The following is a 114,639-nucleotide window of genomic DNA, read 5'->3' as shown; positions in this document are numbered from 1 at the left end:
ATTGTTAGGATTGCAAGTCTATGAGGCCGTCACGCTGGTGACCAGAGATTTTAAGGTCCCCGTTGGCCAGGACTGGATCCACCTCCCTTGCCAACGGAATATGTAAAACGCCTTGATGCGCCGGATTGCGCCGCGCCGCTTCATCAAAACACGTTTATTGTGAAACTGGTGAGGCAATCTTGTGGGATCAGATCTTAGCCGTTGTCGACGGCAGGATCATTTGCGGCGGCTTGATCAGGACCTGTGGAGGCGGCAGGAGCGTTCATGTACTGACGCCGGTATTCTTCCATAAAGGTTTCAAGCGTGTCTGTGTTTGCCAAGGCATTGGCGACCTCCAGAAACTCCACACCCTGTGCCTCGATTGGCCGGGTGACGACCTCGAAGGCCAGCGCTTCACTGCTGTCAGACATCTTTTCGGTGTATTTCGTGCGCAGGCGATCCAGACTCAACTGATCGCCAGCCAAGGAATAGGCGATTCCGGCACGCAAGATGTCTTCACGCTCTTGGGCATCCAGAGGAATGTTGTCCGACCAGCGCGACCCATGCATGGCTTCCAGCTGCTCGCCGGTCTCGCGCCAGCTTTGCGCAGCCCAGAACGTGTCGGCCCGCAACCGGTCCACATCCGCACCACGCATGTTGCGCACCAGCTCAAGCGCAAGGTCTGGGCGGCCGCTTGCGGTCAGCGCGCGGGCTTCCACAATATTGCGCTGGCGTTCAAGCGCCGATGGCAAGCTTGACTGCCGTGTCACGTTGAGAACCCGCAGCGCCTCGTCCGCTTTCCGGTCCATCAGGTAAATTGCAGCAAGATCGGCGGCAATTTGCGCGCGCGCAGCGCCTTTCAAGCGATTGTCCACCTGATGGCGCAGAAGCTCGGCTGCCTGATCCAAAAGATCCACTTCAACCAGTTTCCGGGCCAGATTGCGCACCATCTCGTCGCCCTGGCGGCCGATCGGGGTCAACTCACGGAAGTCGTAATAAAGCGCCAGCGCCTTGACCGGCGACATCTCATCGGCCTGCCCATCGAGGAACAGCGAGACGAACAAACCATTCATCTCTTCCTGCAGCAGGCGCGTCGTGTCGGATTCCGGATCTGCCTGAACGGCGGATTTCATTGCCTCAAAGGCCTCACGGTAGTTGCCTTTTTCAGAATGCAACTGGGCGAGGAACCGGAGTGTTTTAAGCTCTATCTCATCACCGCGCCAAGAAGTGGCAAGGCCGGCAAGCTGATCTATCGTCTCGTCGATCCCCAACTCGCCATCGCGATAGCGGATCCGCAAGGCACGGTACTCGGCTTCTGCCGCGCGGGGACGATCGCCTGACCGCGAGACAAGGTCGAACACCGTTAGCGCCTCCTGCGACCGGCCGGACGCGTCCGCAACACGGCCCCGCAGAATATCGTAGCGTGCCGCCTGCGATGCAGTAACTTCACTCGGTTCAATTTCGGCAAGGATGCCGTTAGCAACACCAAAATCATTGGCCTCAATCATCGATTGCGCCGCGGCCAGGTTGAACTCCGCCTGGATTGACGGCGGATAATTGCCAATCACAGCGCGGCCACGCGGCATAGCGATCCGCGCACTTGTCCAATTTCCAAGTGCCGTATCGACGATTGTCTGCCAGATCGCTGCGTCCGGACTGTTTTTCAAATCCGGGCGATTGAGATGGGCGTAAGCCAGTTCCGGCCGGTTTGCCATGACCTGCGCCGCCCCCATCATGAGGTTGAACGAGCTGTCTTCCGCCAGTGCCGGGTCCTGTTCCATAGCCAGCTGCATCAACCCCAGGGATTCCTGTGCGAATTGGTGCGCCAGATAGAACCTGGCCAAATCCATCAGCGGCTGGCGGCGCCGGTTTTCCGGTGCGTTGCTCAGCTTTTGCTTCAATTCCAGCAGGCGGTCACGGTATGCACCTGGACCCTCGGTCGACAGAGAGACAAACTCAACATGACCCGGTCCGTTCGGATCAATGATCCGGTTGAAGACGCCGGTCCCTCCGCGCAGATGCCGGTTTGACAAGGCAAGACCGCCGTCTTTTTCAATGATGACATCATCGCCCAAAATCTTCATGCGAACCCCGTCAGAGCGGGCTGCGACCGCGATCCCTTGCGCCGAGCTCAGTGCTTGAAGATCGACGAAGCTCTGCGCTTTCAACAAGCCTCGCGGGGGACCGTAGCCGGTAACAAGAGAAATCTTGTCGCCGACAAACGGATCTTCGATTTGCCGAATATTCTGAGGCTCCTTGTAGAGCACCCGCAAAACGGACCCTCCGTCACCCCGAACATTGCGCTCCAACTTGAGCGGCACCGAAGGTTCCAGAATCATGTCACCGATCACAAGTGACCATGCGTTCCCATCGAGGCCAACCGTCGCCAATACCGGGTCGTTCATATCGAGACGGAGTGTTTGATAGCCGTTGCCCCGGGACACGTCGATGGTTTCGGCGCTGTCCGAAAGTGCCGCCGCCATGCCGCGCACGTCGATCGTCGCGTCCGTGTCAAATACCAGCCAGATGCTGTCGTCACGACGGAAGACAGCGCTCGACACAGGCTCGGAAAATGGAAACACCACGCGGACCGTGTTGCCGATCCGCCGGGCTTCCGCTGCAACGAACGATCGCTCTTCGTCGGCGAAGTCTGCAGGGGGCTGTTCCGGCGATGGCGGATCCACAAAATCGGTCCCCCCATTGGCCCGCCACGCTTCCTGCGCGTCCTCACGATCCGGCAGCGGTACCGGTGGCGGCACATCCTGCACGATCCGCGGAGCATTCGGTTGGCCGCCGCTGGGAGTTGTCACCGGATTGGAAGCGGGCTGCGGCATCGGCATGCTGTCTTGAACCGGAGCGGGCACAGGAGCGGCCGCCGGCACGGGTGCAGGGTCTTCCGGTGTCGCCGGCACGGGCGCCGTGTCCGTTTCAGTCAATGGCAACGCGTCCGGCATATCCGCCGGCAATTCCTGAGCCGGCGCGCCATCCGGCGGCGTTCCCAGTGGCAATGCCGGTGTTCCGTCTTGAGCCAGTTGCGCCAGAGATACCCCAGGGTCACGTATGGCTCCGGTGAAGTCTGGACTTTCTGAAGAACCAGCACGATTTGCAGACGTTACCGGTTCCGCGGCCGGGGTCTGGTCCGAAAACGCGTTTTCTACGAGAACCGGCTTGGCGCGCGGGATGGCGGAGGTCAATGCGCCCTGGACGCCCTCATCAGCCTGAGCCAGCACGATGGCCGGCAGGTCCGGGGTGCCGTCTGTGGTCTGATCTGCGGCACTGCCATCTGTTACAGCCGACGTCACTTCCGCGAGTTGTTCCCCCTCACCGGGCAGTTCCTTCGGGGCGTCCGGATTGCCGGTGTCAGGCGCAGTGATCGCAACCTGTGCGGGGTTTTCAGCGCTAGGCGCGTCCACCGGGTCATTTTGCACCTCGCCGTTGAACTGGCTGCTACCAAAAGGAACGGCCGCAAATGCCGCGGCCTCTCCTTGGGGCAATTCCGGGTTGATCGAGGACTGCTGATCGGAGGCCGGGCGCGGCGGCGGCTCCGTGTCCCGGACACCAGGAGCAATCACCATGTTTTCGCGATTGCTGTTGGATGGCCCGGTCAGGAAACTGTTGATCTGAGCATTGGCCGGATCCAGCGGCTGATCGCGCTCTGGTGTAATGTCGATGACATAGGTCTGATCTTCCCGGAACGCCCGGATGTCGACCGAGGGCTCGATGCGCATCAAGAACTTGAGTTTACCCTTGTCCAGGAAAGACGTGGCATCGATCACTCCGTCCGGCAGGTTGGCCCGCATACGCGAGATATCGAGCTGCGCCGGGTGATTGAAGGTCACCTTGATGATATCGTCTTCACGAACGAAAGCTGTGTCGAACCGGATCGACCAGTCGAAGACGAGCCGCGTAAATGTCGGGTGTTCGCCGATCCGCAAGGTTACGGACGGGCCTTCTTTTGCCTTCAGCCGGGCCTGCTCCAGAGCCCGCACTCGGCGCATCGCCTCTTCTGCGCGTTGCGCCAGATCACGCACCACATCGTCGGGAAGGCCAGGCGGCAAGCCCTGCCAATTGGTCGGCAGAATATCGACAAACAGTTTTTCGCCCGCTTCCAGCGTGTTGATCTGGAACTGGTTTTTCAACGCGAACCGGATTGCGCTGCCATCGGGATCCCTGCGCGCGATCGTAATGTAATCACCAAGGTCCAGCGGCACGTCATCGACGTTTATGTCGATCGGATCCTCAAAAGCGATGCGCAATACACCACCCGTGATCACCGCATCATAGTTCGGCAGCAACGTCCGATCTTCGAATGTGAGGATGATACGCCCATAGCCCTGTTCGGGCATGGCTTCGACTGAGACGGGCTCGAGCGACTGGGCATTGGCAGGAGCGACTGGCACGGCAGCTCCGGCCATGAACGCACCACACACGGCAGCCGCCGCAAGACACGCGGTCTTAACGGAGAAGATCCCGGGCAAATGCGCCCGGACAAATTTGCCGATGTGCTTCAGCACGCTTTAATTCCCTGCTTTTCGCCCCGGTACCTTTCTAGAACCACGGTCTTAACGCGCCCTTACGTTAAGGATTCAAACTCGCATCTATTGCCTTAATTCGAGGGAATTTTCGGCAAATCCGCAGGCGAAATCGTTTGTGTTGTTGCAGGCGCTGACGCGGGTGCAGGCGCCATGGGCGTAGAGGCATTTCCAGCGATTGCGACCGTCAGGCGTTCTGCCGCCTCTGGCGACATACGCCCAAGAATGTCAGCCATTTTTCGTGGCTTCATCTGCCGGACGATTTTCATCAGAACCGGCAGGTTCAGACTATTGAAAATACGTGCGGCATCTTTTGGCTTCATGTTTTCATACATGGTCACTAGCGCCGCGATTTCGTTGTCTTCCTGCTGCCGCTTTTCCTCAACTGCGGATTCAATGCGCTGTTCGAGTTGCTTCAGCTCTTCCACACGCTTTTCGATCCGCTCTTCAGTTGCCTGAAGCAATTTCTCGCGAAGATCCAGCTGGCCTTCTTGTTGCTGCAAATTCTGCCGACGCTGGCCAAGGCTTTCCAAAACGGCGCGCTCCGCAGCGGACCCGCCAATTTCGAGATTGTCAGGCAAGGGAGGCGGCGCGGCCGCGGCTGGCGGAGCATCAGTGGCAGGCTCTTCCGGTGCCATCTGATCGCCGGCAGCCGGCGCAGGAGTTTCTTGCGCAACAGCCTCGCGGATTGGCGACACGCCTGGATCCTCGTTGAAAGCGAAACCCAGCAGCTTCAGCGCCAGTAGAGCGCCGGCCGAAATCGCCAAAAGAGGAAGCAGGCGTAAGTTCATGCAACAGCACCCTCCGAGCGCCTGCGGAAGCGCTCAAGTCGCGCAGTTGCTTCGGCGGCCGCACTGCGGATGTCTTGGGCGCGCGCGCTCTTCGCCCGAGGCGGCTCGGGCTGCTGCGGCGGCGCTTGAACAGGCGGCGCGGCGACATGCGGTGCGGGCCGGTATCCTGCGTCCTCCATGGGATTTGCAGCAGGCTGCTGGGCAGACTGCGCCCCACGGGCCGCATCGGCTATCTGGCTGATGCGCATGAAGATTTTCTCACCTTCCTCAACCTGGCCGGTTAACTGGCGCGACATCAGCTCCGCTTGCTGAAGCCGGTTGCCAAGCGTTTGGTCAGCATCATTTGCTGTCGTCTTCAGCCCAAGGATCGCGCGCTCGGCAATCTCCGTCGCAGTCATCAACTCCGAGATTGTGGCGCGCAGTGTCTGTTCGTCAGATCGCAGGCGCTGCAGTCTGTTGTTCAGCATCCAGCAGTAGCCAATGGTCACCACAAGCAGAACAGCAACCAGCGCTTCAATGATCATCCCGATCGGCAGTGTGCTCATCATGACTCCATTTCGCTTTGCATGGCGCGCTCGAATGCCGCCAATGTCATTTTCGGGCGCTTCAGGTTCTTCGCCACCCGGATCGCGATAGAATCTTCCACCTTGCCGAGCGTCCCTTCGGTCAGCGCCACATTCTTACATTTTATCTTGATCGGGTCGCTCGGTTCCAAGTCGAAAACCAATGTTTGCCCAACATCTAGACTCAAAACACGCCCCAAAGGCAGATATGTCTCATAAAGGACCGCATCCACCTCGACTTCCGCAGCGTGAATTTCGGTCGCAAGGTGCCCTTCCCAGATGGGATCGCGCCCAAACTTCTCCCCCATGAACATCTGGAGCAGCAAATCGCGAATCGGCTCCAGCGTCGCGTAGGGCATCATGATCTCGACGGACCCGCCGCGATCTTCCATATCGATTCGCAGTTCGACCAAGATGGCCGCATTCGCAGGACGCGAGATAGCGGCAAAGCGCGGGTTGGTCTCGAGACGCTCCAGGTTGAAATGCACCGGTGACAGAGGGGCGAACGCCTGCATGGCATCTTGCAGGATCAGCTCGACCATTTGCTGGACCAGGTTGGTCTCGATGGTCGTGTAGGGGCGGCCTTCAACCCGCACGGCCGTGGTGCCGCGGCCACCGCCGAGCAGCACATCGATAATCGAGTAGATCAGGCTGGATTCAACCGTGACCAGACCGAAACCGTCCCATTCCTCGGCCTTGAAGACGCCAAGGATCGCTGGCAGAGGGATCGAGTTCAAATAGTCGCCAAAACGCACAGAACTGATTGAATCCAGTGACACTTCAACGTTGTCGGAAGTGAAATTCCGCAGGGAGGTCGTGGTGAGGCGCACCAACCTGTCAAACACGATCTCCAGCATCGGCAGGCGTTCATAAGACACCATTGCCGAGTTTATCAGGGCCCGGATTCCGCTTTGGTCACCGGCAATCGTATCCTCGATGTTGAAACCGAGAAGGTTGTCAATCTCTTCCTGATTGAGGACCCGGTCGGCACCGCGTGTCGCGTTTTCGAGATCGGGCTCGCTATCGTCGATCATTGCAGCCCATTGGGCTGCCATGTCGTCGGAACTACCGGCCCCCTGTTCTTCGAGGGCAGCACCCCACGCGGCGGCTAGATCGTCATCGTCGGAGCCGCCCGCGCCCTGTTCGGCAAGTGCCGCGCCCCACGCATCTGCCATGTCCTCTTCAGACAGGTCGTCATCGTCGTCAATGTTTGCCATCATCAACCTTCATTGAACGAGGATTTCCTTGAACAGAACGCCTTCGACGCGCGCAGGATAAACCGACAGGTTGATCCGCCTCAGCAGCTCTTCTTTCAGCCGGAATAGACCGGCAGATCCTTCAAGGTCAGCTGGCCGCAGCTCACGCAGATAGATCTGAAACGCATCCAGAATGCGCGGCAGGAACGGCGAGATCTGATCGATCATTGCCCGATTCTCAACCTCTAGCGCAATCCGGACCTTCAAATAGGTTGTTCGGCCTTCCGTAGCGAGATTAACCGTCATCTCGGGAAGATCGTAGAATACAACCGGCCGCTGCTCCTGGGGCGCCGGCGCAGACGGGTTCATGGGATCCCGTTGCGGTATCGTCGACGACCCCATGAAAAAGAAATAGTAGGCTCCACCTCCGGCAGCCAGCAAAAGAACAAGCCCGATAACCCCAAACAGGATCAGCTTCTTCTTGCCGCCTTTGGCACCTTCCCCTGCATCGTCGCCGATTGCATCGTCTGCTGCAGCTGTTTCGTCAGCCATCCCGAAGCCCCACTTCTGGCGCACACGCGCCTAAAGGTTTCTAAAGAGTTAATGGTTAACGATTGGTTACCAAACCGTTAACCATCGTAACCCGGCAATAATTTCCAATTGGTTAATTTGTGCCGGAAACTCTTACCGACTGCATCCGCGTTTTTCCGCTTTTGCCCAATTTTCTCAAACGCTTAAGACTTGGCACGTTCCGTGCAAACAAAATCGTGAACCCGCGATCTGGGGAGGTCTCGGGCTCATCGGGGAGCAATAAGGAATCGTTAATTATGGAGAATGCACAGCTAGTCGCCTTGTCCCGTCAAACGGTGCTGAGGAATCAGCTGGACGTGGTCGCCAACAACATGGCGAACATCAATACAAGCGGATACAAATCGCAACGTCTGTTGTTTGAAGAATACTTAATGCCTGTCGCAGAGGCGACGGAGTTTCCAACGCCGGATGAAGACCTGTCTTACGTCCACGATTACGCGTCGTACACAAACTTCACAGCCGGCGCGATCAAGCTGTCGGGGAATGAGTTTGACCTGGCCATTGAGGGCGATGCGTTCTTTGCCGTTCAACTGCCGGATGGCACGGAAGCTTACACGCGCAACGGCGCGTTCCATCTGGACAATCAAGGCATGCTGGTCACATCCGAAGGTCAGCCGGTGCTGACCAATGGCGGCCCGATTTTCTTCAATACCGAAGACGGCAGGGTCGACATTGCCCGGGACGGCACCATCTCGACCGAATTGGGCGCGCGCGGCCAGATTCGACTTGCCCGTTTTGAGAACCCCCAGGCTCTCGTTCAGGCGGGGGACACGTTGTTTACGGGCGAAGAACCTCTGCCGGTTGCAAATGTGCGCGTGGTTCAGGGCGCCGTTGAGCAGTCCAACGCGGAAGGCGTCGTCGAGATGACACGCATGATCGAGATTCAACGGGCCTACACGACGATCTCAAAGCTGATCAAAGACACAGACGACCTGCGCAAGCAGGCAATTTCGACACTCGGCCGGCTCGAAGCCTAAGCCGCGCGGAAGGGACTGAAAAATGAAAGCACTCTACACCGCCGCGACGGGCATGAAAGCCCAAGAGAGAAACGTCGAAGTCATCTCAAACAACGTCGCCAACCTCCGCACAACAGGATACAAGCGCCAGCGCGTCGATTTTCAGGATCTGCTTTATCAAAACCTGCGCCGGATGGGCGCAGAAACCTCTACGGCGGGCACGATCGTGCCGACCGGTGTTCAGATCGGCTCAGGTGTAAAGGTGGCATCGACGGCCCGCATCATGTCGCAGGGCACGCTGGAGCAAACCGGCAAGGAACTTGATGTCGCCATCCGCGGAGAAGGCTTTTTCCAAATCGAATTGCCGGACGGCACCACGGCGTATAGCCGCGACGGCTCTTTTGAGCGCGATGCAAACGGCACACTTGTAACGGTTGATGGCTATCAGATTGTTCCGGGCATCGACATTCCTGAAGACAGCCGGAACATCACCATATCTGCCGACGGCACTGTGCAGGTGATCGATCCGAACGGGGCGACTGTAAATTTGGGGCAGATCCAGCTGGCCCGCTTTGTCAATAAATCAGGCCTTGAAGCCATTGGTGACAACCTGTTCCTCGAAACAGATGCCAGTGGCGCGCCTCAGGTCGACAATCCCGGCAACAACGGCTTCGGAAACCTGCAGCAGAACTTTCTTGAAATGGCCAATGTCGATGCGGTGACCGAGATCGCGGATCTCATTTCAGCCCAGCGGGCCTATGAAATGAACTCCCGGGTCATCAAAGCCGCTGACGAGATGTACTCCACCACTGCGAACATCCGCTGAGGGGCATAGCATTATGAGAAAACTCATTTTTCTTGCCGTTATCGCTTTTGGCGGCCTGCTCAGCGCCGTTGCGGCACAAGACAAGCCGGTTCTTCGTTCGGAAGTCAGAACCTTGTCGGACATTGTCACAGTCGGCGATTTTTACTCCAATGCCGGCGAGAAATCCGATGTCCCGCTATTCCGGGCGCCAGATCTTGGAACCACCGGCAACGTTCCTGCCAATTTGGTGGCGCAACGCGCGCAGGCCGCCGGGCTTTTGGCTGCCGGCACCGATGGTTTGTCGACGGTTGTCGTGCGCCGGATCGCCGACACTTATCACGCAGAACGCTTCAAGGAGCTGGTGCGCAGCACGCTGTCCCGCCAGGATGCGTCGATCAATCCGTCCGATCTGGACGTTACCTTCCATCGTCCACCTGACGATGTTCATGCCAACCCACGGTCCGACGATCCGGTCCGGGTTGAGCGTATTCTTTGGTCGCGGACGGATGGCCGGTTCGACATATACCTGACAGTCCACGCACAATATGGCGACAAAACCGTCAATTTGCGCGGCGTTGCCAGGGAAATGATGGAGGTCGCGGCGTTAACCCAGCCACTCCGGCGCGGGCACATCCTCAAACGAGAGGACCTGACAACGGTCAAAATGGCCAGGTCACAAGTCCCTGCCCGCGCTGTCGTCGACGCCGGCCAGCTGGTCGGACTAGCCGCGAAGAACTCACTGCGGGCGAATTCGCCGCTGAGCCGCCAGGATTTTGAACGGCCGGTACTGATTGCCCGCGGTGAAAAACTGACACTGACCTACGAAGTCGCAGGAATGAAGCTGACCACACGCGGACAAGCCATGGATGACGGCGCCAAGGGCGACACCATCGATGTCATGAATCTCCAATCCCGCCGGATCGTGCCCGCCATCGTCAAATCGCGCGGCCATGTCCGGGTAGAGCCGAACACGCCGGCCATCGCCAGCCTCGATCAAAGGATCAACTGATGTTTTGGAACAAGCACAAGTCCCTTGCCGCTGGTGTCGCGCTTGCCACTCTCGTAGGCGCGTGCGGAACCGCTGACCGTCTGGCCGACGTCGGCAAACAGCCTTCGCTCAACGCCATTCAGGACCCAACAACACAGCCGGGATATAGGCCGATCCAAATGCCCATGCCCGAGCCAATCAAGGCGCATTACAATCCGAACTCACTTTGGCGTTCAGGCAACCGGGCATTTTTCGAAGATCAACGTGCCAAACAGGTTGGTGACATTCTGACTGTCGTCGTCACGATCACCGACGAGGCAGAGATTGATAACAAGACCGAGCGGAGCCGGAGCGACACCAGCTCGACCGGTGCCGGTGGCGCGCTCGGCAATGCAATCGACACAATCTTCCTGCCCGCAGGCAGCTCGGCCAGTGCGCTGGCAACCGTGAATTCGGATATGGACTTTGAAGGTGAAGGCAGCGTCGAGCGCGAAGAAACACTGCGAACAAATATCGCCGCAGTGGTCCTGCAGGTGCTCCCGAACGGCAACATGGTGATCGAAGGCCGGCAGGAAGTGCGGGTCAATTTTGAAGTCCGTGAGCTGATTGTCGCCGGTATTGTCCGCCCGGAGGACATTACTTCCGACAACCGGATTGCGAGCGAGAAGATAGCCGAAGCGCGGATTGGGTATGGCGGCCGAGGCCAAATCACAGATGTTCAACAGCCTCGCTATGGCAGCCAGGTGATGGACATCCTCCTCCCCTTCTGATCCGCAATCTCGCCGAAACAAACCAGAATAAAGTTTTCCCTCTCCCCCCCCTCTGCCAAAGGTGTTCTAGAAGCCCTCGGCAGAGATCAGAACGGGCACGATGGTTCGCTCCCCGAACGTCGTGCCCGTTTCATCTTTTAAAGACGGATAAAAAAAAGCCTCCCGAAATATTCGAGAGGCAAGCTAAACCGTTGTTCTGGAATGGAACGTGACTTAGTCGTCGCGGTAAACCTTTTCCCGACGTTCGTGGGCCTCTTGTGCCTCGATCGACAGGGTCGCGATCGGACGGTCTTCAAGACGCCTGAGTGAGATCGGCTCGCCGGTCTCCTCACAGTACCCGTAGCTGCCGTCCGAGATACGCTCGAGGGCAGCATCGATCTTGGAAATCAGTTTACGCTGACGATCACGCGCGCGCAGTTCAATGGACCTGTCCGTCTCGGATGACGCCCGATCTGCGAAGTCCGGATGATTCTGGCTTTCCTCCTGAAGGGTTGCAAGTGTTTCCTTGCTCTCCTTTAGGATGTCGTCTTTCCACTGCAGCAGCTTGTTCTTGAAATATTCACGCTGCCTGTCATTCATAAACGGCTCGTGTTCTGAAGGTCGATAGTCAGACTCAAGTTCAACCGTCATTGATAGCTCCGGATTACCGTTATGCCGGGCGCAATATATCCCCGGTGACCGGTTGCCACAACGGTGCATTTTTCAAATTTATGCACACATATTTGATAAATATATCAGACACTTGTCAATTTTTAAGCAATTTGGTGCCTAATGAATGCTCCGCAGCGTCATGCGGAGGCGGGGAATCGGCCGAGTTTCGCTAGTTCAACTTTTACCCGCAATTCGATCTCGCGAAGCACCGCGTCGACTTCCTTATCGCCGCTCTCGATCTCACTTGAAACGGCGTCCGACAGAGCATTGAGACGCTGTTCAGAAATGTGCCCCGCCAGCAAGTCGGCGCGGATCATCTCCAGCTCATCGAGCAATTCGTGCCCCTGGCGTGTTGCCTCGCCGCGTTTATCGAGCGGACTTCCCACCTCCTGAAGCGCCAAGAGAGCGTCGACGCCGTGAATTCCGGTCGCGCCGGAGGTCGCTTGAGCGGAACTTGCGGAACCGCCGTCATCCGGCCGGAATGTTTCTCCCGTCCCTGAACTTCGTTTCTTCGCACCGCGCCCATGAACTCCGGACACGGGATTATTGTTGTTAATGCGCATGCCATCTTTCCTTCGGTCCGCCTACATCGGTTGCCGGCCGACAGATTCTGCCCACCAAGGTAAGGGATGGCTTGCATCACGGCAATATTTGCCGGTTACGAACACAGAGGACGCCTCCCCTGCGGCAGGAAAGACCACCTATTTCGGCGCATTCCCGAATTTCCCGCCCGAACGAAGCCTAAAAATACTGTTGGCACGGTTTTCGCATTAACCATTCGCAAAAGCCGATAGCCAACGCGCCGGCAGACAAATGAATCAAGAAATCGAACGGGACGATCAATGGGCGGGTCTTTTTTGAAGTTCAGGACAACGGCACGACGCTTCATTTGTCTGGCTGTTCTGGCCTGTGCGGCGGCAAATGCATCCGCAGCATTTGCCGCTTCGCGCATCAAAGACATCGCAGACTTCGAGGGCATCCGGGAGAACCAACTGATCGGATATGGTCTCGTCGTTGGTTTGAATGGCACGGGAGATACGCTCCGGAACGCGCCATTCACGCGGCAAAGCTTGCAAGCGATGCTCGAAAGGCTCGGCGTCAACACCCGCGACGTCGATCTGAACACAAACACCGTCGCAGCAGTGATGGTGACGGCAAATCTGCCGCCGTTTTCCACTCAAGGGACGCGGATCGACGTAAACGTCAGCGCACTCGGCAATTCGGAATCTCTTCAAGGCGGCACTTTGCTTGTCACGCCTCTTGTCGGCGCTGATGGAGAAGTCTACGCAATCGCCCAAGGCTCGGTCGCAATCGGCGGTTTCTCGGCGCAGGCCGATGCTGCATCAATCGTGCGCGGGGTTCCAACCTCGGGCCGCATCGCAAATGGCGCCCTTGTCGAGCGTGAAGTGGACTTCAAGCTCGCCTCACTCACCAGCGTCCGGTTGGCATTGCGAAACCCAGACCTGACAACAGCCCGGCGGGTCGCCTTGTCGGTCAATGAACTGATCGGGCTGCCAACAGCCGAGCCGCTGGATCCAGGCACTGTCCGCATTGATCTTCCACGTGAATATGACGGCAACATCGTCGACCTTCTGACCGATATCGAACAGCTGATCATTCAGCCCGACTTGGCAGCCCGCGTGGTGATTGACGAGAACTCCGGAATTATCGTCATGGGGCAGGACGTGAAGGTTTCCATGGTCGCGGTGGCACAGGGCAATCTGACAGTCACAATCGCCGAAACGCCTCAGGTTTCTCAGCCACTGCCATTCGGAAACGGCGAGACCGTTGTTGTTCCCCGGTCTGAACTTAGTATTAACGACGATCCGGATGCGAAGCTGGCAATCGTTCCAGAGTCCGTTACCCTGAAGCAACTGGTCGACGGCTTGAATGCGCTCGGAATTGGTCCAAGGGACATGATTTCGATCCTTCAAGCGATAAAGGCCTCTGGCGCGCTTCAGGCCGAAATCGAGGTATTGTGATGCTAGAGACCACCCAGAATATAGCAGCGCAGAAAAGCCCTCATTCCGCACTTGTGGGTGTGGATCCTGCGAACAAAACGCAAGTCCGTGCGGCAGCAGAAGAGTTTGAAGCCGTATTCTTGAACAACATGATGCAAAGCATGTTTACCGGGCTTGAGGAAGGCGGCACCTGGGGAAGCGGCGAAGGCGCCGAAGCGTGGCAGGGCTTGCTGGTGAATGAATACGCCAAGTCGATCTCCGAAAGCGGGGGGATAGGACTTGCTGACAGCGTCGAACGCGAACTACTTGCTCTTCAGGAGGCAGCGCGATGACCGCATCCGCAGCAGAGACACAGATTCTTCCCTTTTCAACCGAACGGCCGTCGAGCCCGCAAGAGGCCGAGCAGTTTTGCAACGCCTTGATGACGACAATGGAGGCCCTGCTTTCGGTAATAGAGCGTGAGACCGAGCTTGTACGGGGCGGCCAACTGAAAGAAGCAGGCCTTTTGCAGCCAGACAAGGCACGGTTGATCCATGAGTACACCCGCGGAATGATGTGTGCGAAGGAGCACGCCGTTACGCTTGGCAACCTTGCCCCCAACCGCACCCAGGCGCTCCGCCGCCAGCACGGCGAGTTTCAGCCGGTTCTGCGGATCAACCTTGCCGTTCTTGCAACTGCCCGGGAGGTTGCAGGTTCGGTTGTGGAAAGCGTGGCCAAGGCCGTGGGTACAAGCCGTAAACCGACCACTTACGGTGCGGCCGGCAATGCCCCCTCCCGGGAATTCGCCGCCCAGGGCATTGCGGTCAATCGGTCTCTATAACGATCCACCCGCATTATTCCTGATAAAAATCAGTGCTTGTGATTCGAAATATCCCTATCAAATCAGCGCATTGAAAAGTGTATCTATTTCGTTAACAAACGATTCACACCCTTAGATTATTCTTCGCTTGACGGGTTTATGTTTTGAGTAACCCGGAGGATACAGCGATGGATTTGGGATTGGCCCGGCCGCCCTTGCCGTCATACACGGCGATAACGCCGGTTACGAAAGCACCGGAACGGACAGAACCAGCGGTAAAGACAGAATTACCGTCTGGCGAAGCCGTTGCTCCGCTTGATGAAACTCAGCAGAACGAGCAATCGGCAAGTTCCAAGGAACGCGAGCAGACGCTGCTGGATCAAGTTGCGCCGCGCCTTGAACGCAGCAACAACTATGACCCGGAGATCGACAGTTTCGTCTACACGGCTACAGATCCGGATACCGGTGAAGTCGTGCGTCAGATTCCGAGCGAAACACTGCGGCGGCTGCGCGTTTATGCTGAAACGATCGCCGCGCAGGCCGGCCCTGCAGAAGCCCAGCGGTTCCAAACCACCGTGTAAGCATTCCGCGGCTTTCATGACACAGCAGAAATTGCCTGTTTAACTGTGATGTTCTGAATCATCGCTGACAGATGAAACACGACTGCTGCCTGTCGTCCCTCGGACTCCCTCCCAATTCCCTAAAGATATCTGGCCTAAGCAACGTAGAGCGCATGCTAGATCTTTGAAATTGCTTATTAACCTTAACCGGCGCTAACCATCTTTCTTTACACCCTGTTATGATCCTCGGTGTCATATCGTGGATAGCTCCAGGAAGGGGCTGTGTATCTCGTATTCCTAGAAAGGAACCTACATATGAGCGATATTACGCTTTCCAGCGCGGTGCGTGCGAACCTCAACACGCTTCAACAAACCGCGTCGCTACTTTCGGACGTTCAGAACAAACTGGCGACCGGACGTAAAGTTAACTCCGCCCTCGACAATCCAAACAGCTTCTTTACCGCATCCGGCCTGACTTCGCGTGCGAACGATTTGGGTACACTGCTTGATGACATGGGCCAATCGGTTCAGACTCTCAAAGCAGCGGACGAAGGTATCTCTGCAATCACGAAGCTGACTGAATCGGCAAAAGCGAAAGCCAACCAAGCGTTGCAAACGCAAAGCCAGTTCGAGCGCGCTCAGTTCGCAACTCAGTACAACGATCTTCTCGGGCAGATCGAGGATCTGGCGAAAGACTCCGACTATAAGGGTAAAAACCTTCTGGGCGGTGCCGGTAACGAACTGACAACGATCTTCAACGAAGACAACACGTCCTCGCTGACGGTTGACTCGGTCGATTACACCAACACGACACTGTCGACTGGCTTGAACCTGTCCGACCTCAACGAAGCTCAAGGCGGCGCAACAACCTTACAGTTAGAAGGCGGAAACAGTTCCATCACACTGACCAACGGCAGCGGTGATGCACTCGCTTCTGGTTCGGTTCTGACCGATAGTTCTTCATTTGCAGTCGGTGACACGATCAACTTGAACGGCGTCGCAGGCAACGCCGGCAGCGTTCAGGCAACCCTAACAGTTTCTGCCGGAACAACTGTGCAGGATCTTGTAACGGCAATTGATGGTGTTGCTGGTGTTCGTGCCGAATTTGACGAGGCAACTGGTGGTTTGAGCATCACATCGAATGACGATGTATTCCTCTACAATCAAGCCGGTGACGGTTCGTCTTCTGCCAGCTTGACCGGCGTGACGTCAAACGCCTTCACTGTAGGAACACAGCTCCTGTCAGAATCCGGATCCTTCAAGGTGGGTGACACACTCACACTCGAAGACGGCAATGGATTTGAACTCGGCTCCCTTGAAATCACAAGTGCAACGACTGTTTCTGATCTTGAGGACTTTGTTGATGACTTCAATGGGGTCTCTGCCAGCTTCAACACTGGTACTGGTCAGATCACCATCGAAAGTGATGTGACACTGAACCTGACCAGCGACAACGCAGACTTCGCAGCCTCAGCCTTCACAGCTGACAATGATGGCGTGAACGTTACTGCGGCTCAGAACTCAGGCTTTGCGACCGATAACGAAATCAACAAGGTACTTGACCGGATCAATACGGCGCTCAGCAACCTGCGTGCCCAGGCCTCCGAGTTCGGTACCAACCTGTCGACCATTGAAATCCGTCAGGACTTCACCCGGTCTACAATCAACACGCTTCAGGAAGGTGCCGGCCTCCTTACCCTGGCCGACACCAACGAAGAAGGTGCAAACCTTCTGGCGCTTCAGACACGTCAGCAGCTTGCATCGACATCACTGTCCTTCGCGTCGCAGGCGGACCAGACAGTTCTGTCGCTCTTCTAGGTCTGAAAGAATCAGTCAAACGCACGACTCACAACCTGACAATCAGGACGGCGGGGCCAAAACCCCGCCGTTTCTTTGTTTTGCCTGCCAGCAGCGTCAAATTCACCAGATTTTTTAATTAAGAAAATCAATGAGTTAAAATTTTTCTTTTGGTAACTATTCCTTCCAAAAGATTAACAAGTGCACGACTACTTAACTTTTCATTTAGTTTTGAGATCATTCAAAGTGCGAGCGGGTAAAACCTGCTTCGCACTTGTGACCTCGATCATTAAATGTGCGGTGAAGTCAAATGAGCGATATCGTCCTTTCTAGTGCCGTCCGGGAAAATCTCCTCGCTCTGAAAAGTACGTCGAAGTTGCAGTCCACCACGCAGAACCGGTTGGCGACTGGTCTGAAGGTGAACTCGGCTCTCGACAATCCGAATTCATTCTTCACGGCGCAAGGCCTGAACGATCGGGCAAACGATTTGTCGAACCTGCTCGACAATATGGGCCAAGCTGTGCAGACGCTCCGCGCGGCGGAAGACGGTATCAATTCGATTGTGAAGCTGGTTGAATCCGCGAAAGCGATCGCAAACCAGGCACTTCAAACTCAAAGCGAGTTTGAGCGGAAAAACTTCACCGAACGCTACAACGAGATCCTGGTTCAAATCGAGGACATGGCCCGGGACGCCGGCTACAAAGGTAAAAACCTGCTCGCAGGCCTGGGCAACGAGCTGGAGGTGATCTTCAACGAAGATTCAACCTCCAACTTGATGATCAATCCGGTCGATTACACAGACACAACATTGGACGAAGGCCTCAACCTTGACGATCTGGCCACCGGTGTAGGGGCGACATCCTCGTTTTCTTTGTTTGCCGGCAACGCGGGCATCACGCTCACAGCCCTTCAGGCCTCTTCGGACTTGGCCGACCATCCAGACTTTGCGGCCGGCGACGTCATTGAAATCATAGGCGGCTCCGCCACCGTGGCTCTAACTGTCGGCACCGATGTGACCACGGTTCAGGATTATGTAAATGCTCTAGAGAACATCCAGGGGATATCCGCGACCTTCGACGAAGGCACAGATACGATCACAATTAACTCAGGCCTCGGCGAAAACGTTGTCATAACCAAAGACAACACAGGTGGCGGAAATGCGACAACCACAACGGCTGTGGTCAGTCCGATGTCGTCGACCGCAACGCTTATAAGCTCAGGGTCCTTCAAAATTGGCGACACGCTTACGATCACGGATGGGAATGGGTTTATCCCGGCATCCCTGGAGCTTGACGCTGATACGACCGTGAGTGATTTCGTAACACTCGTAAACAACGTCAAAGGGCTGGATGCGACATTCTCGGGCGGCAGTATCAGTCTGATAGGCGAAGTCTCGTTTTCTATCGAGAGTGACAACAATGACTTCAACATAGGCAATTTGGGTCAGACGAGCGGTACTGTGTCACTGACCGCGACCGATTCCGAATTCAAGAGTGCGACCGATATCGAACGGATCCTGCAATCCATTAACGCGGCTTTGGATGAACTGCGATCCTCGGCCAGTACCTTCGGTTCCAATCTCTCGACAGTGCAAATCCGAACTGATTTTACCGAAGAATTGATCAACACGCTGGAGGTTGGAGCTGGCGCGCTGACAATCGCCGACATGAATGAGGAAGGCGCAAACATGCTTGCGCTTCAAACACGTCAACAGCTGTCGTCGACGGCCTTGTCGTTGGCGAACCAGGCCGAGCAAAGCGTTTTGAGCCTGTTCTAGTTTTCTTAGGGGCGTTAAGGATTTGGCAGACAAATTAACGTTTTCGTTAACGTTCTCTGCCATCCTTCGGAGTTGGAGGTCAAGGAATGGCGCTCAAAGTCGAGCTAAAACCTGGCGAACGGATCATTATTGGCGATTCTGTTATCACCAATGACAATCAACGCACCCGCCTGTTCATCGAGGGAAAAGCGCCCATCCTGCGAGAAAAGGACATTCTCACACCAGCGACCGCAGATACACCGGCAAAACGCGTCTATTTGGCCGTTCAGCTTATGTATCTATCTGACGACGTTGAAAAAATTCAAGAAGACTACTTTACACTTGTAAACGACATCATCAGGGCCGCACCGAGTACGATCCCATATGTTACAGTGATTAGTAACTCGATCCTAAAGGGTTCCTTTTACAAAGCACTTAAAGAAGCACGAAAGCTCATCGAGTACGAGAGGACGCTGATCGGTCATGTACAAGCAGGCAGCGCAGGCTTATCAGAAAGCGAGCCAGACAGCGGTATCGCCGAGGGAGTTGGAGGCGAACCTTCTCATGAAGGCCGCAGCCCGGCTGCAGTTGATCAAGGATGAATGGGAGGAAAGTTCCTTTGCAGAAAAGGACGAAGCCCTCACATACAACCGCCGCCTTTGGACAGTGCTCGTAACCTCAGCGACAGACAAAGACAATCCGTTGCCGCAGGAGATTAAGAACAATCTCGGGTCGCTTGGTATCTTCGTGTTCAAGCAGACCATGGCTGTACTGACCGACCCGACCCCAGAAAAGTTGGCAACCCTGATCAGCATCAACCGCATGATTGCCGAGGGCCTTCGGTCTCAGCCGGAATAGGCCAAATACGGTCACGACAAACCGGCGCACATTCGTGACGCCGGTTTTTTTGTAATCGTTCTTTAGAGCTTACAGGAAGTCAGCCAGGTTCAGATTGAGAACCAGGGACGTTGCTCTGTACGACGCTTCTATATTGGTCTGAAGTTGCAGGATTTCGACGGCCAAGACCTCGTTGTCTACGCCTTCGATTTCATCAATTGTCGTCTGATAGGTCGACTTCATCTGAAGATGACGGTCGTTTGTCTGTTTGACTGTTCGCTGAACGATGGCAACTTCAGTTGCAATATCGGCGATGCCCGATTGTGTCGCCGTATCCGGCTCCAGAACAGATCGCATTTTTGTCGTCAGCGCCTGATGATACTGCTCATCGATGCTGGCACCCGCGGAAAAATCTGCTGACACGAATGTTGCCAAGGATTTCACCAGATCGGCAAGTCCCTGCTCATTTGCACGCGCCCCGTAGTTCACGGTGAGGTTGGTGTCGATGATGGCAGACTTGTCGTTGCGTGGATTGGTTGTGGTGGAGTTTTCACCGGTATACCAAGACAGGGTGGTGCTGCCTCCGGCAACACGTGCAGTTGCCGTGTCGTACGGCGGGCCGTCGATTCTTTGCGGCTCAGCTCCGTTGAATGTGTCAAAGAACTCATCAGCAGCCCAATCAGCGGCAATGGCCTTCAGACTCGTTTGAGCTTCCGTTTCCAATTCCGAAATTATCTTCGCCCGCAAGTTGGTTGCGGTTTCTTCCAGATCCGCCCCAATAGCAAACGTCCCCTCGACTGCGTCCGAAGTCGCTGCGGTCAGTGAGAGCGTATAAGTCTCCGTGTTGGTCGGCGGCAACGTGAAACTGATGTCGATCGTCTCACCGAGGACCGGTTGCCCAGTCAGCTGAATGTCGAAGCTATCGGGGTCACCGCCGCCCGGGCCGGTGATCGTGGTGTTCGACAGCGTCGAGGCGACCGAGGCGATATCAAAGCCGAAATCATGTATGCCGTCTTCAGAAATCGTGAATGTGGAGTCTGTCGGTACGGCGCCCGCAAAGTTTGTAACGAGGGCCGACACGTCGAGCCGGCCATTGTTGTTTGCTCCAAGGTTCGCCTGGATGTACTCGTCAATCACGTCTGATAAACCCGAAAGGCCATCGCTGCCATTCAAAATAGCTTCCACGGCCTGAACCGGATTGCTGGTTGCATCTGTTCCGCCATAAAGGAAGTAGCCGGCCACTTCGCTGTTGAGCAAATTGACGGTCTCAAACAACAGCAGTTCCGCAGTTGCTTGCGTGCGCGTCTTGCCGTTGTTTTGCAGGTCAAAGCTGTTCGGGTCGAGTGCGCTCTTGGAATCGATACGGATGTTTTCCAGCCGGTCCAGGGTAACATCCATGGTATTGATGTGCAGGTTTGCGCTTACGATTGTCTGTTCAAACGACGAAATCCGATCCACGCGCTGGGTGAGTTCCAGATCAAGTATCCGGTTGTCACCAACACCGCCAAAAGTCGGCGCAACCTTGCCGGTGGCAAGCTGCGTCGTTTTCTCGTCCATGGTTCTATTGAGACCAACCAGCTGTTGGCTGAGATAGGTCCGCGATGTCGTGATGCTATCGATCGGCATGGCTCACCTATATCACTCGCAACAATTCGTCGAAGAGTTCGTTTGCGGTCTGCATAACGCGCGCATTCGCCGTGTACGCGTTTTGCAGCTCAATCAAAAAGGCCATTTCGGCATCAACATCCACCGCATAGCTCTCTTCGTATCGAAGCGCCAAATTGGTCGTCAGTGTTTCTTTTGCGGAGCTGTATGTCTGCGCATCCTGTGCCTGATTGCCCTGATAGGCGACGGTCTGGTTGATGTATGACAGGATGTTGCCTTCATAAGGCGAATTCGTATTGCCAATCCCCGCTCCCGGGTCAAATGTCACCGTTTCGTTTGTCAAACGGTCGTAAATGTACTGCGCGCGTGCCGGGTCGTTTGTGGAATTGGCTGGGGATTGATAGATGACCAGCTGGCTGCTGTCGGCAAGCGCTGCCGGATTGACTGTAATCGCAGCCGCATATCCGACCCTTTGACCGCCATTTTCAAGCGCGTCGGTAAACGGATCGAACCGCTCACGCTGATCGACAAACAGGTTGAAACCCAATCCATCGGAAGATGTTGCCGGTGTAACTTCCGCACTCAGGCTGGAGACGGTTGTCGGATTGGGCAGTGCCGTGGTGTCGCCCAGGATTTGGAGATTGCCGCCATTGTCGCTGACTTGAAGACCCGAACCGGCCAAATCGGCAACAATCGATGCAATATAAGTGCTTGTATTACCACTTGAAATGTCCAACCCATAAACCGTGTCATTGGGATTGGCAGTTGCCGTATCCGCGAGCGGCAGCAATGTCGGGTCCGAGACCGCGACAAACGTGACGGTCTGGGTCGCGCCCGCTGTGTCGGTATAGGTCAGAGAGATTTCATTGCCCGCTTGCAAGCCCGAGACATCAAGCACATACCCATCATCCGGACCGACTGTCGTTGCCGTGCTTTCAACTATGTTGTTGGAAAACGCCAAAGACACTTCTGCGGCAATCGTGTCGAGCTGGGCCTGAGCCTCGACCAGAACTTCGTCTCGAATTTCAGCGAGGGCTTTCAATGAACCGGTATTGGCGCCCGCCAACAGGTCATAAGATGTCCCCGCCGGCGTGGTCACAGTGACGGAATTTCCAGCTGTCCCCGGCTGCAAGAACCCCGTTTGAACGAAAGACACGGTCGAAGGCTGGTTGTTTGCAAGGAGCTGCTGGCCATTTTCTGCCCGGATAAGCAATTTGCCATCGGCTTCGGCGGAAATTGTAACGTCGAGATAGCCCGAAAGCTGCTCGACGAAACGATCCCGTTGATCCAGGAGATCTGCAACGGAAGCTCCTGCGGTCTTGGCCTCCGTGATGGTCGCGTCCACGTCTGCAATACTGGCGAGAAGGTCGTTTACGGTCTCTGTTTGGGAGGCAAGTGTTGAATCTGCTTGCTGCCGCAGGTCGCTGATTTCCTGATAAGACGCATTGAGCTCGCGCGCAAACGTATCGGCGCGCGACAAAACATCAAGCTGCGCGGGATAGCCGCCGGGATCATTGACCAGGGCAGCCACGGCGTTCGCAAGTTCGCTGGCTGTCGAGTTCAGACCGCCACCATCTCCGATAGTGCCGAAAATTTCGTCAAGCCGATCTGTATATCCGGCAATCTGCCCGGCGTATTTCGTTTCGGCGAGCGAACCGAAATAAGCGGTTTGAATGTCCTCATTGACGGAGCGGACAATATCGTTCGAGATAAGACCCGAGACGTTGCCCTCGCCGTCATAGAAAACCTTGGCAGATATCGATTTTTGTGAATACCCGGCTGTGTTCGCGTTCGACACATTCGACGCGGTAATGTCGATTTGCCGCTGGTTGTAGTTTAATCCAAACAGCGCCGTGTTGATGGCAGAAGACAATCCCATACTAATGACCCTTCCAGTCAACCTGGCGAAGGCGCGGAACCCGCGCCTTCAAGAGGCGTCGGTCCGCGTTACCGGATCACGTTGAGGGCATCATCCAGCATCTGGTCCGCGGTGGTAACGATCCGCGAGTTTGCCGAATAAGCCTGCTGTGTGATGATCAGTTTTGAAAATTCGGATGCGATGTCCGCGTTTGACAGCTCAAGCGCATTCGAAATGATGGAGCCGCTGGTGCCCGTCAGGTTCGCCTCGCCTGAAGTCGGCGTTGCCTCGAATGCGGCCCCGTCAACCCGTTTCAGGTTTTGTTCGGCATCAAATGTGGCAAGCGGGATTTCATACAGCGCACGCGTTTGGCTGTTTGAATAAGTCGCATTGATCCGGCCGGAGGCGTCAACCGACACGCCAACCAGCTCACCAGAGGCGTAGCCGTTTTGATTGACATTCAATGACGTGACCTGACCCGACGTTGATGAGTACTGGGTCAAAGATGTGAAACTGAAATCAAATGCCGGCAGCGTGTCGCCATCGACAACAAGGTTGTCAATATTGAAACCACCGTTGGCCGCGAGTGCCGTGACATTCGCAGCCCCGAAAGTACCACCGGAAGCCGCTGTCGCCGTCACAGCACCCGTATTGTCAAAATCAACGGTCCCGATTTCGTACCAGGACGGCGCAACCGTGTCGTCACCAGTGCTAAGATATAGCGCCCACTGGTTATCCTGAGGCACACCCGCATCAAAGTTCAGGGTTTTACCCCACCGGATCTCGACGTTGACCGGCGTTCCGTTGGCATCATAGGCCGTCGTCGCGCCACCAGAAATGGTGTTAGCGATAAACGTATCTGTTGCAGCGCCGATCGCAATATCATCCCCAAAGCCTTCAGCCGCTGTCAAAAGCTCAGAATCAGCCGTATTCGGATCAAAGGCAGAGGGCTGCGGCACACGCGGCAGGTTCGCCTGATAGTTAATTTGCGTCGTCGGATTTGCCGGGTCTGGCGCATCGCTGATTTGAATGACACCCGGCGTATCACCCACCGCATTGCCGGTGGTCGGATCCAGCGGGAAACCTTTCAGGAAATAGCCGGAGCTGTTCATCATGTAGTTCTGCTCGTCCAGCTCAAAGTCGCCGGCGCGCGTGTAGTAGGATACTTCCTGAAAAGTCGTGTTCCCATCAACGACATCTGCGGCGGATGTCACCACGAAATAGCCCTCGCCGTTGATCGCAAGATAGGTATCGACATCGTTTGCGGAAATGTCGCCCTGCTGCTGGTTTGTCGCCCGCGATGTCGCGTAGGTCGTACCGGCCACCTGATCGGCCTGGACTGTGCCGCCGCCGGACACCAGATCGGAAAACGTCGTGTCAAGCCGCTTGTAGCCCGTGGTCTGTGAGTTTGCGACGTTACCGGAAATATTCTCAAGCGCGGTTGACTGCGCCGCCAACCCGGAAACGGCCGAATTGATTGCCCCGTAGATACCCATGTTACATCCTCTTGTCTGCCGTGAGCACGCGCTCATGCCTGGCAAGAGGGTTGGCAAACGGTATGCCAATCGAAGTCGGTTCCAATTCAATTCATTTTTTCAATATCTTAAGTCAAAGCGCAACACCATTTGCAGCGAACCGTCTGCGCAACTGGACTGCCACCCCGGCAAAAACTGCCATATGAAACGGGCAAGATTCTCCATAGTGGCATTTCCAAACCGATCCTTGCGCGTTGTCGTGCCCCCGCCTACTGTCAGCGCGGTTCAACCATGGAGACGGGATGCTGATGCGCTTTGAAGGCACGGACAGCTACATTGCAACAGAAGACCTGCGAATCGCCGTGAATGCAGCGGTCGCACTCGAAAGACCGCTGTTGGTCAAAGGCGAACCAGGAACCGGCAAAACTGTTCTGGCGCAGCAGGTCGCACAAGCGCTTTCGGCGCCCTTGATCGAATGGCACGTGAAATCCACCACAAAGGCGCAGCAGGGCCTTTATGAATACGATGCCGTCTCGCGGCTGCGGGACAGTCAGCTGGGTGATGAGCGCGTAAAGGACATCAACAACTATATCCGCAAAGGCAAACTCTGGGAGGCTTTTGCCGCACCAAATCGCCCTGTGCTCTTGATCGACGAGATCGACAAGGCGGATATCGAATTCCCGAACGATCTTTTGCTTGAGCTCGACCGGATGGAGTTTCATGTTTATGAGACCGGCGAAACGGTAAAGGCGCGTCAACGGCCGGTCGTCATCATCACATCGAACAACGAAAAAGACCTTCCCGACGCCTTTCTGCGCCGGTGTTTTTTTCATTTCATCAAGTTCCCGGACGCCGACACGATGGCCGAGATTGTCGAAGTCCACTTCCCGGATCTCAAACCACGTCTTCTGCGGGAAGCCCTGAGCCTGTTTTACGACGTGCGCGATGTTCCGGGCTTGAAGAAAAAGCCATCGACATCCGAGCTCATCGACTGGATCAAGTTGCTGCTGAACGAGGACGTCGATCCGGAGACCCTTCGCCAGTCAGACCCGAAGAAGCTGATCCCGCCGCTGCATGGCGCCTTGCTTAAAAACGAACAGGATGTTCATCTGTTCGAGCGGCTCGCATTCATGGCGCGGCGCGAACGCGGCTAACAGGCTGGACCATCCGATGAGTAGGATCGACGAGCAGTGGACACTCAAAAGACTGGCGCGACCCATTCTCCTTGGGTTCGCACTGTTGGCCGCCGTCATTGCGCCGCCGGCCCCATCTTCCGTCTTCGCGCAGTCTGCGCCTGCCGAAGGGACGGAGGGTTGGCTCAACGATGTGAATGGTTTGCGCCACTTCGCAGGCTTGCGCTGCCCCGATATCATCGGAACGTTTTACCGGACAAAGGTCCTTTCAACCGACGCTGACCGGATGGCCGGATGTCAGTATACCGGCCGCGACGGGATGATTGCCGTGCTGCGCCAGCATCTGACCGGAACTGGCGGGAATGCGGCGAAAACCTTCCTGCGATCCTACCGACTAGCCGGATTTGAAAAAGTTGAAATGACAGGCATCGCGGCCAGCGGAATTTCTTTCCGGACCCGGACGTGGAGCGACACCCCGATCTGCGAAACACTGTGGTACTTTCAAGGTGAGAGTGCGGACTATACACTTTGGCTGGCCTACACCCTGCCAGCTCAGGAGGCAGACGTGGAACCGGCGGTCAATGCGTTCCGGCAGGCTCTCGCGGTTCTGAACTAGCCTTTTTCGAAAAGCCCGAAAAAGGCGGAAGAGATCATACCATGCTCGAATTGATGTTGCTCCGTCATGCCAAATCAGACTGGAACGACGCCAGCCTAAAAGACACTGACCGGCCGCTTAACTCCCGCGGACGGTCTTCTGCCCGGATAATGGCGGCCTATCTGCACAGCCATAGCCTGCATCCGGATCTGATTTTGTGTTCCAGCGCCCAGCGCACCCGTGAGACACTCAGCAGGCTTACCAATGTCTTCCAGCATGACTTTGACATTGTCATCCGGAAAGAGCTTTACGATCAGCACATGAACGGCTCCTACACAAGCTTCATCCGCGCTGAAGGTGGTGCGGCCAAGCGGGTCATGGTTCTTGCCCACAATCCAGCCACTGAAGAAACGGCATCAGAATTGTTCGGCACCGGAGACGAGGCACTTCAGACCGAGTTGCAAACGAAGTTTCCAACGGCCGCTCTTGCTGTCTTTGAGTTCCCAATCGACACCTGGAAACACCTTCAACCCGGCACAGGAACGCTGACCCGGTTTGTAAAACCGAGAGACCTCCTGGCGGAGCCCGACGCCGAGGGGCACGACTGATTGCACTTTTCAAGGCCCACGCCTACATGTCCGGCGGAGGCACAGCTTTGAGTTCTTTTACTTCTTTAACCGACGAAGCCCGTTTGGCGCTGGCAAACCTCACAGACGCTGCCACAGACCTAGCCGTGCCGAGCCTGCGGCTCGGTGTGACCGGTCTCGCGCGCGCCGGCAAAACCGTATTCATCACGGCGCTGGTCCATAATCTGATCCACGGCGGCAGACTTCCGGTGTTTCAGGCGGCAGCCGGTGGCCGCCTCACCCGCGCGCATCTGCAACCCCAGCCCGATGATGCCGTCCCGCGTTTTGAATATGAGAGTCACGTTGCGGCGCTCGTCAATGACCGGGTGTGGCCCCAATCAACGCGTCAGGTGTCGGAACTGCGCCTGACGATAGAGTTTGAAAGCGCGCATTATTTCACGAGAAAGCTTGGCCGCGGAAAGTTGCATCTGGACCTAATCGACTATCCCGGCGAATGGTTGCTGGATCTTCCGCTTCTGGGAAAAGACTTCCGCACCTTTTCCGCTGACGCCATCAGGCTGGCGCGGGCCCAGAACCGGGCAGATCTCGCACAACCGTATTTGGATATTCTTGCGTCTGCTGATCCGGATGCCCCGGAAAACGAAACAGATGCTCAAAAATTGTCGGCTTCCTTCAAGACCTATCTTGCCGCGTGCCGTGCGGACACGCATGCGCTGTCCATGCTGCCGCCGGGGCGTTTCTTGATGCCTGGAGACCTCGATGGGTCCCCTGCCCTTACTTTTGCTCCTCTTGACCTTCCTTCGGAGGCTGCACCCGCGCGGTCCGGCAGCATGCGTGCGATGATGGAGCGGCGCTATGAGGCGTACAAGACGCATGTCATCCGGCCGTTCTTCAGAGACCATTTCGCTCGGTTAGATCGCCAAATTGTGCTGGTCGATGTCCTTCACGCGCTCAACGCAGGACCGGAAGCGTTGACCGACCTTGAAACGGCGCTCGGCGAAGTGTTGAAGTCTTTCCGGCCCGGACGGCGGAGCTGGCTGTCATCCATTCTGACCCGCCGGATCGACCGGATCCTGTTTGCAGCTACCAAAGCCGATCATTTGCACCGGGAAGATCACGATCGGCTGGAGGCCATTCTCACGCGCCTGGTCGCGCGCGGCATAGAACATGCCCAGTTCAAGGGTGCCGATGTTGACGTCCTTGCTCTTGCCGCTGTCCGGGCGACCCGTGAAGCGACCGTCAAACACCGGGGCGAACAATTGCCGGCGATTCTCGGCACACCTCTGCCCGGCGAGCGGGTGAACGGCGAACAGTATGATGGCAAGACCGAGATTGCGATGTTTCCGGGTGATCTGCCTGCCGACCCTGGTGCTCTGTTTGAAAAAGACGGGCCGGGTTTCGAACCCGCTGACAGATCGCTTCAGTTTCTAAGATTCCGGCCACCGCGGCTCGACACAACTGCAGAAGGGCTGACCTTGTCACTGCCTCACGTCCGGCTGGATCGCGCACTCGACTTTCTTCTTGGAGACCGTCTCGCATGACTGATCAAAGGCAAACCGGCGGCCCAAAACGCAAACCAACCGCTTTCCGGCTTGATGATGAAAGTGTCCGGTTGAGTGACACGCTTGACGCCCAGCCCTTGGCATCCGAAGCATTGATTCAGGAGCAATCGGACCAGTTCGAAGAACCCCGCCTGCCTCAGGAAGCCAGCACACCGAAAAAAGCCTTTGGCTTCGGCAAGTGGATTGCCATAGGTCTCGGCGGACTGGTTAGCCTCGCCTTCGGCCTTGCGGTCGACGCCTTGATCCGGGATCTTTTCGCGCGGACGGACTGGCTTGGCTATCTGGGGCTGGGCCTTACGGCCATTGCCGTCATCGGGATATTCGGCCTCGTGATCCGTGAGGCTCTCTCACTGGCCCGGCTCGGCAAGATCGACCACTTGCGTGACGGTCTGAAGCACGCCGCTGAACACGACGATACCCAGGATGCTCACAAGCATCTAAAATACTTGCTCATGCTTTATCAGGACCGGCCTGAGACCGCTCGAGGGCGCCGCGACCTGGAAGGACACATGCGCGAGGTCATAGACGGTCGGGACCTCGTCATGCTGGCCGAGCGTGACCTGCTTGCCCCTCTAGACCTTGAGGCCCGGCGGATCGTGATGAACAGCGCAAAACGCGTGTCGATCGTTACCGCCGTGAGCCCGCGCGCCCTTGTCGATTTGCTGGCTGTGCTTTTTGAGAACATGAGGATCATCCGGCGCCTGTCCGCGCTTTACGGCGGCCGGCCGGGAACGCTTGGGTTTCTGCGCCTTGCCAAACATGTCGCGACACACCTTGCTGTGACGGGCGGCATGGCCGCCGGAGACAGCCTTGCTTCTCAGGTTCTTGGGCATGGACTCGCCGCCAGGCTGTCCGCCCGGCTCGGAGAAGGTGTCATAAACGGTCTCCTGACCGCCCGGATCGGCATTGCCGCAATTGCAGTCTGCCGTCCGTCCCCGTTCATCGCCACAAACGGTCCCACGGCATCGGATTTTATGGGCGAGCTGATCAAGACCGCCGAAAAGGAAGAGCGCAAGGCCACCTAGTTGGCTTGAATTTAAAATCCGCTGAAGGTCATCATCCGGCCGGCGAACAAGGTGCTGATCCAGCAAGTCACGGATAGGCCGCCAGCAAATCTGCGCCGCAGATAACCACGCTTTTGCAACCAGAAACCTTCGGCAAACTGCAAGGCCATCGCAGCCAATGCACCGACCAGAATGAATGTCATTTTGCCCGCAAAAATCCAGATCCCGAGGTAGCCCTGGGGCTGAGCCGCAAACAGCACAACGCCGGACGCAACCGCCAGCATCAGCCCGGTAAGGGCAAACGGAAAAAGCAAGCGCCAGGTCCAGCCAAACCGAACAGAGGGCCAAAGCTCCAGCCGTTTGACTTCCACAGGCACGACCGATGCGACGAGCAGCAGCAGACCCAAAACATGGATTGCGGCAGCCCCGGTATATGCCGAAGCCGACGCCTGGAGCCAGGTACCAGCCTGAGACTGTGCAAACCACACGGCGAGATCAGTCAGCATGTTGCCTCTGCTCCGCGCGACGGCCCGGTTGTCAGTCGGGTGAACCCATAAGTCTTGTTGGAAACATGGCTGAAGATGCAAACGCCGAGTGGCTTCCGCAAAAACAACGCCGTGCGGCTTTGCGCGCGCACGACGGGCGATATGCAGGTCCTCAATACACTTCGCTGCATGGTCAGATCCTCATCCGATCTTCCCCAACGATAGCGCCATATGTGAAAATTCCAAATCAAAAGCCGGAAAAGACTGGCCACTGCCTCTAGGGCACACTCGACAGCCTCGTTGCCCGGGGGTAGTTTCGACAGCATGTTCATAACCTTCTTCACAGAACTGAAATCTGCAGGCATCCCGGTTTCCTTACGGGAGTATCTGACGCTTATGGACGCGCTGGATCGGGATCTTGCCGAGAAACGCGTCGAGGATTTCTACTATCTGGCACGCACCGCCCTGGTGAAGGACGAGAGCAATCTCGACAAGTTTGACCGCGTGTTCGGGCATGTTTTCAAGGGACTGGATCTGCTAAGCGAAGCTCCGAGCGGCGACATTCCTGAAGAGTGGCTGCGAAAACTTGCCGAAAAGCATCTGAGCGAAGAGGAAAAAGCTCAGATCGAAGCGCTTGGCGGCTTCGAAAAGTTGATGGAAACGCTTCGGGAACGGCTCAAGGAACAGGAAAGACGCCACCAGGGCGGCAACAAATGGATCGGCACGGCCGGTACGTCCCCCTTCGGCGCTTACGGATACAATCCGGAGGGTGTGCGCATCGGCCAAAAGGAAAGCCGCCACCGGCGCGCGGTCAAAGTGTGGGACAAGCGCGAGTTCAAGGATCTCGACGATACCCAACTGATTGGCGCGCGTAACATTCAAGTCGCCCTCAAGCGACTGCGCCAATTTGCACGCACCGGCGCCGCAGATGAATTGGATCTCGACAACACGATCCGCGCCACCGCCCACAAGGGCTTGCTTGACATAAAGATGCGCCCCGAGAGGCACAACGCGGTCAAAGTGCTCCTGTTTTTCGATATCGGCGGCTCGATGGATGACCACATTCGTGTGTGCGAAGAGCTGTTCTCGGCAGCGCGCACGGAATTCAAGGTCATGGAACATTTCTACTTCCACAACTGCCTTTACGAGTATGTGTGGAAGGAAAATCGCCGCCGCCATACCGAGCGAATTGGCACATTTGATGTGCTCCACAAATATCCTGCCGACTACAAGGTCATCTTTGTCGGCGATGCCTCGATGAGCCCCTATGAAATCGCCTATCCAGGCGGCTCGGTTGAGCACTGGAACGAAGAAGCTGGCGCAACCTGGATGAAGCGGGTCACCGACCTTTACACAAGTGCAGTCTGGCTCAACCCCGTGCGCGAAGCGCATTGGGGCTACACGCACTCGATCCAGATGATGCGGGAGCTGATGGAACACCGAATGTTCCCGCTGACCGTCGAAGGCCTGACGGACGCCATGAAAGAACTTGCCCGCACCTAAAACTCCAAAAAGGAGCAGGACTTGGAAGACCCGCGCATAACAGAAGCCGCTCCTGCCTCGCCAGCCGCGCATGCCACCACGACTGGCATGGTCGGAGGTGGTTTTTACAATCAAAATTCCGCGCCGCAAATGGCTGCCATTGCGGCCATTCTTCCCTGGATTGACCAAGGTGTTGCGACCATGGATCTGGCCGCGTCAAGCGGTCCCGTCCGCCTTGCAGACTTTGGCTGTTCGGAAGGCCGCAATTCCATTGAGGTTATGCGCCACACGCTTAAAGCCGTACGCCGGCACACAGCAGCAGATGTTCAGACCATACACAGCGACTTGCCAACCAACGACTTTTCCGCACTGACCCAGACCCTGCGGAGAGACGGCAGTTCCATTTATGGCGACCCGAAGGTGTTTTCGTCGGTGGTGCCGGGATCGATGTATGACCAGCTCTGCCCTGCCGGCAGCTTGGACATGGCCTTCAGTTTCAACGCGATCGGTTTTCTGTCGCGGCGCCCCGTCGATGTGCTGCCAGGCTACATATTACCAAACGGTCCTAGCGCGATCCGGGGGCACGGAGCGGTCCACGATGAAGACCGGGCCGCATTCGCACAACAGGCTGAGGCGGATGTTTCCGCTTTTCTGGAAGCGCGCGCCACGGAATTGAAACCGGGCGGAAAACTCGTTCTGGAAGTGTTCGGTGGCGGGCAAAATGCGCGTACCTGTGACGGCATCTATGATTTGCTGAACGACGCGGTCCGCTTCTTCGTGGAGGCCGGCGAGATACCGGAAGAGGTATATGCCCGCTACTATCAGCCGGTCTATTTCCGAACACTGGACGAACTCGTGGCGCCGCTGCAAAGGGAGGCCACGGCGGCTTCCCAAGCGTTCTCTCTAGATCGTGCGGATACCTATGAAATCCCGGTATCGTTCGAAGAGGATCTCCGTGCCAATGGAGACATAGCGGCCTATTCAAAAGCCTATGTCCGGTTTTTCCGCGCCTTTACCGAAAGCCCTTTAAAGACGGCCCTCGCGGACTTGCCGGGTGCAAACGACCTAACCACGCGCATTTTCGCAAAGGCTGAAGAGCTCCTGACCGGCTCTCCAGAGCTCTACCCTTTCCGGTATGTAGCGGTTGCAGCCATGATGACGCGGCGCTGATTTCCGGGTTCAATCGCCGCGCAGAACCATGACCGAACAGGGCGCATGCCGGACAATGTGAGCGGCGTGCGACCCAACAAAATAGGTCGATAGGCCTGGCTTGTGCGACGTCATGATAATCAGGTCGATGGCCCGGTTTTTCGCAGCCTCAATGACCTCCGTATCGACTGTGCCGGAACGAACCTCAACATCAGTTGCACCGCTTCCCAGTTCCATGCGCTCCTCAAGAGCGTGGAGCATGGTTTCGGTCTCCTTCATCTCGCGGTCCTGAAATCCTTCCGGCAGCTGGCTGGAGACAAAACTCTGAACCTCGGGGCAAACGGCAAGCAAATGAAGCTTAGCGCCATAGTCTTTGGACAGTTGCTTGGCCTTGGCAAGCGCGTCATCTGCAAAGGCCGGTTCAGCAGGGTCAATTGGGACAAGGATATTTTTGAACATGTCATAACTCCGGGATGCGATGTTCGCGATGCTGGTCCTGCGACGTCAATTTTGCCATGAGGCAGATCAATCTGGAGAGGGAGAAGCAAAATACCGTCCCGGCGTCACCCCAAAGGCTTTGCGGAATGTCGACACGAAAGCGCTCGGCTCTTCGTATCCTAGTTTGTAGGACACATCCGAAACGCTCCGCCCGCATGCCAGCAGCTCGAGCGCCCGAAACAGCTTCACCTGCCGGCACCAGGTGCGATAATTGAGCCCGGTTTCGTCCTTCATCCGGCGTTCAAAAGAACGCGTTGAGATTGCACACTGCAAAGCCGCGTCCTTAAGCGCGGGGACATGCGCCGGGCAACGCACGATGCGTTCGCACACATCACGCAATTTTTTGTCCTTTGGCATGGGCAGCTGCAGCGGCGCTGCCGGCAGCATGCGCAGCTGATCAAGGATAACGCCGCCGATCCGCGCCGCGGGGCCGGCAACTGTCTCAACCCGGGCATAGGACATGAACTCCAGGATCAGCTCCCGGAGCAAATGCGTCACCTGCAGCACCTGAGGCCGATCAGGAAGCGCTGCGACGCTTCCCGGCTCGAAGTACAAGAACCGGATCTCGGTTTCCTGCAGATACCGGCCCTGGTGTTCTATGCCAGGCGGGATCCAAAGAGCCCGTTCGGGTGGAACGAAATAGGTGCCGAATTCCGTCTCCACCGCCGCAGAACCGGCAACAACATGAAACAATTGAGCGCATTGATGGGAATGCCGATTGTTCGCGGTATTCTTGGACTGCGTCTTTGCAAATCCAACAATCGGCTGCCGTAACGGTTCACCGGGATGCAGGGTCAGATCCGGATGTATACCCAAAAGCGGCTCCATGATTGGCGAGTGGGAACAATATGATGACAAAACAGCGCTAACACGCAAGCGCATTATCGGCCTATGAAGGATCTGGACGCGCAACTCGCGAATTGGACTGTTTGAAATCAATGACTTATTTCACAAAAAACGTCGCCCCGGGCGAGGCGACTGGCTGGAGATCTCCAGCCGTTTTGTTAATGATCATGGCCGGTGCCATGCAGCTGTCTTTTGCTGCATGGTGGAACCTGATGAACAATTTCGCGGTTCAAGAGCTGGACTTCACCGGCCGCGAAATCGGCATCCAGCAATCGATCCGTGAAATTCCCGGGTTTTTAAGCTTTGCTGCCATCTACCTCTTGCTGTTGATGCGGGAACAGACGCTGGCCTATCTCTCCCTGGCATTTCTGGGCGTCGGCGTCGCCATTACCGGGTATTTCCCGACAGCATGGGGCTTTTACATTACGACACTGATCATGTCGGTCGGGTTTCATTACTATGAGACAATGGCCCAGTCCCTTTCGCTGCAGTGGCTGCCCAAAGCCACAGCGGCCGCCAGCATGGGCAAGATCATCGCCGTTGGCGCCTTCGCACAGCTCATCGCCTACGGGCTTATTTTCATCGGCTGGAAAACACTGGATCTGTCCTTCACGACTGTATTTACCGTGGCCGGCGGGCTTACGTTGGTGGTGCTCGCATTTCTCATGATGTCGTTTCCGCACTTTAAGGAAGGCGTGCCTCAGCGTAAAAAACTGTTCCTGCGCAAGCGCTATTGGCTCTATTACGCGCTCACCTTCATGGCTGGCGCCCGCCGCCAGATCTTCACTGTTTTTGCGGGTTTCCTGATGGTCGAGCGGTTTGGCTACGATGTCCACGAAGTCGCAGCACTTTTCCTGCTAAACGGCGCGTTCAACATGTTGCTGGCGCCAAAAATCGGCAAGCTCATTGTCCGGTTTGGCGAGCGAAAGGCCCTGATACTGGAATATGTCGGCTTGATCGGCGTGTTCTGTACATATGCTTTCGTAACCGACCCGAACCTAGCGGCCGCCCTCTATGTGATTGATCACGCCTTTTTTGCCATTGCGATCGCGATCAAGACGTACTTCCAGAAGATCGCGGATCCGGCGGATATTGCCCCGACCGCCGGGGTGGCTTTTACAATCAACCACATTGCCGCGGTGTTCATTCCGGTGATTTTCGGTGTGATCTGGCTTTATTCCCCGGCGGCTGTGTTTCTGGCCGGCGCGGGCATGGCTTTTGTCAGCCTTGTGCTGGCCAGCCTCATCCCGTCCAACCCGGATGAGGGCAACGAAGTGGATTTCTGGTTCCGGAAACCGGTTGCTCAGCCCGCTGAATAACAAAAGGCCCGCTCGTCAGAGCGGGCCTCTTTTGTCTGGTGTGTCCGGTAAACTGACCTGGTCAGGCTTGGCGCTCCGGCACATGCACGACCAGGCCGTCCAGCTCTGAATTGACCTTTATCTGGCAGGAAAGCCGCGATGTCGGCTTCAGATCGTAGGCAAAATCCAGCATATCCTCTTCCATCGGTTCCGGTTTACCGACCTTTTCGGTCCAGGCTTCATCGACATAGACATGACAGGTGGCACAAGCACAAGCGCCGCCGCACTCCGCTTCAATTCCCTGCACCATGTTCTTGATGGCATTTTCCATGACGGTAGACCCATCGGCGGCGTCCACTTCGGTGCGGGCACCGTCGGGGTTTACATATGTGATTTTCGGCATGATCCGCGTCTGACCAATAGGATGAGGATATTTCGGGTTCACCCCCGACATAAACGTTCAAGGCAAAACGTCAAGAACTGTTGCACCAGGCAGATTTAAAGAGTCGGATGGGCGACGCTGTTGAAAACGATTTTGTCCGAGGTCACGAGGCCGGGCTTAAAAGGTCGTCAATGTAGCTGTTTGCTTCTCCGACGCTGCGAGCCAATTGCTGCACGCGCTTCGGATTGCCGGTCTCCAGCTCTTTTTCAAGCGCTTCGCACACTGCTGCGATCTTGTCGGCCCCCACCGCCCGGGCGGATCCTTTCAGCGTGTGAACGATGACCTTGGCGCTTTGAAGATCGTCACAAGCATCCAATTGCTCAAGAGCGGAATGTGACTGTGTCGCAAACAGCCGCAGGACCTGCACTTCAAGATCCCGGTTGCCCATTGTATTGGCGGCAAGCCGCACAAGGTCGATCGGGGCATCGTAACCTGCGGAACGTGTAAACACCGCTGATGAAGTCTGGGCCATGGGTTTGCTCCAACGAAAGGCCTTCCTGGCCAGTTCAATGGTCGTGCACGCTTATGTTTATGCGGTGAGTGTGCGCGGTCGCGGAAAACACCGAGTTAATGGCTTAGATCCTGCGCAGCAAAATTCGAGCTGTCCCCAATAAAATGAATTAATGGTTAACACACATTTACCGCATAAAATCGGTCATCTGAAAAAAGCTGTTCTGTCATGGTCATTTGCACGATTTCCTTCATGGATCGCATTGCCCCCGGGCGTTAACTTTTTTCGCGTTTTTTATTTGCTGTCACAGCTGCGCGTCCTGCATCCGTGAGTTTGCAGACCAGCCAGTCAGGCTTGATTGGGTTGGAAAACCAAGGCTCTGCCCACCCCGCATCGACGCACGCCCTGATCGTACGCGCCGGTACGGCGCGACCGTTTGCGTCGAACAATGGTAACTTTCCGCCGGGCTGATCAACGCCTCTCAACAACCATTGAGCCTGAATTTTTGACGGCAAAGATGCCTTTTTTTGAGCAGAATCTGTCTTTTCCGGCATCCAACTCACCTCCCGTCAGCAGCCTGAATCAGTCTGAAAACAATGCCTTCTAGGTATCTCGCACCATTGCTGTTTCTTGTTCATTAGGAGAGAGTGTGCCATTACAAAAGGTGATGCGGCAAGGTAGGGAGTGCTGTGCGGTGAACACCGCCAGCGGGTCAGCGGCGGCCCCCGACCGGACGCCTGAGGAAGAAAAACGGATCAGGGCAGCGATCCCTTCCAACGGCTAGCCCATTCGGTGACGGTCCCGGAGTTCCGGGATGCCTATAAGTAATGAGTACGGATGTGAGGCGATCCAATCATGGCAAATCCCCCGAAGGTGAAAGATCCGGCGGAAGCAGCACTGTCTGCGGTTGAAGAGGCACTGAAGCTTGACTTCGGAGGCCCGGACACAGGCGATGCATCGGCATCCGCTTCAGAACCGGCGAAAGACCGGTCTGCGGACAAGTCCGGTTCAGCCAGTTCCGACAACAATGATAATAAAGAGGATGGACGTCCGTCACGGCGGCGTGCGCGCGGAAACAGGCCACCGGCCGCCAATGACGACCGCCGGAATATTGGCTCGCTCATCTATTCACTTCAAAGACGGCCCTCCTCAGCTCCGTTCTGGGGTGCTTTCGCGCTGAGTCTTTTATGGGGCGGACTTGGTGTCAGCCTTGCGATGTCCTCGCTGGGAGACCGTTTTGCCAACCTGACCGACACCTCAACGGTTGCAAGTTCTCCGGAAGCAATACTCGCTCTGGTTGCGATTGTGGTTCCGATCATTTTCTTCTGGGTCATGGCGATGATGATATGGCGTGCGCAGGAAATGCGCATCGTCGCCCGCGGCATGACGGAGGTCGCTTTGCGCCTCGCAGAGCCAGAGGACATGGCCAAGGAATCCATCCTCAGTGTCGGCCAGGCCATCCGCCGTGAAGTTTCGGCCATGGGCGACGGCATTGAACGCGCCATCGCCCGGGCAAGCGAGCTGGAAGTCCTGGTTCACAACGAGGTCTCGTCGCTTGAGCGCTCTTATAATGACAATGAGCTGAAGATCCGCGCGTTGATTGACGAACTGGTCAGCCAGCGCGAGTCGATCGTCATGAATGCCGACCGCGTCCGCGAGACCATCTCGGGAGCCCACCAGAGCTTTGCCAACCAACTGTCCTCCACATCCGAAGAGTTTGGCAGCTCTGTTGACCAGGCAACCGAGCGCATGCTGCAGGCGGTTAACGGGCGGGTCGAAGACCTGACCGCCACAGTCGACGACCGCATTGCCGTACTGGGCTCGACCCTCACCGCCTCGGGGAATGACCTGGTTGAATCGCTGACCGTTCGCGCAGACGACTACGTGTCGCGCCTGACAACAACAGGGAATGATCTGGTCGACAACCTGTCACAAACCGGCAATCAGATGTGGGAGACCTTGTCTGTACGCGGCGAGGAAGTGAACGGGCGCTTCGCGGAAACCGCGAACTCGTTCATCGAAACGCTCAATAGCCGCGGCACTGAGATCAACGAAACCCTGGCGGCTTCGAGCGACCAGGTGGTCCAGACGCTGAATTACAAGGCTGATGAGTTCCGCACGGCGCTCGAGACCACCGGCGCGAGCGTCGGCGACACGATCACCCTGCGCGGTGAAGAGATCAACGCCAACCTGTCGCTTACCTCCGGGCGTTTGATCGACACGATCACATCACGGACCGAAGAGCTGGTCACCACTGTCGACACACGTGTGACATCGCTTGACGCTTCGCTGGCAGAAACCGGCGACCGGGTTGTCGAAAGCATCTCCCAGCGCGGCCAGGAAGTCACCAACACGATTTCGGTAAAAGGCGCCGAAATTGTCGAGACACTGTCCGACCGGAGCACCGAGGTCGCTGAAATTCTGCGCGGAACGGGCGAGTCCATTGTGGTCGACCTGTCGCTGCGCGGCGGCGAAATCGCAGCCAAGCTGGACGAGACCGCCGGATCATTAACCGACACGATCACCGTGCGCGGAGGCGAATTGGCCGAAAAGCTCGACACCATTTCCGAGCGCATCTACCAAGCGATCTCCGTCAACGGTAACGAGCTGGACGAACGCCTGGCCGCACGCGGCAACGAAATGGCGGCCGTCATGGAACAACAAACCATATCGTTCCGCGAGTCTTTGGAGGGCGTTACCTCCGATATTTCGGCAACACTCGGCTTCCAGACCAACGAATTGACCCAGAAGCTCGCCGAAACCGGCACGCAGCTGGCCGAACTGATTGGCAGCCGCGGGTCTCGCGTGGCTGGCGATATCGACGAGGTCGGCTCAAAGTTGACCGAAACCATCGAAGTTCGCGGCCAGTTGCTGCAAGATGGCCTGTCAACCCGCCTGACGGAGCTGGAGAGCATCGTCACGGATCGCGGCGGCCAGCTGATCGATGCCTTCGACACCAAGACCCTGCTGTTGTCGGAGTCGCTCGACAGCCGCCTGGCAACACTTGATACGACATTCTCCAGCCGGATTGAGACCATGGATGCCGCTCTCGGCAACCGGATCGATACGCTGGACACATCACTGTCCGAGCGCTTTGGCTCAATGGACACATCGCTTGAGCACCGTATTGGCACCATCGACACGATGCTGACGGAACGGTTCGGTACAATCGATACAAGTCTGTCCGAACGCATCACCACCATGGATACCGTGTTGTCTGAGCGCTTTGGTGCGATGGACACAAGTCTGTCCGAACGCATCACCACCATGGATACCGTGTTGTCTGAGCGCTTTGGTGCGATGGACACAAGTCTGTCAGAGCGCATCGGCACGATGGACACAAGTCTGTCAGAGCGCATCGGCACGATGGACACAAGTCTGTCAGAGCGCATCGGCACGATGGACGCGTCCCTCGGCAGCCATATCAACACCCTCGACCTCACACTCGATCAACGCACCGCCGGGTTCGAAGCCGCTCTGGAAAGCCGCACCGCGATCCTCGCCGATGCCATCGAGCAACGCACAGCCGGCATCAGCGAAGCGCTTGAAGAAAAGACCCGGAACATCTCCGACGTGCTGGCAGACCGGTCTGATGCCATAACATTCACCCTCAGTGAACGTGTGGAGGCCGCCGGCAACACACTTGCCGACCGTGCCGAACAAATCGGCGTATCGTTGAGCGAACGCGTGGATCTGGCAACCAGCTCCATGGCTGAAAAGGCCGAACACCTTGCTCTGACCATGACAAGCGGCACCGAGCGGATTGATGAAACGCTTGATGCGCGCGCCCGTCAGATCAGCGAAACACTGATTTCACGCACCAAGGAAATCGCCCAGGCCTTCGTTGACGGTCAGGGCGAAATGACAACGGCGCTCGACAACCGCCTTGCGGAAGCCGGGTCGGTGCTGTCGAAGCAGAGCGCGGAACTGACCGAGTCTTTGTCCGAGCGGATCGCGGAAATCAACGTTTCACTCGGGGCAAAAGTGTTCGAGGTCGCCGAAACCCTCGACAGCCGCGCCACTCAGCTTGAGAGCGTTCTGAACGAGCGTCTTGAAAGCATTTCCGGCACCTTGACCGGCGAAAGCGAAAAAGCACGCGACATTCTTACAGGCGTCATCACCGAGGCCGGCACCACTCTTTCTGGTGAAAGCACCCGGATGCGGGACATGGTTCAGGAAGCTGTCAGCCAAGCGGTCAATTCGCTTGCTGAAGAGCGAACACGGACCGTCGAGATTGTTGGTGGCGCCATGGACGAAGCGACAGCCAAGCTTTCCGGCGAAGGCGAGCGGATGCGCCAGATCGTTCTAAGCTCGGTTGGCGAAGCGCGCGGCGTCCTTGTTGGCGAAAGCCAGAAGGCGGCCGACATGGTCACAACCGCGATGACACAGGCCTCGGGATCCATGTCTGCCGAAAGCAGCAAGATCCGTGAACTGGTTCTGTCGGCGGTTGGCGATGCTGCCCGCTCCATGGCGGCCGAAAGCGAAAAGGCCCGTGCACTTTACGTTGGAACGCTGGCCGACTTCTCCGGCAGCCTGACCGGCGAAAGCGAGAAGGTCCGGACAGACCTAGCGCGAACGATCGCCGAGATTTCCGGCAACTTGACTGCGGAAAGCGAACAGGCTCGCGCAACCCTCGCCAAGACCCTGGAGGAAATCCGCGGTCAAATGTCTGGGGAAGCAGATATCGTTCGCGAGCGTGTGCACGCTGCCGTTCAACAGACTGCCGATCTGCTGGCCAGCCGTGGCAATGCAGTCGCAGCCGAGATGCTTGGCAAGGCATCCGCTCTCAACGAAGCCTTTGGCGAGAAGAGCGGCGAATTCGCCAGACTTATCGGCACAGACGGCAACGCGCTGATCGAAGCAATCGAAGCGCGGGCCAATGACCTCACCGGCCGCGTATCGACTGTTCACACAGCGATTCTGGACGCGATCACGGTCAAGGGCCGCGAAGTCAGCGACACATTTGCGCAAAATGGCCTTGAGGCCACCCGCAACCTGGTGGATGCCGGAGAACGGTTGGTCACAACTCTCAATGAGCGCAGCGAGCATGCGGCGAACCTCATGAACCAGGCCAGTGACCAGATGGTTTCCGGGCTGGAAGAGCGGACCCAGCGTGCAGCTGGCATGATCAACCGGGCGAGCGAACAAATGTTCACCGGTCTGGAGGAGCGCAGCGAACGCTCAACGGCACTCCTTCTGGATACAAAACGGCGTTTGGAAGCCGACGTTACGGAGATCCTGGACAAGCTCGACACCTCGAACAACAATCTTCAGGAGATCGTAACCGCCGCGAACACAAACCTCAGCGATGTGGAAATCAATCTCGGCCGGCGTGCTGGCGAATTCCGCTCCGCTGTCGAACGGGCAGTGACCGACACCAACGCGACAACCGGCCTGATCTCCGAACAAGTCGAAGTGCTGCGTGATGTCACGACCACAACCCTCGCGGACATCCAGAACCTGACTTCGAAGTTTGCCAGCCATGCGGAAGAGCTGTCTTCGGCTGCCCGTCACCTGGAAAACACCAACCATTCGGTCGAAGGCCGGGTTGCTGAGCGCCGTACGGCCATCGAGGAAGTGGCAGACACGCTGCTTGCCAAGACCGAGTCCGTCGACACGCTCATGCGCTCCTTCACCAACACCTTGTCCCAGACGCTGGAAACGGCAGACGACAAGGCGCGTGAAGCGGCCGGCATGCTGAGCGCGGCGGCAGAAGCCGCCACCAAGCAAGTTGCCGAGCAGTTCGAATCCATGCGCCTGACAGCAGGCATGGAAGGCCAGAAGGCACGTGACGCGATCCGCTCCGCACAGGACGAGATCATGTCCGAAATGACCCGCACGGTCTCCGATGCCTCCGAGCGCTTCAGCGAAGCGGCTGCACGCATGCGTGACGTTGCCCGCGACGTGCACCGGGAGCTGGAGGCCACCCGTCACGAGCTTAAGCAGGGCGTGCTCAATCTGCCGGACGAGGCGGAAGAAAGCACCGCCGCACTGCGCAAGGTGGTGAATGAGCAGGTCCGGGCACTCAGCGAGCTGTCCGATATCGTTGCCAAGCAGTCGAACGCGCTCGATATTTCGCGTCCGCAGGAAAGGGCCATTGCAGAACCGGTAGCCGCCCCTGCCGCTGCCGCGCCAGCTCCGGCCTACGCAGCCCCCGCCCCTCAGCCAGCACCGGTTGCCAGCCAGCCGGCACCTGAACCGCGCCCTGCGCGTGCCAGTGAACCGGCCCGCCGCCCTGCCCCAAGTCAGCAGGAAAGCGCGCCGGCAAGCGCAAAGGGATGGGTTTCGGATTTGCTCCGCCGCGCCTCCCGTGACGAAGAAGGTCCAGGTGAAGACCGCACACCGATGCAAACGGTCGACAGCCTCAACTCGCTGTCCGTGGATATTGCCCGGGCGATCGATCATGAGACCTTCATCGACCTGTGGGACCGCTACAAGCGTGGCGAACGGCATGTGTTCACTCGCCGTCTGTATACGCTTCAGGGACAGCAGACTTTTGACGACATCCGTCAGAAATACGCGCGCGACCCTGAGTTCCGCTCAGCGGTCGAACGCTATGTCGCAGATTTCGAGCAGCTCCTGTCACAGGTTGCCCGCAATGACCGCGACAACATGCTTGGCCAAACATATCTGACTTCGGATACGGGCAAGGTCTACACCATGCTGGCCCATGCCAGCGGCCGTCTCGACTAAGCTCTTTTCACGATGTGTGAAAGAGGCGGCCTCCAGGCCGCCTTTTTTGTGCGCACCGAGCCCGATTACCGCTGGCTCGTAAAGAACAGACTAGATTTGACCTTGACGTTCCCGCCGGGATTCTGAACCTTGCGCCCCGACGACCTCGCTGGATCCGGTTTCAAAACATGTTTCACTCACCGAATTCCCCGGCCCTCGGACTGGGCACGGCTTTTCTCGGCTTTGCCCTGTTTGCAGGCCACGACGCCCTGATCAAGGCGCTTGGTACAAGCTATTCGGTATTTCAGATCATCTTTTTCGCGATGCTGTTTGCCTTCATTCCGATGGCACTGATCATGCTTGCCGACAAGTCACACTCCAATTTTCGGCCAAGGCACCCATGGCTGGTACTGTTCCGCTCGATCTTGAACATCGTCGCCATGTCCAGCGCCTTTTACGCCTTCACAACGCTCCCGCTTGCCGAGGTCTATTCACTGCTGTTTTCCACCCCGCTTCTGATCACGATCTTTTCAGTGCCGTTGCTCGGAGAGGTGGTGCGCTGGCAACGCTGGGCTGCGGTGCTGATTGGCCTTGTCGGCGTCGTGATCGTGCTAAGGCCGGGGGTGACGGAACTGACCCTTGGCCATGCTTCGGCGCTTCTTGCAGCAGCTTCTTCCGGTCTTGCCGCCCTTTTGGTGCGCAAGATTGGCAGCCAGGAGCGCTCGGCAGTGCTGATCCTATATCCGATGCTACTGTCCATGGTATTCATGGGGCTTTCCTTGCCTGCCGTTTATAGACCAGTTGCCTTGCCGGACCTCGGATTGATGGCATTGGTTGGTCTTTTGTCGGTGTTTGCGCAGCTGTGCATCATCGGCGGCTACCGCTCCGCACCTGCCGCTGTGATAGCCCCCACCCAATACAGCCAGATCATTTGGGCAACGCTGTATGGTGCTCTGTTCTTTTCCGAAGAGCCGGATCTTTATGTCGGCATTGGATCTACGATCATCATCGCGTCGGGCGTGTTCGTGGTCTGGCGGGAAAGCCGGAAAGACGTGTCGGCCAGGAGGCCGGTCTTGCGCTCCTCCAATCCGCGTTTTGACGCCGGCCCCTCGCCCAACCCATCCGGGACCTACAACAAGACTTAAAACATGTTGCCGGTAGCTTGTGTCGCAAATTTCTCCCCCTGGCTCCCTTTGATGGCGCCGGCCTCTAGAACCCAGGTTTCCAATCAGATTTCTCCAGGCGCACAGCATTGATCAGTTTAAAGGAAACCATTCCCCAAAGTATGTCATTCTTTTCGCGGTTTTCTTTTATGTCCGCTACTCGGTTTCCTATCGGGATCTGGAGGAAATCATGCGGGAGCGCGGCGTTGACGTTGACCACGCCACGCTGAACCGCTGGGTCGTTCGCTACAGCCCGGCGTTCGCCGCAAATGCCAAAGCCAGAAAGCGGCCGGTTTATTCATCCTGGCGGATGGATGAAACCTACCTCAAGGCGCGGAACGAAGCAGCGGCAACGGCCTTTCTCGAGCAGGCCATCGGGACCAATTCTCTGCCGGAAAGACTCGTGATGGACAAGAGCGGCGCTAACTAGCGGGCCTGACCAACATCAACATCTATCTGCTTCTCACCGGCTGTTGGTGGTCCTTCATCGACATTGTGCAAGTCAAATATCTGAACAACATCGTCGAACAGGGTCACCGGTTCGTCAAGAAACTGACCAAACCGATGATGGCCTTCGAGGTTTTTCATTCAGCAAGCGCAACCCTGGACGGGATCGAGACGACGCACATGATCCGCAAGGGGCAACTGAACCAAGCGGGCGTTCCAGCTTACCAACTGTTCATGGCGCTCGCAGGATAACTGCGTCCAGAGGCAGACACGACTCTGGGCCAAATAAAAGTTTGCGACAGAACAATTGTGAACCTACCCCTCTGGAGGGCGGGCCCTAGTCTTCTAGGTCTTTCACGAGCGTGTTTGTCTTGTCCACAATCTGATCAAAGGCATCCTCGACACTGCCTGACCGGATTTTGACCGGCTCCAGGCCAAGTTGTTTGAGATAGCTGTTGGGGATGCCTTTCAAGCACGCCACTGCAAGTGCGTTTTTGCCGTTCAGAGCGTTGGCGGGCTTGTCCCAGTCCAGATCCGGTATACAGTCCACCAATGTGTCTTTCAGTGCCTTTGCATAAACGGCCGGGTCCTTGCCGAGGCTGCCTTGTGTTTTGTCCAGTGCGTCGAGCTTACGTTCAAGTTTTCTTTCCGCAAGCTGCTTCGTGTTCAACCGCCCGTCCGGTTGGGTCTCGAAGTCGTTCAATGAATTGTAGCCGAGCTTGAGCATGTTTCTCTGAACAATGCGCCCGCTTGGGGTGCTGTTATAGCGCATATGCACCGTTCCGCACATTTTGTCCGCACCGTTATTGTCGTCGTTGTCGTCCGTATAGTGCAGCGTGATTGACGTTCCCGGCATTCTGATGCCGTTGTCCAGCATGGAGGATACGGTATCGCTGGCATGTGTGTTGGTCACAAGACGCCCGTTCGGCGGGTTCCGGACCAGAACGTCCCTGTTTGCGTCACGAAGGTTAAAGCGCGTTCCGTGACTGCATTCCGGATAATCGTGCTGGGACGGAATGTTGTTCGATGCATCGAAAACTTGCTCATTGGGCTTGAGGTTGCGCAGGCCCTGATACCCCTGATACTTCGCAACAATTTCGTCCTTCAGATAGGCTGGAACATCGTAGGTTTTTCCCTGATTTTGCCCGATCGTAAAGGTGCCGTTTCCGTGGCTGCTATGGGTCGCGTTGGGAATTTGGCGAACTCCCGCATTGAATTTGTTTTTTACGGTATGGCGGTCCCGTGCCAATAGCTCCTTGCCTTGACGATGCAGTTCCGTGCGTTTTGTCCTGGCCGGATCGTTGTAGACCTTTTCAAGGACGGCATCCATGCGGTTCAAGAGCGACTTCTGTGCCCGGATTCGGCTGTGCAAGCTGTGTTTGGGGAGTGTTTGTGTGCTGTTCTTGCACTTTTGGTATTCCGACTCCACAAGGATTCTAAGCGGTTCATTCAACTGGTGGCCGATGTCCGCACTGGAACTGAGCAACGCCTTCATTTCACGCATTTTCAGGACGATCTGTTTGTCGTGCCATGCGCTCTTGCCGGCGAGTTTTTTCTGATTGTTGACGGCCGGGCTCGCTGCAACCTCGTCTTTCGGTTTTACATCCGGGACATCATTGGCCTTGCTTTCCAAGACTTCGGCGGGTTTCGGCTTTTTGACCGACTTGATTTCCGGTTTGGGCTTCGCTTTGTATCCGGTTGGTTCTGTTGTCCAAAAAACCTGCGCGGATTATTGCCATGTCTCAGCATTTAGGCGGGTTTTTTCCAGGCTTTCCTCAGCTTTACCCAAGTCCACTGCCAAGCTGAAATACTGTTCCTCGAGCTTGTTGATATTGCTTTCAATTTTGATGTTTTTATCTTTTTCTTTGAGTATGTCGAGCGCTACCGGGATGGCCCGTCTTGCAAACTGGCCCTTGCGGCTGTCCCGGCCAAAAAACGTGTTGCAAAGATTGTTGGCGTAATTTTTCGCCGTATTGGAATTTTTAAACTGTCTACGGGCTGTATTGGCAATTTCTTTGACCTCGTTTACAAAATTTTGCCCGGTATTGGGGTCGTTGGTAAATTCATTGGCAATTTTTACGAAATCATTGTTGAGAGGGATCATTCTTTTATTAGAGGTAAAAAGCCTCTTTTGCTCATAAAGCCTATCTTTTGTAACGTCATGTAATTTGTCTTCGTATTTACTGCTATGTACGTTGTGTATATTTTTCTTGTGTTGCAACTCCTTTTGGCGCGCAACATTGTCGTGTAGATTCCGTTCCTTTTCAAACTGGTCGGCGGGCAGGGTGAGGATACGCTTGCGTTTGCAGGAAATGATTTTGTCATCAATTTCGCTAAGTTCTTTTTCTACGGTATTGACCGTTTCAAGCGCTTTTTCTATTTCTATTTCAGCTTTCCGTTTTTCTAAAAGATGTTGATCCAAACAAGACTGTTGTTTCGAAATGTGATAGTGGGCTAGATTTTCATTCTTGAATGTTTGGACGGTCGATTGCTGAAGATCTGCTCCGTCTTGATGGTAATTTGCTTTGTTTTGGTGAAATGAAATTGACCGCTTAGCACGTGCAAGACTGTCAGTTGCTGTTTTCTTCTTGGTGTTGAGACCTCTAATTTCGTTTTCTAGCTCTTTTCTATAGTCTTGAAGGCTTAATCCCTTGGGATTGAAATCCGGCGCGGCTGCAGCATTCAGCTTGACCTGTGGCAAGCTTCCAAGTTTCGCGTGTTTGGCAATGTTGGGATGCTTGATCGGGCATGAGCGCATCAGAGCCCGTTCAGCCTTCCGCGTCGAGTTAAACCGAGCAGAGAATCCAAGATTACTTGTGTAAGACATGAAGAAACATCCAAAATTCAGTTGATCAAAATTATGAATAGTCTTCTATTTTTGAGGTTTTTTTTCAAATTATTGCTTTATTTTTTTTACTTATTTTGGAAATAGAAATAATATCTACCCTAGGGAGCTCGCGCGTACTTACCCCCCCCTGCGCTTATTGCGAAAGCATGATTCAGCGAGGGCGTGTCCCATAGTTTTCCGCGTCAACCACGTCTTGAGGTTTGGCTGTTGAAAGGGCGCTCCAGAAAATGGAGTTTCGCGTCATTATTCTGAGTGCCATCGTTAAAAAGCTGAAACGCCAATCGAAGGAGGACTTCAAAGGCAGGCAGTTCGAGGCCTGGCTGATCATCCAGTCAGTGTTGGTTCTTTCGCAGACTTTTATTCGAAGCAGAGTCGTTTCTGCCTCTGGGCGCAGTTATCCTGCGACCGCCATGAACACTTGGTAAGTGGGAACGCCAGCTTGGTTCAATTTCCCCTTATGGATCATGTGAGCCGCCTCGATCCGGTCCAGGGTTGCGCTTGCTGAATGAAAAGTATGCGACAGAACCTTGCCGGTATCGCCCGTCTCAGTTCAGGTTGTCACGAATTGCCCGCATGACACGGTGAAAGGCGGCGATGTCTTCCGGCAGCACTCCTGCCAGCATGCGCTGCTCGGCGGCCAGGACCTTCGGGACGATGTCATCATAGACGGCACGCCCCTCGCCTGACAGACAAAGCAGGGAACTTCGGCCATCCTTTGTATTGTTCTGTTTTTCCAATAGGCCCCGCTCATGCATTTTCTTCACAGCACGGCTGACGGACACCTTGTCCATACTTGATCGTTCGACGATTTCTGCGGCCCTGAGATGTCCATGCTGGCCGAGAATGGCCATGGTGCGCCATTCAGAAGGCGCAAGACTGTGATCACGCGTATAGATCTCTGCCAGGGCATTGGTCACATCAGTGTAAAACACGCGCACCAGATAGGGAAAAAACGCCTGCAAATCGAAAACGCTTTCGGTCTGCCGGGCGAGTCTGTCCGTTTCCGATGATGCGGTGTCGTTCACGACTCTGTCTCCCTGCCCACTCGAATTCGCACAGATTTGATGGTTTCCAATTGACTTAGTTACATATGAAACTAAGCTGGATGCGGGAGTATATCAAGACGCATCGGCTGTCACATGCGGTACCTTGGGAGGAACACATCATGCATCATGTGCGGACGACGACATTTGCGCTGACGGCCGTATCGGCGGTTGCACTGTCCTTATCGGCCGTCGCGGTCAAGGCAGAGGAGCTGGTTCTGTCATCCTGGCTGCCGCCTAAACACCCTGTGGTCACTCAGGTTATGACCCCTTGGGCAGAGTCGGTGGAAGAGGCTACAGAAGGCCGCGTCACTGTCCGGATCCTTCCCAAGCCGTTGGGCCCGCCGCCTGCACACTACGATCTGGCCGCTGACGGTATTGCCGACATTACATACGGTCTTCATTCCTTCACCAAAGATGATCGTTTCCTGCGCTCGCGGATCGGTCAGTTTTCGTTCATCGGAGACACCGCCACAGACGCCTCAAAAGCCTACTGGGATGTCTATTCCGGCCCGCTGGACGCCCAAGAGGAGCACGCGGACACGAAACTGCTCGGGCTGTTCGTGCATGGGCCCGGCATGTTCCACAACAACCAACGCAAGATCGAAACGCCCGAAGACTTTTCTGGCCTGAAAATACGCACCCCCGGCGGATATATTGCGGGTCTGTCGCAGGATCTCGACATCACCACCCAGTTCATGGGCCCTGGCGAAGTCTATGAAAAACTCTCTCGCGGCGTAATCGACGGCGTCACCTTCCCCATGGAAGCACTGCAGGCCTTCAAGCTGACCGACCATATCAAATACTCCATGAAAGTGCCCGGCGGCATCTACAACACCTCCTGGTTCCTCGTCATGAACGAAAACCGGTGGGATGGATTGTCCGATGAAGACAAGGCGGCGATCGAAAAAGTCTCTGGCGCGGCGCTCGCAGAAATGGCCGGCCGGGTCTGGGATGCCGCGGACAGCAACGGTGCATCTTATGTCGCAGATACCGAGATCGAGGTCTATGACGCCCCTCCCGCTGTTGTGGATGCCATCCGGGCAATTGCCGAAAAGCGGGAAGCGGAATGGGCTGCCGCAGTGCAAGACACCGGGTTTGACGGCGCGGCAGCCCTTGCCGAGCTGCGCTCGCAAACCGGCGTGTCTGACTGACAATGCCGGATGAGAGCACCCAGCCTGCCCCGAGCCGTCTTTGGCTCGGGGTAAAGACCATCCTTGGTCTGGCCTGCGTGATCGTGTTGTTCGCGCTGATGGGACTGATCTGCGTTGATGTGGTGGCCCGTTACTTTTTCAACAGCCCAATTCGGGGCGCTTATGAGTTGACAGAGATCTTCCTCGCCGTCTTGATCTTTCTGGCTCTGCCGCTCACAACCCAGGCGCGCGGGCATATCGAGGTTGAGCTGCTGAATGGTCTCAAAAGCCGCTTTCTAGACAGCCTAGCGACAGTGGTGGCCGCGCTTTCGACCATAGGTGTTTTTGCCATTCTGTCATATGTCGTCTGGGAACATGCTGAAAAGCTGGCAAGCCGGGGCACCGTAACGAACTCGCTGGAGCTTCCGCTGGCAACAATCGGCTATTTGGCTGCCCTGTCCTGTGCGCTCAGCGCTGTTTTGTTTTTTCTCCAGTCCCTGAGACGCATTTAACGGACGCTCGCCATTGATTGAATCCCTGATCGGTTTTGCCGCGCTGTTTGGTCTTGTGCTTTTGCGCGTTCCCGTTGCCCTTGCAATGATCATGGTGGGAACGGCCGGCTTTGCCTATATGCGGAACTGGAGCGCAGCGTTGAACCTTCTGGGTGGGGCGGCCTTTGACACGAGCCTGTCGTTCACCTTGTCGGTGATCCCGCTGTTTATTTTCATGGGCAACCTGCTGACGATTTCCGGCGTCAGCCAGTCGCTTTTCTCTACAGCACATCATCTCCTGCACCGCATGCGCGGCGGGTTGGCCATGGCGTCGATCGTCGCTTGCGGCGGGTTCAGTGCCGTGTGCGGCTCATCGCTCGCCACCGCGGCAACCATGTCCAAGGTTGCCATGCCGTCGATGCGCAAGGCAGGGTATGCCGACAGCCTGGCCACCGGGTCGATTGCAGCAGGCGGCACGCTCGGCATTCTCATTCCGCCCAGTGTCATCCTGATTATTTACGGGCTCATCACCGAGGCCGATATCGGCAAGCTTTTTGTCGCCGGCGTCATTCCCGGACTGATCGGCGTCCTGTTTTACCTGGCTGCAGTGTATACGGCCGTCTTGCTTAAGCCGCAGCTTGCCCCTTCTGGCGCAGAGGACCACCAAGTCACCCGGCGCGACCGGCTCGGTGTTCTTGCCGTGCTCGGATTATTTATTGTGATCATGGCAGGAATCTACGGCGGATTTTTCACCCCGACCGAAGCTGCCGGAATTGGCGCCGCAACAGCTCTGCTCATCGCGGTCTTGATGGGCGGGCTGACGGTCGGAAAACTGTTCCGCGCCGGGGTCGACTGCGCGAAAACAACCGCCATGATCTTTGCGATCATCATCGGTGCAGAGGTGTTTTCCAACTTCGTCAGCTACGCCGGTCTACCGGACGCCATCCTGGACTGGGTAACGTCGCTGGACGTGAACGCTTATGTCGTCATGCTGGTACTGGTGTTGATTTATGTGCTTCTGGGGGCGGTTCTGGAAAGCCTGTCCATGATCCTGCTCACCGTGCCGATCTTCTTTCCGCTGGTCACATCACTCGACTTCGGTTCGGGCATCCTGTCCGACCCGGAAATGGTCGTGATTTGGTTCGGCATTATCGTCGTTGTTGTGACCGAAATCAGCCTGATTTCACCGCCCATCGGTCTGAACGTCTTCGTGCTGCGGTCAGTCTTGCCGGACGTCCCGCTGCCTACCATGTTCGCCGGCATCCTGCCGTTTTGGGTGGCAGATCTGTTGCGCCTTGCGCTGTTGATTGCTGTGCCTGGCCTGTGTCTCTTGCTGCTTTAGACCCGGCCAAGCACCCATGCTGCCATGTCGGCAAACACCTGGTCCGCTGAGCGGTTCATCGCAGCAACGGCTTGGTCGACCGACGTGCCTCCCGATGGGGTTTCGGCCCGAAACACCCGGCTTGCAACAGCGCGGCCATTGCGATCATTGACGAGCCTGGCCGCCAGTTCGACGACGCCTCTGTTGGCACCGTCAAGGCGCAGCTCGAACGCACGGACCTCGATCTGGAGCTGATAGTCGATCAGAAGACCATCCCCCGGAAACCCGACACCGCGCAGCCGGCCGGTGTTTTCCAGTGTCTGGACCATTTTGGTCTGGATGACGCTTGGCAGCGTGTCGGCCCAGGCGGCTTTCGGAAAATAGGAATAGACCGGACCGCTGTCGACGACAGCTATGTTGTCCGTATCGAGCGCTTTTAGCGCACGCGGACGCGGCACCAGCACTTGCGCGCCTCTGTTCCGGCCTGGTTCCGTTTCAAGGTCGGCCGCCGTCAGTCCATAAAGCACTGACGGCGTGTTGTTGCTTGCGCATCCGGCCAGCAATCCGGTTCCCGCAAAGCCGGCGAGCAGCTGCCGCCTTGATAGCTTGTTCGCACCGCTGCTCATTCCACCTTGCCCCATTCGCCTGTCATCTGCCGTTTTGTCTTGTTTTAACGCCGCCGGCCACCGGTATAAGTCGGGACATCCTCGCCGCCGAAGATCACCCGGCTCGGGCTGCGGTCGAAATTTTCAACTGCGCGCTGGATCGCCACCAAGGTCCGGTTAAGTTGCGACATAGCCGCCGCAAAATCGTTAGATCCCTGATTTGCAAATTTGGAAAGCCCGTCAGCGATCGTCCCAGCCCGTGTCTCAAAGACCTCAGCAACCTTCCGGATCGCTGTCGCTGCCTTCGTGGCCTCGACAATCAAGCCTTCGCCATTGCCTTCCACCATAGTGCCGACCTGATCAACAACACTTTGCACCCGGACAGACGTTGCATTCAACGTTGCGGTCATCTGCTTGGCGTCCGTGATGATCTGATCAACATCCGGTGTGCGTTGTTTCAAATCCTCGGTCATCTGTTCGACATTTTGCGCTGCCTGCTGCGCCGAGGCGATCATATTGCTGATATTGTCGCGCTGACCGGCGAGGTCTGCAGTAACGCTCTCGACAGAGCCGACAATATTGGACACCTGGCCCGGATTGACCGCCTCGAGAATGTTGCTGGCGTCGGCAAGCGTTGTCGTGAACTGACGGGCCGCAGCCTGAACATCCTCGACCAGGGCCACGATCCGATCGTCCTCACCACGCACGGCTGCAGACACCGCCTCAAAATTCTGCACGGTGTTGCGCGTGGAGGCGATGATCTCGTTAATCTGCGCTGTTTGGGCATCCATGTTGGCCACAAACGCGGCAGCTCCATCAACCGTGATGGCAACCTGTTGGGGGTCCACAGCGGCGATGATTTCGTCGACCGCCGCTAACGAGAGGTTGAGGTTCTCGCCAAGGACTTCAACCGATGAGACGATGTTGGAAATCTGCAGCGGATCGACCGCATTTGCGACCTCACGAACACGGCTCAAAATGCCATTGACCTGTTCGACCGCTGTTTTAGAGCCATCAAGAAGTGTAGCGATGTCTTCGTTCCGGTCCGAAAGTACCTTGGTGACATTGGCCACATTGGCCATGGTTTCGCTGGACGATGCAATCAATCGGTCGATGTCATCTGAGCGGTTTGCCAGAACCTCACCGAGTTGCCCCGCGCCGTCGACAACCTTTTTGACCTGGGCCGGATCAACCGCTTCCAACAGTTTGTCGACATCATCCAGCCCGCGGTTCAAGTTTTCGGTAAAGGCCTGCAGATCTTTTGACGCCTGCTGCGCATTCGCCATAATCTGATCGATCCCCTGCGTAACTTCGCCGAGGCTGTTGGAGAACTGGGCGACGTTGTCGACGATTTCCGTGACCTTGTCGGCTGGAACCGCGGCCAGCAGGCGCTCTGCCTCCTGGACCAGTGTTTCCATACGTCCGGACAGTTTTACAAACGCGTCCGTTGCTGAGGCAATGCTATCCATAAAGCCGGAGACGCCATCTGCGTTGTCGGCCAAGGCGGCGGAAAAGGTTTCAACATTCTTGAGGGTCTGCGTGACCGTTGGGCTGTTTTCCTTGAGGAAATTGTCAATGGTCAGCATTGTGCTGTCGGCACGCTGCAAAACATCCCGCGCGCCATCTGCGATGTCATCAAACAATGATTTTTCAGCAATGATGGTCGGCACCTGATCGCTGCCGGCTTGCAGCAACAGCGGCGAATCCTGACTGCCGCCGCTCAAATCAACATATGCAACGCCCGTCAGACCCTGAAAATTGAGCGCCGCCTTGGTGTCCTTGCGCAAGGGCGTCGACGGACGGATACGGACTGTGGCGACAACCTTGGTTGGATCGTTCGGGTCGAAGTCAAGTGAGCTGACATCGCCCACCCGAATACCGTTGTAAAGAACCTGTCCACCGACTGGCAGACCTGTGACCGGTGCAGGAAAGATGATCCGGACAAAAACGTTTTCGCGCGTTTCGGCGGTCACGGCGAGCCAATAAACGAAGCCGAATGCTCCGATCAGCACTGCCATCATGAAGCCGCCGATGATTACATAGTTCGCACGGGTGTCCATACGGCTGCCTTAAGTCCTTCGCAGTGCGCGTTCACCCCGGAAGTAGGATTTTATCCAGGGCTGGTCATTTTCCATCATCTCGTCGATCGTTCCGATCGCGAGCACTTTCTTGTCGCCGAGAACTGCGATCCGGTCGCAGATCGAGTGTAAGCTGTCGAGGTCATGGGTAACCATATAGACCGTCAGACCAAGTGTTGCGCTCAAATTGGCAATCAATGAATCAAAGGCCGCCGCCCCGATCGGATCCAGCCCCGACGTAGGCTCATCCAAGAACACCAAATCCGGGTCAAGCGCAAGGGCACGGGCAAGACTTGCCCTTTTGATCATGCCGCCGGAAAGCTCCGACGGCAGTTTGTCTGCCGCATCTTGCGGCAAGCCAACCAATTCAAGTTTCAAGGTCGCAAGCTCATTCATAAGTTGCGGCGACAAATGCAGATACTCGCGCATCGGCATTTGAATGTTCTGTTTGACGGTCAGCGAAGAAAACAATGCACCTTGCTGGAACAACACCCCCCACCGGCGTTCTATGGAGGTGCGGATGTCCTTTGAGGCCGTCTCCAGATCGTATCCGAACACCTTAATCTTCCCCGCCCGTTTTGGGGTTAGGCCAAGAATTGTCCGCATCAAGACCGATTTGCCCATGCCGGATCCACCGACAAAGCCCAACACTTCGCCCTTGCGCACTTCGAGATCGAGATCCTTCAAAACGATCTTCGACCCAAAACCGACGGTCACCCCTTTGGCAGAGAGGATGATGTCGCCTTCATGCGGATTGGCGAACGCGTTTGTGTCTTCGGAGATGTCTTCTGCAGCGGCCATATAATGCGGACTTTAGATCCCGATCGACGCGAAAAAGATAGCGAACACCCCGTCGACGACAATCACAAGGAAGATCGCCTTCACGACGGAAATGGTGGTGTGGCGCCCGAGAGATTCGGACGACCCAGCTACCTTCAACCCTTCGACGCAGGCAATCAAGCCGACAATAAGCGCCATGAACGGCGCTTTTACCAGACCAACCATCAACGTTTCCAGCGTGATAGCCGCGTGAAGCTGGGTCAAAAACGCTGCCGGTGGAATGTCGAGATACACCCAAACAACCAATCCGGACCCGAACAGGGCCGACATGTCTGAGATGAACGTGAGGATCGGAAGTGCGATCATCAGCGCAAGAATACGAGGCAAAACAAGCACTTCAGTGATGCTGAAGCCCATGACATGAAGCGCGTCGATTTCCTCGCGCATCTTCATCGCTCCTATTTCTGCGGTGAACGCAGACCCCGAACGGCCAGCCACCATTATGGCAGTCAGAATGACCCCGATCTCCCGAAGAACCAAAATACCGGCAAGATCGACAACGAAAATATCCGCCCCGAACTGACGCAGATAAAATCCGCCCTGTTGCGAAATGATCGCACCAATCAGGAAGCTCATCAGCGCGACGATGGGAACGGCGCCAATGCAGGTTCTATCGAATTGAACTGCCACGGAAATACCGCGCAGGCGTTTCGGCTGCAAAAGGACGGTTGCCAAAACGACACCGAGCGAGCCCATGATGTGCAGCATGGCAGCGGCGTCTTGCCAGATCTGCTCCATCTGCCGTCCGACCAGCTCGAGAAACCGCACGATGGAGTATTTGTTGCGATCGGGCTTCCAGCGCGGCGGGTGATGCCGCTCAAGCTCACAAAACAAGCGGTGCCGGTTTTCGTCCATGCCCGACAGTTCGACCCGTCGACCGCCAAACTCCAGGGTTCCGCGCAGCCGGTGCACCATCCAGGCACCGCTGGTGTCCAGATTTTTGATCCCCGAAATATCGATACACGTCATCCGGTCCTTGCCGACCTTCAGTGCGGCGACGAGCTTTTCAATCCGTTCAAGCGTGCTGACGGTCCAATCACCGCTCAACGCGATGATTTGATGCTTGTAAGTGGTCTCGTCCAGATGCAGTGCCGGAGCTGTGTTGTTTTGCTGGAACGCCATTCCGACGAGACACCCTCTTGCCGCTTCGATTGTCCCCCTCGTATACCTTGTCGCAGAGTTGAACGTCCAGCCGCGCAATGCGGATGGCGACCACGGAGCTGACCGAGATGCAAATCGCACACCCCTATCTCCTGTTTCTGGGCGATGTCCCGGACGCGCTGGCCGCAAAAACCGCCATCGGCATTGTCGACTGGCGGCGGGATTGGTGCATCGGTCAAACCCGCCTGGACGGCTGTGCAGCCGATACCGGCCTCCCGGACAGGACAATCCAGGAAGGAGCTCAAAACGGAGCACGAACCATGATTGTTGGGGCCGTGAATGCCGGCGGCCTGCTGCCGGGGCACTGGGTCGATTCGATTGTGGAAGCCCTGGACGCCGGATTGGACGTCGCCAGTGGTCTGCACGTCAAGCTGGCCAGCATTCCCGCAATCCATGAGGCCGCGGAACGCAACGGACGGATGCTGTTTGATGTGCGGCACAACACCGAAACATTCGCGACCGGGAAAGGCACAAAACGTCCTGGCAAGCGCATTCTCGCCGTTGGCACCGACTGCTCCGTAGGCAAAAAATATACAGCCCTTGCCATGGACAAGGCCATGAATGAGCGCGGCTACACAAGCAGCTTTTGCGCGACCGGGCAAACCGGCGTGTTCATTTCGGGGCGCGGGGTCGCCCTTGATGCGGTCATTGCCGATTTCATCTCGGGCGCCGCTGAATGGCTGTCACCGGCAAGGGAAGAAAATCAGTGGCAGGTCATCGAAGGGCAAGGCTCCCTGTTCCATCCCTCTTTTGCCGGTGTCACCATGGGCCTGCTGCACGGCTCGCAACCAGACGCATTCATCGTGTGCCATGAACCGACCCGCACCAAAATGCGCGGGGTGGAAACACCCCTTCCAAGCATCCAGCAAGTCATCGACATGACGATCGCCTGCGGAAAGCTGACGAGTCCGGACATCCGGTGCATCGGCATTGCAGTCAACACTGCAGCACTGACCGAAGAGGATGCAAGGAGTTATCTTGCCGGATTGTCAGCCGAATACGACCTTCCGGCGACAGACCCGGTCCGCTTTGGCATGGAGACAATCGTGGATCGCGTCTCTCAAGAATTCGGTGCGCCGTAATGCGGACTATCGAGATCAATACGGAAAGCTTCGAGATTGCCGGCGGGTTTGCAATTTCCAGGGGCAGCCGCACCCATGCTCAGGTCCTGACCGTCAAAATCACCCAAGGCAGGCACACAGGATGGGGCGAGTGCGTACCCTATGCCCGCTACAATGAGAGCCTGAAGAGCGTCACCGGACAAATCGAGGCGCTTCGCGCCGACCTGGAGAGGGGGCTGGGCCGCAAGGACCTTCAGGGGGTGATGGCCTCCGGTGCGGCACGCAATGCTGTTGACTGTGCCCTGTGGGACCTGGAAGCCAAGACCAACGGCAAGCCGGCCTTTCAAGCGGCTGGGTTGACGGCCATGCATGCTGTGACCACAGCCTTCACATTGAGTGTCGGCGCACCAGAAGACATGGCAGAAGCGGCCCGGAAGGCTGCCGAAAGGCCACTTTTGAAAGTGAAATTGGGCGGGCAAGGCGATGACGAGCGTATCGCTGCTGTTCGCGAAAGCGCACCGGACTCCACGTTGATCGTGGATGCCAATGAAGCCTGGGACGACAGCTGCTTTCATGCGAACATGGCCGCCTGCTTGAAAGCTGGTGTTGACCTAATCGAGCAGCCGCTGCCTGCGGGCAAAGATGCAGCGCTGGCTGAGATGGAGAGACCGGTGGTCGTGTGTGCGGATGAAAGCCTCCACACCAGCTCCGATCTTGAGTCGTTGAGGGACCGCTACGACGCGGTCAACATCAAACTGGACAAGGCGGGCGGGCTAACGGAAGTACTGGCAATGCAGCAACAGGCCCGCGCCCTGGGCTACAAGGTGATGATCGGCTGCATGGTCGGCACGTCTCTTGCCATGGCGCCGGCCGCCCTGATTGCGCAGGATGCGGATTTCGTAGATTTGGATGGCCCATTGTTGCTGGCAAAGGACCGGCAACCGGGCCTCAAGTTCGTTGGCAGCGTCTTGTATCCGCCCGACGCAGCGCTTTGGGGCTGAGTTTCACCTTGGACCGGTTGCGGAATTCTCCCGCAGCCGGGCATTGAGAAGCGGGCGCAGCGCCAGCAGCATCACCAGAGATAGAGCTGCAAACCCTGCCATCACCCAAAATGGATAGGCCGGCGCCCGTTCGAACAGGAGACCGGACAGCCCCAAACCAGCCGCCGTCTGAATGCCGATCGACGCAGAGAACAGCCCCTGGCCGGTGGCTGCCCACTTTGGCGGTACCACCCGCGCCAGATACCCGATAATCCCGAGATGCGCCGCGCCAAAACTCAACCCATGCAAAGTTTGCAGCGCTGCGGCCGCGAAGAAAGTATCCACAAGCGGGAACAGCGCCCAGCGGACGAGGCCTGCCACTGCAGCGGCCAGCAAGAACAGCAAAGGGCCGTATTTCAGCGCAAGGCTACCTGCAAAGGTAAACAGGACAACCTCGGCCAACACGCCGACGGCCCAAAGCAGGCCGATCTCGAAATCCGAAATTCCGGCCTCCCGCCAAAACAATGTGCCAAACCCGTAAAAGGCTGCATGGGTTGCCTGCAGCAAGCCACCTGCGATCAAGAGCGCCCAGAACCAGGGCATGAAAAACAAGAGCGGGCGCGTTCCGGCTTCAGACTGGTTCGTCGTCAACCCCGGCACGTGTTGGCCAGGCAGACATATTGCGACAACGCCTGTAGACAGAACACCGGCCAGGATCGCCAAGGTGACTGCAGAGCCCGTTTGCTCACCGGCCAGCAAACCGCCTGAGACCGTTGCCACGATGAAGCCGACTGACCCCCAAAGCCGCATGCGGGCATAGTCGGCTCCCGTGTTTCTTGCCACATCAAGTGCATAGGCATCGCTCAACGGGACAATTGGCGACCAAAAGATCATCAGGCCGGAAACACAGATTAACGCTGTCCAAAAGCCACCCGTCACCAAGAACGCGGCCAGAAAACCGCCTGCACATATCGAATAAATGAGAATGGAACGGCGCCGCCGTCCGGATCTGTCGGATATACCGGTCATGACAGGGTTTGCTGCGATCCGGACGATCGTCGACAATCCCAGCACCAGACCAATGTCTTGTACCGACAGCCCACGCTCTTGAAGCACAAGTGGAAAAAACGGAAGAAACAACCCAAAGCCGAAAAAGTGGCTGGCAAAGAGAGCACCCACCAACAAGTTCAAGCCAGTAATCGGCAAAGGCATCGGCGTTTTATCCGCTATTTTAGCAATCTTGTATTCAAATTCGCAAGAAAATCAGGCCGCCTAAAGGGATGTTAACGTTTGACCACTTAGGCTCCGGGGGCTGTTTGAATTACGGCATTTGATGGTCACGAAGCAAGCTGAGAAAAGCGTCTATATGCAAACGGTGGCAGAACAGGAAGACGAAGAGCTGATCGGCGAAGCCGAATATCATGTTCTTGAACAGACCTTGATGGAGTCCGATCGCGGACGCCGTTTTCTGGCTGAATTCGTCAAACGCAACAAAACGCCGGAAACTCAAGAGATTCTGAGCGCGATCAAACGCATCGAAAAAACCATGACGCGGCAGCGCAAGGTTCCGGATCTGAACAAGATCCGCCTGGATATTGCCGACATGCATGAAGCGATTGAACGGACAAAGCTCGAAATCGCCAACATCAAGGACGACAGCGACGACAGCAACCGGTTTACCGACGCCTCGCACGAGCTTGATGCGATCGTGACGCAGACCGAAGGCGCGACTCAGTCGATTCTGGAAGCTGCGGAACAAATCCAGGAACAGGCCTGGATCCTGCGCGAAAAGGGTGCAGACGACAGCATTTGCGACGATATCGACGCAAAGGCGACCGAGATTTTCATGGCCTGTTCGTTCCAGGACCTCACCGGACAGCGGACAAACAAGGTCGTTCAGGTGCTGCGTTATCTTGAGAGCCGCATCAACTTGATGATCAACATCTGGGGCATCGACGATCTGGAGGCGGAAGCCACTGCCGGACCTCAGGACAGCCGCCCGGATGCCCATTTGCTGAATGGCCCGCAACGCGCCGGACAAGGCGTGTCTCAAAACAACGTCGATGAACTCTTTTCGGTCAAGGACGATGTTATCGACACAGCGCTGGCCGAAACCGGCGCAGACGAAGCTTTTGAAAGCGTGCCCAAGGACCCGGCTTCGAAATTTGCCGGCGAAGCCGACATCGATGCCATCATGGCAGGCGACCCCGATACAGGTGAAGCTGCAGCGGATGAAGCCGATGTAGATGCCATTATGGCCGGGGACGGCTCTGAAAAAATGGATGCCGCAGCAATCGACGATATGTTTGCGTCAGTCGGCTCTGCGTCGGCTGAGCCGGAAAGCTCGGAGACGGAAGCAGAGCCTGACAATGTCGTCGCGATGGAACAGCCGGGAACTGAAGACGATGTGCTGGACGAGGAAGCCATCGCCAAGCTGTTTGATGCCGAAGCGGAAACGGAGGCCGATGCCGATTGGGAAATGACGGCGGAAGAAGCTGATGAGGATGGATCGGCAGAAGATCCGCTTGAGGAAATGAGCGAGGCTGAACGCCAGGCTTTATTCAACTAGACCTGTGACGCACTGCAAAACAAAAAAGCCGCGGCTGCGCCGCGGCTTTTTTGTTGACCTTTGTTTCCGCTGCGCTGCAGGTCAGCGCCTTTGAACCTTGCTGAAGAAGGATTCGGCTTCCCGGTGGAGGCGGTCCGCCTGGGACCGCAGATCAGTGGACATCTGAGCGATGCTGCTGGCCGAACCTCTGGTTTCCTGAAGAGACCCCCGGACGCCGGATATACCTTGGCTGAACAGACTCGCGCTTTCGGCGGCGCCTTGGACATTTTCCGAAATTTCCGCGGTCGCAGCGGATTGCTGCTCGACCGCAGAAGCTATGCTTGCTGCGATTTCAGACACACTGGAGATCGTGGTGGTGATTTCGTCAATCTCCTGGACGGATTGACGGGTTGCCTGTTGAATGCTGGCGATCTGCTCGGTGATCTCTTCTGTGGCTTTGGTTGTCTGGCTGGCAAGCTCTTTGACTTCTGCGGCAACGACCGCAAATCCACGCCCCATTTCTCCGGCGCGCGCCGCCTCGATGGTCGCGTTCAGGGCAAGGAGATTTGTCTGTTCAGCGATTTCGGAAATCAAGCCGATAACCGAGCCAACAGTCTCGGCGATCTTCGCCAGCTCCTGAACCGACCGGTTGGTCCGCTGCGAATCTTCGACCGCTTTTTGAGAGATCTCACTCGACCGGACCGCTTGCCGGCCAATTTCCTCAATCGACGCAGTCATCTCCTCGGTCGCCGTCGCGCTGGACTGGATACTGTCTGAGGTTTGGCGGGACGAGTCGTCCATAACCGAAACCCGGTCGGTGATGTCTGATGATGCATTGCTCAGCGTGTGGCTGGTGGTTTCAAGCTCAGCCGAACTGTCGCCCAACGCGGTTACTGCAGACCCTAGAATGCCATCAAATTCTTCGATTGCCGCCCGGATGCCTTTTTCGCGCTCTGCAACATCGCCTAGCATTTTTTCATGATAGGTGGAGATCGCGATGTCCATGTCGATCATGACCAACTTGGAAACGGCTGAAAGCGTCCTGCTTGCTTTTCCAGGCGAAAACCGCTGTTTTTTAAGTATGATACCCGTTAAGCGGTTCAGCGTGTAGGAATAGCCGCCAATGTACCACATAGGATCCAGATCGATGCGCACATGTGCCAGTCCGATCCGGCGGGACTTCTCCAGATAAGCCTCGGTCACGCCGCCCGTGAACAACATCTCCCAATGGTTGGTCTGTGCAAGAACAAGACGCGCCTGCTGATCTCCAACCATCACCTTAAGATGCGGAACTGTTTTCACGTGGGCATAAAAACCCTCCAGAACATCCGCAAGATTAGCCTTGATCATAGGCCAAACAGCCTTTGCCAGACCAAGTTCTTCTTTTGACAATCTATAAAATGAAATGCGTTCTTCGACGCCTTGACCCGACATCTGCCCCTCTTAAGCAATAACTTCCGTGCACACGGCGTGCAGGGTGGATGGTCTACAATTTGCAACCATCTGGTCAAAGAATAATTAACAGAACAGAAGTTGCTCGTTGTTGAGCACTAGATATTCAATAATCGATAATCCGTTTAATTACCAAGAAACGAAGGATCAAAATCCGGCCATAATTCGTATAAGTAAATCAAACGTATTTATCTTGCATTGCATAATTTTTAGGTGATTTTTACAATACGATCACTGAGTTAGATTGAACTATTTAAAATGTCTACGCGAAGGAAATCTACAGATCAAGTGCGCGCTGCAACATGACCGGGTCAATATTTCCGCCCGTCAACACTATGGCCAACGGGCTGCCCGGCAAATCAATTTTGCCATGCAAGACTGCAGCCAGGGCAGCCGCGCCGCCGGGCTCCACAACAAGCTTCAATTCACGGAACGCAAAGGCAACTGCGCGCAAAGCCTCTTCATCGGACACGACGTATCCTGTGCCCGCATGGTGCTTGAGAATCTGAAAGCCGATTTCTCCGGGCTGATGGGACAGGAGCGCGTCGCAGACCGAGCCGCCCAAACGTTCATTGTGCTGGACTGCACCTGTTTCGAGGGACCTTTTGTAGTCATCGAAGTCTTTGGGCTCGACTGTGTGAAAGACCGCGTCCGGCAGATCTGCCATAAGAGCCAAAGCGATGCCGCTTGAAAGACCCCCACCGCCCGTACAGGCCAAAACGTGTTTTGGCTTGACGCCCATGGCGGCTGCTTGCGCTGCAATTTCAGCCCCTACTGTTCCCTGGCCGGCTATGACGCCGGGGTCGTTGAATGGATGCACGAAGGTGCCGCCGGTCTTCTCACAAATACCCTTGGCGATTGCATCGCGGTCTTCGGTCTCCCGGTCATATGTCACGACGGTTGCACCAAAGTCCTTGGTCCGCTGCAGTTTGATTGCAGGCGCATCGGCCGGCATGACAATGGTTGCTGGCATGGAAAGCAATCGAGCCGCCTCTGCAACACCTTGTGCGTGATTGCCTGACGAACACGCAACCACGCCTTTGTGCCGCTCCGCTTCAGGGACGAGGGAAAGCGCATTGAACGCACCGCGAAACTTGAACGATCCGGTTCGTTGCAGATTCTCCGGCTTGACCAGCACGGTGGAACCAGCAATTTCATCCAGAACAGGAAAGCGCAGGAGCGGGGTTTTGATAGCCCTCCCCTCGATACGCGCTGATGCCGCTTCAATATCTGAGCGAACCGGAACAATTCGGTCGATGGTATCCATGTTGCTGCGCCCGTTTTGAGGAATGGCAGGGTAATCTGCAGCAAGACGTAGCAAGAAAACCAGCAGTTACAAACCGCTATTCTAGCGCCTCATAATGAGGGACGTGAGCTGACCAAGGCTCAGGCAGCTTGGCTTTTGCCTATTTTGTCCCGAAAAGCAGCTTGCGCCGCCAGAGCATTGTCTAAAAACTGCCGGGCACTGGCCGCCCACGTGTAGTCCAAGGCGATTTTCCGGCAATGGTCACGCGGGATATCGAGGCAGGCAAGCGACGCTTCTTGAAGGTTGTCGGACAATACCCCTGCCCCTGTATCCCCGATCACATCCACAGGGCCCATCACAGGATAGGCCGCAACAGGGACACCGCAGGCCAACGCTTCAAGCATGACATTGCCGAACGTGTCCGTCAGCGACGGAAAAACAAAAACATCAGCGGATGCATAATGCCGGGCAAGGTCCTCGCCGACCTTCGATCCGGTAAAATGGACCTTGGGATATTCCCTGCGGAGCTGTTCAAGCTGCGGTCCTCCACCGACAACAACCTTGGTGCCCGGCAGATCGAGTTTCAAAAACGCTTCGATGTTTTTTTCAACCGACACCCGGCCCACATTCATGAAGATGGGCCGCGGAAGTTTCTCCGGCAAAACCGACCCTTCATAAGGCTGGAACAACTCTTCATCGACACCTCGGGACCAACGCATCAGATTGTCAAATCCGCGCGCCCGCAAATCCTCTTCGAGCGAGCGGGTCGCAACCATGCAGCCCGCGCCGGAATTGTGAAACCGGCGCAACCAGGAATAAGACCAGGACAGAGGAATCGGTATACGGGCGGAGACATACTCCGGAAAACGCGTGTGGTAGCTCGTCGTGAACGGCTTCTTGTCTTTGCGGGCAACTGCAGCGGCCATCAGTCCAAGTGGCCCTTCGGTCGCGATGTGAAGGTGATCGCAATCGAACTGCGTGATTAGCCGCCGGACTGACTTTGTGTGTGTCAAAGACAGCCGGATCTCGGGGTAAGTCGGACAGGGCAGTGTCTTGAACTCTGCCGGGGTCAAGAATTCAACCCGGACACCTATTTTTACGAGCTCTTCCGCAGTCCGCTCGAGCGAGCGCACAACACCGTTGATTTGAGGATGCCAGGCATCAGTCACAATCAGGATTGAGGTCATGCAGCGACCGGGCGCTGCTTTGCCGGCGCTGGCACCGTGTCGGCTTGTTTCGGCTTGGCCCATTGAATCACCTCAAAGGTCCCGTCATGGTGCTCTGCAACCGCAGTGCAGCTTTCAACCCAATCCCCAGTATTAATGTAATGAACTCCATTTATGTCGTGGTTTGCCGCATGGTGAATATGGCCGCAGATCACGCCATCCACGCCCTGGCGCCGGGCTTCATCTGACAAGGTTTCTTCAAACCGGCCAATGAAGCTGACAGCATTCTTCACCTTCAATTTGGCCCAAGCAGACAATGACCAATAGGTGAGGCCAAGCCGCCGGCGGATCACATTCACCCAGGTGTTGACGCCAAGCGCAAATACGTAAGCTTTGTCCCCGAAAAACGCGAGCCATTTGGCGTGGCGGATCACAACATCAAACTGGTCACCATGAATGACCAGATACTTCCGGCCGTCGGCGCTCTCATGAACGATGCTGTCGGTGACTTCGACCCCGCCGAAATGCGTCCCGAGAAAGTCTCTAAGAAATTCATCGTGATTGCCCGGGATGTAGATGATGCGGGCGCCTTTGCGCCCCTTGCGCAGGATCTTCTGAACCACATCATTGTGTGGCTGAGGCCAATACCACGAGCGCTTTAAACGCCACCCGTCTACGATATCACCGACCAGATAAACGGTCTCAGCTTCATGGACCCGAAGAAAGTCCAGAAGCAGATCCGCCTGGCATCCACGCGTTCCCAGATGAATGTCCGATATAAAGAGGGCTCTGTAGTGCTGTGAGGCGTCAGCGGCCGACATGAGATCAACTCCGCGCAATCTTTGGCCGGTATAGACGCGATTCAAGTTTCACTATTATGACATCAAGAGGTTCTGTGAAAATTTGCCGCGCAAATAACCGGATTCAGCCTTTTCGCCACGGCCGAAACACTCACCAAACCCAGCCTGCGCGGACCCGCGGCACACTTGCCTCTCCCAGGCAATGCTGCGATGCATGGGCATCAAACGCCAATCCTCAGACGGAGTGAACAATGGATCTTGGGATCAGAGGCAAAAAGGCAATCATCTGCGCATCAAGCAAGGGGCTTGGACGAGGCTGCGCAGAAGCCCTCGCCGCCGCCGGCTGCGACATCGTCATCAACGGCCGGAACACGGACACTCTACAGGCGGCCGCAGATGCATTGCGGGCTTCATATCAGGTCAATATTGCGGCAGTCGCTGCCGACGTCTCAACGAAACAGGGCCAAGCCGCGCTGCTTGAGGCTTGCCCGGCACCGGACATCCTGATCAACAACAACGGTGGCCCACCGCGCAAGGACTACACCGAACTTGATCGAGACACGATGCTGGAAGGTGTCGTTCAAAACATGGTCACGCCAATAGAACTCATCCAAGCCGTCCTGCCTGGCATGCGCGCGCGAAAGTTTGGCCGTGTTGTGAACATCACGTCGATGTCTGTCCGCATGCCGATTGAAGGTCTGGACCTGTCCAGTGGCGCCCGGGCCGGCCTCACCGCGTTTCTCGCAGGTGTTTGCCGCCAGGCTGCTCCTGACGGAGTGACGATCAACAACTTGCTGCCCGGCAAGATGGACACCGACAGGCTGAAAGGCGGTTTCGAACGCGCCGTCGCCCAAACGGGAAAGACGATGGAGGACGTGCGCGCCGCTTCGGCGGCTGAAATCCCGGCGCGGCGTTTTGGCAATGCGGAAGAGTTTGGCCAAACATGCGCGTTCTTGTGCTCCACCCATGCCGGTTACATGACCGGACAGAACATTCTGCTCGATGGTGGGCTTTATCCGGCGGCATTTTAAATACAAAAAACCGGCCTGCATGCAGCAGGCCGGCTTAAACGGGTTGGAAACCGGGCTTCTTAGAAGCGGACGCGGAATGACGCGCTGACGATGTCAACAGAGGAGTCGACCGTACCGGTCAGCGAGCCTTTGGCAGCGCTGTAATCCTGATGACCCGGGACAATGTCCAGATCTGTGTCAGTGCCAAAGATGTGCGTGTAGCCGAGATCGAACGACATATGCTCATTGAACATGTAGGACGCACCGCCACTGACCCAAATCCGGTCGTTGTCCGGCAGGCGTGCGGAACGGATCTTGGTGTCGATCGGCGACCATTCATAGGCCGCACCGGCGCGCACGGTCAGCTTTTCATTGAAGTCGTATTCACCGCCGAGCGAGAGGAAGTAGCCGTCGTTGTAGTTGAACGGCAGGCTAGTGATCTCGGCGCCGGTTGCTTCTGAACGAATCTTAGGCTGCTTCAAACGGCTCCAGTTCGTCCACTCAAATGTACCGAGCACGCGAATATCGTCGGTAAAGCTATGCTTGGCCGACAATGTGACCGAGTCCGGAGTGACGAGGGTCGTCTCAACTTTAACATCAGACACAACCGTTGGCGCGGCGGGACTTAAAGCCGCAACCAAGTTGCCGCCAATCTTCGTGAACATCGCGGAACGGTAGCCAAGTCCGATTTCCGTTTTTTCGGTCGGTTTGAAAGTGATACCCGCTGTCGCGCCGATACCGAAGCCGTTGCCGTAGAGGGTCTGACCCGGCAAGGCCGTCGCCCCCGGAATGCTCGGTGAAGCAACCGCATTGCGCAACCGGATATCCGAATACTGAAGCTGCGGACCGAAGCCGATGGACAGTTTTTCGTTGATTTTGAAGCCAACGATCGGGTTCACGTTGATCGTAAACACCTTTGAGGACTGGTTGTAACCGGCACCGGTCCAATCCTGATTGTCGACTTTCGTGGACAAGCCATAAGGCGCCGTAATGGCGAGACCCAGGAAGAACGTTTCGCTGCCTTTGTAGGCAGTGTAGCTCGACGGAATCAAGGCGTCCGAGCCAATGTCGTTCGTGTTAAAGGCGTCAGTAATAAAGCCCGTTGGCGTTGTTAGCGAGTTCGGAACTGTGTTTGTTCCCTTAATCTCCGCTTGTGGCGCGATCAGGGTGTTGTGGGCCTCGAACGTGATCCCGTCACCAGCGCCGGTAATCGTCGCCGGGTTCCAGAACACAGAGGAAATCGAAGGTCCGGTCGTGCCGTTACCGGCAAAGGACATCCCTTGATAGTACGAGCTCTGTTCACGCAACGCGAAGCCACCTGCAAAGGCCGATGTTGCAATAAGCGTTGCCGCCAAAGCGGTGGAAGTTGCCAGAATTGTTTTGTGTGTCGCCCACGACATGCTTTTTTCTCCCCACGCCTCCTCCCTAGGAGGTGAATTTGTGTCTGGGGACATTTTTCGAGGACCATTTAAACTTCTGCAAATGGAAAAACGCGTCCGGAACTGCGGGGAAAATTGTTGTGCGGCGCAATAAATGACTGAGATTGCCGCACCCGGCACGACTTGTCTTTACGTTAGGGGCAGCCAACGGCCCCATTTTTGCCAAAAATGCAACCGGCGTGTAACAGAATGTATCTTTTGCCTATATTTTGTGCATTGTGAAACTTTGTAGCAGAGATTGTCAACTAATTGACAGACGTTGCACAAAAGCCACTATTTTGGATCTCTACACACCGAGGAATTGCAAAAGCGCCCAGTGATTCGACACAAAACATACTTGTCAGGAAAACTGATCAGAATCGCAGTTTGCTTCATTTTGAGCAGTTCAATTGAAAGGGCCACGTCTTAAAAGCCGCCCTGTCAGTTTTCACCCTACCCTGCAAAAAGAAACCATGGCTCAAACCTTGAGAGTAACAAAATGCGCCTTCTCAGATACGGCCCGGCCGGCCAGGAACGCCCGGCACTTCTCGACAATAACAATCAGATCAGAGATCTAACCGGCCATATAGATGACCTTTCCGCTGCGGCCTATTCACAGGCGGAAATGCAGCGTTTGGCCAAGCTTGATCCGCAAAATCTACCCTTGGTTGAAGGGACGCCGCGGATTGGATCGCCAATTTCAAAGACAGGGCATTTCATTGCAATCGGCTTGAACTATGCCGACCACGCAGCCGAATCCGGGATGCCCATTCCGGCTGAGCCTATCCTTTTTACAAAAGCTCCCAGTTCTTTGTGCGGCCCGAACGATGCAGTCGTGATCCCGAAAGGGTCCAAGAAGCTGGATTGGGAAATTGAGCTTGCCGTTATCATCTCCAAACCGGCCTACCAGATTACCGAGGCCGATGCTTTGGAATACATTGCAGGTTACACAATCTGCAACGACATCTCAGAGCGCCATTGGCAGATCGAAGGAACAGGCCAATGGACCAAAGGAAAAAGTGCGCCAACCTTCGGTCCACTCGGGCCTTATCTGGTTACCCCCGATGAAGTCCGAAATCCGGAAAACCTTGCGCTGGAATTAAGGCTCAACGGCAAGCTCCAACAAAGCGGCAATACCGCGAACATGATTTTTAGCGTACGTCAGATCGTCGCATATTTATCCGGCATCATGCAGCTTGAACCTGGCGACATCATCACCACCGGGACACCGCCAGGCGTCGGTATGGGCGCAAAGCCGCCGTTCTATCTCAAGCCCGACGATGAAATGGTACTCACGATAGAGGGCCTGGGCAGGCAACATCAAACAGTTGCCGCGCAGGCTTAGCGCTGTAGACAAGAGCCGGCTGGCATATGCACCATCCGGCTTAATTTTTTGAACCTGCCTTTTACAGCTTCAGCCGGATCGGGCGCTTAAAAACTGACGGAGCGAAATTTCACTCCAGGGCCCGAGCCGGTCCTGCGCAGACCGGTAGCTCTCGTAGATCCGCGCGCCAATGCCGCCTTTCTCCGCAAATTCGGCCAAAACGTCGGCGGACGTTGCCCGCAACGCGTTGAGGACCTCGTCCGGGTAGGTGCGGATCACGACACCATCTTCGTCTTGAAGCAGCCTCAAGCTGCCCGCGTTTTCCCATTCGCTTTCGGTCAAGCTCAAGGCGTTCTCAGCCCGGCAGGCTTCAAGAACGACGGCCTGCAGGTCCTCAGGCAGCGCTTCGAGAGCTTCGATATTGAACAGCGCTTCCCCTGTGCCGTTGGGCTCGTGAAAACCCGGAGCATAGTAGTTTTTCGTGGCCCGCTGGAACCCCATGGCGCGATCTGACCAGGGTCCGAGAAACTCGGCTGCGTCCAGAACGCCGGACTGCAGCGCTTGGTAAAGCTCGCCCGGAGGCAAACTGACAGGGGTCGCTCCAAGCCGGCGCATGACTTCGCCGCCAAGCCCGGGCATTCGGATCTTAAGTCCTTGCAGGTCACCAAGGTTTCCGATCTCAGGCTTGAACCACCCACCCATCTGAAAACCGGTATTGCCAGCCATCACAGGCTTGATCCCGAATGGCGCATAAAGCTCATCCCAAAGACCCTGCCCGCCCCCCTGTTCAATCCAGGTCATATGCTCAGACGGAAGCAATCCAAATGGGACTGCGGTGAAAAACACCGAAGCAGGCGTCTTCCCTTGCCAGAAGAACGAGGCCGTATGGCCCACCTGGACCGTGCCGTTGGACACCGCATCAAACACACCGAGAGCTGGCACAAGTTCGCCTGCAGCCAGCAGCTTGACGCGCATGCGGCCACCACTCAGCCGTTCGATCTGATCACAGATCCGCTGCGCGGTCACGCCCGGCCCAGGCAGGTTTTTCGGCCATGACGTCGCCATCCGCCAAGACACGTCCGGGGCCTGGGCACGGGCAATGGCCGGCGCTGCAAGCCCGCCTGCCGCAACAGTACCCGCAAATTGGAACATTGACCGCCGCGATATCCGACCGGTTGTTTTCTTGTTATCGACCTTCGCCATGTCTAAGCGTCCCAGGTTTGAAAAAAGTGATGCACCGGCCCGTGACCCGTGCCAATTTTCAGACGGTCCGAAGCCTCGATCGCACCGGATATGTAAGCCTTTGCCGCCTTCACGGCGTCCTCCAGGCCTGCTCCATTCGCCAATTCGGCCGCGATCGCTGATGACAGTGTGCATCCGGTCCCATGGGTGTTTGCGGTCTCAATCCGGCGGCCGCTGACCCACAGCTCCTGATCACAGGTCTTTAACAGGTCGCGGGCGTCTTCCCCTTCGCTATGTCCCCCCTTCAAGAGCACACATCTTGCGCCAAGATCCATCAGATGCGCGGCTTGAGCCCGCATCTGTTCCTCTGAAGTTGCCATGTCCTGTGCCAAAATATGCGCTGCCTCGTGCAAGTTCGGCGTCACGATGTCGGCAAGAGGCATGAGATCAGACACGAGTGCCTTGACGGCCTCCTGCGCCAGAAGCGGGTCGCCGGAAGCTGCAACCATGACCGGATCAAGCACAATACGCCCGGTTTTATGCTGCTTGACGCTTGCAACGACCGCCTCGATTGTCTCGGGCTGCGACAGCATGCCGATTTTCGTCGCAGTTACTGCCAGGTCTGAATAGACGGCCAGCATTTGGGCGCGAACAAAGGCAGGCGGCACGTCGTGGATTCCAGTGACACCATGGGTATTTTGAGCAGTCAAAGCCGTGAGCACACTTGCTCCGTAAACCCCCAGCGCGGAGAAGGTTTTCAAGTCGGCTTGTATGCCCGCTCCGCCTCCGGAATCCGAGCCGGCGATCGTTACCGCAATTGCGGTCATCTGTTTCTCCCTTGAGACGAAATCGTGCCCAATTTGAGCCGGGTCTCCACTTGTTCCGGGGTGAGTGTGTAAAGCGTATCCAGAAATGCCGGAACAAAAGACCCTGGACCTGTCGTTGCCTCACCTGCGATTTCACCGGCAATATTGAAGACTGAAAGGCCCGCTGCAGCAGCGCGGCAATGGTCTTCATCAACAGCAAGAAACGCTGCCAAGACCGCCCCGCCGGCACAGCCTGTGGCCGTGACCTTGCTCATTACCGGATGACCGTTTGAGAGCCGGAAGTGCTGATTGGGGCACGCAATGTAGTCTGTCGCGCCGGTTAGCGCGACAGCGATGCCCTTTTCCTTGAGCTTCAACAAGCCGTCCTTGGGTCCAAACAATGCGTCAAGTTCTGCCGGATTGACCCGGACAATTGTCGGTCTGTGCTCAACCAGCTCTTCGGCGAATTTCAGACGGACCGGCGAGCGATTGATGAACACAGGATCGAGCACAATCGGATTCCCTGCGTCTTGTGCGGCTCTCCAAGCCAACGGGATAGCAGCTTTGCGCCCCTCATCAAGTGTGCCCAGATTGACCAGCAAAGCATTCGCGGAGGCCGAAAATTGCGCCGCTTCTTCCGGCGCGATGGTCATCGAAGGAACGGCGCCGACAGCCAACACTGCATTTGCGGTAAACGACTGGGCAACCGTGTTCGTGATGACATGAACCCGCGGCGCATTCGTGCGCACACGGTCTAGAAGATCAGCAATGGTATTGGCGCACAGCCCTGGATAATTCAGCATACGTGCTTACTCTCCCCAGCGATTCTGAGTAGGAAGATGCCTGAACGGCGAGAAAAAGACGGCACGTGATCGCGTTTTATCGTTGGCATCCCAAATCCCTACGCCGGAACGACCCGGATCAGGTTCAAGGAGTTGGCCTCAGCCTCTCAGCCCCTTAAATTAAGGGGCACCCCCATGAGAATTCCGCACCACTAACAGTCACAAACCGGCAATTCAAGATCTCGTTTACGACATGTAGAGATTGACGCCGGAGATGGTATCGGCCATGTCGAGCTGACCGTCTTTTTGCAATCAGGAAACCGGCCAATGACACCTTTTTTCGTAATGATCAAATGTAAGCTGGGCGAAACATATCAAGTTGCAAACGCCATCGCCGACGCCGAAATTGCCTCCGAAATCTATTCCACCAGTGGCGATTACGACCTTCTGGTTAAGTTTTACATCGAAGATGGCGCAGATATCGGCCATTTCGTAAACGAGAAGGTTCATCCGGTGCCCGACATTCAGGACACCAAAACCATCATCACCTTCAAGGCATTTTAGGCGGCGGCCTGAATCAGGACTTGGATGGCGTGTAGGCACGCCGGTCCTTTGTCCGGTCAAAACCGAGCCGGTGTTCACGGTGAATCACGAAAATACCGGCCCCGATCACGATCGCGGACCCCAGCAAAACCTGCCAGACCGGAGCTTCGGCAAACACGAACCAACCGATTAGGATCGCCCAAATCATGTTTGCGTAGTCGAAAGGTGCGATGGTTGAAGCGTCGGCATAGCGGTAGCCCTGGGTCAGCAATATCTGGCCGACACCGCCACTCAAACCAATCAGAACAAGGAGCCCGGCCCCGGACCAATTCGGAAACACCCAAGCCTGGGAAGGCCAGATCCACCCGAGCGGAAGGGTCGAAAGCGCAAGCAGGGTTGCCGACGCCGAAAACCAGGCAACAATCGTCGAGGTGCGCTCGGTCTGACACAGCTTGCGCACAAAGATCATCGCAAGCGCGGCAAACCCGGCGCCCAAAAAGCCGCAAATCGCCCCAACGGCTTCAATGCCGCCAACATCAGCTGACCCCAGATGTGGGGACAAGATCACCAAAATCCCGAGAAACCCGATCACCACCGCGCTCCAGCGGTAGATGCGCACTTGCTCACCAAGGAGCGCCCAAGCCAGCACCACAACGATCAGCGGGGCAGCGAATCCGATGGCCGTTGCATCCGGCAAAGGCAGAAGTCCGAACGCAGTGAAGGAAAAAGCCATGGCGGTCACCCCCACGACAGCCCGGCCTGCATGGCCCCACGGCCGCGGTGTCTGCATCGCAAGATGCAGCTCTCCGCGCATGGCCACCATCAGCAATACCGGGAACATACCGAAAAAATTCCGAGCAAACACGATCTCACCGATGGGAAGCGTTTCTGCGGCAATTTTCAAACCGGCAACCATGACGGCAAAAGCTAGGGTCGAGCCGATTTTCAAAGAAATGCCGATCAGCGGGGCGTTCCGCACAAGTCCGGTAGCTGCCGGGGAAGAGCGGAAATTGAACAAGCGGCCAGTTTGCGCCATGGACAATGGGTCCTGAGGGCCGACGCTAGGGAATGTCGGGCAGAGCGGAGCGTCGGGCCTGTGGGCCACTCTGTCAGATTTTCAATTCAGGCAGGCCGCACCTGGAGCATAATACTCAAGACAGGGAAGCACCGTAGACTGAAAACACGCGAGATGTGAGATAGGGACCGTACGTCCGATTTGGGCAGGCAGCAACACGCAACGTGGCATGGCTGCCGCAGCACATTCGAATGGCTGGGCGCAAACTGGTCGGGGATGATCAGAATATTGTATTGCAACCAGGAGGCCATGCACACAAATGAACGACTCGCCCTATGTTTGGGAGACGTGTGCACTATAACGAGGCGCTCGCATGTTCAAATCGTTTTTCTTGAACCGTCAATGGTTCTGGTGGGCCTGGCTCGGCTCTGCGCTGATCCTTGTTGCAAGCTGGTATCAGGTCGAGCTTGATGTTGAGATAAACGAGTGGTTCGGCACCTTTTACGACACGGTTCAAAAAGCGCTTGGCGAACCAGGGTCGGTCACGTTTGGCGAGTACATGGCCGAAATGATGACGTTCCTGCGCATTGCCGGGATCTACATCTTCATCGCCGTGGTACTCGATTTTTTCATCAAGCACTTCATCTTCCGCTGGCGCACAGCCATGAACGACTACTACATGGCTCATTGGCATGTGGTGCGCAATATTGAAGGCGCGGCCCAGCGCGTTCAGGAAGATACCATGCGCTTTGCCCGGATCATGGAGGGTCTCGGTGTCTCGTTCATGCGGTCGATGCTGACCCTGTTCGCGTTTTTGCCGCTGCTTTGGGACTTGAGCGCGAACGTCACCGAGCTGCCCTGGATCGGCGAAGTCAGCCACTCGCTGGTCTATGTAGCGATCCTGTCAGCTGCATCTGGCACGGTTCTGCTTGCAGTGGTTGGGATCAAGCTGCCGGGCCTGGAGTTCCAGAACCAGCGCGTGGAAGCCGCTTACCGAAAAGAACTGGTCTATGGCGAAGACCATGAGGATCGTGCCGATCCTCCATCCGTGTTAGAACTGTTCGGCCATGTGCGGAAGAACTATTTTCGCCTGTATTTCCACTATCTGTATTTTGATGTCGCGCGCTACTCCTACCTGCAGGCAACGGTTCTCGTGCCGTACATCGCGCTTGCGCCGACTATTGTCAGCGCGTCGATCACACTGGGTGTCATGCAACAGATCGTGCGGGCGTTTGGGCGCGTTGAGAACTCGTTCCAGTATCTGGTGAATGCGTGGCCCACGATTGTGGAGCTGATGTCGGTCTACAAACGCTTGCGGGCATTTGAAGACCATATCAAAACCTATGAAAAGCACGGCGGCCAGCCGCGGCCAATGCCGGCCGAGTAAAGCCAAATACCCAAAAGAAAAACGCCCGGCCTGGACCGGGCGTTTTTGTTGCTTCAAGGTGGTTATGCCTTGGCGGCCTGGATCGCCTCCCAGACGCGGTTCGGCGTTGCCGGCATGTCGATTTGCTCAACCCCGGCGCCATCTTTCAGCGCCATGTTCAGAGCGTTCATCACCGAAGCACAGCCGCCGATGGTTCCCGCCTCGCCAGCGCCCTTGATGCCCAGCGCGTTCGTCGTGGAGGGAACATTGCGGGTCTGGAAGTCGATCTCCGGCATGTCCTCTGCGCGCAGCAGGCGGTAGTCCAAAAGCGAAGCCGTCAGCAGCTGGCCGTCTTCATCAAACACGGTACGTTCGCACAATGCCTGGCTGATTGCCTGAGCCGTTCCGCCATGCACCTGCCCTGCCAGCAGAAGCGGGTTCACAGTGACCCCGAAATCATCGACGATCACATAGTTCAACAGCACCACATCGCCGGTCTCCGGATCCACTTCCAGCTCGCAAATATGCGTGCCGTTCGGATAGGTCGCCTCGGACTGCTTGACCTCATCATGCCCTGTCAGCTTTTCAGGAGCCGCAGCGGCCACCTCTGCCAGCGTCACCAGCCGGTCCGTGCCCACAACACGCACCTCGCCGCCGACCAATTCGAGATCCTCTGCTCCCACTTCCATCTTGTTGGCCGCCAGATCCTTGATCTTGGACACCAACGACTTGGAAGCGCCTTCTACAGAAGGCAAGCCGAGCGGGATGGAGCGTGAACCGCCCGTGCCGCCACCTTTTTTGACGCGGTCGGTATCTCCCTGAACGACTTCGATACTATCAAGATCAAGGCCAAGCTGTTCCGCAATCACCTGGCTATAAGCGGTCGCGTGGCCCTGCCCGTTGGTCTGGGTGCCAATCAGAAGCGTCACGGTACCGTTCTGATTCAGTTCCAGAGTTGCTTCCTCGCTGCCGGCGAAAGCGCAAGCCTCAATATAGCAACACATGCCGATGCCGCGATACCTGCCGCGTGCGGCGCTATCGTTCTTCCTGCTCTCAAATCCGGCCCAGTCGGCAGCCTCAAGCGCGGCTTCCATATGTCCGATGTAGTCGCCGGTATCATACATCCGCCCCGTTTGGGTCGTGTAGGGCAACGCTTCCTTCGGAATGAAGTTGCGGCGGCGGATCTCAACCGATCCGAGGCCTGTTTCCTGTCCAGCTTTTTCAATGAGGCGCTCAATCAGATATGCCGCTTCCGGCCGTCCGGCCCCGCGGTAGGCATCAGTAGGCACCATATTTGCGTAAACGCCTGTCGCCGTCACATAGAGCGCTGGCACATCATAAAGACCGGACGACATGGAGGTGCCGACGAATGGAATAAACGGGCCGAACTGGTGCAGATAGGCACCCATGGACGCCAGGACGTCGATTTTAAGGCCCAGGATCTTGGCATCTTTGTCGAGCGCAAGCTCGGCCGTTGTCACGTTGTCACGGCCGTGGGCGTCAGTGATGAAGTGCTCTGTGCGTTCACCGATCCATTTCACGGGTTTGCCAAGTTTTTTTGCCGCAACGAGACACAAAGGGTACTCACGGTAGGTGAACATTTTTGTGCCAAACCCACCGCCCACTTCGGGTGTGATCAAGCGGAGATGAGCCGGATCAATCCCCAGTATGTCCTTGCAGATGACATCACGCATGCCATGTCCACCCTGGGTCCCTGCGGTGAAGGTGTACCGCTCGGTCTCCGGGTCATACTCGGCAACACAACCGCGTGTTTCCATGTAGTTCGCGACCAGGCGATTGTTGTCGACCGTGATCGAGATAACCTTGTCGGCACGTTCGAACGCCGCCGCGCATTTGTCCGCATCACCATGGCCAAGTGTAAACGCCTTGTTGGTCCCAAATTCGGGCCAAACGAGGGGCGCGCCGTCTTTCAGCGCCTCTTCGATACCTGTGACAACATCAAGAGGATCGTAGTCAACTTCAATTAGTTCGGCCGCGGTCTTGGCGATGTTCACGCTGTCTGCCACGATAAATGCGATCGCATCCCCGACATAGCGCACCTCATCAGAGCACAGCACCGGCTGCGGCGGGCACTCGTGATTCGACCCGTCGATCTGCTTCATGCGCGCACGGGTCGGCATGGGCTTGAGGTCGGGAATATCGGCAGCGGTCAGGATTAGGTGAACGCCCGGCACCGCCTTGGCATCCTCAAGGTCGCCAAGGGTGATTTTGGCGTGTGCCATGGACGAACGCAGCACATAGGCGTGCAAACATCCCTCAGGCTGATAGTCGTCCGTGTAACGGCCGGTTCCGGTGATCAGCGAAGCATCTTCCTTGCGGCGCAGCGGAGCGCCGATCCCGAATTTGGGGGTCACCAACTGGTTCATGATCACGTCTGCCTTCAAATATTGGAATGAGCAGCGAGGCACCCGAAAGTGCGCTGTGCCCTAGAATTTATCCGGAACATAGCGCTGCGACTGCCACCTGGCCAGTCTCACATGCAGCGCCGCTCGTTCAGATGATCTCGTCCTCATCAAACAACGGATCCGCCTCAAGCTGCGAGGACAGGCTGTCAAAGGCGGCTTCCAAATCCTCGCGCTGCCGGATGTCAGCGATGTGAAACAGGCCATCCCCTTCATTGACAACCGGCAAATTGGTGCGCCCGATCACCAGCCCGCCCGCCCCTGCCTGGACGGGATACTCCTCCTCGCCAAAGGGATCGGAAATCAGGCCCAGCAACGCGCCCTCCTCAACGACCTCACCAATGGACTTGTAAGGCCGCAGCAGGCCTCCGGCCGGAGCCCGAACCCAGGTGCTGGAATTGGTGCGCAAGGAAGGGGCTTTCGGCTTCGACACCCCCTTTGCAGGGATCATTTTCATTGTCTTCATCACCCGGAGAATGCCGGTGACACCCGCCCGTATCGACATTTCGTCAAAGCGCAATCCTTCGCCAGCCTCATAGACCAGGACGTCGATGCCTTGAGCACGGGCCGCCTCGCGCATTGAGCCTTCACGGACTTTCGACCCCAGCACCACCCAGGCACCGAAAGCGCGCGCCAGATTGATGGTTTCCGGCTTCGATGCCGACAGGCGGATTTGCGGCAAGTTGGTCCGGTGAATGGCAGCCGAGTGCAGATCAATCCCGAAATCCGAACGGCAAACAACTTCCTGCATGAAAAGATGGGCGAGCCGCCCGGCCAGAGATCCACGCACGCTACCGGGAAACGACCGGTTCAAATCGCGCCGGTCTGGAAGATAGCGGGAATGATTTAAAAAGCCGAAAGCGTTGACGATCGGAATGACCAAAAGCGTCCCACGCAGACTGTCGACCTGCTGGGCCTTCAATACACGCCGGGCAATCTCCACGCCAATCACCTCATCGCCATGCACCGCTGCACTGACGAACATCACCGGCCCGGCTTTTTCCCCGTGGATCACATGGACTGACATGCTGACCGGGGTATGGTCGGACAGAACGCTGACCGGAAGATCGACCGTTTGCCGGGTTCCCGGCTGGATTTCGTGACCGCCGATGACAAACGGCGCGCGTTTCGTCCTCATCCACGGCCCTTGGTTTTCGTTTTTCCGGCAACAGCGGCTTTTTCGAGGAAGTCGATAATCTTGGTCGCGATATCGATCCCGGTTGCCTTTTCGATCCCCTCGATCCCAGGTGAGGAATTGACCTCCATGACAACCGGACCATGATTTGAGCGCAGAAGATCGACACCGCACACATTCAGGCCCATTGTTTTGGCAGCACGCAGAGCGGTTGATCGCTCTTCAGGTGATATTTTTACCTTTGCTGATGACCCGCCGCGGTGGAGATTCGAGCGAAACTCGCCTTCGGCACCCTTTCGGCGCATGGCAGCAACAACCTTGCCGCCGATCACAAACACACGGATGTCCTCACCGCCCGCTTCCTTGATGAATTCCTGCACCAGGATGTTCACGTTCGCGCCGCGGAATGCCTCTATCACTGACTTTGCCGAGCGCTCCGTATCGGCAAGAACGACACCGATGCCCTGGGTCCCTTCCAAAAGCTTGATCACAACGGGCGCACCACCCGCGGTCTTCAAGACCTCTTCGGTCTGTTTCGGATCGTGGGCAAAGGTCGTCACCGGCAATCCGATGCCTTCGCGCGCCAGGAGCTGCATTGAGCGCAACTTGTCGCGGGACCGGCCGATCGCAACCGATTCATTGAGTGGAAACACGTCCATCATTTCGAACTGGCGGAGCACGGCAAGCCCGTAATAGGTTATCGACGCACCAATGCGCGGGATGACCGCATCAAATCCGGTAAGCTTTTCGCCGTTGTAATAGATTTCCGGGCGCCGGGACGCAATGTTCATGTAGCATCGGAGGGTATTGACGATTTCAAATTCGTGCCCCCGTGCTTCAGCCGCCTCTTTCATCCGTTTGTGAGAATACAAATTCGGGTTCCGCGCCATCATAGCAATTTTCATGTGCCACTCCTCTGCCTCGATGAACCGGTCGGCTCCCGGGCTTTTGTGTCTGTTTCTGATTGCTGCACGCGACGCGTTTTCTTCTCGGGCGACACGCTTGCCAGGAAAGACCGGCCCGGGTGCACCACAATCCGGCGCCCCCGGATCGCCGTCCGGCCGAGGATCATGTCAAAACCCATTTTTTCGCGATTGGCGAGCGAGAGATCGATGTGCCAATGATGACGTCCCAGAACCATAAGGGTCCGGATGACTATGCGGCGCTCGGGAACGCCACTTGTGTTTTTGATATCGCGCTGGTCAAGGATCGGCACTTCGGCAAACAGAGACTTGTGATAGCGCGACGCCGGCACCCGGAACCGGACCCAGTTGGTGCCATCCTTTTCAAATGTGACCTGATCTTCCGCGTGGATTGCCGACGTGCGCGCACCGGTGTCAATCTTCGCGCGCATGTCCTGGATACCCAATTCCGGCAAAGAAACAACTTCCCGCCAACCCACCATTTCAAAAGGGCTTTTTGAAGAACCCTTCTTATCCGAAATCATCTGTTCCTGCCCCGCCGCGGCGAAAACGCATCTCGCACCGCTGCAAAAGCATTGCATGCGGATCGGGCGACTTCAACCGCAGAGTAAAGCCGACAGACGGCTGTCATCAGCTTTCGGTGTAAGGGTTTTTCGCGCTGCGGTCGTCTGAAAGGCTGCGGCGGGTTGTCAGGGTCAGACTTTCGATCGCATCTGCCAAATGCACCTCCTGAATATTGTAGTCTCCCCGTTCAACGCGGATCTTGTGCGCTTCGAGCATGACTTCGCCCATTTGAACCCCAGCCGGCGGTTCGAACCGGTAGGACGCGAGCTCGATCAGGAACCCGAGCGGATCACGGAAATAGATGGAATCCATGAAACCCCGGTCCTTTGGGCCGGTATATGGGACCCCCCGTTCCTCGAGACGCCCGGAAATCTGCTTGAAAGTCGCCTGGGAAACCGAGAGGGCCAGATGGTGGACATGCCCAGCTGTTTGGGCAACCGGTTCGGATTGCGGCTTGCGCTCTTCATGGGTGAAGATCGTGATTAACCGGCCGTCGCCTGGATCAAAATACAGATGGCTTTCCATCGGCTGGTCGAGATTGGGCTGCTCGAAAACGAACGGCATGCAGAGAACGCCTTCCCAAAAGTCGATCGAGGTTTGCCGGTCCGCACCTGTCAAGGTGATGTGATGAATGCCCTGTGTTTGTATTTTGCGCATGGCGTTTCCCGGATAGCTCCGCTCCCTTCTGTTCACTGACCAAAAAGATACAGCGCTCAAAGCGCATAACAATGTTCGGAACTGTGAACAGTGCGTCTCCTCAAGCGCCCGATTGCAAGAATTCAGGGTTCCCAATTAATAAGGAAGGCTTATGTTATCGGATCAACACGTCTTCGTTCGAACCAATGCGGATCCCTGTCCCCGGCCAGGATCGGCTCGTTCAAACCAAAGCTGCCAACTGGAATAAAACATGCACCTGCAGGATCAGGACAGCAAGACATGCGCAGCACACGAAACCGCCCCAACCGGCGCGTCTGACCGGACGGTTAGCTGGCCCCGGAGCCTGCGCGCGCTGACCGGAAGACTACCGCCCAACACGATCGGCGGTCTTTGGATCCTGCTGGCCGCCTTCCTGTTCACCATCATGACAGCCTTGATCAAGCTCGTCGGCGCAGACCTTAGTGTCTTCCAAATTCTCGCTGTACGTCAGGCGATTATGGTGCTGATCGTGCTTCCAAAGATCGCCAGCGGCTTGCCCGGCTCGCTTGCCAGCGCGCGCCCTCGGCTGCAAGCCGCCCGCGTTGTCTTTGCAACGACGGCCATGCTGTGCGGCTTCACTGCCCTCATCGAACTTCCCCTGGCAGATGCGACCGCGCTCAGTTTCTCAAAAACTTTTTTTGTCACCATCTTTGCGATCTTCCTGCTTGGCGAAACAGTCGGCGTTCATCGTTGGGGGGCGACGATCGTCGGCTTTCTGGGTGTTTTGCTTATGCTTCGACCGGAAGGCACAGGCTTCGTCGATCCCTATGCGCTACTGGCGATTGCCGGAGCCGCTGCCGCCGGAATGGTCATGGTGATTATCCGCATCCTGACACGGACTGATCCTCCGGTCACCATTCTCACCTACCAGGCGGTATTTGTTGGCCTGATCATGGCGGTTCCGGCCTACCTGACCTGGACGCCACCAACCCTGAACCAATGGCTGCTGCTGATCGCCATCGGTATCGTGTCCTGGGCAGCGCAATTGTCGAATATCAGGGCTTTTCGCTCGGGCGAAGCAACGGCAATCGCATCGCTCGACTACACGCGGCTGCTGTATGCGACAGTTTTCGGCGTTCTGATTTTCAGTCAATGGCCAAAGCTTGAAACGCTAGCCGGGGCGGCGGTTATCATTTGCGCCTCGATTTACACGGTTCGGCGTGAGGCAATCCGGGGACGCGCGCTGGCCCGCGGCCCTGATGGGCGCGGTTACAACAATTGACCTGGCCGCATGAGATCAGGTTCCGTTGAACTGCACCTGCCCAGCAAAGCGGATATCATATCCTCCGAACTGGCCAGCTTTATCGGCAAATGCGGTGCTGCGGGAAAAAGCCAAGAGCTTTTGAAAGGGCACTTCGAAAAAGTCACGTCGAGTGACCAGCAAGTCGAACCGTTCGTTCAACACTGGCAGAAACTCCAGCCGCGATTGGCGTGCGGAACTCTCAAGGCCAAAGGCGACATCGGCCTCACCGGAAAACACGGCCTGTGCCGCTTCACGCTCATCGCGCACCATCGGCCCGGTCAAAACCCGCTCGGCGAAATTTGGGCCGAGCTTTGCGAATTGCTTGGTTAGCAAGACATGGCTTCCCGCACTTTCCTGGCGGCGCGCCAAACGCTTTCCGGCCAGGTCCCCCAGACCTCGGATCTTAAGCGGATTGCCTTGGGGAAGGATCAGGCCGCGCCGGCGCATGGCCCAAGAGATCAACACGACAGGCCGGAACTTGAATTCCCGCAGGACGACATCGCGGTTCCACCCATCCCCCTCATCATCAGGAATGTGCAATCCGGCGGCCAATCCTTCGGCAGCCGCAAAACGCCTCAGTCCGTCCAGACTGCCGTCGAACAAGCTGGCGAGCCCGCATTCAGACGATCGGAGCGCCCATTCCAACAAGGGGTCGTGGCTGCCGACAATGACCGGCGGTCGCGGACCATCTCCGCCGCTGCTCTCGCCCGCACGTTCAATCCAGGCCAGCACCGCATCGCGAGGAAACAGCAGCTTGCCGGTTGCCCGGCTGTGCGGCACATCCCCGGTGGCGACAAGATCGTAGACCTTGCGCTCCTTGACCCGGATCAGGTCCGCCAGTTCTTTCGTTGTGAGATAAAGCGGAAGATCTTCCAACATGCACTGGGCTCGACGAAAAAACGGTCTAATGTGACCTGGAGCCTTCCCGGTACCCCGATGGGCTGCCAAAGGCAAGCAGCGGAGCCCTTTGTGGTCCCCGCTGCGTATTTGCTATCAGGCCGCGCTTTCCGCCGAAAGTTCTGAGCGCTTTGCCGCTTCTTCCTCAACCAGCTCCTTTTTCGACAGCTTGCCGACCATAGTTTTGGGCAGTTCGTCGCGGAACTCGTAGTCGCGCGGAAGTTCGATCGGCGACAGGTGATCCTTTAGGAATGTCTTCAGTTCCTGAGCGCTCAGCTCGTACCCGTCTTTCAACTTCATGAACGCCTTCGGCGCCTGACCACGATAGTCATCGTGCACGGCAATCACGATCGTCTCTGCAACGGCTTCGTGCTGATAAATCGCTTCCTCGATCACACGGGGATAGACGTTGTAACCCGAACACAAGATCAGATCCTTGATGCGGTCAACCAGATAGATGAAGCCGTCCTCGTCCTGATACCCGACATCGCCGGTGTGGAGATACCCATCCGGTTCGATCGTCTCGGATGTGGCATCCTCACGCTTCCAGTAGCCCTTCATGATCTGATGGCCGTGAAGCAGGAGCTCGCCCTTTTCGCCTTTGGCGACTTCGGTCTTGCGGTCTTCGATATCGACAAACCGGGCGGACGTGCCTGGCACAAGACGGCCGATAGACCCCGCCCTGCTGGTCCGGTCCAGCGGATTGACGCAAGCAACGGGAGACGACTCGGTCAGGCCGTAGCCTTCCACCAGAATACAGCCCGTCAGCTTCTCGAAGTTTTCCTTGACCTCCACCGGCAGCGGAGCGCCGCCGGACAGACACAGGTTCACGCTGGTGAGATCATAGTCCTTGGTAATTGGAGAATTGTTGATTGCCGTAAAGATTGTTGGAACACCCGGGAACAGGGTCACTTTCTTTTTCTGGATGACGTCAAGAACATCCTTCAGTTCAAATCGCGGCTGCAACACCATTTCAGCACCAAGGATCACTGAAAGGTTTTGCGCAACGGTCATTGCGAAAACGTGGAAGAAAGGCAAAACGCAAAGCACTTTTTCTTCGCCCGCCTTCGCCTTCTCAAAGACGCACCGCATCTGCTCAATATTGGCCGACAGATTGCGATGGGTCAGCATGGCGCCCTTCGGAACGCCGGTTGTTCCGCCCGTATACTGAAGGACCGCGATCGCCTCTTTCGGATCGATGTCAGCCGCCTGAACCGAACTGCCTTTCGTCTGAAGATCGGCAAACCGGACATGCGCCGCATCCTGCGGGATGGAAGCAACATCCTTGCGCTTGAAAAGGCTGAACAGGACTTTTTTCACCGTCGGCAAGATGCCTGTCATTGGACAAACGATGATGGTATCGAGCAACTTTTCCTGGCGGACAGCCTCGACCTTGTCATAGATGACCTTTAGATCCATGGTCACCATGATGCGGACATCGGCATCGCGCGCCTGAAACGCCAGTTCGCGCTCGACATAAAGCGGATTGAAGTTCACCACCGTGGCGCCGAGCTTCAGAATGGCGAAATAGAACACCGTGTAGTACGGCGTGTTCGGCAAACACAGACCAACGTGAACGCCGGGTTTCACACCCATTGCCTTGAGACCGGCGGCGGTCCTGTCGACCATGGCACCGATGTCTTTGTAGCTCCAAACGCGCCCCATGAAATCGGCGGCGGGCCGATCTCCGAACTTGGCAACGGTGTCTTCTAGATATTCGTGTACCGGACGGGGCTTGAATGCCGCGTTCCACTCCTCCGCAGTCGTCATTGGCGAACTCCAACGCTCTTCTGGTTGAAACGCCAGAGTTCCGCAGACATACGCATCCATAGTCTCGGCCCAAAATAATTCGGGCTGACGTTTCCTCACCTGCGTATTGCCTTGTCACCCGGCGCGGCCATTTTTGGCCTTTGATGTGAAATGGGCATACGCTAACGTAAACGTCAACTCACGACGTTACGACACCTACCCCAAAAAATGTGGTTTCGAGCACACTTTCCATGAAAGGTTGCATATTTTGATCGACTAACGCAATCTCTCAGCGCATATCCTATCTGAGTGGAAGTTTGCCAGATCGCACACGCTTGGGCAAATCACGACCGTTTCGGCCAGGTCCATTTTGGTGCGTCACCCCCTTCAACAAGGGTTTCACCAAGATCCTTTCGCAGCTCGTAGCGAACACAGCATCGATTGTTTGCCAGCACCTCAATGAGCGGTTTGGCGTGCGAGACAACGATGACCTGGGTTTCCCGGCCAGCCCGCTCAATCAATCGGGCCAGAGGCTCCAAAAGCGCGGGATGCAAGCTTGTTTCCGGTTCGTTCAAAACGAGAAGCGGCGCAGGCCGGGGAGACAAAAGCGCTGCAATCAACAGAAGATACCGCAGCGTTCCATCCGACAGCTCCCCGGTTCGCAGAGGCCGAAGCAACCCTTTTTGATGCATCAAGACCTCGAAATAGCCGTCATTGACGACAATCTCGATCCTGGCTCCTGGAAAAGCGTCATCGACAGCCTCAGCCAAAGCCGCTTCGTCTCCGATCTCATAAATCGTCCGCAGGGCTGCGGCCAAATCAGAGCCGTCTGACGACAGCACCGGTGTGCGGGTACCAATCTTTGGCGCGCGTGCGGGAGCATCAGAGTCTGTTCGGAAGTGATCGTAAAACCGCCAGGCCCGCATACGCTCACGCAAGACAAGAAGCTCCAGCCCGTCCTTTGGATCGGCTGCATGGGTCATCATGCTGTCGTAGCGGGCCAGGTTCTGAACCACCGGCATGCGCTGCCCGCGGTCATTCAACACCCGCACCATCGGGCCGCTGCGGCCGGCAATCTCGTTCGAGCGCGACAGCGCCTCACCTGCCCAAAGGGCTTCTGACTTGATCTCGGGATCCATCGAAAAATAGGATCGCCCGGCATCGGCCGGCAATCCCATGTCAATGGCGTAACCGTAGTCTTCGTCTGCGAACCCAAGCTTCAGGCTGACGACCTTGTTGCGCACCGTGCCCTGCACAGGAACCTCACCCTTGCGCATCGCTTTGGAAAATTGTTCAGGCCCGGCCCACAACGTCGATTGCAGACCGCCTTCCCGTGCCAGGGATGCGATCGCACGGCCTTGTGCGATGTCCGCAAGCAAGCGGATCGACCTGTAAAGGCTCGACTTGCCGCTGCCGTTCGCCCCGGTAATCAATGTGATCTTTTCTAGCGGGATCACCACGTCTCTGAGCGAACGGTATCCCGCAACTGCCAGCGTCAGGATCATGCAGCCGGATCCACAAGCTCAAACTTGTTGACGTCAAACAGCCCGAGATCCGTAATCTTGAGGTGCGGGATCACCGGCAACGGCAGAAAGGCCACCTGCAAGAACGGCTCTGGCAGAGTGCATCCGAGCTCGGTTGCCGCTGAACGTAGCGTTTGCAAGGCGTCATGAACGCTCTCAAACGGCTCAAGGCTCATGAGCCCGGCCAGCGGCAGCGCAAGTTCCGCTTTCGGGCCATCCGCATCCGCCACAACAAATCCGCCCTTCAAATCTATGACCCTGTTGACCGCATGAGCCATCGCTGCCTCATCGGCACCAACAACGCAGATGTTGTGGCTGTCATGAGCGACCGAAGACGCAATGGCACCTGCTGTCATGCCAAAACCGGAGACAAACGCCACCCCGATGTTGCCTGTCATCTTGTGGCGCTCGACAACTGCGACTTTCAAAACGTCCTGCCCCGTATCGATCTGTGCTTCGCCGTTTTCGACGGGGACCGCCTTCGACAGATCCTCGGTGATGATCCGTCCGGGAACGACACCGATAACCCGGCTTTCCTGATTGCGCGCCGAAACTTTGAAGTTCTCAGCGGTCACCCTGTGGGCGTTGACGCTGTCGAGCCCAACCGGGGCGACCGGCTTCCGCATGTCGAAAGCGGTTTGGGACGCCAACACGCCGCCCGAAATAACGCTGGAGACCCGGCACTCTTCAAGGTTGTCCAGCAGGACGATATCCGCCCGCCATCCAGGTGCAATCTGACCACGGTCCATCAACCCGAATGCGCGCGCGGCAGACCAGCTGGCGGCCCGGTAGGCATCCAGAGGACGTGTTCCCCCGGCAATCAGGCGCCGGATCATGCTATCGAGGTGACCTTCCTCAGCGATGTCCAGCGGATTGCGGTCGTCCGTGCACAGCGCGACAAAACCGGACACATCTGGCTGAAGGATCGGCGCCAGGGCATCCAGATCCTTTGAAACCGACCCTTCCCGGATCAGGATTGTCATGCCCTTGGACAGCTTCTCAAGGGCCTCTTCGGCGCTTGTCGCTTCGTGGTCTGTGCGGATGCCTGCTGACAGATACGCGTTGAGAGCAGTGCCGGACAATAGCGGCGCGTGGCCATCTATGTGTCGGTCCTGGAAAGCCGCCAACTTTGCCAAAACTTTCGGATCACGGTGGATCACGCCCGGAAAATTCATGAACTCCGCAAGCCCGATCACTTGCGGATGATCCCTAAACGGCAAAAGGTCCGCGATCTCAAGGCAGGCGCCCGACGTCTCGAACTGAGTTGCCGGTACGCAAGATGACAGATTGATCCGGACATCCATAAGTGTCCGTTCCGCGCATGAGAGAAAATACCGTATTCCCTCGCTGCCCAGGACATTTGCGATTTCATGCGGGTCACAGATCGCGGTTGTTACGCCGTGCGGCAATACACACCGTTCGAATTCAAAGGGCGTTACAAGCGACGATTCGATGTGAAGATGGGTGTCGATGAAGCCGGGCACGGCAAAGCGTCCTTGGGCGTCGATCTCCACCTTTCCAGAATACTCCGCGTGAGTGCCGACAATCCGGTCGCCGACAATCGCAATGTCCGTCTTGGTAACGGACCCGTCGAGCACGCTGAACAACTTGGCATTTTTCAAAACAATATCCGCGTTGGCCTGCTTGCAGCCTGCAGCGATTGCGCGCTCTAAAAAATCTGCGCCATGGTTTTGAACAAGCATCATCGTCTCCAACAATAAACATCTGCGCCGGACCGGCTGGGTCTGAAGCGCCCAATGCGGCGGAAGACTATAGCCGTTTCAAAAAAACGGCGAGTGCTTGCGCAAGCACACCGTCGGCAAAATGCTTTTTTTCAACGCAAACCAACTTTAAATCAGGCGCCTAAATCGGCCTTGCTGTCCAACGAGATACACCGTACGCTATAAATAAATATGAATTAAACCATTGAATAAAATATTTTTTTCAGAAGAGAAATTACTTCACACCGCAGCGCAACAACGAATGTGGTTGACAATTCAGCAGAGCAGCCGAATAATTTCATCAACAATAATTAATAGTGATCCAGCGCAAATAGCGCATACTGAACACCTAAGAGGTTGGGAGGCTTCACGGTGGCAGAGACGGGACGAACAGCACGCGGATCGAATTCCGCACAACTGCGCCGCTACAATGAACGGATCGTCCTGCAAATGCTTCGGCGCGCAGGTGTCGCCTCCAAGGCCGATCTTGCCCGTTCCGCTAAACTCACAAATGCAGCCATTGGCGGTATCATCCAGGCACTCATAGACGACGGTCTGATTGTTGAAACTGGAAAACGCCACGATGGGGGACGCGGCCAACCCGCGACCCTTTTGAAACTTGCCGCACGCGGCGCGTTCAGCTTCGGTGTCCGGGTCGACCGGACAAGTCTGGAAACTGTTCTCATCGACTTCGAGGGTAAGGTCATCGGACGCAGGGGGCACGACATGATCCTGCCAGCTCCTGAGCGGGCCCTGGAGATCATTGAAAAGGATCTGAGCAGTTTGAAAGAGCTGCTTAGCACGGATGAGGCAGCCCATGTGGCCGGGATCGGAATTGCCCAGCCATTCAATCTCGGCTCCTGGCTGCGCGAGCTCGGGCTCCCGGAAGCCAATTTCAAGAAATGGGATGACTTTGACCTCGCAACCGAACTCGAGACCCGCTGCAAACTGCCGACTTTCCGGGAAAACGACGGAACAGCAGCCGCCGTCGCCGAATTGTTTTACGGTCATGGCCGCCAGAATGACGAGTTCCTCTATCTGTTTCTCGGTCCGGCCATCGGCGGCGGGCTTGTCCTGAATGGCGATGTCGTCCGCGGCGTGTCCGGCAATGCGGGCGACGTTGCCATGATGCCGGTCCCGCCGAGCAAACTCTCGACCGCTCCAGCGCCGAAGAAAAACTGGGACATCTTGCTCACACGCGCATCCCTGGTGGCGCTTGCCCGGCATCTAGAGCCGGAACAGTTTTCCTCGCTCAGCCGCCACGACCTTCAGGCCGCTGCCAGCGAGGAACGTGCGGATGTCGGCGAATGGCTCGAAGATTGCGTCGATGCGCTCACGCCATCGGTGCGCTCGGCCCATGCCATTTTGGACTTTCCGGTCGTGATCATCGACAGTGACCTTGATCAGAGTTTTACGAGCAAACTGGCAAACCTTCTAAGCGCGTCGTTGCAGGAAGCCGCGCCGGAGGCGCGCATGGCACCTGACATCCTTGTCGGCAGCTTCAGCCAGGATGCCAGCGCGATTGGCGCTGCAACGCTTCCGCTGTTTTTCAATTTCTCGCCAAGAGCCACGATTTTAACCGGTGGCAAGGCGCAGGGCTCCGCCGGTGCGGCGGTCCATGAGGAGGGGGTCCCGCATTAGGCACTTTGAGGGATCGGGACGTCTGGCCGCTCCCGTCCTTTGAAACAACCTCACGGCCAGGGAGGAAGAGGGAATGATCCGGAAACTGCTTGGAACTGCTTCAATACTTGCCGCAATGGCCGCGGCACCGGCCATGGCGGCAGACACATCAGCCTGCCTGATCACAAAGACCGACACGAACCCGTTCTTTGTGAAAATGAAAGAGGGCGCTACTGCCAAGGCGGAAGAGCTCGGCATTGATCTGAAATCCTTCGCAGGAAAGGTCGATGGTGACCATGAAACGCAGGTCGCTGCGATCGAAACCTGCATTGCCGACGGTGCGAAAGGGATTTTGCTGACAGCATCCGACACGTCTTCCATTGTGTCGGCGGTTCAGCAAGCCCGTGACAACGGCCTATTGGTGATCGCACTCGACACCCCGCTCAATCCGATCGACGCTGCTGATGCGACATTCGCCACAGACAATTTCCTGGCGGGCGAACTGATCGGCAAATGGGCCGCAGCCACACTTGGAGATGATGCTGCGAATGCAAAAATCGCCATGCTCGACCTTGGCGTCAGCCAGCCAACGGTCGGTGTCCTGCGCGACCAGGGGTTCTTGCAAGGCTTTGGCATCGAGCTCGGCGACCCCAACCGCTGGGGTGACGAAACTGACCCGCGCATTGTCGGCAACGACGTGACAGCCGGGAACGAGGAAGGCGGCCGCCGGGCCATGGAAAACCTTCTCGCCAAAGATCCGATGATCAACGTCGTTTACACCATCAACGAGCCGGCTGCGGCCGGGGCCTATGAGGCCCTGAAAGCAATTGGCCGGGAAAACGACGTTCTCATTGTATCCGTCGACGGCGGCTGCCCCGGTGTTCAGAACGTCAAAGACGGCGTAATTGGCGCGACCTCCCAGCAATACCCGTTGCTGATGGCATCCCTTGGCATTGAAGCGATTGCCCAGTTTGCGGCCGACGGCACCAAACCGCAGCCGACCGAAGGCAAGGAGTTCTTTGACACCGGTGTGGCGCTCGTCACCGACAATCCGGTCGATGGTGTTGAGTCGATCGATACGGATGAAGGCATGAATCTCTGCTGGGGCTAAGCCCCGGCTGAGACGAAAAGACCAGGGGCAAGCGATCGCTTGCCCCTCACCTCGCATTCAGGAGGAGGCAGTGGCATGGCCTCGAACGACCGAGCGACCCGCGGACCGACGGAATACGAAAGCGCAGCCTCAACAAGTCCATCGGCTGTAGCGGAATTCGACCAGCATCATCAGACCTTGGTGCACAAAATTCAGCACGCGCTGCACCAGACACCGTCTTTGGTGCCACTTATCGTCCTGATGGTTTCAATTCTGATTTTCGGGATTTTACTGGGGTCGAAGTTCTTCTCGCCCTTCGCACTTACCCTGATCCTGCAGCAAGTTCAGATCATCGGCATCGTTGCGGCAGCACAAAGCATTGTCATCCTGACCGCCGGTATCGACTTGTCCGTCGGCGCCATCATGGTGCTGTCCTCCGTGGTGATGGGGCAGTTCACCTTCAGATACGGCCTGCCTCCGGAAATCGCGGTGATATGCGGCCTTATCTGCGGCACGCTGTGCGGCTATATCAACGGCTTTCTGGTAGCCGTCGTCAAACTGCCCCCGTTCATTGTCACACTTGGCATGTGGCAAATCATCCTCGCCACCAATTTCCTCTACTCGGCAAACGAAACAATCCGGTCTCAGGAAATCTCAGAACTCGCGCCGTTCCTTCAGTTTTTCGGCAACAAGGTCAATATCGGCGGCGCGATCTTCACCTACGGTGTCATTTTCATGGTCGTGCTGGTCATCGTCCTCGCCTATTGCCTGCGGCAGACCGCATGGGGCCGCCATGTGTATGCTGTAGGCGATGATCCGGAGGCCGCGCAACTCTCAGGAGTTCAGGTCAAGCGCACGCTCATTTCTGTCTACATGTTGTCCGGTCTGATTTGCGCTTTTGCCGGCTGGGCTTTGATCGGCCGGATTGGTTCGGTGTCGCCAACCTCCGGCCAGCTGGCCAACATTGAATCAATTACTGCGGTGGTGATCGGCGGCATATCGCTGTTCGGCGGACGCGGATCGGTGCTCGGAACCTTATTCGGCGCTTTGATCGTTGGTGTCTTTACCCTCGGCCTCAGACTTCTGGGTGCCGACGCACAGTGGACCTACCTGCTGATCGGCTTGCTGATTATTGCCGCGGTTGCTGTCGATCAATGGATCAGAAAGGTGTCGGTGTGATGGAACCAGTTCTGAAAGCCCGAAACTTGGTCAAACGCTATGGCCGTGTGGTCGCGATGGACCACGCCGACTTCGAGCTGTATCCGGGCGAAATCTTGGCCGTCATTGGTGACAACGGCGCCGGAAAATCAACCCTGATCAAAGCGTTGAGCGGAGCAGTTTCGCCGGATGAAGGCGATATTTGGCTGGAGGGTCAGAAAATCCACTTCAGTTCACCCATCGACGCAAGAAACGCCGGAATAGAAACGGTTTATCAGACACTCGCCATGTCTCCCGCCCTGTCTATCACCGACAACATGTTCATGGGCCGCGAGTTGCGCAAACCGGGATTTCGCGGGAAAATTCTCCGCCAACTGGACCGCAGGAGAATGGAGGAAGTAGCCCGCGAGAAACTGAGCGAACTCGGTCTTCTGACAATCCAAAACATCAATCAGGCCGTTGAGACCCTGTCCGGCGGGCAACGCCAAGGCGTGGCCGTGGCGAGGGCTGCGGCCTTCGGATCCAAAGTCGTGATCATGGACGAACCAACCGCTGCACTTGGTGTCAAGGAAAGCCGGCGGGTGTTGGAGCTGATCAAGGACGTGCGCAGCCGCGGGCTTCCGATCGTTTTGATAAGCCACAACATGCCGCATGTGTTCGAGGTCGCCGACCGCATCCATATCCACCGTTTGGGAAAGCGCGCTGCGGTCATCAAACCGGATGATTTTTCAATGTCGGACGCTGTGGCAATTATGACCGGGGCGATGGACCCGCCTGAGGGAATGGCGGCCTGATCGCGCCCGCGCGGGTTTTGTTTCACAACAGTAAGGCCAGCTGGATGAAGCTGCGGCCGAACATTTTCATGGACCCTAAGAATGATACTTGTGTGCGGTGAAGCGCTGTATGACATGTTTTCAGACAACACGTCCGCAGATCCGATCGGTTTTGAGGCACATATTGGTGGCTCGCCTTACAATGTCGCAATCGGTTTAGCGCGGCTCGGCCAGAAACCCGCATTTTTTGGCGGCATCTCCACAGACCAGCTTGGCGAAAAACTACTTGCGCGCCTCGCCGAAGAGGGCGTTGAAACCACCAATGTCCATCGCAGCCCTGCCCTGACAACCTTGAGCCTTGTTCAAAAGACGGCAGCAGGGCAGCCGGTCTATACGTTCTACGGCGAGAATGCCGCCGACCGGATGGTCACTGAAGCAGATCTGCCGCTGCCAGACCAAAACTTTGCCATGGTTCACATCGGTTCCTACACCGCGCTCGTTGAGCCGGTTGCCTCCGCGTTGAAAAACCTTATTGAGCGCGAACGCCCAAACAGTCTGATTGCCTTCGACCCTAATATTCGGCCAACAGTTGTCCCGGACATGAATGCGTGGAAGGCAAACACGCACAATCTCGCGGCGGTGGCGGACGTGATCAAGGTGAGCGATGAGGATCTCGCACTGATCGAACCGCTCAAGCGCATAGACGACATCGCCCAAGGCTGGATTGAACAGGGCTCAGGACTTGTGGTTGTCACGCGGGGCGCCAACGGCGCGGAGGTGTACACCGTAAACGGACGTTATTCATTTGAGGGACAAAAGGTTGCTGTAGCGGATACGGTTGGTGCGGGCGACACATTCCAAGCCGCGCTTTTGATGGGATTGACAGAACTCGGCATTTGCGGACGGGACGAGCTTGCCCGGCTTGACGACAGCCATGTCACCAGGCTTGTGTCTTTTGCAATCGAAGCCTCTGCGCTCACCTGTACACGGCGCGGGGCAGACCTGCCGAGAAAATCGGAACTCCGGCCGTTTTGAGTTGCGCCGGATTTATTGCTGACAACGGTATTAAATCGATTTAAAAACGCATCGGACTCACGAGGACAAAGGGCCGGATCGAATGGTTGCACGTGTAATTGAGGTTGAAGAATTCGACCTGGTCGTGTTCGGAGCATCCGGCGATCTGGCGCATCGGAAACTGATCCCGGCTCTTTACCACCGCTCCCAGGATGGCCAGGTTCCCGAGCATGCCCGCATCATCTGCACATCGCGCCGCGACTATTCGGACGACGAATACCGCAAGTGGGCCGAAGACGCATTGAAGGAACATGTTCCTGACCATGACCCGAAGAGCCTGCAAACATTCCTCGCGCGGCTTCGCTACGTAAAAATCGATGTCGGCAGCGGCGACGGCTACGACTCGTTAAAGGCAATCCTCGACGAGCGGCCAGACGTCATCCGTGCCTTCTACCTGGCCGTGGGGCCGGATTTGTTTGGCACAATCTGCGAAAATCTAGGCAAGGCCGGTCTTGTCAACGGCATGACCCGGGTCGTAATTGAAAAACCGATCGGCAAGGATGGTGAATCTGCGCGCGCGCTTAACGAGACCGTGGGCAAGGTCTTCGAAGAGCACCAGATTTTCCGTATCGACCACTATCTCGGCAAGGAAACAGTTCAGAACCTAATGGCGCTGCGCTTTGCCAACGCCCTGTTCGAACCCCTTTGGAACGCCGCGCATATCGATCACGTACAAATCACTGTCGCCGAAGCGCTTGGCGTTGGTGGCCGGGCCGGTTACTACGACACTGCTGGCGCGCTGCGCGACATGGTTCAAAACCACATCCTTCAGCTGCTTTGTCTCGTTGCCATGGAGCCGCCTGAATCGATGGACGCAGACAGCGTGCGCGATGAGAAACTCAAGGTCCTCAAGGCGCTGGCGCCGATCACGGAACAAAATAACGATCGCCTCACCGTTCGGGGCAGATACACTGCGGGTGCGTCTGCGGGCGGCGCTGTGCCGGGATATCTGGAAGAGCTGGGTCATCAGGACAGCACGACCGAGACTTTCGTGGCGCTGAAAGCCGAAATCGCCAACTGGCGGTGGGCGGGCGTTCCATTTTACCTGCGAACTGGCAAACGGCTTGCCAAACGCGTTTCGGAAATCGTGGTTCAGTTCCGCCCGATCCCGCACTCGATTTTCTCTCAAGAAGCCGGGACGATTACGGCCAACCGGTTGATCATCCGCCTGCAGCCAGACGAAGGCGTGCAAATGCAGATCATGATCAAGGACCCGGGACCGGGCGGAATGCGGCTGCGCAAAGTCCCTCTCGATATGAGCTTCGCCGAAGCATTCAAAGTACGCAATCCGGATGCTTACGAGCGCTTGATTATGGACGTGATCCGCGGCAACCAGACCCTTTTTATGCGCCGCGACGAAGTGGATGCCGCTTGGGCCTGGATCGACCCGATCCTCACTGCCTGGAACGCATCGCGTGACACGCCGCGAAACTACACTGCAGGGACTTGGGGCCCATCCGCATCCATCGCGCTCGTGGAACGGGACGGCCGGACCTGGGCCGAAGACGAAATTTAAGCTGTTGTCGGGACAGACGATGTCATACCGGTGCCGATTGATCATTTAAATCGATTAAATTAGCTCTATGCCGTCACTTCGGATAAGGTCGTTTTGACCAGCGTCTCCTCCGCGCCATGTGTTTGGGAGGACAACACGAGGACACGAACATGACCATCCAAGCCCGCATCGGTGAAGTAACCGAACGCATCGCAAGGCGCAGTCATGACAGCCGCTCCGCCTATCTCGAACGTATTCAGCGCGCCGCCGACCAGGGCCCGCAGCGCTCACGCCTTTCCTGCGGCAACCTGGCCCACGGATTTGCCGCATGCGGATTGTCCGACAAGGCCGCGCTTTCCGGGGACGTTGTTCCGAACCTCGGCATCATCACCGCCTACAACGACATGCTGTCGGCGCACCAGCCTTACGAAAATTTTCCAAGTCTTATTCGTGAAGCCGCGAATGAGGTCGGCGCAGTCGCACAGGTCGCCGGCGGCGTTCCGGCCATGTGCGACGGTGTCACCCAAGGGCAGGACGGCATGGAACTGTCGCTGTTTTCGCGCGATGTGATTGCCATGGGCGCCGCGGTCGGACTGTCACACCAGATGTTCGATGCTGCGGTGTTTCTCGGTATCTGCGACAAGATCGTGCCGGGCCTGGTTATATCTGCGCTTTCTTTCGGCCATTTGCCTGCGATTTTCATTCCCGCGGGTCCGATGACCACCGGCATTTCCAATGATGAGAAAGCCAAGGTCCGCCAGCTTTATGCTGAAGGCAAGGTCGGCAGGGACGCGCTTTTGGAATCCGAATCCAAGGCCTATCACTCTCCCGGCACCTGCACATTTTACGGCACAGCCAACTCCAACCAGATGCTAATGGAAATCATGGGCCTGCACATGCCGGGCGCATCCTTTGTCAATCCGGGTACGCCCCTACGTGAGGCGCTGACCCGCGAGGCGGTCAAGCGCGCGCTGGCAATCACCGCTCTTGGCAATGAGTTCACTCCCGCAGGGGAAGTGATCAACGAAAAAGCTATAGTCAACGGCGTCATCGGCCTGCATGCCACCGGTGGCTCGACGAACCATACGATGCATCTGGTCGCAATGGCCAATACCGCAGGCATCAAGCTCACCTGGGACGACATTTCTGACCTGTCGGATGTGGTGCCGCTACTGGCGCGGGTTTATCCCAACGGCAAAGCGGACGTGAACCATTTCCAGGCAGCAGGCGGTCTTGGTTTCCTGATCCGCGAGCTGTTGGCAGAAGGCTATCTGCACCAGGACGTGAAGACCGTTTTCGGAACCGACCTGTCCGGTTACACGGTGGAAGCCAAACTGGACGACGACGGCAATGTCGTTCGCGAACCAGTCCCGGGGACATCTGGCGATGAGACGGTACTGGCTCCCTTCGCCAAGGCATTTCAGCCGACAGGCGGTCTCAAAATGCTGACCGGCAACATCGGCAAGGCTGTCATCAAGATCTCGGCTGTCGCGCCCGAGCGTCACGTCATAGAAGCCCCTGCCCGCGTGTTCCATTCGCAGGAGGATTTCTTGAAGGCCTTCTCCAACAAGGAATTTACAGGCGACATGGCGGCCGTCGTGCGTTTCCAGGGCCCGAAGGCGTGCGGCATGCCGGAACTGCACAAACTGACGCCATCGCTCGGGATTTTGCAAGATCGCGGCCACAAGGTCGCCCTGATCACAGATGGACGTATGTCCGGTGCGTCGGGTAAGGTGCCAGCCGCCATTCACGTAACTCCGGAAGCTGCTGACGGCGGCGACATCGCCAAAATCCAGGACGGCGACATGATCCGTGTCGATGCTGTAACCGGCAAGCTTGAAGTTTTGGTGGATGCAGAGGAGTTTGGCGCCCGGCCGGCCGCAGTTCAAGATCTGAGCGATCACCAAACCGGCGTCGGCCGCGACCTTTTTGCCGCTTTCCGCCATGTGGTTGGCAGCGCGGACACCGGCGCTCATGTGTTTGGCAACTGACCCCTTTTGAAAGCAGTGATTGATGCCCCAAAACGTTCAAAAAATCGAAGACGTCATGTGTGCGGCTCCGGTTATCCCGGTTCTGGTCGTCGAAGACCCGGCAAAAGCCGTACCCATGGCAGAGGCACTTGTACGGGGTGGGCTGCCAGCAATCGAAATCACGCTGCGCACGCCGAAAGCCTTGGAAGCCATCAAGGCTGTCGCTGACAACGTCAAGGGCGCTATCGTTGGCGCAGGAACGGTCCTTGACGGCTCGCAATATTCGGCAGCTGTTCAAGCAGGATCGCAGTTCATCGTATCACCTGGTGCAACCAAAACGCTGCTTGATGCGGCTGAGACCCATTCCGTTCCGCTCCTGCCGGGCGCAGCCACCGCGTCCGAGGTCATGTTCTTGCTCGAAAGCGGCTATTCGCGATTGAAGTTTTTCCCGGCAGAACAAGCCGGTGGTGCTGCCTATCTGAAATCCTTGTCCTCGCCTTTAGCGGCAGCAAAATTCTGTCCGACCGGAGGCGTTAGCCTTGATAAGGCACCGACCTACCTGGCCCTGCCTAATGTCTTGTGTGTCGGCGGCTCCTGGATCGCCGACGCCAAGGTGATTGCGTCGGAAGACTGGGCTGGGATCGAAGAACGGGCCCGCGCGGCCTCTCAGCTCGCAACGTCCTAAAAAGGCAGAAGCATGCTTAAACTGGACCACGTCAATCTACGCACGGCAAACTTGGGCGCGATGGTGACGTGGTATGAGGAGGTTGTCGGGCTGAAGGCCGGGCCGCGCCCGCCTTTCAGTTTTCCCGGCGCGTGGCTTTATGCCGGAAACCAGCCCGTGGTTCATCTGGTCGAAGTTGAGACACCGGCCAAGGGCGAAGAACCGAGGATTGAGCATTTCGCACTCAGTTCGATCGGTTTGGAGGCCTTTTTGAAACATCTGAAAAGCAAAAATGTTCCATATCGTCTGGGACAGATCCCTGGGATGCAAATTACCCAGGTGAACATTTTCGATCCAGATGAAAACCATATTCACGTGGACTTTCATGGCGAGGCCCAACCCTAAACGGAACAAGCTTTCCCTGAGGGGTTAGACATTGGCCCGTATTTCGGCCCCATCATCTTCATCCTCATTCTGGTCATCATTGCTATCAGCGGTCCAATTCAGACGCAAACCGCCAGAAGTCGCGTTCCGCCAGGCAAACTCGCCAATCACCGGCCGGTCAAAACGCGGCACATGCAGGATTACTTGATCGGGGAACTCCGAGAGCCCTTTTGCAGCGATCCGGCACCCGTTTTGCCCGGCATCCACGATTGTGCCCGACACTTCGGTGATGCCTTCCTTGTCCGTAATCTTGACGGGGATCGAAACGTTGTTGCGCCTCTCACGCCGCTTGTCGATAACAGACTGTTCGTTTTTCGGGAAAACAACGGCGCCGGTCTCGCCTTTAACCGCCAGAATCTGAGCTTTGGTCATACGGGTATTGTTGCCGACCCGGATTGCAATATTTTTGCGTAACTCGGAAATCTTGTCGGAGCGAAGCTGGCAGCCCCATTGGCTGACATTGGACACAACCGCCGAAACACAGGTTAGATTGTCGAGGTCAACAACCATCACCTCTTCGGTCGCCCCTTCTTTGTCTTGCAAATGAGCTAAAAGTTCCATTACCAGCCTCCGATACCTTACGTAAGATACGCAAAAGACAGTTTCCAACCAATTAAATAGCCAGACCGGACATGTAGACTTTGACAATCCGCACCTGCCGGCGCCTGTTAGCCAGTGAAACCGGAAAAAGCAGCAAGAACAACAACACAAAGCATCGCGAGGGCCATCACTGCATTGATGATACTGTGTACCCGCGCACTGAGGTCCAGCCGGTGAAGAAACACGCCCGCATAAAGCCATGCGATGTGCACCGGGATCCAGATTGCGTTGATCAACATGAACTTCAAAAGTGTCTCAAGCATCAGGCTGTCAGGATAGAAGGCAAAGCCGGAGAAAAAAGCAGTGTTAACCGCATAGGCCTTTGGATTGATCGCCTGAAGACCAAGCCCCCCGGCGATTCCCGGCGCGCGCTCCGGGTGTATGAACGCGATTTTTGATCCTGACAGTGCGATTTTCGCAGCAATATAGAGCAAAAACAGCGTTGACCCGATCATCAGGACCGTTCGGACCGCAGGGACCGCCAAGACAGCAGCGGCAAGCCCCGAAACAACGGCAAGAGCGACAAGGTTTGTTCCGAGAAACAGGCCGGACACATAGCGCATGCCGGCAGATGCGCCGAAGCTGGCCCCGACACCCGCCGTCGACAGTACTCCCGGGCCGGGCGTAATGAGCAGAAAAAACACGGCAGCGGCAAATGTCAGCATAAAGCGCTCAATATATTCAAAGAAACAATCATGGGCCCCATCCCTTTGTGATCCCGATCACAGCCTTGTCACACGAAAGGAACGACCTTTGTGTTGGAATGCGACAGTGTTTTCATCAAGCTATTGCATCGCCGACATAAATCCAGATCACCGTAACGTTACACCCACCTTTCGGGAGAGAAATCGATGAAGAAAGCGGCATATTTCGCCTATACAGGTCTTGTCGCGATGCTGATTGCAGCACCGGCACAATCAGCGGAGCTTTGCCAGGGCTATGGTCCGCAAACCCCGCGCGACATTACCGCTACGACAGGTGAAAACCAGCGCGTGTTTACTCTCGCACCAGCTCCCGAAAAAATGAACCTGTGCAATCTGCACACCCACACGAACGCCGAGCACAAAGGACCGGGATATACGGTGTCTGCAGGCAGCGGCGAACATGGCGGTTTCCAATGCAATGAGACTGCAAGCCTGACGGAAGCAGAACTCTCGGACCCCGGCGAAGGAGCCTATCAAGGCGTCAAACCCGGCGACACGATCGAAGTTCATTGGGTTTACAGCTCATGCGATGTTGCGCCGGGCAAAGGTCTGGGATCTTGTTTGAGTGATGCCTGCCAGAACCCGGAGTTGCGCGTGGAAAGCCAGGTTTTCCTAGTCGTCAACGATGAGAATGCGCTCGATTTCCGGGATTTTGCCTATGAGGGCAATCAGGTAAACGGGCTTCATCAGCCAAAGGCGCTGCCGACTGACACAGGCACACCGGTCGTGTTTGCCGGGTCAACCACCGGGCCAAGCTTCACCGAGGCAATGTGTTCACCATTTCAGGTTACCTGGAGCGTGCGCCCGCAATGCGCCAAAGTCGATATCAACTCGCTCAACGCATGGGCCGAAAACGGCAACGTATTTGAGGAAGACCATTCTCATGGTGTCCGCCAGCTTGTGACCGCGCCCGAACTTCTCGCGCCGATCAACTGACCACGGCAGCGCACCGGCGCCGTTGACCGGTGCGCATGCCCGGACTGCACATATGTTTCCCTGACAAACGATCCCCAAAGCGGTTCAGGAGCGCTTTGCGCAAGACGCGCCCTTGCTATTCAGCAGAAGGCCGCTAAGGTCTCGCTGCGCTGATTATCGGTAATTCAATCGATTTAAACGGAGGCAACCTTGACCATAGCGGACACGATCAACTCTCTGTCTGATCACGGCAAACGCCTTGGAGAGCAAACTCTCCGGGAGCTTTTCGAAGCCGACCGCGCCCGCTTTGACAGGTTCTCGGCGCGCCTGGATGACTTGCTGCTGGACTACAGCAAGTGCCAGATTGACGAATTGGCCCGCGAACGCCTTATACAACTGGCACGCGCCGCAAATGTCGACGGCATGCGCGATGCCATGTTTTCGGGCGAAAAAATCAACACAACGGAAAACCGCGCTGTCCTCCATACTGCCCTTCGCAACCGCTCGGACCGGCCAGTGATTGTCGATGGCGCTGACGTCATGCCGGGTATCAACGCAGTGTTGGCCACTATGGCGGATTTCAGCGAGGCCGTCCGGTCGGGCGAATTGACCTCCTCCACCGGGAGCGCTTTCACAGATGTCGTCAATATTGGCATCGGTGGATCGGACTTGGGGCCGGTGATGACCACACTTGCGCTTGCGCCCTATCACGATGGACCTGAGTTGCACTACGTCTCCAATGTTGATGGCGCCCATATCGCTGATACGCTTGAGAAGCTGGACCCGGAAACGACGCTTTTCATCGTAGCCTCGAAAACGTTTACGACCATCGAGACGATGACGAACGCGCAAACCGCGCGCCGCTGGATTGCGGAAAAGCTCGGCGAAGATGCCGTGAAAGATCACTTTGCCGCCGTTTCGACCGCGCTCGACAAGGTCGCCGAATTCGGCATCCGGGAGGATCGCGTGTTCGGCTTCTGGGATTGGGTCGGTGGCCGGTACTCGATCTGGTCCGCCATCGGGCTGCCCCTGATGATCGCCATCGGCCCGGATGCGTATGCCGATTTTCTCGAAGGCGCGCATGCAATGGACATACATTTCTGCGAGGCGCCCTTTGACCGGAACCTGCCTGTCCTTTTGGGACTTATAGGCGTTTGGCACCGGGATGTGCTCGGCTATTCCGCGCGTGCAATCTTGCCCTACGACCAGAGGCTGTCACGGTTCCCGGCCTATCTGCAGCAACTTGACATGGAGTCCAACGGCAAGCGCGTCATGAAAGGCGGCGAGCCGGTCGACATGCAGACCGGGCCGCTTGTGTGGGGAGAACCCGGCACCAACGGACAACACGCGTTTTATCAGCTTCTTCACCAGGGAACGTCAGTTATCCCGTGCGAGTTCATCCTGGCAGCACACGGACACGAAGAAGACCTGCAACATCATCATGATTTGCTGATCGCAAATTGCCTCGCCCAATCCGAAGCCTTGATGCTGGGCCGGACCCTTCAGGAAGCCAAAGATCTGCTTGCCGCTTCCGGAAAACCCTCCGAAGAAATCGAAGCACAGGCACCGCACAAGGTTTTTCCCGGCAACCGGCCATCACTGACAATACTCCATGACCGCCTGACGCCTTATAATCTGGGCAGACTGATCGCACTTTATGAGCATCGGGTCTTCGTCGAGGGCGTGATATGGGGCATCAATTCTTTCGATCAGTGGGGCGTGGAGCTCGGCAAAGAGCTTGCGACCGCCCTTCTGCCAATTGTCCAAGGGACTCAATCCGCGGATGAAAAAGACTCCTCCACGAAAGGTCTTTTGACAGCGCTCAAAGCGCAATAGGTGTCAATCGCCGTAATTTTGCCTCAAGCACTGAGTTGTGTACCCGAAGGCGCCTACGCGCTGCGTTACATCCGAGCGGGCAGCGTCGCCAGATTGTTCGCCTCTCGGTCAAGCCATTGTTTCATTCTTGCCGTTGTTTGGTTAACGGCATAGTCTTGAACAGAAATTTTGTGTTTTTTGTGCATCAAGTGTGATGCACGCTACTGCAAAAAGAAAAAAACTCGAATACGCTGATGCCTAACGTAGCGTTGTTCAAAGGAGCCTACCGTCATGCAAAAAATCTTCGTCCTTGTCGCGTCCGCCATGCTGCTGGCGGCCTGCCAGTCCGACAGCCAGCGCGACCGCGCACTTGTCGGCGGCGGCCTCGGCGCTGCAACTGGCGCAGCCATAGGCGCTGCAGCGACCGGTGATGTCGGCGGCGCTCTTGTCGGCGCTGCAATCGGTGGCGCTGGCGGTGCGATCGCAGGCTCTGCGACCACGCCGAAAAACTGTGTAGCCTATGATTCCAATGGCAATCCATACCGGGTTGCCTGCCCATAGCCGTAAAACAAAAGAGCCGCCGCGCGGCGGCTCTTTTTTCAGGAACTGACCATGAAAAAACTACTCTTTGCCGGGGCAGCTGCCCTTCTTCTTGCAGGTTGCCAGTCGGACAGCCAGCGTGACCGCGCTCTTGTTGGCGGTGGCCTGGGAGCAACGACAGGTGCAATTATTGGCGCGGCAGCTGGCAACGGGGTCGGTCCTGCTCTGGCAGGGGCTGCCATTGGCGCTGCAGGTGGTGCAATCGTTGGATCGGCTACAACGCCCAAGAACTGCGTTGCCTACGACCGGAACGGACGGCCTTACCGGGTCGCCTGCCCGTAAATTCGACACTAACGAAGGGCGCTTTGCATCGTTAGACTCTTAAGTGATTCGAATTCACTCATGGGGCCTGCGACATGAAGCGCCTTTTAATCGTTTTGGCAGCAACGCTGCCGCTGGCAGGATGCATCTCGGGATCCGATACGGAACGGGACCGTATCCTCATCGGTGGCGGCTTGGGCGCCGCAACGGGAGCTGCCCTTGGCGCAGCGGCCGGATCAACCGCCGGCTGGGCTTTTGCAGGAGCTGCGATTGGCGCTGTAGGCGGCGGCGTGATCGGTGCTGTAACAGCCCCGCGGGAATGCGTGGCCCAACTTCCAGATGGCACTCCCTACAACGTCAGATGCCCTTAGAAACGCGAAATGGCGGGCCTCTTCGGTCCGCCACGTCGCTGTTATTCACAAAAATGTGGCTGCGCTTGCGCAGGCCTCAGGCGGCCTGTACCGAGACAGCAGACAGCGCCGCTTCAGGGCTGACAAACTCGTATCCGAGAGCCTCTGCAACGGCCGAGCAGGTCACTTTGCCCTGATGAACGTTCAGACCCGGCAGGAATAATGGATCATCCAAAAGCGCCTGCGGAGCGCCTTTGTCGGCAAGAGCCAGGGCAAATGGCAAAGTGACATTGTTCAACGCATAGGTGGACGTGCGCGGCACAGCGCCGGGCATGTTTGCGACACAGTAGTGTACAACCTCGTCAACGATGTAGGTTGGGTCCGAATGGGTTGTTGCGTGGGACGTCTCGAAACACCCGCCCTGATCGATTGCTACATCGACCAGCACCGACCCCGGCTTCATGCGCTTGACCATGTCTGCTGTCACAAGTTTGGGGGCAGCGGCACCAGCGACCAGGACCGCCCCGACAACGAGATCAGCCTCTAGAACATGAGCTTCCAGCGCGGCTTTTGTTGAGTAGACAGTCTTGAGGGCCGACCCATATGTCAAAGACAGCTCGGACAGAACGGAAACGTTGCGGTCGAAGACCGTGACGTCCGCACCCAGGCCCAGCGCCATGGTGATCGCATGCGAGCCAACTACACCACCGCCGATCACAACGACCTTTGCCGGGGCCACGCCCGGCACACCACCAATCAAAGTGCCTGATCCGCCATGTTCCTTTTCTAGCGCTTTCGCGCCCGCAATCACCGAAAGGCGCCCGGCCACCTGAGACATCGGCGCCAGGAGCGGCAGGCTGCCGTCTTTGCCCAAGACAGTTTCATAGGCGATGCAGGTCGCGCCGGACTTGACCAGATCCGCAGTTTGCGCGGCATCAGGCGCAAGGTGCAAGTAAGTGAACAGAATATGGTCCGAACGCAGGCGAGCGCGTTCTTCGGCTTGTGGTTCCTTGACCTTGACGATCATCTGCGCGGTTTCGAAAACCTCCGACGCTGTCGACAGGATTTTGGCCCCAGCGGCTTCATAAGCGGCATCATCGGCACCGATACCCGCACCAGCCAGGGTTTCAACCCAGACTTCATGGCCGCGCGCCGTAAACTCGCGGACGCTATCTGGAGTCAAACCGACCCGGTATTCGTGGTTCTTGATTTCCTTTGGCACACCAATGCGCATGACGTTTCCCCTTTTGATTTGGAATTATCTGAAAATCATACGCCTTTGGCGCTCGCATGTGCTTGCGATTTCATCACCTATGCGGCACTCTACGCAATATAATTGCGCCAATTTGGCGTTTTAAAGCACAATCAACGAAACATGTTGCGCAATGAAGCTTGATAGGATCGACCGACACATTCTTGATGTCCTGCAGTCCGACGGCCGGATTGCCAATGCAGACCTTGCCGAGACGGTCGGCTTGTCGCCGTCTGCATGTTTGCGGCGCATGCGTGCCTTGGAAGAGGCTGGTGTCATCGACAAATATGTCGCTCTGCTCAACCAGCGCAAAATCGGCCGCCGGATGGACGTCTTTGTCGAGATATCCTTGATCGGCCAATCCAACGAAGTCCTCGAGGGGTTTGAAAGGGCCGTTGCCCGTTCGGCAGAAATCATGGAGTGTTTCCTGATGGCAGGCGATGCCGATTACATGTTGCGGGTTACCGCAGCAGACCCGGCGGACTTTGAACGCATTCACCGCGAGGAACTGGCAAGACTTCCGGGTGTCGCCCGGATGAAATCCTTGTTTGCCATCCGGCCAATTGTCCGTAAAACCGCTTTTCATCTCGGCGACAGGCATAGCTGAACAGACTCAATACGCTATAACCTGTCGACGCTAGTACGGAAGCCGCCTATAGTCGGCCCATTCAATCGTTGATTGACCTTAGGAAAAACAAGGTGCCTATTTCGATTTCGCGTCTGATTGATACGACGTACCAACTTGCCGAATGCCCAACCTGGGATCCAAATACAAACCGCCTTTTCTGGACCGATATTCAGGGCTGCAAAATCTATGCAATGGATTGGGCAACCCGCGCGATAGAACATTGGCAATTCGACAATGAAGTCGGATCTTTCGGCCTTGCCGACGACGGACGGCTCGTCGTTGCGGTTTGGGACAAGATCGTCCTGTTCGACCCGGCGTCCGGAGAGCAATCGGTCCTGGCAATGATCGAGGAAGACCAGCCCCATACACGCCTGAATGACGGGAAAGTCGGTCCAGACGGTGCTTTTTGGGTCGGGACCATGGACACCAGAAGTCCAAGGGAACCGATCGCCGGTCTATACCGGGTCGACCCGACAGGCGACGTACACATGATCCGGGATGCGCTTCAGTGCTCCAACGGCTTGGCGTGGTCACCTTCGGGGATGACACTGTATCACTCCGATACCAGTCCGGGCTGGATCGAAGCCTACGCGTTTGAGCCGGAAACCGGCACCCTTGGCAGCAAGATGCTGTTTGCCCAACAAACCAATGAAACAGGGCGCCCCGACGGGGCAACAGTAGACGCCGACGGCTGCTATTGGAGTGCGGGAGTATCTGCCGGGCTATTGAACCGCTTCAGCGAGGACGGGGAGCTCAAGCAAGCCATCAAGATGCCGGTCCCGCGGCCAACCATGCCGTGCTTTTGTGGTCCGGAACTGGACCAGCTGGTCGTCACGAGCTTGAGGCCGCCTTCAGATCCGACGGATATTGACCCGAGTTCGCTGTCCGGCGGCCTGTTCATCGTTGAAGGTCATGGGACGAAAGGCCTGCCGACCAACCTGTTCAAGACCTCGTGACAGCCGAGATGGTTCTCCGGATCTGCAGCGGGAGAAACCCGCCGCAGCATAGACTAATGCTTTCAGTCTAGTGACGGCATTTGGACGACACCGGCCGCCAAACCACCTGCTGATTACTGACCTTCACCTTCCGGTGAACCGTTCTGTAAACAGCAGGCTGGTGCACCACGCGCTTGCTTGCATGTTGAAGGATGTATTTTTCCTGCACGGTACCATAGATGGCAGGGTGCCTGACGGCGACCTTCCCGCCGGGCTTGACGAGAACAGTCTGCGCAACCGTCTTGTAAACAGCCGGGTGGGTCACCTTGCAAAGGACTTTCTTGCCATGACGATACTGGTATTCCCAGCCCGTTGAGGCAGGCTGGACCAGGACCCTCTGATGCCGTGTTTGGTAGACCGGCGCAATGGCGCGGTAACTCACCCGCTCTGGCTGAACAACAACGCGCTTTGTCCGATAGCCGTAAACAGCGGGCTGGCGCACAACGCGCTGGCTCGCTGGCTGAACCAGGACTTTTTCCGCGACCGTGCGGTAGGTGGCCGGAATCACCGCCTGTTCATAACAGGACGATTTGTAGCCACCAGCGGACGCCAGTTGTGGTGAAACATAAAGAAAACTCATCGCCAGACTGGCGATCATTGCAGTTCGACGCATGGCACAATTCCCCCTGCCCTGCGGGCTCAACATGGGCCCGGCATGAGCTTAGGAAATCTTTACCAAAGGTTAAAGCGCCAAATTTCCGAAGGGTTAAGTTACCCTTCTTCGGCATAGTCCGTGTCTTCGTTGATCACGTGTTTTGCAGCCTCAGGGATCCAACTGCCCCATTTGGGTTGCAGCGCGTGATCAACCGACACCCGGTCATCGAACACAAAGCACTCTCCCTTCCAAAGGCTCTTCTCCTCCGGAACCTTTTCCAGGTAGTTCAAAATACCGCCTTCCAGGTGATACACATCCTCGAAACCGTTCTTGAGCATCCACGCCGTCGCCTTTTCGCACCGAATACCTCCGGTACAGAACATGGCAACCTTCGGCTTTTTCTTCAGGGTTTCCGAATGGTCGACCCAGTCCGGGAACTCCCGGAACGACTGGGTTTCGGGGTTCATAGCCCGTTCGAAGGTCCCGAATGCGAACTCATAGTCGTTGCGTATGTCGATGACCACGACATCCGGGTCCTCAATGAGCGCGTTCCAGTCTTCAGGCTTAACATAGGTGCCGACAATTTCGTTCGGGTCGATATCGTCGACCGCCAACCGCACGATCTCCTGCTTGAGCCGCACCTTGATGCGCTTGTAAACGTGGCGATGGCTCCACGACTCCTTGTGGGCAAGATCGGCAAGACGCGGATCTGATCGCAAGTGTGCCAACACTTCACGCACACTGATTTCCGGGCCGCAAATCGTTCCGTTGATCCCCTCGCTTGCCAGCAGCAAACTGCCCCGGACGTCGCGCGCCGCGCAGAAGGCCTTCAGCGGGTCACGCATCGCTTCGAAGTCTTCAAGAGGAGTAAACTTATAAAGGGCAGCGATCAGGTAGTCGGTCATATTGGCTTTTCTTGATTGGTTTTATCGCGCGCTCAGCGCTATTGGCGCCCTCTATAGCGCCGAACGCGTGGTTAAGAGAAGTCCGGATTTTCGCGGACCCTTAGGAACCGGAGGGTTTGCTATCCTTTGCACCGAACTGATTGAGCGCAGAAAGCAGGTCATTGAGATCCGCATCCGGGTCTACTGCAGCTGTTGCAGCGACCGCGGCCATATCGGTTATGGGTGTTGTTTGCAAGATCGCGCCGGCCACCAGCATGTTCCCGAGCATGGCTTGGCGGGCCTGGTTGGCGACCGAATTCTCAAACAGGATGCCCATCGAATGGGACATAGCGCCGTAAAGCGCCGCACCCGCTGTTGCTGGTGCGAGGCCGAGCACAAGGGCATCGATATCGGCAACGGTTTGAACGACAGGTTCTGAGTTCGGATTGGCTGGCATGGGCAAGTCTCCTTTGACAGTTGAACGCTTTTCGCGCGCAGCTTGTGACACCTTTGCCCACTGTCCCGAGCTGCTTCCCGCAAGCACTCTTGCCGGTCCTTACGCGTCTGAACTCAGACAAAAACAACCGGGACACACCAGACAATCACCCTCTAGTTGTTAAAATCTGTTTTACGCGCATGACAAAAGGACCCCGTTCCGGGCACCCGAAACGAAGTCCGATTGTCTCTGACAGCGCTGCTAACGGACGTCAGCCGCCGTTACTTAGCGGCCGCTACGGCCGCCAAAGGCATTCAGAACCGTCAGAAGGCTTGTCAAATTGTCTGCGACACCGCTTTGAGCAACTTTCTCCGTTGCCCCGGCACCGGCCATGGTGTCCATGCTGTAGATCTGCATGACACCCTGGTTGACCGCAGCCTGAGCAAGGATGTTTTGCTGTTGTTGGGCTGCGACCGCGTTTTCAAACAGGATTCCGGTGGAGTGCGCGCTTGATTGATACAGCGTGCTCATCGCCATTGCGGGAGACTCACCAACAACTTTCACGTTGGATTGTGTCACCGCGTCAGTGATCATCGGATTGACGAGTGGGTCAGGCATTCAAAGCTCCTTCAAATCTGCCGGCCAACCGGCCAGCTTCAGGCTTTAGCTGAACGCGTTGAGAACGGTCAGCAGGCTTGTCAGATTGTCCGCGGTACCAGATTGGCCAACCTTTTCTGTCGCGCCGGCGCCGGCCATGGTGTCCATGCTGTAGATCTGCATGACACCCTGGTTGACCGAAGCCTGAGCAAGGATGTTTTGCTGCTGCTGGGCCGCAACCGCGTTTTCAAACAAAATGCCGGTCGAGTGGGCGCTTGCTTGGTAAAGTGAGCTGATCGCCATCGCAGGAGATTCCGCGACAACCTTTACGTTGGATTGCGTGACAGCATCGGTCACCATGGGATTTACGAGAGGATCAGGCATTCATAGCTCCTTCAAAATGGCCGGCTGATGTGCCGGCTGCTGGCACTTAGAAGGACGCTGCCCAGGGGAGTTTGTGAAACGGCAAGCTATTATTTTTATTGTTTTTTTTGAACTCAAACGGGCAAATCGATGCAGACGCTTACTCGCTGGTCTGGTTGTTTGCTATTTTTTCCGCCTGGGCCCTAAGCGCAGCGATCTGACGTTCGACCTCCCGAGCCACCATGGTCTGAACATTGCCCATCATCTGGTTCATCTGATAGGCAAGCTTGGGGTCGGCGGTTTTTCCGCCTCCTGCCGGCATGGCCGCTCCGCCGGGCCCTGGCCCGAGATTGAGCCCGGCTCCCGCCATACCATCTTTCGCCGATTTCAAGAGGTCTGCGAGCAAGGACTTGTCATTGGCAGCCCTCTCCAGAAGAGCGTGCTGCTCACTCATGGACTCCTGGAGCGCAGCCGCCTTTGCAGACGCATTTTTCAAGATGTTTTCGACAGTCGACAAAGCCTCGGTCATGGCTTTGTCGGTTTCTTCCTGCCTTTTTGCGATCTCTCCGGCAATCCCAATGACGCTTGGCAACGACCGGTAGAGCGACTGATAGTCCTCCTGGGTCTTCGCTGCATCCAGATATCCGCTGATGATCTTCTTCAGCAGATCGGTGCCGGCCGATGGCTCATTATTTTGTCCGGGGCCCCGACCGGCGGCTCTTGTTCTGCCTACCATCTTGCTTCTCCTCGTTCACCGATGTTCCAACGGCCGTCTCCCCGGCGGCTACGACCTCGACGGTTTCCTCTGCGGCTGATGGGCTGGGGGCGCCTGTTTTCTGGGCCCGCCCCCCTGCAAGCGCGCGTTGTCCCCGCGTGTACCCGCTTCGGCCAAGGCTGCCTGTGCTGCGATCCCCGCGACCCGAAACACATTTTGTCTCCAGATCAAAAGAACCGGCTGCCTCTTCAAAATAACTAAAGTCGCCTTGTCCAAGCGCAGCTTCACTTCGGATCGCAGTCCGCGTCACTTTCTGCAAATGCACAATATGGCTGACATGATACGAGTAGGCCTCATGCAGCCGTCCCAGGTGCAGACTGTCTTCGGACGTCTCCAATGCGGACATCCAGCGCTTGAGCGTATCGGCAAGCACAGCGTCCAAACGCTGTGCAATATCTCCAAGTTCCTGTTCCATAGTCGCACTCCTCCCGCCGACCGGAAGTTGATCCGGACGTATAGCGGTCCCTTTGTCAGATGATTGTGCCCGCTACCGGCGGCCCAATATGGTCATGAGCGCCTTGAGCACGCCCGCTTTTTCCTTGTCGGGCAGGTCCTCAAATGCTTGCTTCAAGGTCCGTTTCCGCTCTCGTTTAAAAGCCCCCGGACGATCTTTCCGGCCATGCGGCCGGTCCGGTTCATGGTCATCCTCCGGTGTGTCCTGAGGGGCGAGCGAATGCACTTTCGCACTTCGCATTTGGCCGGTCGGCTGCGGTCCGTGTTCGGTTTGCATGAAGGCCTCCTGTCTCAAGCCTCGGACGAATTGATGTCCTTGATGAATGTTTCTGTTTTTTGCCCTGCTGTGCTGGTCACAGTCCCGTACACACCAACGGCGGCGGTAACCATTTTCTGCACTTCGAGCAGCAGCGGCACTTCTTCAACGGCTTCGATGGGCCCTTCAGCCGCCTTTTTGATTGCTACCGCCTGTGCAGCCACAGCGATCTGCATTATCGCGTTCATGTAATTGGCTGCATCCTGAACGGCGAGGCCGGCAGTCTGGCCGGCCATGAGATTGGGCGGCGTAACCACCAGATCGGGTGCGTAGTTGGTGTTTTCGTAGTTCGAAAACTCCGCAGCCTGCACAACCTGTTGATTAAGCGCGGTTGTTTGTGGTTTGGCGTGACCACTCGCCGCGTTTTGGGAGCCTGAACCAGGTTTTGGCTTTTTGCCTAAAAGGTCAGAGCGCCCTGCACTTCCTTCCGGATCAGAATTTCCAGCGCCCTGATCGCTTTCTGAATTTGCCGTCCCGGCGGTTTTGGGCGTATCTCGCCGGGGTCTCAACCGTCCATTTGGATCCCGTGCAAGCCTCAGCTCGCCCTCATCACTATTTTGTTGCGCCGCTTCATCCGTGCTGCGCTGTTCTCCCGAAGCGTTGGTACCGGTTGGATCTGTGCTCCATGCGGCAGCGCCATGGTCTTTGCCATGCATACCGTCCTCCGAGCTTTTCATTTCCGGCTTTTTTCCGCCAAATAGACGACTGAGCCACATGTCAGCGCTCCCTTTCCGGGTGAATTAATAAACTACAACCGATCTCTCTAAAGATGGCGGAAAACTAACTCTTTTCCCCGATATCCATGATCAACTGGCAAGCCTTTGAAACGACCGCCGTTGTGATCTGGTTCATGGCCTGCTGGCTATGAACCGCGTTTTGAATGGACAGTCCCGACGCGTGACCCGCCACCTGATAGAGGCTTGCGATGGCCTGTGCCGGGGCTTCGGCCACCACCTTGACGTTGGTTTGGGTCACCGCATCGGTGATCTGGGCATTCACGACGTCGGCCATGGTCTCTTCCTATCTCGATCGTGATCTCATTCCGGAATGCGCCGGGGCACACAACTGGCCCAGCCATATTCCGATGGACGTCTCATCCAAAGGCTTGTGAAAGTCCGTATCCGGGACGCCAGGCACCCCCTTCCAGATCTTCCATTTCAGCCCGAAGATGTTCGCGCAAATGCTGAACCCGCTTGCGGGCAAGCGCCTCGGATATACGTAATTTGCGCGCAATCTCGCGGTAGCTGCATTCATCGCAAAACCGCATGTAAAAAACCTGCCGGAATTCCGCCGGCATGCGCTGCACGGCCTGAAGCACGCGCCGGAGCGCCTCTTGATGACGCAATTGCTGTTCCTGGTCGGGCTCGCTGTCCGACAGGCCGTGTGCGTGGTCTTCGTATACATCGGCCTTGAAGTCGCGCACCTGCCGTTCCGATGTTTGTTTGCGAATGCGGCTGATGTGCTCGTTCTTCATTGCAAACAGCAAAAAGGCCCGTGGTTCGCGTATTTCGGTTTGATGGCGTTCTACATGCGACACCGCCTTTATGAGCGTGGATGAAAGCAGATCCTCTGCCTCTTCACGGTTGCCGCGTGTCAGTCGCAAGGCACGCCTGCGCAGAACAAGCGCATCCTGAACCCAGCTCAACCAAATTCCCGCGCTGGCCGGTTGTATTCTGTCCTGCTCTGTCAAACCCTTCGACATTCTGCCTCCGCCTTAACCCTTTGACCCCGTTTTGTTCCCTCAACCCGCTAGACGAACACAATCCTGAGATGTGAATATTTTCTGCCGATTTTTTGAAAATTTTCCGCTTTTGGGCCAAATGTACAGCTCTACGCCCCCTGGAAGCCGTCGCCGACACAACCCAAAATACAACCATAACGAGATAATTCAAGGTGCAGCGCAATTTTCCCGCATTACGGGCATTTCCAGTTGTAGACGGTGCGTTGCCGATGTAATTCATCAATCAGAGCGATAATTGATGCTGAAAATACGCGGTGGTTGTATTTTCTGTGATCTCCTATAATAATTATCGGCGACCGACAGCGTTGCCGCAGGGGTTTCCAGCTCATTTCGCCTCGAGGTCAATCTACGATTTGGTGAATGTGATGGGCAAATAGCCGAAACACGGCGCCAGGCGGCATACGAAAGCCCGCCGCCACCATCCCGACCCAGGTCAGGGGCGACCGAAAGAAAATGGCGGAGAAGGTACGGGCAAAACAGGGCTTGAAAAAGCAATGGCACAAACAGGATCTTGAAGCGGACGATGGACAAGTATCACCATTTGGAGTTTTCCGGCAGGGAGCTGGAGTTTTTGGACCTCTTCAAGATCGCAGCACGGTATGACTGTTTGTATTTGCTGCAATTTTACTGCTTCGACATGTACGACCACGACAGGATCACAGCGCTTGATATCGAAGAACAGGCGGCCCTCGCGCGGGCGGCCCGTGGAGACATCTATGAAGAAGCTGTCTCCAAAGGATACGAACCGCCCGCCTGGACCCTGTTCGGAGGGGTGCATGACCGCGTTTGTTGAGCCTTTGAACATCGCCCGTGTCGAACGCGGCGAAGCTGGAGAGGAGGCACAATTCCTGTTCCGCACTTGGCGTGAAAACGGAGGGATAATTATGCCTTCGTCCCAAATGAACTATCTTTCTCCAAAGTTGATGCTGTTTGTACCGGATCAGTCGCAAAACGATGTTCCGAAGACAACGTTCGTTGGTCGACAAACAACCTTGCGGCGTTTTTTCCCCGAAGCGGCAGAGGCAGCTCACCCGACTAGATGCCTTCCAATCGACTACAGGCAAAGGCAAGCTTCCGGGTATTCTGCAGCTATTGCGGGTGAACCTTGGTACGATATCCAACGGACCGGCGATCTTCTTGGCCGCGGCGCACCAGACCTTACCCTTGAACGATTGATCCTTAAGTTTGGGACGTCAGCTGGATTTGAAAGGCTGTTCTGCCTAATCAGAGTGGTGACTGAGCATCAACGACGCGATCTATCAAATCCAGAACATCGTCAGCCGTGTTCGCAGCAACGATTAGGTTATCGTCTAGCAAAGCTGGACCGCCAGACGCCCAATTTAAGCCATGAGTGTAGGCGCGCGTGAAGCCACAATCACGCCAAAACCCATCTTTAAACTTCCAACTTTCCATCCAACCGTAGACGAAATGCGCGTCCCAGTCGTCAAGAACTTCGATTTGCGCCATTCGATTGAGCAGCCCGCCAATCTTTCTGCCTTGCCAATCCCGATGGACTTCTGTTCCACCTAGGTAGACTACATTTCCCGTGATGTTCTTGGCAAAACGCGGCTGGCGTGGCGAGAGCTTCACCGAAGCACCGTCAAGCGTGACATAGCATCGTTCCACATGCTTCGCCCAAAAATCCAAAAGCGTCATTGGTGGAGCCATCACATCAAAACGGGCACACACACGTCCAACCAACCGGTCATTTACATCAAACAATCCCAACCATGTTGCTTGGTGGTTTGTAAAACTTTGAAACCTCGGTGCGAAATTACCTTCCAACCCCTCGAGAGCGTTCTGTTTAGCCAATCGCTCTATTTCATCGAAATCGGAACCTCGCACAAGGTTAAGGCCAAGGTCTTGAAAGTGTCTGTCGATGATTGCCCAAGCACGTCTAAGTTGTGGCTTGTCGATATTAATATCTGAATACAGCATTGCCATCTTTGGTCTCCTGCATTTTACGGGAATACTCGTGTGGACGTTTCCCATGCAGGTGCGTGCCAAGTATTGCAAGTCAAGATTGAAATAAAGCGAACTAACCTAAATCAAAAGTTGAATTCCAAATTGTCTTTAAATGGCAAACACGGACGTGCATGCCGCTTTTGCGCGGCAGGAGCATACTAATTTTTGGCTGAAATGCTTGAAAGAATTGGTGGGTGCACAGGGATTCGAACCCGGGACCGTCTGATTAAGAGTCAGATGCTCTACCAACTGAGCTATACACCCAAGCGGTCTTGGCACTGTGACATAGCCAAGCCGGAGACCGTGCATATACGTCGCTTGATGAAGATCGGCAACACCCAATGTGACATTTTTTTAAAACCGGCTCTCAGGCTGACGCCGTCTCGGCGCCGCGTTTTCTTGCTCCAGCCGTGATCGCTTTGATTTTTCGAGCCTTTCCGACGGCCTCCATACCGCCACGGGTCTTCGTGAAAAGGTCCAGCGTTTCAAATTCTTTGCCGGCAGTTTGGCTTATTGCCGCGTCCTCATACGCGAACCGGTCCGGATTCTGCCAAATCCTGCGGGTGAGACGCTCGTACTGCCATCTGCGGAACCATAACCAGCCACCGATGGCGAAGGATACCGGCCAATGCTTCAAGTGGAACCAGACCGGATTCTCCTTCGCCAAACCTGGCCGGCGATCCTGCCGGTATTTGATCCTGAAAAAACCGCCATCGAGAGAATAGATGT

Annotated in this window: 107 protein-coding genes, 1 tRNA gene, 2 pseudogenes and 1 riboswitch (1 of these 111 running past the window's edge); of the genes and pseudogenes, 52 read left to right on the top strand and 58 right to left on the bottom strand. The window is 56.5% G+C overall.

Translation table 11 applies throughout. The annotated features are described in order from the left end of the window. Positions 1-194: 194 nt before the first annotated feature. The 5 genes from JM93_RS06660 to JM93_RS06640 form a co-directional block, all read right to left on the bottom strand. Positions 195-4,394, bottom strand: coding sequence for a tetratricopeptide repeat protein (locus JM93_RS06660; RefSeq protein ID WP_145341890.1), 4,200 nt, complete (start codon positions 4,392-4,394; stop codon positions 195-197). Positions 4,395-4,585: 191 nt separating this feature from the next. Continuing rightward, positions 4,586-5,302, bottom strand: coding sequence for a MotE family protein (locus JM93_RS06655; RefSeq protein ID WP_145341521.1), 717 nt, complete (start codon positions 5,300-5,302; stop codon positions 4,586-4,588). Continuing rightward, entirely contained in the window at positions 5,299-5,847 is a 549-nt protein-coding gene (locus tag JM93_RS06650; RefSeq protein WP_145341519.1) for a DUF6468 domain-containing protein, read from the bottom strand. Before JM93_RS06650 ends, JM93_RS06655 begins: the two co-directional genes overlap by 4 nt. Continuing rightward, positions 5,847-7,040, bottom strand: coding sequence for a flagellar motor switch protein FliM (gene fliM / locus JM93_RS06645; RefSeq protein WP_244300782.1), 1,194 nt, complete (start codon positions 7,038-7,040; stop codon positions 5,847-5,849). Before fliM ends, JM93_RS06650 begins: the two co-directional genes overlap by 1 nt. 51 nt (positions 7,041-7,091) lie before the next feature. After that, positions 7,092-7,613, bottom strand: a complete 522-nt coding sequence (locus tag JM93_RS06640) for a flagellar basal body-associated FliL family protein (RefSeq protein ID WP_145341517.1) — start codon at positions 7,611-7,613, stop codon at positions 7,092-7,094. 275 nt (positions 7,614-7,888) lie between these two features. Here JM93_RS06640 and flgF point away from each other — a divergent pair, with 275 nt between their 5' ends. The 4 genes from flgF to flgH are packed head-to-tail and all read left to right on the top strand — an operon-like array spanning position 7,889 to position 11,171. Further along, positions 7,889-8,629: a flagellar basal-body rod protein FlgF gene (flgF, locus tag JM93_RS06635; RefSeq protein WP_145341515.1), complete on the top strand. Its 741-nt coding sequence runs from the start codon at positions 7,889-7,891 to the stop codon at positions 8,627-8,629. A gap of 22 nt (positions 8,630-8,651) precedes the next feature. Further along, on the top strand, positions 8,652-9,434 hold the full coding sequence (gene flgG, locus JM93_RS06630) for a flagellar basal-body rod protein FlgG (RefSeq protein WP_145341513.1): 783 nt from the start codon (positions 8,652-8,654) through the stop codon (positions 9,432-9,434). A gap of 13 nt (positions 9,435-9,447) precedes the next feature. Next, a complete protein-coding gene (flgA, locus tag JM93_RS06625; RefSeq protein WP_145341511.1) occupies positions 9,448-10,422 on the top strand; it encodes a flagellar basal body P-ring formation chaperone FlgA in 975 nt (324 codons plus the stop codon). Then, positions 10,422-11,171 (top strand): flagellar basal body L-ring protein FlgH, encoded by a 750-nt coding sequence (gene flgH / locus JM93_RS06620; protein WP_145341509.1) that lies wholly within the window; start codon positions 10,422-10,424, stop codon positions 11,169-11,171. Before flgA ends, flgH begins: the two co-directional genes overlap by 1 nt. Positions 11,172-11,384: 213 nt before the next feature. Here the strand turns inward: flgH and dksA are convergent, their stop codons facing one another. Together dksA and JM93_RS06610 are read right to left on the bottom strand one after the other, a co-directional pair. Then, on the bottom strand, positions 11,385-11,801 hold the full coding sequence (gene dksA / locus JM93_RS06615) for an RNA polymerase-binding protein DksA (protein WP_145341507.1): 417 nt from the start codon (positions 11,799-11,801) through the stop codon (positions 11,385-11,387). 158 nt (positions 11,802-11,959) lie between these two features. Further along, positions 11,960-12,385, bottom strand: coding sequence for a flagellar assembly protein FliX (locus tag JM93_RS06610; RefSeq protein ID WP_145341505.1), 426 nt, complete (start codon positions 12,383-12,385; stop codon positions 11,960-11,962). A 279-nt stretch (positions 12,386-12,664) separates the two neighbouring features. Between JM93_RS06610 and JM93_RS06605 the strand changes: the two genes are divergently transcribed. The 8 genes from JM93_RS06605 to flaF all read left to right on the top strand — a co-directional run bounded on the left by JM93_RS06605 (position 12,665) and on the right by flaF (position 19,553). Beyond that, the gene (locus JM93_RS06605; RefSeq protein ID WP_145341502.1) at positions 12,665-13,804 is read left to right on the top strand and encodes a flagellar basal body P-ring protein FlgI; all 1,140 of its coding nucleotides are present in this window, start codon (positions 12,665-12,667) and stop codon (positions 13,802-13,804) included. After that, positions 13,804-14,115, top strand: coding sequence for a rod-binding protein (locus JM93_RS06600; RefSeq protein ID WP_145341500.1), 312 nt, complete (start codon positions 13,804-13,806; stop codon positions 14,113-14,115). Before JM93_RS06605 ends, JM93_RS06600 begins: the two co-directional genes overlap by 1 nt. Continuing rightward, positions 14,112-14,603: a hypothetical protein gene (locus JM93_RS06595; RefSeq protein ID WP_208994976.1), complete on the top strand. Its 492-nt coding sequence runs from the start codon at positions 14,112-14,114 to the stop codon at positions 14,601-14,603. The genes JM93_RS06600 and JM93_RS06595 overlap by 4 nt, the downstream gene beginning before the upstream one ends. Positions 14,604-14,770: 167 nt before the next feature. Next, complete coding sequence (locus JM93_RS06590) at positions 14,771-15,163, top strand: flagellar protein FlaG (protein WP_145341496.1); 393 nt, start codon at positions 14,771-14,773, stop codon at positions 15,161-15,163. 294 nt (positions 15,164-15,457) lie between these two features. Continuing rightward, a complete protein-coding gene (locus JM93_RS06585; protein ID WP_145341494.1) occupies positions 15,458-16,960 on the top strand; it encodes a flagellin N-terminal helical domain-containing protein in 1,503 nt (500 codons plus the stop codon). 289 nt (positions 16,961-17,249) lie between these two features. Further along, positions 17,250-18,716, top strand: a complete 1,467-nt coding sequence (locus tag JM93_RS06580; protein ID WP_145341492.1) for a flagellin N-terminal helical domain-containing protein — start codon at positions 17,250-17,252, stop codon at positions 18,714-18,716. An 86-nt stretch (positions 18,717-18,802) separates the two neighbouring features. Beyond that, on the top strand, positions 18,803-19,297 hold the full coding sequence (gene flbT / locus JM93_RS06575; protein WP_145341490.1) for a flagellar biosynthesis repressor FlbT: 495 nt from the start codon (positions 18,803-18,805) through the stop codon (positions 19,295-19,297). Further along, the gene (gene flaF / locus JM93_RS06570) at positions 19,179-19,553 is read left to right on the top strand and encodes a flagellar biosynthesis regulator FlaF (RefSeq protein ID WP_145341488.1); all 375 of its coding nucleotides are present in this window, start codon (positions 19,179-19,181) and stop codon (positions 19,551-19,553) included. The genes flbT and flaF overlap by 119 nt, the downstream gene beginning before the upstream one ends. A 69-nt stretch (positions 19,554-19,622) precedes the next feature. Here the strand turns inward: flaF and JM93_RS06565 are convergent, their stop codons facing one another. The 3 genes from JM93_RS06565 to JM93_RS06555 form a co-directional block, all read right to left on the bottom strand. Beyond that, positions 19,623-21,158, bottom strand: a complete 1,536-nt coding sequence (locus JM93_RS06565; RefSeq protein WP_145341486.1) for a flagellar protein — start codon at positions 21,156-21,158, stop codon at positions 19,623-19,625. A gap of 7 nt (positions 21,159-21,165) precedes the next feature. Continuing rightward, on the bottom strand, positions 21,166-23,016 hold the full coding sequence (gene flgK / locus JM93_RS06560) for a flagellar hook-associated protein FlgK (protein WP_145341484.1): 1,851 nt from the start codon (positions 23,014-23,016) through the stop codon (positions 21,166-21,168). A gap of 68 nt (positions 23,017-23,084) precedes the next feature. Further along, positions 23,085-24,491: a flagellar hook protein FlgE gene (locus JM93_RS06555; protein ID WP_145341482.1), complete on the bottom strand. Its 1,407-nt coding sequence runs from the start codon at positions 24,489-24,491 to the stop codon at positions 23,085-23,087. Positions 24,492-24,778: 287 nt separating this feature from the next. Here JM93_RS06555 and JM93_RS06550 point away from each other — a divergent pair, with 287 nt between their 5' ends. From JM93_RS06550 to JM93_RS06530, 5 genes are read left to right on the top strand one after another with little or no spacing between them, the layout of a single operon-like run. Beyond that, complete coding sequence (locus JM93_RS06550; RefSeq protein WP_145341884.1) at positions 24,779-25,624, top strand: AAA family ATPase; 846 nt, start codon at positions 24,779-24,781, stop codon at positions 25,622-25,624. A gap of 16 nt (positions 25,625-25,640) precedes the next feature. Further along, positions 25,641-26,219, top strand: coding sequence for a hypothetical protein (locus tag JM93_RS06545; RefSeq protein WP_145341480.1), 579 nt, complete (start codon positions 25,641-25,643; stop codon positions 26,217-26,219). Between the two features lie 41 nt (positions 26,220-26,260). Further along, complete coding sequence (locus JM93_RS06540; protein ID WP_145341478.1) at positions 26,261-26,806, top strand: SixA phosphatase family protein; 546 nt, start codon at positions 26,261-26,263, stop codon at positions 26,804-26,806. A 47-nt stretch (positions 26,807-26,853) separates the two neighbouring features. Continuing rightward, positions 26,854-28,326 (top strand): YcjX family GTP-binding protein, encoded by a 1,473-nt coding sequence (locus JM93_RS06535; protein ID WP_244300775.1) that lies wholly within the window; start codon positions 26,854-26,856, stop codon positions 28,324-28,326. Beyond that, positions 28,323-29,372, top strand: a complete 1,050-nt coding sequence (locus tag JM93_RS06530; RefSeq protein ID WP_145341474.1) for a YcjF family protein — start codon at positions 28,323-28,325, stop codon at positions 29,370-29,372. The genes JM93_RS06535 and JM93_RS06530 overlap by 4 nt, the downstream gene beginning before the upstream one ends. 11 nt (positions 29,373-29,383) lie before the next feature. On the opposite strand, the gene JM93_RS06525 is transcribed toward JM93_RS06530, so the two are convergent. Then, positions 29,384-29,857, bottom strand: a complete 474-nt coding sequence (locus tag JM93_RS06525) for a hypothetical protein (protein WP_145341472.1) — start codon at positions 29,855-29,857, stop codon at positions 29,384-29,386. 303 nt (positions 29,858-30,160) lie between these two features. On the opposite strand from JM93_RS06525, the gene JM93_RS06520 reads away from it, so the two are divergent. Continuing rightward, positions 30,161-31,339, top strand: a complete 1,179-nt coding sequence (locus JM93_RS06520; protein WP_145341470.1) for a vWA domain-containing protein — start codon at positions 30,161-30,163, stop codon at positions 31,337-31,339. A gap of 21 nt (positions 31,340-31,360) precedes the next feature. Then, positions 31,361-32,488 (top strand): class I SAM-dependent methyltransferase, encoded by a 1,128-nt coding sequence (locus JM93_RS06515; RefSeq protein ID WP_145341468.1) that lies wholly within the window; start codon positions 31,361-31,363, stop codon positions 32,486-32,488. 9 nt (positions 32,489-32,497) lie between these two features. Here JM93_RS06515 and JM93_RS06510 read toward each other — a convergent pair whose 3' ends face one another. Further along, complete coding sequence (locus tag JM93_RS06510) at positions 32,498-32,926, bottom strand: universal stress protein (protein ID WP_145341466.1); 429 nt, start codon at positions 32,924-32,926, stop codon at positions 32,498-32,500. Between the two features lie 66 nt (positions 32,927-32,992). Next, the gene (locus JM93_RS06505) at positions 32,993-33,781 is read right to left on the bottom strand and encodes an AraC family transcriptional regulator (protein ID WP_145341464.1); all 789 of its coding nucleotides are present in this window, start codon (positions 33,779-33,781) and stop codon (positions 32,993-32,995) included. 122 nt (positions 33,782-33,903) lie between these two features. Between JM93_RS06505 and JM93_RS06500 the strand changes: the two genes are divergently transcribed. After that, the gene (locus tag JM93_RS06500; RefSeq protein WP_145341462.1) at positions 33,904-35,130 is read left to right on the top strand and encodes an MFS transporter; all 1,227 of its coding nucleotides are present in this window, start codon (positions 33,904-33,906) and stop codon (positions 35,128-35,130) included. A 61-nt stretch (positions 35,131-35,191) separates the two neighbouring features. On the opposite strand, the gene JM93_RS06495 is transcribed toward JM93_RS06500, so the two are convergent. Further along, entirely contained in the window at positions 35,192-35,512 is a 321-nt protein-coding gene (locus JM93_RS06495; RefSeq protein ID WP_145341460.1) for a 2Fe-2S iron-sulfur cluster-binding protein, read from the bottom strand. A gap of 142 nt (positions 35,513-35,654) precedes the next feature. Continuing rightward, positions 35,655-36,023: an Hpt domain-containing protein gene (locus JM93_RS06490; RefSeq protein WP_145341458.1), complete on the bottom strand. Its 369-nt coding sequence runs from the start codon at positions 36,021-36,023 to the stop codon at positions 35,655-35,657. 834 nt (positions 36,024-36,857) lie between these two features. Here JM93_RS06490 and JM93_RS06480 point away from each other — a divergent pair. The 3 genes and pseudogenes from JM93_RS06480 (at position 36,858) to JM93_RS06470 (ending at position 44,536) form a co-directional block, all read left to right on the top strand. Beyond that, complete coding sequence (locus tag JM93_RS06480) at positions 36,858-42,695, top strand: apolipoprotein A-IV repeat region-like domain-containing protein (protein WP_145341454.1); 5,838 nt, start codon at positions 36,858-36,860, stop codon at positions 42,693-42,695. A 167-nt stretch (positions 42,696-42,862) separates the two neighbouring features. Next, positions 42,863-43,819 (top strand): DMT family transporter, encoded by a 957-nt coding sequence (locus tag JM93_RS06475; RefSeq protein WP_145341452.1) that lies wholly within the window; start codon positions 42,863-42,865, stop codon positions 43,817-43,819. Positions 43,820-43,925: 106 nt separating this feature from the next. After that, positions 43,926-44,536: pseudogene (locus tag JM93_RS06470) on the top strand (IS6 family transposase). 85 nt (positions 44,537-44,621) lie between these two features. Here the strand turns inward: JM93_RS06470 and JM93_RS06465 are convergent. Together JM93_RS06465 and JM93_RS06460 are read right to left on the bottom strand one after the other, a co-directional pair. Next, positions 44,622-45,917: a hypothetical protein gene (locus JM93_RS06465; protein ID WP_145341450.1), complete on the bottom strand. Its 1,296-nt coding sequence runs from the start codon at positions 45,915-45,917 to the stop codon at positions 44,622-44,624. A gap of 96 nt (positions 45,918-46,013) precedes the next feature. Next, a complete protein-coding gene (locus tag JM93_RS06460) occupies positions 46,014-47,111 on the bottom strand; it encodes a hypothetical protein (protein WP_145341448.1) in 1,098 nt (365 codons plus the stop codon). Positions 47,112-47,374: 263 nt separating this feature from the next. On the opposite strand from JM93_RS06460, the pseudogene JM93_RS06455 reads away from it, so the two are divergent. After that, positions 47,375-47,470, top strand: a pseudogene (locus tag JM93_RS06455) (IS6 family transposase); the annotation flags it as partial. A gap of 207 nt (positions 47,471-47,677) precedes the next feature. Here the strand turns inward: JM93_RS06455 and JM93_RS06450 are convergent. Beyond that, complete coding sequence (locus tag JM93_RS06450) at positions 47,678-48,157, bottom strand: MarR family winged helix-turn-helix transcriptional regulator (RefSeq protein ID WP_145341446.1); 480 nt, start codon at positions 48,155-48,157, stop codon at positions 47,678-47,680. Between the two features lie 140 nt (positions 48,158-48,297). Here JM93_RS06450 and JM93_RS06445 point away from each other — a divergent pair, with 140 nt between their 5' ends. From JM93_RS06445 to JM93_RS06435, 3 genes are read left to right on the top strand one after another with little or no spacing between them, the layout of a single operon-like run. Next, positions 48,298-49,329, top strand: a complete 1,032-nt coding sequence (locus JM93_RS06445; protein WP_145341444.1) for a TRAP transporter substrate-binding protein — start codon at positions 48,298-48,300, stop codon at positions 49,327-49,329. A 2-nt stretch (positions 49,330-49,331) separates the two neighbouring features. Further along, a complete protein-coding gene (locus JM93_RS06440; protein WP_145341442.1) occupies positions 49,332-49,820 on the top strand; it encodes a TRAP transporter small permease in 489 nt (162 codons plus the stop codon). A gap of 13 nt (positions 49,821-49,833) precedes the next feature. Beyond that, positions 49,834-51,141 (top strand): TRAP transporter large permease, encoded by a 1,308-nt coding sequence (locus tag JM93_RS06435; RefSeq protein ID WP_145341440.1) that lies wholly within the window; start codon positions 49,834-49,836, stop codon positions 51,139-51,141. Here JM93_RS06435 and JM93_RS06430 read toward each other — a convergent pair. The 4 genes from JM93_RS06430 to JM93_RS06415 are packed head-to-tail and all read right to left on the bottom strand — an operon-like array spanning position 51,138 to position 55,765. Continuing rightward, positions 51,138-51,746 carry an ABC-type transport auxiliary lipoprotein family protein gene (locus JM93_RS06430; RefSeq protein WP_145341438.1) on the bottom strand — a complete coding sequence of 203 codons (609 nt, stop codon included), beginning with the start codon at positions 51,744-51,746 and terminating at the stop codon, positions 51,138-51,140. The two genes, JM93_RS06435 and JM93_RS06430, sit on opposite strands and share 4 nt — an antisense overlap. Before the next feature lie 44 nt (positions 51,747-51,790). Beyond that, positions 51,791-53,785 (bottom strand): MCE family protein, encoded by a 1,995-nt coding sequence (locus tag JM93_RS06425; RefSeq protein WP_145341436.1) that lies wholly within the window; start codon positions 53,783-53,785, stop codon positions 51,791-51,793. 9 nt (positions 53,786-53,794) lie between these two features. After that, the gene (locus JM93_RS06420) at positions 53,795-54,604 is read right to left on the bottom strand and encodes an ABC transporter ATP-binding protein (protein ID WP_145341435.1); all 810 of its coding nucleotides are present in this window, start codon (positions 54,602-54,604) and stop codon (positions 53,795-53,797) included. Positions 54,605-54,616: 12 nt separating this feature from the next. Then, positions 54,617-55,765 carry an ABC transporter permease gene (locus tag JM93_RS06415; RefSeq protein WP_145341433.1) on the bottom strand — a complete coding sequence of 383 codons (1,149 nt, stop codon included), beginning with the start codon at positions 55,763-55,765 and terminating at the stop codon, positions 54,617-54,619. A 107-nt stretch (positions 55,766-55,872) separates the two neighbouring features. On the opposite strand from JM93_RS06415, the gene dgcN reads away from it, so the two are divergent. Together dgcN and dgcA are read left to right on the top strand one after the other, a co-directional pair. Next, complete coding sequence (gene dgcN / locus JM93_RS06410; RefSeq protein ID WP_145341431.1) at positions 55,873-56,886, top strand: N-acetyltransferase DgcN; 1,014 nt, start codon at positions 55,873-55,875, stop codon at positions 56,884-56,886. After that, entirely contained in the window at positions 56,886-57,866 is a 981-nt protein-coding gene (dgcA, locus tag JM93_RS06405) for an N-acetyl-D-Glu racemase DgcA (RefSeq protein ID WP_145341429.1), read from the top strand. Before dgcN ends, dgcA begins: the two co-directional genes overlap by 1 nt. 3 nt (positions 57,867-57,869) lie before the next feature. On the opposite strand, the gene JM93_RS06400 is transcribed toward dgcA, so the two are convergent. After that, entirely contained in the window at positions 57,870-59,057 is a 1,188-nt protein-coding gene (locus tag JM93_RS06400; RefSeq protein ID WP_145341427.1) for an MFS transporter, read from the bottom strand. A 154-nt stretch (positions 59,058-59,211) separates the two neighbouring features. Between JM93_RS06400 and JM93_RS06395 the strand changes: the two genes are divergently transcribed. After that, positions 59,212-60,414, top strand: coding sequence for a protein phosphatase CheZ (locus JM93_RS06395; RefSeq protein WP_145341425.1), 1,203 nt, complete (start codon positions 59,212-59,214; stop codon positions 60,412-60,414). Positions 60,415-60,495: 81 nt separating this feature from the next. Here JM93_RS06395 and JM93_RS06390 read toward each other — a convergent pair whose 3' ends face one another. From JM93_RS06390 to JM93_RS06375, 4 genes are all read right to left on the bottom strand, one after another. Continuing rightward, positions 60,496-61,827 (bottom strand): globin-coupled sensor protein, encoded by a 1,332-nt coding sequence (locus JM93_RS06390; protein WP_145341423.1) that lies wholly within the window; start codon positions 61,825-61,827, stop codon positions 60,496-60,498. Between the two features lie 295 nt (positions 61,828-62,122). Beyond that, entirely contained in the window at positions 62,123-63,112 is a 990-nt protein-coding gene (locus JM93_RS06385; RefSeq protein ID WP_145341421.1) for a threonine ammonia-lyase, read from the bottom strand. Between the two features lie 119 nt (positions 63,113-63,231). Next, on the bottom strand, positions 63,232-64,278 hold the full coding sequence (locus tag JM93_RS06380) for a glycosyltransferase family 4 protein (protein ID WP_145341419.1): 1,047 nt from the start codon (positions 64,276-64,278) through the stop codon (positions 63,232-63,234). After that, positions 64,275-65,078 (bottom strand): UDP-2,3-diacylglucosamine diphosphatase, encoded by an 804-nt coding sequence (locus tag JM93_RS06375; RefSeq protein ID WP_145341417.1) that lies wholly within the window; start codon positions 65,076-65,078, stop codon positions 64,275-64,277. Before JM93_RS06375 ends, JM93_RS06380 begins: the two co-directional genes overlap by 4 nt. Positions 65,079-65,308: 230 nt before the next feature. Here JM93_RS06375 and JM93_RS06370 point away from each other — a divergent pair, with 230 nt between their 5' ends. After that, the gene (locus tag JM93_RS06370) at positions 65,309-66,088 is read left to right on the top strand and encodes an SDR family oxidoreductase (RefSeq protein WP_145341415.1); all 780 of its coding nucleotides are present in this window, start codon (positions 65,309-65,311) and stop codon (positions 66,086-66,088) included. Between the two features lie 59 nt (positions 66,089-66,147). Here JM93_RS06370 and JM93_RS06365 read toward each other — a convergent pair whose 3' ends face one another. Next, on the bottom strand, positions 66,148-67,467 hold the full coding sequence (locus JM93_RS06365) for an OmpP1/FadL family transporter (RefSeq protein WP_145341413.1): 1,320 nt from the start codon (positions 67,465-67,467) through the stop codon (positions 66,148-66,150). Between the two features lie 517 nt (positions 67,468-67,984). On the opposite strand from JM93_RS06365, the gene JM93_RS06360 reads away from it, so the two are divergent. Further along, positions 67,985-68,830, top strand: coding sequence for a fumarylacetoacetate hydrolase family protein (locus JM93_RS06360; RefSeq protein WP_145341411.1), 846 nt, complete (start codon positions 67,985-67,987; stop codon positions 68,828-68,830). Between the two features lie 69 nt (positions 68,831-68,899). On the opposite strand, the gene JM93_RS06355 is transcribed toward JM93_RS06360, so the two are convergent. From JM93_RS06355 to JM93_RS06345, 3 genes are read right to left on the bottom strand one after another with little or no spacing between them, the layout of a single operon-like run. Continuing rightward, entirely contained in the window at positions 68,900-70,012 is a 1,113-nt protein-coding gene (locus tag JM93_RS06355) for a TRAP transporter substrate-binding protein (RefSeq protein WP_145341409.1), read from the bottom strand. A gap of 2 nt (positions 70,013-70,014) precedes the next feature. Beyond that, positions 70,015-70,818: a bifunctional hydroxymethylpyrimidine kinase/phosphomethylpyrimidine kinase gene (gene thiD, locus JM93_RS06350; RefSeq protein ID WP_145341407.1), complete on the bottom strand. Its 804-nt coding sequence runs from the start codon at positions 70,816-70,818 to the stop codon at positions 70,015-70,017. After that, positions 70,815-71,600 (bottom strand): hydroxyethylthiazole kinase, encoded by a 786-nt coding sequence (locus tag JM93_RS06345; protein ID WP_145341405.1) that lies wholly within the window; start codon positions 71,598-71,600, stop codon positions 70,815-70,817. The genes thiD and JM93_RS06345 overlap by 4 nt, the downstream gene beginning before the upstream one ends. A gap of 77 nt (positions 71,601-71,677) precedes the next feature. Continuing rightward, positions 71,678-71,784: riboswitch (TPP riboswitch) on the bottom strand. Between the two features lie 122 nt (positions 71,785-71,906). Here JM93_RS06345 and JM93_RS06340 point away from each other — a divergent pair. Further along, positions 71,907-72,143: an Lrp/AsnC ligand binding domain-containing protein gene (locus JM93_RS06340; RefSeq protein ID WP_145341403.1), complete on the top strand. Its 237-nt coding sequence runs from the start codon at positions 71,907-71,909 to the stop codon at positions 72,141-72,143. Between the two features lie 13 nt (positions 72,144-72,156). Here JM93_RS06340 and JM93_RS06335 read toward each other — a convergent pair whose 3' ends face one another. After that, positions 72,157-73,158, bottom strand: coding sequence for a DMT family transporter (locus JM93_RS06335; protein WP_145341401.1), 1,002 nt, complete (start codon positions 73,156-73,158; stop codon positions 72,157-72,159). Positions 73,159-73,510: 352 nt separating this feature from the next. Here JM93_RS06335 and sbmA point away from each other — a divergent pair, with 352 nt between their 5' ends. After that, entirely contained in the window at positions 73,511-74,524 is a 1,014-nt protein-coding gene (gene sbmA / locus JM93_RS06330; protein ID WP_145341400.1) for a peptide antibiotic transporter SbmA, read from the top strand. 62 nt (positions 74,525-74,586) lie between these two features. Here the strand turns inward: sbmA and JM93_RS06325 are convergent, their stop codons facing one another. The 5 genes from JM93_RS06325 to JM93_RS06305 form a co-directional block, all read right to left on the bottom strand. Next, the gene (locus JM93_RS06325; protein WP_145341398.1) at positions 74,587-76,890 is read right to left on the bottom strand and encodes a xanthine dehydrogenase family protein molybdopterin-binding subunit; all 2,304 of its coding nucleotides are present in this window, start codon (positions 76,888-76,890) and stop codon (positions 74,587-74,589) included. 127 nt (positions 76,891-77,017) lie between these two features. Beyond that, positions 77,018-78,064 (bottom strand): succinylglutamate desuccinylase/aspartoacylase family protein, encoded by a 1,047-nt coding sequence (locus JM93_RS06320; RefSeq protein ID WP_145341396.1) that lies wholly within the window; start codon positions 78,062-78,064, stop codon positions 77,018-77,020. After that, complete coding sequence (gene rimK, locus JM93_RS06315; protein ID WP_145341394.1) at positions 78,061-78,966, bottom strand: 30S ribosomal protein S6--L-glutamate ligase; 906 nt, start codon at positions 78,964-78,966, stop codon at positions 78,061-78,063. Before rimK ends, JM93_RS06320 begins: the two co-directional genes overlap by 4 nt. Beyond that, entirely contained in the window at positions 78,963-79,466 is a 504-nt protein-coding gene (locus JM93_RS06310) for an ATP-dependent zinc protease family protein (RefSeq protein WP_280114412.1), read from the bottom strand. The genes rimK and JM93_RS06310 overlap by 4 nt, the downstream gene beginning before the upstream one ends. Before the next feature lie 148 nt (positions 79,467-79,614). After that, positions 79,615-80,205 (bottom strand): VOC family protein, encoded by a 591-nt coding sequence (locus JM93_RS06305; RefSeq protein ID WP_145341390.1) that lies wholly within the window; start codon positions 80,203-80,205, stop codon positions 79,615-79,617. Between the two features lie 250 nt (positions 80,206-80,455). On the opposite strand from JM93_RS06305, the gene JM93_RS06300 reads away from it, so the two are divergent. After that, complete coding sequence (locus tag JM93_RS06300) at positions 80,456-81,466, top strand: DMT family transporter (RefSeq protein ID WP_145341388.1); 1,011 nt, start codon at positions 80,456-80,458, stop codon at positions 81,464-81,466. A 15-nt stretch (positions 81,467-81,481) separates the two neighbouring features. On the opposite strand, the gene JM93_RS06295 is transcribed toward JM93_RS06300, so the two are convergent. The 4 genes from JM93_RS06295 to ade form a co-directional block, all read right to left on the bottom strand. After that, positions 81,482-82,366 carry a helix-turn-helix transcriptional regulator gene (locus tag JM93_RS06295; RefSeq protein ID WP_145341386.1) on the bottom strand — a complete coding sequence of 295 codons (885 nt, stop codon included), beginning with the start codon at positions 82,364-82,366 and terminating at the stop codon, positions 81,482-81,484. A gap of 114 nt (positions 82,367-82,480) precedes the next feature. After that, positions 82,481-84,154 carry a long-chain-fatty-acid--CoA ligase gene (locus JM93_RS06290; RefSeq protein WP_145341384.1) on the bottom strand — a complete coding sequence of 558 codons (1,674 nt, stop codon included), beginning with the start codon at positions 84,152-84,154 and terminating at the stop codon, positions 82,481-82,483. A gap of 323 nt (positions 84,155-84,477) precedes the next feature. Continuing rightward, positions 84,478-85,638, bottom strand: a complete 1,161-nt coding sequence (locus JM93_RS06285; protein WP_145341381.1) for an AAA family ATPase — start codon at positions 85,636-85,638, stop codon at positions 84,478-84,480. Next, positions 85,635-87,359 carry an adenine deaminase gene (ade, locus tag JM93_RS06280; RefSeq protein WP_145341378.1) on the bottom strand — a complete coding sequence of 575 codons (1,725 nt, stop codon included), beginning with the start codon at positions 87,357-87,359 and terminating at the stop codon, positions 85,635-85,637. Before ade ends, JM93_RS06285 begins: the two co-directional genes overlap by 4 nt. A 390-nt stretch (positions 87,360-87,749) precedes the next feature. On the opposite strand from ade, the gene JM93_RS06275 reads away from it, so the two are divergent. The 9 genes from JM93_RS06275 (at position 87,750) to JM93_RS06235 (ending at position 97,626) form a co-directional block, all read left to right on the top strand. Next, positions 87,750-89,018 (top strand): ROK family transcriptional regulator, encoded by a 1,269-nt coding sequence (locus JM93_RS06275; RefSeq protein ID WP_244300773.1) that lies wholly within the window; start codon positions 87,750-87,752, stop codon positions 89,016-89,018. A gap of 73 nt (positions 89,019-89,091) precedes the next feature. Beyond that, a complete protein-coding gene (locus tag JM93_RS06270; protein WP_145341375.1) occupies positions 89,092-90,108 on the top strand; it encodes a sugar ABC transporter substrate-binding protein in 1,017 nt (338 codons plus the stop codon). 75 nt (positions 90,109-90,183) lie between these two features. Next, a complete protein-coding gene (locus tag JM93_RS06265) occupies positions 90,184-91,266 on the top strand; it encodes an ABC transporter permease (protein ID WP_145341373.1) in 1,083 nt (360 codons plus the stop codon). Further along, complete coding sequence (locus JM93_RS06260) at positions 91,242-92,039, top strand: ATP-binding cassette domain-containing protein (RefSeq protein ID WP_208994974.1); 798 nt, start codon at positions 91,242-91,244, stop codon at positions 92,037-92,039. Before JM93_RS06265 ends, JM93_RS06260 begins: the two co-directional genes overlap by 25 nt. Positions 92,040-92,120: 81 nt before the next feature. Continuing rightward, positions 92,121-93,053, top strand: coding sequence for a carbohydrate kinase family protein (locus tag JM93_RS06255; RefSeq protein WP_145341369.1), 933 nt, complete (start codon positions 92,121-92,123; stop codon positions 93,051-93,053). Between the two features lie 82 nt (positions 93,054-93,135). Beyond that, positions 93,136-94,608 carry a glucose-6-phosphate dehydrogenase gene (gene zwf, locus JM93_RS06250; RefSeq protein ID WP_145341367.1) on the top strand — a complete coding sequence of 491 codons (1,473 nt, stop codon included), beginning with the start codon at positions 93,136-93,138 and terminating at the stop codon, positions 94,606-94,608. A 149-nt stretch (positions 94,609-94,757) separates the two neighbouring features. Continuing rightward, complete coding sequence (gene edd, locus JM93_RS06245; RefSeq protein WP_145341365.1) at positions 94,758-96,578, top strand: phosphogluconate dehydratase; 1,821 nt, start codon at positions 94,758-94,760, stop codon at positions 96,576-96,578. A 22-nt stretch (positions 96,579-96,600) separates the two neighbouring features. Further along, a complete protein-coding gene (gene eda / locus JM93_RS06240; protein WP_145341363.1) occupies positions 96,601-97,242 on the top strand; it encodes a bifunctional 4-hydroxy-2-oxoglutarate aldolase/2-dehydro-3-deoxy-phosphogluconate aldolase in 642 nt (213 codons plus the stop codon). A 12-nt stretch (positions 97,243-97,254) separates the two neighbouring features. Continuing rightward, the gene (locus JM93_RS06235; RefSeq protein ID WP_145341361.1) at positions 97,255-97,626 is read left to right on the top strand and encodes a VOC family protein; all 372 of its coding nucleotides are present in this window, start codon (positions 97,255-97,257) and stop codon (positions 97,624-97,626) included. 24 nt (positions 97,627-97,650) lie between these two features. Here JM93_RS06235 and JM93_RS06230 read toward each other — a convergent pair whose 3' ends face one another. After that, entirely contained in the window at positions 97,651-98,226 is a 576-nt protein-coding gene (locus JM93_RS06230; RefSeq protein WP_145341360.1) for a PilZ domain-containing protein, read from the bottom strand. Between the two features lie 107 nt (positions 98,227-98,333). Beyond that, complete coding sequence (locus JM93_RS06225) at positions 98,334-98,930, bottom strand: LysE family translocator (protein ID WP_145341358.1); 597 nt, start codon at positions 98,928-98,930, stop codon at positions 98,334-98,336. A 186-nt stretch (positions 98,931-99,116) separates the two neighbouring features. Here JM93_RS06225 and JM93_RS06220 point away from each other — a divergent pair, with 186 nt between their 5' ends. From JM93_RS06220 to JM93_RS06200, 5 genes are all read left to right on the top strand, one after another. Continuing rightward, entirely contained in the window at positions 99,117-99,905 is a 789-nt protein-coding gene (locus JM93_RS06220; RefSeq protein WP_145341356.1) for a delta-class carbonic anhydrase, read from the top strand. A 195-nt stretch (positions 99,906-100,100) separates the two neighbouring features. Further along, a complete protein-coding gene (gene pgi / locus JM93_RS06215) occupies positions 100,101-101,720 on the top strand; it encodes a glucose-6-phosphate isomerase (protein WP_145341880.1) in 1,620 nt (539 codons plus the stop codon). 270 nt (positions 101,721-101,990) lie between these two features. Further along, positions 101,991-102,260 carry a glycine zipper domain-containing protein gene (locus JM93_RS06210; RefSeq protein WP_145341354.1) on the top strand — a complete coding sequence of 90 codons (270 nt, stop codon included), beginning with the start codon at positions 101,991-101,993 and terminating at the stop codon, positions 102,258-102,260. A gap of 51 nt (positions 102,261-102,311) precedes the next feature. Continuing rightward, positions 102,312-102,581, top strand: coding sequence for a bacteriocin (locus JM93_RS06205; protein WP_145341352.1), 270 nt, complete (start codon positions 102,312-102,314; stop codon positions 102,579-102,581). Between the two features lie 74 nt (positions 102,582-102,655). Further along, on the top strand, positions 102,656-102,931 hold the full coding sequence (locus tag JM93_RS06200) for a bacteriocin (protein WP_145341349.1): 276 nt from the start codon (positions 102,656-102,658) through the stop codon (positions 102,929-102,931). Positions 102,932-103,007: 76 nt separating this feature from the next. On the opposite strand, the gene ald is transcribed toward JM93_RS06200, so the two are convergent. Beyond that, positions 103,008-104,144 carry an alanine dehydrogenase gene (gene ald, locus JM93_RS06195; protein ID WP_145341347.1) on the bottom strand — a complete coding sequence of 379 codons (1,137 nt, stop codon included), beginning with the start codon at positions 104,142-104,144 and terminating at the stop codon, positions 103,008-103,010. A gap of 151 nt (positions 104,145-104,295) precedes the next feature. Between ald and JM93_RS06190 the strand changes: the two genes are divergently transcribed. Together JM93_RS06190 and JM93_RS06185 are read left to right on the top strand one after the other, a co-directional pair. After that, a complete protein-coding gene (locus JM93_RS06190) occupies positions 104,296-104,769 on the top strand; it encodes an Lrp/AsnC family transcriptional regulator (RefSeq protein ID WP_145341345.1) in 474 nt (157 codons plus the stop codon). Positions 104,770-104,861: 92 nt separating this feature from the next. Then, positions 104,862-105,746: an SMP-30/gluconolactonase/LRE family protein gene (locus JM93_RS06185; RefSeq protein ID WP_145341343.1), complete on the top strand. Its 885-nt coding sequence runs from the start codon at positions 104,862-104,864 to the stop codon at positions 105,744-105,746. 67 nt (positions 105,747-105,813) lie between these two features. On the opposite strand, the gene JM93_RS06180 is transcribed toward JM93_RS06185, so the two are convergent. From JM93_RS06180 to JM93_RS06130, 11 genes are all read right to left on the bottom strand, one after another. Further along, positions 105,814-106,398, bottom strand: coding sequence for a hypothetical protein (locus tag JM93_RS06180; protein WP_208994972.1), 585 nt, complete (start codon positions 106,396-106,398; stop codon positions 105,814-105,816). Between the two features lie 98 nt (positions 106,399-106,496). Further along, complete coding sequence (trhO, locus tag JM93_RS06175) at positions 106,497-107,285, bottom strand: oxygen-dependent tRNA uridine(34) hydroxylase TrhO (RefSeq protein ID WP_145341341.1); 789 nt, start codon at positions 107,283-107,285, stop codon at positions 106,497-106,499. Positions 107,286-107,385: 100 nt separating this feature from the next. Beyond that, positions 107,386-107,721 (bottom strand): RebB family R body protein, encoded by a 336-nt coding sequence (locus JM93_RS06170; protein ID WP_145341339.1) that lies wholly within the window; start codon positions 107,719-107,721, stop codon positions 107,386-107,388. Between the two features lie 264 nt (positions 107,722-107,985). Next, positions 107,986-108,318, bottom strand: a complete 333-nt coding sequence (locus tag JM93_RS06165; RefSeq protein WP_145341337.1) for a RebB family R body protein — start codon at positions 108,316-108,318, stop codon at positions 107,986-107,988. Between the two features lie 45 nt (positions 108,319-108,363). Then, a complete protein-coding gene (locus JM93_RS06160) occupies positions 108,364-108,681 on the bottom strand; it encodes a RebB family R body protein (protein ID WP_145341335.1) in 318 nt (105 codons plus the stop codon). A gap of 139 nt (positions 108,682-108,820) precedes the next feature. Next, positions 108,821-109,396 (bottom strand): hypothetical protein, encoded by a 576-nt coding sequence (locus tag JM93_RS06155; RefSeq protein WP_145341333.1) that lies wholly within the window; start codon positions 109,394-109,396, stop codon positions 108,821-108,823. Beyond that, positions 109,350-109,850 carry a hypothetical protein gene (locus tag JM93_RS06150; RefSeq protein WP_145341331.1) on the bottom strand — a complete coding sequence of 167 codons (501 nt, stop codon included), beginning with the start codon at positions 109,848-109,850 and terminating at the stop codon, positions 109,350-109,352. The genes JM93_RS06155 and JM93_RS06150 overlap by 47 nt, the downstream gene beginning before the upstream one ends. 72 nt (positions 109,851-109,922) lie before the next feature. Continuing rightward, on the bottom strand, positions 109,923-110,165 hold the full coding sequence (locus JM93_RS06145; protein WP_145341330.1) for a hypothetical protein: 243 nt from the start codon (positions 110,163-110,165) through the stop codon (positions 109,923-109,925). A 14-nt stretch (positions 110,166-110,179) separates the two neighbouring features. Next, entirely contained in the window at positions 110,180-110,920 is a 741-nt protein-coding gene (locus JM93_RS06140; protein ID WP_145341328.1) for a hypothetical protein, read from the bottom strand. A 64-nt stretch (positions 110,921-110,984) separates the two neighbouring features. Further along, complete coding sequence (locus tag JM93_RS06135; protein ID WP_145341326.1) at positions 110,985-111,215, bottom strand: RebB family R body protein; 231 nt, start codon at positions 111,213-111,215, stop codon at positions 110,985-110,987. Positions 111,216-111,297: 82 nt separating this feature from the next. Further along, positions 111,298-111,906, bottom strand: coding sequence for an RNA polymerase sigma factor (locus JM93_RS06130; RefSeq protein ID WP_145341324.1), 609 nt, complete (start codon positions 111,904-111,906; stop codon positions 111,298-111,300). Between the two features lie 562 nt (positions 111,907-112,468). Here JM93_RS06130 and JM93_RS06125 point away from each other — a divergent pair. Beyond that, positions 112,469-112,738: a hypothetical protein gene (locus JM93_RS06125; protein ID WP_145341322.1), complete on the top strand. Its 270-nt coding sequence runs from the start codon at positions 112,469-112,471 to the stop codon at positions 112,736-112,738. A gap of 431 nt (positions 112,739-113,169) precedes the next feature. On the opposite strand, the gene JM93_RS06120 is transcribed toward JM93_RS06125, so the two are convergent. The 3 genes from JM93_RS06120 to JM93_RS22325 all read right to left on the bottom strand — a co-directional run. Continuing rightward, positions 113,170-113,889 (bottom strand): hypothetical protein, encoded by a 720-nt coding sequence (locus JM93_RS06120; RefSeq protein WP_208994970.1) that lies wholly within the window; start codon positions 113,887-113,889, stop codon positions 113,170-113,172. Positions 113,890-114,098: 209 nt separating this feature from the next. Beyond that, positions 114,099-114,174: transfer RNA gene (locus tag JM93_RS06115), tRNA-Lys, on the bottom strand. Between the two features lie 103 nt (positions 114,175-114,277). Continuing rightward, positions 114,278-114,639 carry the 3' portion of a hypothetical protein gene (locus tag JM93_RS22325; RefSeq protein ID WP_341873625.1) on the bottom strand. The gene runs 52 nt beyond the window's last position, so the window shows 362 of its 414 coding nt (coding positions 53-414); its start codon lies off the right edge, out of view; its stop codon occupies positions 114,278-114,280.

Source organism: Roseibium hamelinense (assembly GCF_007830545.1).
GTDB classification, from domain to species: domain Bacteria; phylum Pseudomonadota; class Alphaproteobacteria; order Rhizobiales; family Stappiaceae; genus Roseibium; species Roseibium hamelinense.
The sequence above is the reverse complement of the archived record's forward strand: the minus strand, read 5'-3'. Positions and strand labels throughout refer to the sequence as shown.

Bases quoted from the DNA above. Each gene is read 5' to 3' on its own strand.
- JM93_RS06660 (WP_145341890.1), bottom strand. From the start codon at position 4,394: ATGGCCGGAGCTGCCGTGCCAGTCGCTCCTGCCAATGCCCAGTCGCTC.
- JM93_RS06655 (WP_145341521.1), bottom strand. From the start codon at position 5,302: ATGAACTTACGCCTGCTTCCTCTTTTGGCGATTTCGGCCGGCGCTCTA.
- JM93_RS06650 (WP_145341519.1), bottom strand. From the start codon at position 5,847: ATGAGCACACTGCCGATCGGGATGATCATTGAAGCGCTGGTTGCTGTT.
- fliM (WP_244300782.1), bottom strand. From the start codon at position 7,040: ATGGCAGATGCGTGGGGCGCGGCACTTGCCGAACAGGGCGCGGGCGGC.
- JM93_RS06640 (WP_145341517.1), bottom strand. From the start codon at position 7,613: ATGGCTGACGAAACAGCTGCAGCAGACGATGCAATCGGCGACGATGCA.
- flgF (WP_145341515.1), top strand. From the start codon at position 7,889: ATGGAGAATGCACAGCTAGTCGCCTTGTCCCGTCAAACGGTGCTGAGG.
- flgG (WP_145341513.1), top strand. From the start codon at position 8,652: ATGAAAGCACTCTACACCGCCGCGACGGGCATGAAAGCCCAAGAGAGA.
- flgA (WP_145341511.1), top strand. From the start codon at position 9,448: ATGAGAAAACTCATTTTTCTTGCCGTTATCGCTTTTGGCGGCCTGCTC.
- flgH (WP_145341509.1), top strand. From the start codon at position 10,422: ATGTTTTGGAACAAGCACAAGTCCCTTGCCGCTGGTGTCGCGCTTGCC.
- dksA (WP_145341507.1), bottom strand. From the start codon at position 11,801: ATGACGGTTGAACTTGAGTCTGACTATCGACCTTCAGAACACGAGCCG.
- JM93_RS06610 (WP_145341505.1), bottom strand. From the start codon at position 12,385: ATGCGCATTAACAACAATAATCCCGTGTCCGGAGTTCATGGGCGCGGT.
- JM93_RS06605 (WP_145341502.1), top strand. From the start codon at position 12,665: ATGGGCGGGTCTTTTTTGAAGTTCAGGACAACGGCACGACGCTTCATT.
- JM93_RS06600 (WP_145341500.1), top strand. From the start codon at position 13,804: ATGCTAGAGACCACCCAGAATATAGCAGCGCAGAAAAGCCCTCATTCC.
- JM93_RS06595 (WP_208994976.1), top strand. From the start codon at position 14,112: ATGACCGCATCCGCAGCAGAGACACAGATTCTTCCCTTTTCAACCGAA.
- JM93_RS06590 (WP_145341496.1), top strand. From the start codon at position 14,771: ATGGATTTGGGATTGGCCCGGCCGCCCTTGCCGTCATACACGGCGATA.
- JM93_RS06585 (WP_145341494.1), top strand. From the start codon at position 15,458: ATGAGCGATATTACGCTTTCCAGCGCGGTGCGTGCGAACCTCAACACG.
- JM93_RS06580 (WP_145341492.1), top strand. From the start codon at position 17,250: ATGAGCGATATCGTCCTTTCTAGTGCCGTCCGGGAAAATCTCCTCGCT.
- flbT (WP_145341490.1), top strand. From the start codon at position 18,803: ATGGCGCTCAAAGTCGAGCTAAAACCTGGCGAACGGATCATTATTGGC.
- flaF (WP_145341488.1), top strand. From the start codon at position 19,179: ATGTACAAGCAGGCAGCGCAGGCTTATCAGAAAGCGAGCCAGACAGCG.
- JM93_RS06565 (WP_145341486.1), bottom strand. From the start codon at position 21,158: ATGCCGATCGATAGCATCACGACATCGCGGACCTATCTCAGCCAACAG.
- flgK (WP_145341484.1), bottom strand. From the start codon at position 23,016: ATGGGATTGTCTTCTGCCATCAACACGGCGCTGTTTGGATTAAACTAC.
- JM93_RS06555 (WP_145341482.1), bottom strand. From the start codon at position 24,491: ATGGGTATCTACGGGGCAATCAATTCGGCCGTTTCCGGGTTGGCGGCG.
- JM93_RS06550 (WP_145341884.1), top strand. From the start codon at position 24,779: ATGCGCTTTGAAGGCACGGACAGCTACATTGCAACAGAAGACCTGCGA.
- JM93_RS06545 (WP_145341480.1), top strand. From the start codon at position 25,641: ATGAGTAGGATCGACGAGCAGTGGACACTCAAAAGACTGGCGCGACCC.
- JM93_RS06540 (WP_145341478.1), top strand. From the start codon at position 26,261: ATGCTCGAATTGATGTTGCTCCGTCATGCCAAATCAGACTGGAACGAC.
- JM93_RS06530 (WP_145341474.1), top strand. From the start codon at position 28,323: ATGACTGATCAAAGGCAAACCGGCGGCCCAAAACGCAAACCAACCGCT.
- JM93_RS06525 (WP_145341472.1), bottom strand. From the start codon at position 29,857: ATGCTGACTGATCTCGCCGTGTGGTTTGCACAGTCTCAGGCTGGTACC.
- JM93_RS06520 (WP_145341470.1), top strand. From the start codon at position 30,161: ATGTTCATAACCTTCTTCACAGAACTGAAATCTGCAGGCATCCCGGTT.
- JM93_RS06510 (WP_145341466.1), bottom strand. From the start codon at position 32,926: ATGTTCAAAAATATCCTTGTCCCAATTGACCCTGCTGAACCGGCCTTT.
- JM93_RS06500 (WP_145341462.1), top strand. From the start codon at position 33,904: ATGACTTATTTCACAAAAAACGTCGCCCCGGGCGAGGCGACTGGCTGG.
- JM93_RS06495 (WP_145341460.1), bottom strand. From the start codon at position 35,512: ATGCCGAAAATCACATATGTAAACCCCGACGGTGCCCGCACCGAAGTG.
- JM93_RS06490 (WP_145341458.1), bottom strand. From the start codon at position 36,023: ATGGCCCAGACTTCATCAGCGGTGTTTACACGTTCCGCAGGTTACGAT.
- JM93_RS06480 (WP_145341454.1), top strand. From the start codon at position 36,858: ATGGCAAATCCCCCGAAGGTGAAAGATCCGGCGGAAGCAGCACTGTCT.
- JM93_RS06475 (WP_145341452.1), top strand. From the start codon at position 42,863: ATGTTTCACTCACCGAATTCCCCGGCCCTCGGACTGGGCACGGCTTTT.
- JM93_RS06460 (WP_145341448.1), bottom strand. From the start codon at position 47,111: ATGTCTTACACAAGTAATCTTGGATTCTCTGCTCGGTTTAACTCGACG.
- JM93_RS06445 (WP_145341444.1), top strand. From the start codon at position 48,298: ATGCATCATGTGCGGACGACGACATTTGCGCTGACGGCCGTATCGGCG.
- JM93_RS06440 (WP_145341442.1), top strand. From the start codon at position 49,332: ATGCCGGATGAGAGCACCCAGCCTGCCCCGAGCCGTCTTTGGCTCGGG.
- JM93_RS06430 (WP_145341438.1), bottom strand. From the start codon at position 51,746: ATGAGCAGCGGTGCGAACAAGCTATCAAGGCGGCAGCTGCTCGCCGGC.
- JM93_RS06425 (WP_145341436.1), bottom strand. From the start codon at position 53,785: ATGGACACCCGTGCGAACTATGTAATCATCGGCGGCTTCATGATGGCA.
- JM93_RS06420 (WP_145341435.1), bottom strand. From the start codon at position 54,604: ATGGCCGCTGCAGAAGACATCTCCGAAGACACAAACGCGTTCGCCAAT.
- JM93_RS06415 (WP_145341433.1), bottom strand. From the start codon at position 55,765: ATGGCGTTCCAGCAAAACAACACAGCTCCGGCACTGCATCTGGACGAG.
- dgcN (WP_145341431.1), top strand. From the start codon at position 55,873: ATGCAAATCGCACACCCCTATCTCCTGTTTCTGGGCGATGTCCCGGAC.
- dgcA (WP_145341429.1), top strand. From the start codon at position 56,886: ATGCGGACTATCGAGATCAATACGGAAAGCTTCGAGATTGCCGGCGGG.
- JM93_RS06400 (WP_145341427.1), bottom strand. From the start codon at position 59,057: ATGCCTTTGCCGATTACTGGCTTGAACTTGTTGGTGGGTGCTCTCTTT.
- JM93_RS06395 (WP_145341425.1), top strand. From the start codon at position 59,212: ATGCAAACGGTGGCAGAACAGGAAGACGAAGAGCTGATCGGCGAAGCC.
- JM93_RS06390 (WP_145341423.1), bottom strand. From the start codon at position 61,827: ATGTCGGGTCAAGGCGTCGAAGAACGCATTTCATTTTATAGATTGTCA.
- JM93_RS06385 (WP_145341421.1), bottom strand. From the start codon at position 63,112: ATGGATACCATCGACCGAATTGTTCCGGTTCGCTCAGATATTGAAGCG.
- JM93_RS06380 (WP_145341419.1), bottom strand. From the start codon at position 64,278: ATGACCTCAATCCTGATTGTGACTGATGCCTGGCATCCTCAAATCAAC.
- JM93_RS06375 (WP_145341417.1), bottom strand. From the start codon at position 65,078: ATGTCGGCCGCTGACGCCTCACAGCACTACAGAGCCCTCTTTATATCG.
- JM93_RS06370 (WP_145341415.1), top strand. From the start codon at position 65,309: ATGGATCTTGGGATCAGAGGCAAAAAGGCAATCATCTGCGCATCAAGC.
- JM93_RS06365 (WP_145341413.1), bottom strand. From the start codon at position 67,467: ATGTCGTGGGCGACACACAAAACAATTCTGGCAACTTCCACCGCTTTG.
- JM93_RS06360 (WP_145341411.1), top strand. From the start codon at position 67,985: ATGCGCCTTCTCAGATACGGCCCGGCCGGCCAGGAACGCCCGGCACTT.
- JM93_RS06355 (WP_145341409.1), bottom strand. From the start codon at position 70,012: ATGGCGAAGGTCGATAACAAGAAAACAACCGGTCGGATATCGCGGCGG.
- thiD (WP_145341407.1), bottom strand. From the start codon at position 70,818: ATGACCGCAATTGCGGTAACGATCGCCGGCTCGGATTCCGGAGGCGGA.
- JM93_RS06345 (WP_145341405.1), bottom strand. From the start codon at position 71,600: ATGCTGAATTATCCAGGGCTGTGCGCCAATACCATTGCTGATCTTCTA.
- JM93_RS06340 (WP_145341403.1), top strand. From the start codon at position 71,907: ATGACACCTTTTTTCGTAATGATCAAATGTAAGCTGGGCGAAACATAT.
- JM93_RS06335 (WP_145341401.1), bottom strand. From the start codon at position 73,158: ATGGCGCAAACTGGCCGCTTGTTCAATTTCCGCTCTTCCCCGGCAGCT.
- sbmA (WP_145341400.1), top strand. From the start codon at position 73,511: ATGTTCAAATCGTTTTTCTTGAACCGTCAATGGTTCTGGTGGGCCTGG.
- JM93_RS06325 (WP_145341398.1), bottom strand. From the start codon at position 76,890: ATGAACCAGTTGGTGACCCCCAAATTCGGGATCGGCGCTCCGCTGCGC.
- JM93_RS06320 (WP_145341396.1), bottom strand. From the start codon at position 78,064: ATGAGGACGAAACGCGCGCCGTTTGTCATCGGCGGTCACGAAATCCAG.
- rimK (WP_145341394.1), bottom strand. From the start codon at position 78,966: ATGAAAATTGCTATGATGGCGCGGAACCCGAATTTGTATTCTCACAAA.
- JM93_RS06310 (WP_280114412.1), bottom strand. From the start codon at position 79,466: ATGGTGGGTTGGCGGGAAGTTGTTTCTTTGCCGGAATTGGGTATCCAG.
- JM93_RS06305 (WP_145341390.1), bottom strand. From the start codon at position 80,205: ATGCGCAAAATACAAACACAGGGCATTCATCACATCACCTTGACAGGT.
- JM93_RS06300 (WP_145341388.1), top strand. From the start codon at position 80,456: ATGCACCTGCAGGATCAGGACAGCAAGACATGCGCAGCACACGAAACC.
- JM93_RS06295 (WP_145341386.1), bottom strand. From the start codon at position 82,366: ATGTTGGAAGATCTTCCGCTTTATCTCACAACGAAAGAACTGGCGGAC.
- JM93_RS06290 (WP_145341384.1), bottom strand. From the start codon at position 84,154: ATGACGACTGCGGAGGAGTGGAACGCGGCATTCAAGCCCCGTCCGGTA.
- JM93_RS06285 (WP_145341381.1), bottom strand. From the start codon at position 85,638: ATGATCCTGACGCTGGCAGTTGCGGGATACCGTTCGCTCAGAGACGTG.
- ade (WP_145341378.1), bottom strand. From the start codon at position 87,359: ATGCTTGTTCAAAACCATGGCGCAGATTTTTTAGAGCGCGCAATCGCT.
- JM93_RS06270 (WP_145341375.1), top strand. From the start codon at position 89,092: ATGATCCGGAAACTGCTTGGAACTGCTTCAATACTTGCCGCAATGGCC.
- JM93_RS06265 (WP_145341373.1), top strand. From the start codon at position 90,184: ATGGCCTCGAACGACCGAGCGACCCGCGGACCGACGGAATACGAAAGC.
- JM93_RS06260 (WP_208994974.1), top strand. From the start codon at position 91,242: ATGGATCAGAAAGGTGTCGGTGTGATGGAACCAGTTCTGAAAGCCCGA.
- JM93_RS06255 (WP_145341369.1), top strand. From the start codon at position 92,121: ATGATACTTGTGTGCGGTGAAGCGCTGTATGACATGTTTTCAGACAAC.
- zwf (WP_145341367.1), top strand. From the start codon at position 93,136: ATGGTTGCACGTGTAATTGAGGTTGAAGAATTCGACCTGGTCGTGTTC.
- edd (WP_145341365.1), top strand. From the start codon at position 94,758: ATGACCATCCAAGCCCGCATCGGTGAAGTAACCGAACGCATCGCAAGG.
- eda (WP_145341363.1), top strand. From the start codon at position 96,601: ATGCCCCAAAACGTTCAAAAAATCGAAGACGTCATGTGTGCGGCTCCG.
- JM93_RS06235 (WP_145341361.1), top strand. From the start codon at position 97,255: ATGCTTAAACTGGACCACGTCAATCTACGCACGGCAAACTTGGGCGCG.
- JM93_RS06230 (WP_145341360.1), bottom strand. From the start codon at position 98,226: ATGGAACTTTTAGCTCATTTGCAAGACAAAGAAGGGGCGACCGAAGAG.
- JM93_RS06225 (WP_145341358.1), bottom strand. From the start codon at position 98,930: ATGCTGACATTTGCCGCTGCCGTGTTTTTTCTGCTCATTACGCCCGGC.
- JM93_RS06220 (WP_145341356.1), top strand. From the start codon at position 99,117: ATGAAGAAAGCGGCATATTTCGCCTATACAGGTCTTGTCGCGATGCTG.
- JM93_RS06210 (WP_145341354.1), top strand. From the start codon at position 101,991: ATGCAAAAAATCTTCGTCCTTGTCGCGTCCGCCATGCTGCTGGCGGCC.
- JM93_RS06205 (WP_145341352.1), top strand. From the start codon at position 102,312: ATGAAAAAACTACTCTTTGCCGGGGCAGCTGCCCTTCTTCTTGCAGGT.
- JM93_RS06200 (WP_145341349.1), top strand. From the start codon at position 102,656: ATGAAGCGCCTTTTAATCGTTTTGGCAGCAACGCTGCCGCTGGCAGGA.
- ald (WP_145341347.1), bottom strand. From the start codon at position 104,144: ATGCGCATTGGTGTGCCAAAGGAAATCAAGAACCACGAATACCGGGTC.
- JM93_RS06190 (WP_145341345.1), top strand. From the start codon at position 104,296: ATGAAGCTTGATAGGATCGACCGACACATTCTTGATGTCCTGCAGTCC.
- JM93_RS06180 (WP_208994972.1), bottom strand. From the start codon at position 106,398: ATGCGTCGAACTGCAATGATCGCCAGTCTGGCGATGAGTTTTCTTTAT.
- trhO (WP_145341341.1), bottom strand. From the start codon at position 107,285: ATGACCGACTACCTGATCGCTGCCCTTTATAAGTTTACTCCTCTTGAA.
- JM93_RS06170 (WP_145341339.1), bottom strand. From the start codon at position 107,721: ATGCCAGCCAATCCGAACTCAGAACCTGTCGTTCAAACCGTTGCCGAT.
- JM93_RS06165 (WP_145341337.1), bottom strand. From the start codon at position 108,318: ATGCCTGACCCACTCGTCAATCCGATGATCACTGACGCGGTGACACAA.
- JM93_RS06160 (WP_145341335.1), bottom strand. From the start codon at position 108,681: ATGCCTGATCCTCTCGTAAATCCCATGGTGACCGATGCTGTCACGCAA.
- JM93_RS06155 (WP_145341333.1), bottom strand. From the start codon at position 109,396: ATGGTAGGCAGAACAAGAGCCGCCGGTCGGGGCCCCGGACAAAATAAT.
- JM93_RS06150 (WP_145341331.1), bottom strand. From the start codon at position 109,850: ATGGAACAGGAACTTGGAGATATTGCACAGCGTTTGGACGCTGTGCTT.
- JM93_RS06145 (WP_145341330.1), bottom strand. From the start codon at position 110,165: ATGCAAACCGAACACGGACCGCAGCCGACCGGCCAAATGCGAAGTGCG.
- JM93_RS06140 (WP_145341328.1), bottom strand. From the start codon at position 110,920: ATGTGGCTCAGTCGTCTATTTGGCGGAAAAAAGCCGGAAATGAAAAGC.
- JM93_RS06135 (WP_145341326.1), bottom strand. From the start codon at position 111,215: ATGGCCGACGTCGTGAATGCCCAGATCACCGATGCGGTGACCCAAACC.
- JM93_RS06130 (WP_145341324.1), bottom strand. From the start codon at position 111,906: ATGTCGAAGGGTTTGACAGAGCAGGACAGAATACAACCGGCCAGCGCG.
- JM93_RS06125 (WP_145341322.1), top strand. From the start codon at position 112,469: ATGGACAAGTATCACCATTTGGAGTTTTCCGGCAGGGAGCTGGAGTTT.
- JM93_RS06120 (WP_208994970.1), bottom strand. From the start codon at position 113,889: ATGGCAATGCTGTATTCAGATATTAATATCGACAAGCCACAACTTAGA.